This window comes from Rugamonas rivuli, from assembly GCF_009380165.1.
GTDB lineage: Bacteria > Pseudomonadota > Gammaproteobacteria > Burkholderiales > Burkholderiaceae_D > Rugamonas > Rugamonas rivuli.
Genome location: NZ_WHUF01000004.1, coordinates 1 through 114359, shown reverse-complemented (window position 1 = coordinate 114359; position 114359 = coordinate 1). Strand labels below are relative to the sequence as shown.

102 protein-coding genes and 1 pseudogene (1 of these 103 running past the window's edge) are annotated in these 114359 nt (G+C 63.2%); 45 read left to right on the top strand and 58 right to left on the bottom strand.

What is annotated here, in order from left to right:
* A protein-coding gene (gene dcm / locus GEV01_RS15550) for a DNA (cytosine-5-)-methyltransferase (RefSeq protein ID WP_217428419.1) crosses the window boundary here: on the top strand, window positions 1-2440 show its 3' portion. Its footprint begins 1409 nt before the window's first position; 2440 of the gene's 3849 nt are visible here — the last part of the coding sequence; the start codon falls outside the window, past its left edge; its stop codon occupies window positions 2438-2440.
* A 36-nt stretch (window positions 2441-2476) separates the two neighbouring features.
* On the opposite strand, the gene GEV01_RS15545 is transcribed toward dcm, so the two are convergent.
* A complete protein-coding gene (locus GEV01_RS15545; RefSeq protein WP_152805994.1) occupies window positions 2477-2884 on the bottom strand; it encodes a hypothetical protein in 408 nt (135 codons plus the stop codon).
* A gap of 487 nt (window positions 2885-3371) precedes the next feature.
* Between GEV01_RS15545 and GEV01_RS15540 the strand changes: the two genes are divergently transcribed.
* Window positions 3372-4439, top strand: a complete 1068-nt coding sequence (locus tag GEV01_RS15540) for a site-specific integrase (RefSeq protein ID WP_174999392.1) — start codon at window positions 3372-3374, stop codon at window positions 4437-4439.
* Between the two features lie 88 nt (window positions 4440-4527).
* The gene (locus GEV01_RS15535) at window positions 4528-5274 is read left to right on the top strand and encodes a hypothetical protein (protein WP_152805989.1); all 747 of its coding nucleotides are present in this window, start codon (window positions 4528-4530) and stop codon (window positions 5272-5274) included.
* Between the two features lie 312 nt (window positions 5275-5586).
* Here GEV01_RS15535 and GEV01_RS15530 read toward each other — a convergent pair whose 3' ends face one another.
* A complete protein-coding gene (locus GEV01_RS15530) occupies window positions 5587-5904 on the bottom strand; it encodes a hypothetical protein (RefSeq protein WP_152805986.1) in 318 nt (105 codons plus the stop codon).
* Window positions 5905-5949: 45 nt separating this feature from the next.
* Window positions 5950-6597: a DUF4755 domain-containing protein gene (locus GEV01_RS15525; protein WP_152805983.1), complete on the bottom strand. Its 648-nt coding sequence runs from the start codon at window positions 6595-6597 to the stop codon at window positions 5950-5952.
* A gap of 69 nt (window positions 6598-6666) precedes the next feature.
* Between GEV01_RS15525 and GEV01_RS15520 the strand changes: the two genes are divergently transcribed.
* Window positions 6667-7083 (top strand): helix-turn-helix domain-containing protein, encoded by a 417-nt coding sequence (locus GEV01_RS15520; protein WP_152805980.1) that lies wholly within the window; start codon window positions 6667-6669, stop codon window positions 7081-7083.
* A gap of 449 nt (window positions 7084-7532) precedes the next feature.
* Here GEV01_RS15520 and GEV01_RS15515 read toward each other — a convergent pair whose 3' ends face one another.
* Both GEV01_RS15515 and GEV01_RS15510 read right to left on the bottom strand, forming a co-directional pair.
* Window positions 7533-8432: a helix-turn-helix domain-containing protein gene (locus GEV01_RS15515; RefSeq protein ID WP_152805977.1), complete on the bottom strand. Its 900-nt coding sequence runs from the start codon at window positions 8430-8432 to the stop codon at window positions 7533-7535.
* Window positions 8433-8718: 286 nt separating this feature from the next.
* On the bottom strand, window positions 8719-9384 hold the full coding sequence (locus tag GEV01_RS15510; RefSeq protein WP_152805974.1) for a PEP-CTERM sorting domain-containing protein: 666 nt from the start codon (window positions 9382-9384) through the stop codon (window positions 8719-8721).
* Between the two features lie 33 nt (window positions 9385-9417).
* Between GEV01_RS15510 and GEV01_RS15505 the strand changes: the two genes are divergently transcribed.
* Both GEV01_RS15505 and GEV01_RS31520 read left to right on the top strand, forming a co-directional pair.
* The gene (locus GEV01_RS15505; RefSeq protein ID WP_217428417.1) at window positions 9418-10041 is read left to right on the top strand and encodes a DNA cytosine methyltransferase; all 624 of its coding nucleotides are present in this window, start codon (window positions 9418-9420) and stop codon (window positions 10039-10041) included.
* 8 nt (window positions 10042-10049) lie between these two features.
* Entirely contained in the window at window positions 10050-10367 is a 318-nt protein-coding gene (locus GEV01_RS31520; RefSeq protein WP_152807057.1) for a very short patch repair endonuclease, read from the top strand.
* Window positions 10368-11337: 970 nt separating this feature from the next.
* Here GEV01_RS31520 and GEV01_RS15495 read toward each other — a convergent pair.
* Window positions 11338-12345: a hypothetical protein gene (locus GEV01_RS15495; RefSeq protein ID WP_217428415.1), complete on the bottom strand. Its 1008-nt coding sequence runs from the start codon at window positions 12343-12345 to the stop codon at window positions 11338-11340.
* 174 nt (window positions 12346-12519) lie between these two features.
* Between GEV01_RS15495 and GEV01_RS15490 the strand changes: the two genes are divergently transcribed.
* The 4 genes and pseudogenes from GEV01_RS15490 to GEV01_RS15475 all read left to right on the top strand — a co-directional run.
* Window positions 12520-13983, top strand: a complete 1464-nt coding sequence (locus GEV01_RS15490) for a hypothetical protein (RefSeq protein ID WP_152805966.1) — start codon at window positions 12520-12522, stop codon at window positions 13981-13983.
* Window positions 13984-14008: 25 nt separating this feature from the next.
* Window positions 14009-14539 carry a transglycosylase SLT domain-containing protein gene (locus tag GEV01_RS15485; protein WP_152805964.1) on the top strand — a complete coding sequence of 177 codons (531 nt, stop codon included), beginning with the start codon at window positions 14009-14011 and terminating at the stop codon, window positions 14537-14539.
* A 196-nt stretch (window positions 14540-14735) separates the two neighbouring features.
* Window positions 14736-15329, top strand: coding sequence for a DUF4145 domain-containing protein (locus GEV01_RS15480; protein WP_152805961.1), 594 nt, complete (start codon window positions 14736-14738; stop codon window positions 15327-15329).
* A gap of 137 nt (window positions 15330-15466) precedes the next feature.
* Window positions 15467-15842, top strand: a pseudogene (locus GEV01_RS15475) (Hcp family type VI secretion system effector); the annotation flags it as partial.
* A gap of 31 nt (window positions 15843-15873) precedes the next feature.
* Here the strand turns inward: GEV01_RS15475 and GEV01_RS15470 are convergent.
* The 7 genes from GEV01_RS15470 to GEV01_RS15440 all read right to left on the bottom strand — a co-directional run bounded on the left by GEV01_RS15470 (window position 15874) and on the right by GEV01_RS15440 (window position 22148).
* Window positions 15874-16314: a DUF29 domain-containing protein gene (locus GEV01_RS15470; RefSeq protein ID WP_152805958.1), complete on the bottom strand. Its 441-nt coding sequence runs from the start codon at window positions 16312-16314 to the stop codon at window positions 15874-15876.
* Between the two features lie 52 nt (window positions 16315-16366).
* The gene (locus GEV01_RS15465; RefSeq protein ID WP_152805955.1) at window positions 16367-17407 is read right to left on the bottom strand and encodes a MerR family transcriptional regulator; all 1041 of its coding nucleotides are present in this window, start codon (window positions 17405-17407) and stop codon (window positions 16367-16369) included.
* 29 nt (window positions 17408-17436) lie between these two features.
* Entirely contained in the window at window positions 17437-18306 is an 870-nt protein-coding gene (accD, locus tag GEV01_RS15460; protein ID WP_328595530.1) for an acetyl-CoA carboxylase, carboxyltransferase subunit beta, read from the bottom strand.
* Window positions 18303-19169, bottom strand: a complete 867-nt coding sequence (locus GEV01_RS15455) for a class I SAM-dependent methyltransferase (RefSeq protein ID WP_152805952.1) — start codon at window positions 19167-19169, stop codon at window positions 18303-18305. Before GEV01_RS15455 ends, accD begins: the two co-directional genes overlap by 4 nt.
* Before the next feature lie 66 nt (window positions 19170-19235).
* A complete protein-coding gene (locus GEV01_RS15450; protein WP_328595529.1) occupies window positions 19236-20141 on the bottom strand; it encodes a DNA-3-methyladenine glycosylase 2 in 906 nt (301 codons plus the stop codon).
* Entirely contained in the window at window positions 20138-21028 is an 891-nt protein-coding gene (locus tag GEV01_RS15445) for a DMT family transporter (RefSeq protein ID WP_152805949.1), read from the bottom strand. Before GEV01_RS15445 ends, GEV01_RS15450 begins: the two co-directional genes overlap by 4 nt.
* 97 nt (window positions 21029-21125) lie before the next feature.
* Complete coding sequence (locus tag GEV01_RS15440) at window positions 21126-22148, bottom strand: XdhC family protein (RefSeq protein ID WP_152805946.1); 1023 nt, start codon at window positions 22146-22148, stop codon at window positions 21126-21128.
* 43 nt (window positions 22149-22191) lie between these two features.
* On the opposite strand from GEV01_RS15440, the gene GEV01_RS31330 reads away from it, so the two are divergent.
* Window positions 22192-22323 (top strand): hypothetical protein, encoded by a 132-nt coding sequence (locus tag GEV01_RS31330; protein WP_008451449.1) that lies wholly within the window; start codon window positions 22192-22194, stop codon window positions 22321-22323.
* Window positions 22324-22337: 14 nt separating this feature from the next.
* On the opposite strand, the gene GEV01_RS15435 is transcribed toward GEV01_RS31330, so the two are convergent.
* The 15 genes from GEV01_RS15435 to GEV01_RS15365 all read right to left on the bottom strand — a co-directional run bounded on the left by GEV01_RS15435 (window position 22338) and on the right by GEV01_RS15365 (window position 39453).
* Window positions 22338-22730, bottom strand: coding sequence for a surface-adhesin E family protein (locus tag GEV01_RS15435; RefSeq protein ID WP_152805943.1), 393 nt, complete (start codon window positions 22728-22730; stop codon window positions 22338-22340).
* A gap of 13 nt (window positions 22731-22743) precedes the next feature.
* The gene (locus GEV01_RS15430) at window positions 22744-23844 is read right to left on the bottom strand and encodes a M48 family metallopeptidase (RefSeq protein ID WP_152805941.1); all 1101 of its coding nucleotides are present in this window, start codon (window positions 23842-23844) and stop codon (window positions 22744-22746) included.
* Window positions 23845-23866: 22 nt separating this feature from the next.
* Window positions 23867-24316 carry a dUTP diphosphatase gene (gene dut / locus GEV01_RS15425; protein WP_152805937.1) on the bottom strand — a complete coding sequence of 150 codons (450 nt, stop codon included), beginning with the start codon at window positions 24314-24316 and terminating at the stop codon, window positions 23867-23869.
* Window positions 24317-24318: 2 nt separating this feature from the next.
* Entirely contained in the window at window positions 24319-25542 is a 1224-nt protein-coding gene (gene coaBC, locus GEV01_RS15420) for a bifunctional phosphopantothenoylcysteine decarboxylase/phosphopantothenate--cysteine ligase CoaBC (protein ID WP_175023117.1), read from the bottom strand.
* Between the two features lie 29 nt (window positions 25543-25571).
* Window positions 25572-26075 (bottom strand): signal peptidase II, encoded by a 504-nt coding sequence (gene lspA / locus GEV01_RS15415; RefSeq protein WP_152805931.1) that lies wholly within the window; start codon window positions 26073-26075, stop codon window positions 25572-25574.
* 123 nt (window positions 26076-26198) lie between these two features.
* Window positions 26199-29066 (bottom strand): isoleucine--tRNA ligase, encoded by a 2868-nt coding sequence (gene ileS, locus GEV01_RS15410; protein ID WP_152805928.1) that lies wholly within the window; start codon window positions 29064-29066, stop codon window positions 26199-26201.
* Window positions 29067-29131: 65 nt separating this feature from the next.
* Window positions 29132-30103, bottom strand: a complete 972-nt coding sequence (locus GEV01_RS15405; RefSeq protein WP_152805926.1) for a bifunctional riboflavin kinase/FAD synthetase — start codon at window positions 30101-30103, stop codon at window positions 29132-29134.
* 151 nt (window positions 30104-30254) lie between these two features.
* Window positions 30255-31478 (bottom strand): tetratricopeptide repeat protein, encoded by a 1224-nt coding sequence (locus GEV01_RS15400; protein WP_235914385.1) that lies wholly within the window; start codon window positions 31476-31478, stop codon window positions 30255-30257.
* 71 nt (window positions 31479-31549) lie between these two features.
* The gene (locus GEV01_RS15395) at window positions 31550-31978 is read right to left on the bottom strand and encodes an ExbD/TolR family protein (RefSeq protein WP_210402548.1); all 429 of its coding nucleotides are present in this window, start codon (window positions 31976-31978) and stop codon (window positions 31550-31552) included.
* 60 nt (window positions 31979-32038) lie between these two features.
* A complete protein-coding gene (locus GEV01_RS15390) occupies window positions 32039-32467 on the bottom strand; it encodes an ExbD/TolR family protein (RefSeq protein ID WP_070269311.1) in 429 nt (142 codons plus the stop codon).
* 6 nt (window positions 32468-32473) lie between these two features.
* Window positions 32474-33376 (bottom strand): MotA/TolQ/ExbB proton channel family protein, encoded by a 903-nt coding sequence (locus GEV01_RS15385; RefSeq protein WP_008451436.1) that lies wholly within the window; start codon window positions 33374-33376, stop codon window positions 32474-32476.
* An 86-nt stretch (window positions 33377-33462) separates the two neighbouring features.
* On the bottom strand, window positions 33463-34122 hold the full coding sequence (locus GEV01_RS15380) for an energy transducer TonB (protein ID WP_008451435.1): 660 nt from the start codon (window positions 34120-34122) through the stop codon (window positions 33463-33465).
* 506 nt (window positions 34123-34628) lie between these two features.
* On the bottom strand, window positions 34629-36179 hold the full coding sequence (locus GEV01_RS15375; RefSeq protein WP_008451434.1) for a SpoVR family protein: 1551 nt from the start codon (window positions 36177-36179) through the stop codon (window positions 34629-34631).
* A gap of 12 nt (window positions 36180-36191) precedes the next feature.
* Window positions 36192-37460: a YeaH/YhbH family protein gene (locus GEV01_RS15370; protein WP_008451433.1), complete on the bottom strand. Its 1269-nt coding sequence runs from the start codon at window positions 37458-37460 to the stop codon at window positions 36192-36194.
* A gap of 70 nt (window positions 37461-37530) precedes the next feature.
* Entirely contained in the window at window positions 37531-39453 is a 1923-nt protein-coding gene (locus GEV01_RS15365; protein ID WP_008451431.1) for a PrkA family serine protein kinase, read from the bottom strand.
* Window positions 39454-39951: 498 nt separating this feature from the next.
* On the opposite strand from GEV01_RS15365, the gene GEV01_RS15360 reads away from it, so the two are divergent.
* Both GEV01_RS15360 and GEV01_RS15355 read left to right on the top strand, forming a co-directional pair.
* Window positions 39952-40959, top strand: a complete 1008-nt coding sequence (locus GEV01_RS15360) for an adenosine deaminase (protein ID WP_152805920.1) — start codon at window positions 39952-39954, stop codon at window positions 40957-40959.
* A 9-nt stretch (window positions 40960-40968) separates the two neighbouring features.
* The gene (locus GEV01_RS15355) at window positions 40969-43506 is read left to right on the top strand and encodes an ABC transporter permease (protein ID WP_152805917.1); all 2538 of its coding nucleotides are present in this window, start codon (window positions 40969-40971) and stop codon (window positions 43504-43506) included.
* A gap of 3 nt (window positions 43507-43509) precedes the next feature.
* Here the strand turns inward: GEV01_RS15355 and GEV01_RS15350 are convergent, their stop codons facing one another.
* Together GEV01_RS15350 and GEV01_RS15345 are read right to left on the bottom strand one after the other, a co-directional pair.
* Window positions 43510-44520 carry a response regulator gene (locus GEV01_RS15350; RefSeq protein ID WP_152805914.1) on the bottom strand — a complete coding sequence of 337 codons (1011 nt, stop codon included), beginning with the start codon at window positions 44518-44520 and terminating at the stop codon, window positions 43510-43512.
* A 3-nt stretch (window positions 44521-44523) separates the two neighbouring features.
* Window positions 44524-45804: a sensor histidine kinase gene (locus tag GEV01_RS15345; protein WP_152805911.1), complete on the bottom strand. Its 1281-nt coding sequence runs from the start codon at window positions 45802-45804 to the stop codon at window positions 44524-44526.
* 171 nt (window positions 45805-45975) lie between these two features.
* Between GEV01_RS15345 and cqsA the strand changes: the two genes are divergently transcribed.
* The 6 genes from cqsA to GEV01_RS15315 all read left to right on the top strand — a co-directional run bounded on the left by cqsA (window position 45976) and on the right by GEV01_RS15315 (window position 52973).
* Window positions 45976-47235, top strand: coding sequence for an alpha-hydroxyketone-type quorum-sensing autoinducer synthase (cqsA, locus tag GEV01_RS15340; RefSeq protein WP_152805908.1), 1260 nt, complete (start codon window positions 45976-45978; stop codon window positions 47233-47235).
* Window positions 47236-47265: 30 nt separating this feature from the next.
* On the top strand, window positions 47266-47664 hold the full coding sequence (locus GEV01_RS15335; protein ID WP_152805905.1) for a group II truncated hemoglobin: 399 nt from the start codon (window positions 47266-47268) through the stop codon (window positions 47662-47664).
* A 4-nt stretch (window positions 47665-47668) separates the two neighbouring features.
* Entirely contained in the window at window positions 47669-48988 is a 1320-nt protein-coding gene (locus tag GEV01_RS15330; protein WP_152805903.1) for a DNA recombination protein RmuC, read from the top strand.
* Between the two features lie 13 nt (window positions 48989-49001).
* The gene (locus GEV01_RS15325) at window positions 49002-50960 is read left to right on the top strand and encodes an acyl CoA:acetate/3-ketoacid CoA transferase (protein WP_152805900.1); all 1959 of its coding nucleotides are present in this window, start codon (window positions 49002-49004) and stop codon (window positions 50958-50960) included.
* Window positions 50961-51027: 67 nt separating this feature from the next.
* Window positions 51028-51804 carry a DeoR/GlpR family DNA-binding transcription regulator gene (locus GEV01_RS15320; protein ID WP_152805898.1) on the top strand — a complete coding sequence of 259 codons (777 nt, stop codon included), beginning with the start codon at window positions 51028-51030 and terminating at the stop codon, window positions 51802-51804.
* A gap of 14 nt (window positions 51805-51818) precedes the next feature.
* A complete protein-coding gene (locus GEV01_RS15315; RefSeq protein ID WP_152805895.1) occupies window positions 51819-52973 on the top strand; it encodes an MFS transporter in 1155 nt (384 codons plus the stop codon).
* On the opposite strand, the gene GEV01_RS15310 is transcribed toward GEV01_RS15315, so the two are convergent.
* From GEV01_RS15310 to GEV01_RS15290, 5 genes are all read right to left on the bottom strand, one after another.
* Window positions 52924-53733, bottom strand: a complete 810-nt coding sequence (locus GEV01_RS15310; RefSeq protein ID WP_175023077.1) for an ABC transporter permease — start codon at window positions 53731-53733, stop codon at window positions 52924-52926. The two genes, GEV01_RS15315 and GEV01_RS15310, sit on opposite strands and share 50 nt — an antisense overlap.
* Window positions 53730-54350: an ABC transporter ATP-binding protein gene (locus GEV01_RS15305; protein WP_152805892.1), complete on the bottom strand. Its 621-nt coding sequence runs from the start codon at window positions 54348-54350 to the stop codon at window positions 53730-53732. The genes GEV01_RS15310 and GEV01_RS15305 overlap by 4 nt, the downstream gene beginning before the upstream one ends.
* A gap of 4 nt (window positions 54351-54354) precedes the next feature.
* Entirely contained in the window at window positions 54355-56256 is a 1902-nt protein-coding gene (gene moeA / locus GEV01_RS15300) for a molybdopterin molybdotransferase MoeA (RefSeq protein WP_152805889.1), read from the bottom strand.
* Between the two features lies 1 nt (window position 56257).
* Window positions 56258-57367: a GTP 3',8-cyclase MoaA gene (gene moaA, locus GEV01_RS15295; protein ID WP_152805887.1), complete on the bottom strand. Its 1110-nt coding sequence runs from the start codon at window positions 57365-57367 to the stop codon at window positions 56258-56260.
* 184 nt (window positions 57368-57551) lie between these two features.
* On the bottom strand, window positions 57552-60587 hold the full coding sequence (locus GEV01_RS15290) for an Rne/Rng family ribonuclease (RefSeq protein ID WP_152805884.1): 3036 nt from the start codon (window positions 60585-60587) through the stop codon (window positions 57552-57554).
* A gap of 706 nt (window positions 60588-61293) precedes the next feature.
* Between GEV01_RS15290 and GEV01_RS15285 the strand changes: the two genes are divergently transcribed.
* From GEV01_RS15285 to GEV01_RS15270, 4 genes are read left to right on the top strand one after another with little or no spacing between them, the layout of a single operon-like run.
* A complete protein-coding gene (locus GEV01_RS15285) occupies window positions 61294-62292 on the top strand; it encodes an RluA family pseudouridine synthase (RefSeq protein WP_152805882.1) in 999 nt (332 codons plus the stop codon).
* A 48-nt stretch (window positions 62293-62340) separates the two neighbouring features.
* The gene (locus GEV01_RS15280; RefSeq protein WP_152805879.1) at window positions 62341-63000 is read left to right on the top strand and encodes an HAD-IIIA family hydrolase; all 660 of its coding nucleotides are present in this window, start codon (window positions 62341-62343) and stop codon (window positions 62998-63000) included.
* Window positions 63000-63371 (top strand): Rieske (2Fe-2S) protein, encoded by a 372-nt coding sequence (locus GEV01_RS15275; protein ID WP_152805876.1) that lies wholly within the window; start codon window positions 63000-63002, stop codon window positions 63369-63371. The genes GEV01_RS15280 and GEV01_RS15275 overlap by 1 nt, the downstream gene beginning before the upstream one ends.
* Before the next feature lie 19 nt (window positions 63372-63390).
* Window positions 63391-64428 (top strand): S49 family peptidase, encoded by a 1038-nt coding sequence (locus tag GEV01_RS15270; RefSeq protein ID WP_152805872.1) that lies wholly within the window; start codon window positions 63391-63393, stop codon window positions 64426-64428.
* Window positions 64429-64624: 196 nt separating this feature from the next.
* Here GEV01_RS15270 and GEV01_RS15265 read toward each other — a convergent pair whose 3' ends face one another.
* Window positions 64625-64927: a hypothetical protein gene (locus GEV01_RS15265; protein WP_152805869.1), complete on the bottom strand. Its 303-nt coding sequence runs from the start codon at window positions 64925-64927 to the stop codon at window positions 64625-64627.
* Window positions 64928-65106: 179 nt separating this feature from the next.
* Here GEV01_RS15265 and GEV01_RS15260 point away from each other — a divergent pair, with 179 nt between their 5' ends.
* From GEV01_RS15260 to motD, 10 genes are all read left to right on the top strand, one after another.
* Window positions 65107-65826, top strand: a complete 720-nt coding sequence (locus tag GEV01_RS15260) for a pseudouridine synthase (RefSeq protein ID WP_152805866.1) — start codon at window positions 65107-65109, stop codon at window positions 65824-65826.
* Window positions 65823-66821: a fumarylacetoacetate hydrolase family protein gene (locus GEV01_RS15255; RefSeq protein ID WP_152805863.1), complete on the top strand. Its 999-nt coding sequence runs from the start codon at window positions 65823-65825 to the stop codon at window positions 66819-66821. The genes GEV01_RS15260 and GEV01_RS15255 overlap by 4 nt, the downstream gene beginning before the upstream one ends.
* A 116-nt stretch (window positions 66822-66937) precedes the next feature.
* Complete coding sequence (gene flhB / locus GEV01_RS15250; RefSeq protein ID WP_152805860.1) at window positions 66938-68119, top strand: flagellar biosynthesis protein FlhB; 1182 nt, start codon at window positions 66938-66940, stop codon at window positions 68117-68119.
* A complete protein-coding gene (gene flhA / locus GEV01_RS15245) occupies window positions 68116-70239 on the top strand; it encodes a flagellar biosynthesis protein FlhA (protein ID WP_152805858.1) in 2124 nt (707 codons plus the stop codon). The genes flhB and flhA overlap by 4 nt, the downstream gene beginning before the upstream one ends.
* Before the next feature lie 49 nt (window positions 70240-70288).
* Window positions 70289-71308, top strand: coding sequence for an RpnC/YadD family protein (locus tag GEV01_RS15240; protein ID WP_152805855.1), 1020 nt, complete (start codon window positions 70289-70291; stop codon window positions 71306-71308).
* A 150-nt stretch (window positions 71309-71458) separates the two neighbouring features.
* Window positions 71459-72919, top strand: a complete 1461-nt coding sequence (flhF, locus tag GEV01_RS15235; RefSeq protein WP_152805852.1) for a flagellar biosynthesis protein FlhF — start codon at window positions 71459-71461, stop codon at window positions 72917-72919.
* On the top strand, window positions 72912-73709 hold the full coding sequence (locus tag GEV01_RS15230; protein ID WP_152805849.1) for a MinD/ParA family ATP-binding protein: 798 nt from the start codon (window positions 72912-72914) through the stop codon (window positions 73707-73709). The genes flhF and GEV01_RS15230 overlap by 8 nt, the downstream gene beginning before the upstream one ends.
* 43 nt (window positions 73710-73752) lie before the next feature.
* Window positions 73753-74484: an RNA polymerase sigma factor FliA gene (locus GEV01_RS15225; protein ID WP_008451383.1), complete on the top strand. Its 732-nt coding sequence runs from the start codon at window positions 73753-73755 to the stop codon at window positions 74482-74484.
* Window positions 74466-75212, top strand: coding sequence for a flagellar motor protein (locus GEV01_RS15220; RefSeq protein ID WP_152805845.1), 747 nt, complete (start codon window positions 74466-74468; stop codon window positions 75210-75212). Before GEV01_RS15225 ends, GEV01_RS15220 begins: the two co-directional genes overlap by 19 nt.
* A gap of 1 nt (window position 75213) precedes the next feature.
* Window positions 75214-75984, top strand: coding sequence for a flagellar motor protein MotD (gene motD / locus GEV01_RS15215; RefSeq protein ID WP_328595528.1), 771 nt, complete (start codon window positions 75214-75216; stop codon window positions 75982-75984).
* Here the strand turns inward: motD and GEV01_RS15210 are convergent, their stop codons facing one another.
* The 3 genes from GEV01_RS15210 to flgA form a co-directional block, all read right to left on the bottom strand.
* Window positions 75985-76461 (bottom strand): flagella synthesis protein FlgN, encoded by a 477-nt coding sequence (locus tag GEV01_RS15210; protein WP_152805842.1) that lies wholly within the window; start codon window positions 76459-76461, stop codon window positions 75985-75987.
* Window positions 76462-76468: 7 nt separating this feature from the next.
* Complete coding sequence (flgM, locus tag GEV01_RS15205; protein ID WP_008451379.1) at window positions 76469-76783, bottom strand: flagellar biosynthesis anti-sigma factor FlgM; 315 nt, start codon at window positions 76781-76783, stop codon at window positions 76469-76471.
* A gap of 108 nt (window positions 76784-76891) precedes the next feature.
* Window positions 76892-77602, bottom strand: a complete 711-nt coding sequence (gene flgA / locus GEV01_RS15200; protein WP_152805839.1) for a flagellar basal body P-ring formation chaperone FlgA — start codon at window positions 77600-77602, stop codon at window positions 76892-76894.
* A gap of 158 nt (window positions 77603-77760) precedes the next feature.
* On the opposite strand from flgA, the gene flgB reads away from it, so the two are divergent.
* From flgB to flgF, 5 genes are read left to right on the top strand one after another with little or no spacing between them, the layout of a single operon-like run.
* The gene (flgB, locus tag GEV01_RS15195) at window positions 77761-78186 is read left to right on the top strand and encodes a flagellar basal body rod protein FlgB (RefSeq protein ID WP_152805836.1); all 426 of its coding nucleotides are present in this window, start codon (window positions 77761-77763) and stop codon (window positions 78184-78186) included.
* Between the two features lie 2 nt (window positions 78187-78188).
* A complete protein-coding gene (gene flgC / locus GEV01_RS15190) occupies window positions 78189-78596 on the top strand; it encodes a flagellar basal body rod protein FlgC (RefSeq protein WP_008451372.1) in 408 nt (135 codons plus the stop codon).
* Window positions 78597-78612: 16 nt separating this feature from the next.
* Window positions 78613-79335, top strand: coding sequence for a flagellar hook assembly protein FlgD (locus GEV01_RS15185; protein ID WP_152805833.1), 723 nt, complete (start codon window positions 78613-78615; stop codon window positions 79333-79335).
* A gap of 30 nt (window positions 79336-79365) precedes the next feature.
* Window positions 79366-80925: a flagellar hook protein FlgE gene (locus GEV01_RS15180; protein WP_152805832.1), complete on the top strand. Its 1560-nt coding sequence runs from the start codon at window positions 79366-79368 to the stop codon at window positions 80923-80925.
* 11 nt (window positions 80926-80936) lie between these two features.
* The gene (gene flgF / locus GEV01_RS15175; RefSeq protein WP_008451367.1) at window positions 80937-81677 is read left to right on the top strand and encodes a flagellar basal-body rod protein FlgF; all 741 of its coding nucleotides are present in this window, start codon (window positions 80937-80939) and stop codon (window positions 81675-81677) included.
* Window positions 81678-81769: 92 nt separating this feature from the next.
* Here flgF and GEV01_RS15170 read toward each other — a convergent pair whose 3' ends face one another.
* Window positions 81770-82957, bottom strand: coding sequence for an RCC1 domain-containing protein (locus GEV01_RS15170; protein WP_152805829.1), 1188 nt, complete (start codon window positions 82955-82957; stop codon window positions 81770-81772).
* A 304-nt stretch (window positions 82958-83261) separates the two neighbouring features.
* On the opposite strand from GEV01_RS15170, the gene flgG reads away from it, so the two are divergent.
* The 6 genes from flgG to flgL all read left to right on the top strand — a co-directional run bounded on the left by flgG (window position 83262) and on the right by flgL (window position 90150).
* Window positions 83262-84044, top strand: coding sequence for a flagellar basal-body rod protein FlgG (flgG, locus tag GEV01_RS15165; protein WP_008451365.1), 783 nt, complete (start codon window positions 83262-83264; stop codon window positions 84042-84044).
* A gap of 10 nt (window positions 84045-84054) precedes the next feature.
* Window positions 84055-84711 carry a flagellar basal body L-ring protein FlgH gene (locus tag GEV01_RS15160; protein WP_152805826.1) on the top strand — a complete coding sequence of 219 codons (657 nt, stop codon included), beginning with the start codon at window positions 84055-84057 and terminating at the stop codon, window positions 84709-84711.
* The gene (locus GEV01_RS15155; RefSeq protein ID WP_152805823.1) at window positions 84711-85859 is read left to right on the top strand and encodes a flagellar basal body P-ring protein FlgI; all 1149 of its coding nucleotides are present in this window, start codon (window positions 84711-84713) and stop codon (window positions 85857-85859) included. Before GEV01_RS15160 ends, GEV01_RS15155 begins: the two co-directional genes overlap by 1 nt.
* A 12-nt stretch (window positions 85860-85871) precedes the next feature.
* Window positions 85872-86858, top strand: a complete 987-nt coding sequence (gene flgJ / locus GEV01_RS15150; protein WP_152805820.1) for a flagellar assembly peptidoglycan hydrolase FlgJ — start codon at window positions 85872-85874, stop codon at window positions 86856-86858.
* A 65-nt stretch (window positions 86859-86923) separates the two neighbouring features.
* Window positions 86924-88882: a flagellar hook-associated protein FlgK gene (gene flgK, locus GEV01_RS15145; protein ID WP_152805817.1), complete on the top strand. Its 1959-nt coding sequence runs from the start codon at window positions 86924-86926 to the stop codon at window positions 88880-88882.
* Between the two features lie 5 nt (window positions 88883-88887).
* Window positions 88888-90150, top strand: a complete 1263-nt coding sequence (gene flgL / locus GEV01_RS15140) for a flagellar hook-associated protein FlgL (protein WP_152805814.1) — start codon at window positions 88888-88890, stop codon at window positions 90148-90150.
* A gap of 94 nt (window positions 90151-90244) precedes the next feature.
* On the opposite strand, the gene GEV01_RS15135 is transcribed toward flgL, so the two are convergent.
* From GEV01_RS15135 to fliF, 14 genes are all read right to left on the bottom strand, one after another.
* Window positions 90245-99043 (bottom strand): beta strand repeat-containing protein, encoded by an 8799-nt coding sequence (locus GEV01_RS15135; RefSeq protein WP_152805811.1) that lies wholly within the window; start codon window positions 99041-99043, stop codon window positions 90245-90247.
* An 85-nt stretch (window positions 99044-99128) separates the two neighbouring features.
* The gene (fliR, locus tag GEV01_RS15130; RefSeq protein ID WP_152805808.1) at window positions 99129-99971 is read right to left on the bottom strand and encodes a flagellar biosynthetic protein FliR; all 843 of its coding nucleotides are present in this window, start codon (window positions 99969-99971) and stop codon (window positions 99129-99131) included.
* A gap of 98 nt (window positions 99972-100069) precedes the next feature.
* Window positions 100070-100339, bottom strand: a complete 270-nt coding sequence (fliQ, locus tag GEV01_RS15125) for a flagellar biosynthesis protein FliQ (protein WP_008451355.1) — start codon at window positions 100337-100339, stop codon at window positions 100070-100072.
* Between the two features lie 9 nt (window positions 100340-100348).
* Window positions 100349-101125, bottom strand: coding sequence for a flagellar type III secretion system pore protein FliP (gene fliP, locus GEV01_RS15120; RefSeq protein ID WP_152805803.1), 777 nt, complete (start codon window positions 101123-101125; stop codon window positions 100349-100351).
* Window positions 101115-101762 (bottom strand): flagellar biosynthetic protein FliO, encoded by a 648-nt coding sequence (gene fliO, locus GEV01_RS15115; protein ID WP_152805800.1) that lies wholly within the window; start codon window positions 101760-101762, stop codon window positions 101115-101117. The genes fliP and fliO overlap by 11 nt, the downstream gene beginning before the upstream one ends.
* Window positions 101759-102184 (bottom strand): flagellar motor switch protein FliN, encoded by a 426-nt coding sequence (fliN, locus tag GEV01_RS15110; RefSeq protein WP_008451351.1) that lies wholly within the window; start codon window positions 102182-102184, stop codon window positions 101759-101761. The genes fliO and fliN overlap by 4 nt, the downstream gene beginning before the upstream one ends.
* 44 nt (window positions 102185-102228) lie before the next feature.
* Window positions 102229-103209 carry a flagellar motor switch protein FliM gene (gene fliM / locus GEV01_RS15105; RefSeq protein WP_008451348.1) on the bottom strand — a complete coding sequence of 327 codons (981 nt, stop codon included), beginning with the start codon at window positions 103207-103209 and terminating at the stop codon, window positions 102229-102231.
* 10 nt (window positions 103210-103219) lie between these two features.
* A complete protein-coding gene (gene fliL, locus GEV01_RS15100; RefSeq protein ID WP_152805796.1) occupies window positions 103220-103744 on the bottom strand; it encodes a flagellar basal body-associated protein FliL in 525 nt (174 codons plus the stop codon).
* Between the two features lie 205 nt (window positions 103745-103949).
* Window positions 103950-105644 (bottom strand): flagellar hook-length control protein FliK, encoded by a 1695-nt coding sequence (locus tag GEV01_RS15095; protein WP_235914384.1) that lies wholly within the window; start codon window positions 105642-105644, stop codon window positions 103950-103952.
* 35 nt (window positions 105645-105679) lie between these two features.
* A complete protein-coding gene (gene fliJ / locus GEV01_RS15090; RefSeq protein WP_008451343.1) occupies window positions 105680-106120 on the bottom strand; it encodes a flagellar export protein FliJ in 441 nt (146 codons plus the stop codon).
* A 36-nt stretch (window positions 106121-106156) separates the two neighbouring features.
* A complete protein-coding gene (gene fliI, locus GEV01_RS15085) occupies window positions 106157-107590 on the bottom strand; it encodes a flagellar protein export ATPase FliI (protein WP_152805793.1) in 1434 nt (477 codons plus the stop codon).
* A gap of 1 nt (window position 107591) precedes the next feature.
* A complete protein-coding gene (locus tag GEV01_RS15080) occupies window positions 107592-108347 on the bottom strand; it encodes a flagellar assembly protein FliH (protein ID WP_152805790.1) in 756 nt (251 codons plus the stop codon).
* Complete coding sequence (gene fliG / locus GEV01_RS15075) at window positions 108347-109345, bottom strand: flagellar motor switch protein FliG (protein ID WP_008451337.1); 999 nt, start codon at window positions 109343-109345, stop codon at window positions 108347-108349. The genes GEV01_RS15080 and fliG overlap by 1 nt, the downstream gene beginning before the upstream one ends.
* Window positions 109338-111086 carry a flagellar basal-body MS-ring/collar protein FliF gene (gene fliF / locus GEV01_RS15070; protein ID WP_152805786.1) on the bottom strand — a complete coding sequence of 583 codons (1749 nt, stop codon included), beginning with the start codon at window positions 111084-111086 and terminating at the stop codon, window positions 109338-109340. Before fliF ends, fliG begins: the two co-directional genes overlap by 8 nt.
* 227 nt (window positions 111087-111313) lie before the next feature.
* On the opposite strand from fliF, the gene fliE reads away from it, so the two are divergent.
* Window positions 111314-111658: a flagellar hook-basal body complex protein FliE gene (gene fliE / locus GEV01_RS15065; protein WP_008451334.1), complete on the top strand. Its 345-nt coding sequence runs from the start codon at window positions 111314-111316 to the stop codon at window positions 111656-111658.
* Here fliE and GEV01_RS15060 read toward each other — a convergent pair.
* The 4 genes from GEV01_RS15060 to fliK form a co-directional block, all read right to left on the bottom strand.
* A complete protein-coding gene (locus GEV01_RS15060) occupies window positions 111655-112356 on the bottom strand; it encodes a hypothetical protein (protein ID WP_152805783.1) in 702 nt (233 codons plus the stop codon). The two genes, fliE and GEV01_RS15060, sit on opposite strands and share 4 nt — an antisense overlap.
* 25 nt (window positions 112357-112381) lie before the next feature.
* On the bottom strand, window positions 112382-113140 hold the full coding sequence (locus GEV01_RS15055; protein WP_152805780.1) for a flagellar brake protein: 759 nt from the start codon (window positions 113138-113140) through the stop codon (window positions 112382-112384).
* Window positions 113141-113154: 14 nt separating this feature from the next.
* Window positions 113155-113487, bottom strand: coding sequence for an EscU/YscU/HrcU family type III secretion system export apparatus switch protein (locus GEV01_RS15050; protein ID WP_008451328.1), 333 nt, complete (start codon window positions 113485-113487; stop codon window positions 113155-113157).
* Window positions 113484-114359: flagellar hook-length control protein FliK (fliK, locus tag GEV01_RS15045; RefSeq protein ID WP_175023075.1), on the bottom strand; the 876-nt coding region annotated here is incomplete at its 5' end. The genes fliK and GEV01_RS15050, both read right to left, overlap by 4 nt.

Here is a 114359-nt window from a genome sequence, read left to right as displayed (position 1 = left end):
CACGCCAAAAAAGGATGGTGGCGACGCGATGAAACGGGCTGCGCCTTCTCGGATGAAAGCCTGCCGCGCGCGTCCGCGAGTCGCCTTGGCGCCCGATTACGCCTTGTGGGCCAAAGGCTTTTCAAAAATCCGCCACTCGCCGGCGGAGGCGTTTCGGAAAATCAATTTCCGTTGCGAATTTCGTTGTAGGATTGACCATCGCTATTTTTTGGAAAGAAGGGATGGCCCGCCCATGATCGAATCGTTGAGCATCGCGAAGACCGCGACCTATGGCCTCGCGCCGCAAGTCCTCGACCGCCTCGCGCGATTCAACTTCCTGTTCGGCACCAACGGCGCCGGCAAGACCACCATCACCAAGGTCATCGCCAATCCCGGCGCGCATCCGCATTGCGCCCTCGCCTGGAAGAAGGGGACGCCATTGGAGCCGATGGTCTACAACCGCGACTTCATCGAGCGCAACTTCAACGCCGCCCCGCGCCTCAAAGGCATCTTCACCTTGGGCGAGCAGGACATCGCCAACCTCGAGGCTATCGCGGCGAAGAAGGCCGAGCTCGACGGCATCGGCAAAACCATCGAGCAGTTGACCAACACGCTGCAAGGCCAAGATCAAAAGTCGGGGAAGAAAGGCGAGCTCGCCGACTTGGAGGCCCACATCAAGGGCAAGTGCTGGGACCAGAAGCAAAAGCACGACGGGGATTTCAGCGAGGCGTTCACCGGCGCCCGCAACAGCTCGGAGCGGTTCAAGGACCGCGTCCTGACGGAGCTGGCGTCGAACAACGCCGAGTTGAAATCCTTGGACCACCTCCGGGACAAGGCCAAGACGGTGTTCGGGACGACGCCGGTCGTCGAGGCCGCCGTTCCGGGCCTCGGCCTCGCCGACATCGCCGGCCACGAGTCGAACCCCATCCTCGCCAAGAAGGTGATCGGCAAGGAGGACGTGGACATCGCGGAGCTGATCCAGCGGCTGGGCAACAGCGACTGGGTCAAGCAGGGCCAGGCGTTCTACGAGCGGAGCAAGCCCACTTGCCCGTTCTGCCAGCAGAAGGTCCGGGAAAGCTTCGAGGCAAGCCTGTCGAGCTACTTCGACGAGACGTTCGCGAAGGACACCAAGGCCATCGCCGACCTGCAAGCCGCCTACGCCCGCGATGCCGACGCGCTGGGCGCAAAGTTGAAAGCGGTGGTGGACGGCGGCTCGCGCTTCATGGACATGGAGGCGTTCGAGGCCGAGCGCTCCGCCATTGAGGCGCGTTTGGCGACCAACGCGCTGCTGCTGGCGAACAAGGCAAAGGAGCCGAGCCTGCCCGCCCACATCGAGCCGATGTCCGAGCTGCTGGCGGCCGCCGCCAAATTGATCGCGAGCGCCAACGCGGCCGTGGCCGCCCACAACGAGATCGCCAAGAACATCACCAAAGAGCGGGCGGACCTGACCAAGCAGGTCTGGAAGCACATTTTGGAGGTCGAGCTCAAAGCCGAGCTGGCCGCATTCGCGGGCAAGCGCGACGGCCTCAACACGGCCGTCGCCAAGCTGGGCGCCCAGATTCAGGAGGCCAACACCTCAAAGACGGCCAAGGCGAAGGAGATCAAGGAATTGGAGAAGTCGGCGACGAGCATCGAGCCGACCATCGAGGGCATCAACGGCCTGCTGAAATCTTTCGGCTTCCGCAACTTCACCATCGCCAAGGCCGACGACGGCCCGTTCTACAAGCTGGTGAGGGCCGATGGAAGCGACGCCAAGGACTCGCTGAGCGAGGGCGAGCGCTCGTTCGTCACCTTCCTCTACTTCTTCCACCTGCTCAAAGGCAGCGAGAGCGAGAGCGGCATGACCACCGACCGGATCGTGGTGTTCGACGATCCGGTGTCGAGCATGGACAGCGACGTGCTGTTCATCGTCAGCAGCCTCATCAAGTCGCTGTTCGATCCGGTGCGGAAAGGCGCAGGCGGCATCAAGCAGATTTTCGTCCTGACCCACAACGTCTACTTCCACAAGGAGGTGACCTACACGTCCGAGCGGGGCGACGACGCCAAGGCCGGAGAGCGCAGCTACTGGACGGTGAGGAAAGGGGCCGGCGGCGCCGCCGTCGAGCGCCACAACACGAACCCGATCAAGACGTCCTACGACTTGCTGTGGGAGGAGCTGCGCCGCCCGGAGAAGTCCCCGCTGACCGTGCAGAACACCATGCGGCGCATCTTGGAGAACTATTTCAAGATTCTGGGGCGGATGGACTTCGACAAGATTTGCGACCAGTTCGATGGACAGCAGAAGGCCATGTGCCGGTCCCTGTTCGCCTGGGTCAACGACGGGTCGCACTTCTCGCACGACGACGCCTTCTACACCTTCGACCAGGCCTCCATCGACACCTACTTGGAAATCTTCAAGCAAGTGTTCGAGAAGACCAATCAGCAGGCCCACTACGACATGATGATGGCCGGCCCGCATTGACTGGGCCGGGCCTCGGGGCCGGCGCCTGGCTTGGCGTCACAGGGCTCCAGCTCGCGGCGGGCGCCGCCTGTGACGAGAGAGGCCCATTTCGGCGAAAACCTCGGCGACCAGCAAGTCGGCGTTTTCCCGCTCCCGATGTTTCCGGGCCAGCGAGCGGGCCACGGCCTCCCCGTCGGATTCCGGCTTCGGGCGGGGGCGCTCCCCCGCTTGGCAATACCACTCCGCCAAGTCGTCCATCTTCACCACCGGGACCGAGCCCAAATGGCGGTGCGGCATGCAGAACCGGCCCTCGCGGATCGAGGCGTAGATTGTCGGAGGGGCTAGGCCCAGAATCTTGGACAGGGTCGGAACCCGGACGAAGGCGGAGCCGATCCCAAACTTTTCCGCCAAATACGACTTGGCCCGCTCGCGTTGATCGCGCATCCCCTCGTTCTCGCTTTCCATGCCATCTCCCCATCGAGGCTTGGCCTGCCTCTCCAAAATGAAGGCCGGCCAGCCACGCAAAATCGACATCCGCCTGTCGCCCAGCGTTTGAATGCGATCCGACGTCGCCGTTCGTCCGCAACGCCCTTAAATCTTCGCACCGTTCGTCCGGTAAATTTATTGCTGCGCGCAGCAGTGCGTAGAAATCGGAGCAGGCAAATCTGTGCAAAACGCACAAAGATGAAGCATTTTTATTATTTATAAATTTAAAAAACGACCTATTTCCCCCCGATCCACCTCCAATGCTGCCCTGCACAGGGGCTGCCAGTGCTCCTTCATGCTCCAAAGCGCACCTTGTGGGGGTTGGCCTCCTTCGATTTAGTTGACGTGAGGTGTCGCCGTCGCAGCACTCCTTTTGTCGCGAAGCTCAAAAAAAATGGGCCGAAACGACTTTTGGACCGCCTATGTCTACGGCAGCGCTCTCGACAACAACCACAAGGAGAACCGCATGGCGAGCATCGTCGAACGAAAAAACAAAGAGACCACATCTTGGCAGGTCACCATTCGCATCAAGGGCTCCCCGAAAATCGTCCAAAGCTTTCCCTCCAAACCTGAGGCGGAAACCTTTGCCCGCGTCACGGAGCGAAAAATCCGCACCGGACGCGGCGCAGTTTTGCCGGAACGAGCTCTTGCAGCCACGGCCTTGGACTTTCAAAACGAGGAGCTTCGATCTGTCATCCGCATGTTCATCAGAAGCGAAAGGTGCAAGCCGCATTACAAAAAGATGGCCCCCAAGGTTTTGAAAGCGATTGGCGATGTCAAGGTGGGAGACGTGCGTCGAAGCTGGATCAAGGCCTATCTGACATCCATGAAGCCTAGACTGTCCCACATGGGACGGCCTTTGACGTGGGCCACGCTCAAAGGCCATCTTGGACTTGTCGGCTTGGCGATCCGTTGGCGGGCCAACGAACTGGACGTCGCGGTGCCGCAGTTCCCATTTTCCTCCGACCTGTTGCCCAAAGGGTGGCAAAACAATCGGGAGCGGCGGCTGTCCGAAACCGAGGAGAACGCTCTGATGGCGACGCTGGCCAAAGCCAAAATCGACGATGGTCAGAATCAATGGCCGCTCCTTGTGGGGCTGGCTCTTGAAACCGGAGCGCGCCTTCAAGAATTGATTTTGGCCACTTGGAGCGAAGTGGACTTGGCCGAGCGCCTTTGGACCCTTCCCAAAGAGCACACAAAATGCAAATATTCACGCGCCATTCCGCTCTCGGCCAAGGCCATGAGCATCGTGGCGCAGCTCATGGCCCAGCAAATGCTTGGCGATCAGCGCATATTTCACACCATGCTCAATCCGAAGGCCGTATCGCAGAACTTCCGGCTTCGAGTCAAGCACGCTGGCCTCGTGGACTATCGCTTCCACGACCTGAGGCACGAGGCGATCAGCCGCATGGTTCTCCGAAAACGCCAGCTCTCAGTGTATGAAATCATGAGGATCGCCGGCCACGGCAGCCTGGCCATGCTCAACCGCTACGCCAATCTGCGCGGCTCGGAGCTCGCCAGCCGCATGGAATGACACGCTTTGCATGCAGGGGCCGCTGCCTTGGCGGCCCTTTTCTTTGCGCTGGCTTCGGCCCGCGTCCACACTGAAACAAGGGAACCCCATGACTAGCAAAGAAAAATCAATTGCAGCCGGTGGCAAAAAAAATGCGTGGACCCGAGCAGGCGTCTCCGTCCGCCTCACCCGAGCCAGGATGCCAAAGCTTCAAAAATTGAAGGCGAACATGGACGAAGATGCAAACCCAATCGATGTGATCGACTTCGCCATCAACTCGGCGCTGACGAGCAACGATACTATGGACTGGTTGGGAGGCGGAAGTGTGGCCGATCTCGAAGAATCGGTATCCAAGCTGGCAAGGGAGACGCGCCATTCAAACGAGCGCCTTGCCGAGGTTTGCCGCATGCTTCCCTCGCTCGTGTCGTCTTTCGGGATGACGGCCGCTCCAAAATCCGATGGTTTCTCGCCCGCAGCGATTGAGTGGTTTTCCCCATCGGAGTGTTTGCGCCGCGAGGAAGCGGCAAGAGGCGCGGCGTGTGAAAGAGTCGCCCAAGCCGACGCGCGCTGGATCGGGACGGAGGCCGCCGGCAAATCTCATGTCGCGATGAGGTTCGAGGTGAAGTTCGTCGCAATGGACCGCCGGAATTTGAGATTGCGGGAAAATGCCGCCATGCCGGTGTTGGTGGATTTGATCTGGAACAACAGCGCGTTGGCCCGCGCGGACTTGACCGGCGGAGCATACCTCGTGTGGATGAAAAATTCTGGCGGCGGCTGGGATTGCAACGTATATGCCAAGCTATCCAACGGCGGATTTGGCGCGGCTCTGGACAAAGACGGCAAGCCAAGGCGCTGAGAAGTCTTCCACTCCTTCGCTGTGAGCTCAACCTGCCAGCCAAAATCGTTTGGCGCCTGCCCCCTCCTGATCCGAGGGGGCAGCTTCTTGCAAGCTTGGAATCGGGAGCGTCGTCAAGCCTTCCGGGGCGAGCCCCAAGCTCTTGTATCTACAAAAAAGCGGGCGCACCGCATTTGCACCGCACATTGGTGCGTCGGGTGTATAACCTCAAAAGGCTCGCAAACCACCGTCTCGTCACACATGTGTGGCACATCGGCACCGCGCAGCCTCGACGACGCCATGCGCCAGAATCCAACAGGCCGGCACGCCTCCTCAGCCGCCAGCGCCCAAGAAGACCCAGCCCTCACTCTCTTTTTTGAAGCGCCCGACAGCGTGCCCCATCGGGCCGTCGATCTCGCACACGAAGGCGTCCAGCTGCCCCTTCTCGCATTTGACCACTTTGACCTTCGCGAACTCGTCCTTCTGTTTTGCAGCGTCCGCTTTCCCCGCCATCGCTTCGAGCTGCCGCAGCATCGCGGCTTGGACGTCCGATTCGCTTGGGCCAGACTGGCCGCAGCCAGAGAGGGCCAAGGCCGCCAGCGCCGAGGCGGTCGCGATCATCACATTTTTGATCTTGTCGTGCATTGCCATTTAGTTCTCCATTCGATTGTTGTCTTGCGTTCTGCTCGGCGCGCGTCACGCCGCGACGCCGCCCTCGTTGATTTCTTGCTGCAACAGCTCCATCCACCGCGCTCGGACCATCGGCTCCTTCATCGCGACGCGCCACTGGGGCGCCTGCAAATCCTTGACTGTCAGGAACAGGCCGGTGTTGGCGCTGGCCTCCTTCGCCATCCGAGCGTTGGCTCCGGCCGCCGCGACATTGTTGGCTACGCCGAGGCCGCCAACGACGCGCCCGGCCGTCTGCGACTGGATCGCCCACTTGCGGATTTCGTCGTAGGGATAGATTTTCCAAGCCCCATCCGCCAGCACCCCGATTTGCCGCATCGAACGGTTCAACGCGATGCCCGTGCCATCCTCGGCGTGGTCGAAGCCAGTTCCCTGTGGGACGCCGACGGCGCCGAGCATTTCCCGATGCAGCTTTTCGCGCTGGCCGGCTCGGCGCAGCACGAACCAAACCAAGAGGCCCGTCGGCACCCAAGCGAAAGCGAACAGCCCCAACGCCGCCAGCCCACCGGGGGCGGCGGGGATGAACAGCGAAAAGAACAAGCCCCAAAGCACAAATATCGTCGCGAAAAATCCCATCTCTTTCTCCTTCTCCTCACGTTGGCACACGGGCGTCTGCCGTCCTGTCAAAAACGCATAATAAACCAAATTGGTTGACATTCAACCTTTTAAGTCCTTCAAAGCTTCTGGCCGGGTGTCCACCATTCAGGTTGAATCGAGGAAACCCAAATGTTCTACTTCTACACATACGACGGACAGCCGCCCCCTTCGGCCACCAGCGCGGAGGAGCGAGCCGCATACTTGCGCAAGGCCATAGGCCATGAAATCAGCACGGCCCGGCAGCGAGCCGGGCTGACTCAAGAATCCGTCGCCGAGCTCCTCGGCATCGGCCCCGAGGCCGTCTCGCGAATGGAGCGCGGCGTCGGCTCCGTCAACGCCGAGCGCTTGGTGGTCCTCGGCGAGATGTTTGGGTGCAGCTCCGCAGACATGCTGCTTGGCGCGAGCGACTCGCTGCCGGACCAAGCCGTCCTGATCGCCCAACAGCTAGCCAAACTCGACTCGGCCGACCGCGACATGGTCGCCGACCTCGTCAAGACACTGGCTCGCCGACTCGAGCCCAAGAAGCCGGGCAAGCCCAAACGCTGACTCGTCTGCGGATACACAAAGGCATACACGCCCCAGACGCAAGCCTGGGCAGACGCGCGCACCGCGCATGCACCGCATGAGTCCCATGCGCCACGTTGAACAGGCATCGCCCCGCATACACCTCATTGAGCTCGTTGAGCGCGCACCGCATGCGCGCCGCGCTGGCGTTGGCTGCTCTGTCGCCCTCTCCAACATGCAGAAGTTACAGGCCAGGCGTGGTCGCTGGCTTGAATCCATGCGACACGGTCGTCTTTTTCGAAAATGGCGCAAAGCTTTTCGGGCGTTCGGCAGCCAAGCATCGAGGCCCGCCGCTCCGACGAGCAAGGGACATGCGCGCCACATGCGTCTCGCGCGTCGAGTAGCCGTGCTGGAATGGGAAATTGAGAACCGCCAGCAGGATCGCCGCTTGGAATTAGGGGATTGGGGAGCTGAGGGGGGAATGTGGGACGCTACGTCCGCAGCGCGTGTCGTCCCGCTTCGCCTTCTCCGTCATAGCCTCCACATGAGGCTCGGGCGAGCGCGTCTGCCCGGAGCAGTCCCCGCAAAAGGCTTGGCTGCATTGCCGCCGAAGATTTGAAAGATCGGGTCATGTGGGAGAGGTCGGAGAAGCCCTCCTCGACAGCGATGGTGGTGAGGCTGGCATCAGAGCCTAGCCTGTCGGCGGCCCGGAGGATTCGGGCCGCTTGGCGGAGCGCCTCAGCGGTCACTCCTTCTGATTTCAGTTTGCGTTCGAGCGAGCGCTGGTGGCAGCCGAGCCGTTGGGCCAGCTCGCCAACGGACATCGAGCCCTCGGCCTCAAAGATCGCGGACGCCTCCGCCGCCGCCGAGTTGGAGACGCCAAGCAGCTCCGCCACGGTTCCAAGGCTTCGTCGCGGCGGCCCTCCAAGGCGGGCGTTCCTCTCCACGAAGCCAAGCAAGCCGTCGAACATGGCGAGGGTGCCCACGCGGCAGGGGCCGGGGTCAGGGGTTCCGATCAGCACGCGCCGCTGGGCCACGACCGCGCCGGAGCCCGGCCCGCCGCTCGGCAGGGACACGCTCGTGCGCACCGCGATTTTCGCCGAGGCGTTGTAAGAGTTGTAGGCGGCCACCACGACCTCTGGGCTCGACAGCATGCTGGTGGTCCTGACGCCGAGGGAGAGGTCCGTGAGAAGGAATTCGCGGACGGCGCTCTCGATCTGGCCCTCGGTGACGCCCTCGGCCGCGCGCGCGCGGCCCGCCGCGTTGTAGCGCTCGTAGGGGAGATGCCCGTCGATGACGTGGGCCACGGCCGCGACAAATCGCGATATGGGCGTCCATCCGGCCCGCCCTTCAAGGGCGTGGACCACGACATGGTAGGCGAGCGAATTCATGCAGGCGGTTGGCCTTCTCTCAGTTTGTCCAAGGGGCAGCTTTGACAAGCGCGTCCGCAAGGCCGAGAGCGACCCATTCGTGGGCCGACGGTTTTTCCTACGCGCGTGTGGACGTCGCGGCGAGCCCGCAGGATGCGTGGCCGCCGGATGTCAAATCGTCATTGCTTTTTTGCATATTACAACAGGCTGGGCACCTCAAGGTTGGCTCTTGCTCGGACTGTCGCTTGGCCCCGGAATTTTCCTGCGCTGTCGCATGGATTCAAGGTCTGGATGGAGCCTTGTGGTATCAGGCCAGAATGGAGGCGGCTTGGTCCCCGGCGCTTCGCTTGGCCGAGACCCAAATCACAGCCAGTCCCAGCGCGAGCAGCGCCCAAGAGGCTGGCTCGGGAACCGGCGCCGTCGGGAAATCCAGCGCCGCGACGGCCATCGGGCTGCCGGGGATCAAAGGCATGAGGTCGTATCCGAACGTGGCGCTTGGGAAGTAGTAGTCCGTGGTGAACAGCCCGACAGTGGTGGCTTGGAAGGCTGTGGCTTGGACACCGGAGAAGGCGGAGGAGATCAGGAAGCCCGACAGTGTTGAGCGCGGGGCGACACTGGCCGAAGCCGTGGAGGCGGAGAAGACCAAGGCTCCGGCTTCATGTCCGACATTGAGCCGGTCGTCGGAGACGATTTGCCACGTCCACCCTGTGGGGGCGGAGATGGATGCATGGGCGTCGGCGAAATACGGCACAACGAGGGTGGAGAGCGAGCCGTCGAAGGCGGACGGGCCGGAGGGGCAGCCGCCGGCGCTGGCCGCGATGTCGATGGTGAACACGCCGCCGGAGCTGGTTTTTGTCGAGGCGAGCGACGGGGCATCCGGCGTGCAGTAGCCGAAGCCCGCATGGCTTTGGGCGCAAGCGAACAGCAGAACGCCGGAGGCCAAAAGCAGGCGGAAGACGCGGAGAGTTTTCATGTTGGTTGCCTTTTAGATATTGAGGAACCCATTTTGGCCGCTCTGCGTCATCCCGTCTTGAATCTACGCGACAGCTTGCAAGCAGAGGCGACGGTCGTGTCGCCGGCTCCACAATTGGTCGCCCAAGGGCTGAAAAGCTCATTCAAGCCCATCTGGGCAAACGACATCGATGGCAAAAAAGGCGCCGTCTACACCGCAAACTACACCAAGACGCATTTCCACTTGGGATCGATCTCGGATGTCGCTGGCGCAGAGCTGCCGTCGGCGACGCTCGCATGGACCTCGTTTCCTTGCCAAGACCTGTCGCTGGCGGGCGTGGCCGGGGACATCCGCGCCAAGCGCAGCGGCTTGGTTTGGGAGTGGCTCCGCATCATTGACGAGATGGGAGACGACGCTCCGCCGCTTCTCGTGGCGGAAAACGTGTTGGGTCTCGTATCGTCCGCTGGCGGCGCGCACTATCGCAAGCTGCACGCGGCTCTGGTCGAGCGCGGCTATCGCGTCGGCACGATGCTGCTCGACGCCGTGCGCTTCGTGGAGTTTTTCAACTCGCAGCCGTTCAAGCTCAACTACGACGCCCGCCGAACACTGGCCTCCGTGATCCGCAACTTGCTGGACCAAGCTCTCCAACGACAAAAGAAGTCGCCGGGCTCCTTGTAAGGAGCCTCCTGCGCAAGCTGGGCCAGACTGGTTACTGCCTCCACCGCGACGACATTCCCGGCAAGCCCGATATCGCTTGGATCGGCAAGAAGCGGGCCATCTTTATCAATGGCTGCTTCTGGCATGGTCACACATGCGCTCGCGGTCCACGACAGCCAAAAACGCGTGCTGAGTATTGGCGAACCAAGATCCAGCGAACGCAGCGACGTGACAATGCAAACAAAGAGAGACTAGCATCCGATGGTTGGAAAGTGCTTGTATTGTGGGAGTGCGAGTTGAAAAACAAGGCTCTCTTGGCTGAGAGGCTAGTTTCTTTCCTTGCATGAAAGATTAGAGTCCTGCCTTAATGTCCTTGCGTCTTTTTGAAATGGGATAAGAAAGTAGTGGAGAGCTTGACTCGTTTCAGATGGCATGAGAAACACTTCACATTCCGTGGAGAGCGAAATGTCACAAGAAAAACACGTCAACTCAATTAAGGAAATCATCCTTAATTCCGTCAACCGCAATGTTGACGAGGTCTTGTCCCGCTTCATATTGGAGTGCAGCCACCTGCACGCGAACTCACCGACAGCCGAGTCCGCCACTCAACTGGAATGTGTCAAAGCTGTCTGTAAAGAAATTCGGGCATGTATGCAAGCGATAGATGCACGGTCAGAATTTCAATGTGATCTCGATACCTTTACCTCGCTTGAAATATTTCCACTATCACAGCAGATTTAGCAGAGATTTAATTTTCTCCATCAGCAGTCCATCTTTGAGGCTCCGAAGGTTCGCCGCCTTGGGTATCACTTTAGTATGATTAGCCCCATTGTTGTCAGTGTAGTGGACTTCGATATCTCCATTGGCTAGAAAAATTATTTGGTTAATTTTCATATCCATATCCAAAATGTAATTGCATAAAATATAGCATCAATAGATGGTTTTTTGTGAAACAGAAAGTGATACACTTCTCGCCACACCCTTGAACAAAGCGCCCGGAAGCCACAATCCGCGATTGCCCTTTAGGTTCAATGGCTTGGCCTGAACAGAGCTTCGGCGAGACACTTATCCTGTCCCCGCAACCAAATTCAGGAAGAAGCCGTTGACTCTTTAGGGAGTCAACGGCTTTTTTCTTTCCGGGTGTGCCACTGAATGAGCCACCATGCACATTAAAGCACCTCGTCTCCTCATCAATCGCCACGGCGTTTATTATTTCCGCTACAAAGCCGAAAGCGTCAAGAAACGCATAAATCGATAGTGGGCAGCTCGGCCCATTCGTCCTGAACTTAAGGCTCTAGGCGAGAATGTCTCGCTCACTCAAGGAATTTTAGCCCTGAGACGATCGTGGTCAGCGTGAATCTGAATGCCGACATCCCAAAAGACCAATCGGCAAGTCTCGGCAAATTCATCGAAGACCTCGATGCCGGACCAGCTCCCAAAGGTCTCGTAGAGGGTATTGAGCTGCTCGATGCTTTCTTCTTCGAGCAGGCTTGCAAGCCACGTCTCACGAAGAAATTGATAGGACACAGGATCGAACTGCTCCAGACTAATGCCTCGTCCTGCGGCACTTCCGAGTGAATACCCAAGCAGCTTAAAGAGGTGCCCAAAGGACGATGTAAGTTCAGAAAAGAGTTGCCCCATATCCCCATGATCGCGCCATGATTCGATGGCCTTTGCAACGTTCTCCCGAACGGTTGGATACTCCTTCACGACCAGCTCAAATTGGTACCGCTCGACATCGGGCTGGATGGTCTTAGTCGATCGCCTATTCGCTGAATATTCGTCCCATAACCAGATCATGGGGCCAAACATACGATTTGTTAGCGGGCGGCCCGTCATCTGATCGTGCCAGCCAGGCATCGACTTCCGCACGGCTTCATCGTGCACGTGGCAAAGTTCGTGATGGAGCAAATTAATAGTAAATTGAGCCATACCCTCAGGCCCATCGATCAGATATCTGAACGTTGATGCAGGCAACAGCAAAATGCTTCCCTCCGCTGTCTCAACGATGCGACCACCAGAGGTGCTGTTTTCAGTTTTCGTGAGCCGGATCTCTCGACCTAATTCGGCAGCTAGCTGCTCCGCTCCCTCGTATATGTCCTCAGCCACGACCCATCGAAGTAGGCGACTGAGATCTAACGCAGGGTCCAGCCGCTGAATCAACATCGTGACGCACTTCGCCGCCAACTGACAGTCCATGGTGGCCGAATCACTTCCCAATAGCTCGCGGAAGGTAGAGGTCAATGATGCCTCCTCATTGCTCTCGTTCGGATTTTGTTCCGCAATCGATATGGGCGTTAAAAGATCCTCGTGCTCAGCACTCATATAGGGCCATCCTTGGGTATAGAGAGAGGTGGAGATCATAGACGATCCAAGGTTTGTATTGTTCGTCTCTAAGAGGCTCTTTTAATGAGCCTACATTGAGCTTGCTTCTTGAATGCTAGCGTCTGACGAGGACAACAAAGCTGTCGTAAGAATAAAAAATACAAAGATCTCTCCGTGGAAAAGGATTATTATCATTTGATAATTATCAAAACAATACCAAAAAAACTGGGGAACAATATGCACCTGATGCCACTTCGTCGCATTGTTGCTGGAACTCGTCCTAACGAAATACACATGCACTTCACCAAGTGCCTTGCTCCTTCACGTTCGCACGTCATGAAAGCAGTATCCGTTGTCTTGATTGCCGCGATGTCTAGCGGTTGCAGCGTGATGCCGAGTCAAGTGGCCGGCCCAGATATCAAACCGGCAGGACCCGATGAGCGAAAAGCAGGCCTTAAAGCTCAGTATGTATTGAACGGGAAATCGGTTATTTACGATAAAGCCTTCGATGAGTCTCCTGCCATCATGCCGGTGGAGACCTCCATCAACGGTGTGCAAAGTCAGGCAATGGCCATGAAGGGAGCCTATTTGGACCGCCAAAAATATTTACTTGGCGAAATTGATGTCGTGAGCAATTTCCAGTTCGTGGGGATAGTGGTGTCGGCGATCGGTGTGGCGACCAAAAGCAACGCAGTTCGAAACTCGGGCGCGGGTGCTGCAGGCCTCTCTAATTTGTGGAGCAGCCACTACGCCCTCACTGTGCAGGCCGTGAATTACGGCTTAGCCGCACAGGCGATGGATTGCCTCTCTACTGAGATTTCATCAGTTGCTCCGTCCTTCTGGCAGTTGGCCTATACCCCAGAGGGTGTATTCAAATCGTCTCGTGCAGACTTCGTATTGGCTGGTGTCAGTGAAGCAGATACAAACACCGCATACAACGCCCTCACTGGCATGTATGTCAGCCTGCACAGTGCAATCGGAAAAATAGACTTGAAGCTTCGCACCTTGCAAAGCAAGGTCGTGCTCTCCACCGTTACCGTGGCCGACATTCAGAGTGCTGTGACAGGGCAGGCCGCCGCGAAAAAAGGAGCGGATGCTACCGATGGAAAACCACTGCTGGACGCAGCAAAAAATGCGGCCCAGACGGCTCAACAGGCTGCAAATGAAGCTCAAAAAAACGTAGCCGATAAGAAGGCTGAATACGATCACGCAGTGACGTTAACAGACCGTGCAAAAGACAAGTTCACAGCCGAGGACAACAGACTTCAGAACGCTAAGGAGAAAAGCTTCACTGCACAAGCCGATCTGAGCGAGTTCGACTCTGTGCAAATGAACACACAATCTGTCACACCGCAGAACCAGAAAAATCTCATCCAGAAGAGACTATCGGATGCGGACTCAGAGAAGAGACAGTCGCAGAGAAGAAGGGATTGGTTAAAAAAAACTTTGGATGACGAGAGTGTCAAGCTCAGCCAATTAAATCTTGAGCTCAATAATCTTCAGGCCGCAGCAGCGACCGCTAAAAAAGAGGCAGAAGATAAGCAGAATCTTGTAGATCTCCTTAAATGGGGCGTCGTTGGCAGAGCCTCGCAAGTGCCGGCAAACGTAAATGCATGTGTGGTGGCAATGGGTAACTAGACCTCTACGATAACGAGGCCACGTCATGAGCGAACAAATCGTTTTATCTTGGGACCAAAAGCCTGAGCGAAAGGCTTGGTCCAAGCAGCTTCTAGGCTCTGTTCAGGCCAACTTAACGAGTTTAGAACTAGGGAATCCTGATGGCTTCATTCAAGGCTACAGCGGGCTCTCAGCTGATCTGAAATTGAAGTTCTGGTCTGAGCTGATTGTCGCGATGGCGTTTCGTGAATCCAGTTGGAATCCTCATAGCATTTATCACGAGCCACCACCGTTGGGCATCGATTCGATAGGACTCCTTCAGCTCAGCTATGAGGACGAAGGACCTTATGGTCTAGAGCCATTGAGCCGTCAAGCCCATAGCTTAGAAGATCCGCTCGTCAATCTACGTTGCGGGGTCACGGTATTGGTTAAGCTTCTCGCCCACGATCACGTTGTGGAGCTCACCAGCGGGAGCACCTACAAAGGAGCTCCTCGTTATTGGTCGGTGATGCGGCCAGGCCCGAAGCATCACTTAGAAGAAATCCGAACGAAAGTGCGAACTGCTGTTCATCTGTAGTCCGGTTCGCGATAGCGGAGTGATTCAAAGCGGTAGCCTTTAGGAGTGAAAATAGTGGAAGACGAAAGCAAGGAAGACTCCATCGAAAACAAGACGAAGGGCCATATACGACAAGTGCTTTGCTTGGAGTGTAAAAGGCCTACCCGTCATCTCGTCACGGTATCGCTTGATAAGGACGGTTCGGCTTGGAATCGGCATGAGGGATGGGATGTATCTTGGACCGAGCACTATCAAATTCTCGAATGCCAGGGGGGCGACAGTCTCGTTTCGCCATGCTAGCTGGTTCTCAGAGAATCAAGCTCCCGGCGAGGATGGGACCATCGAGCGGTTATACCCGTTAAGAAAAGAGAGCAGTCTGATCGCTCGACCCTTCCAAAATGTGCCCACTGCACTACGCAGGATCTACTCCGAATCGGTTGACTGCTTCAACTCCGAGAGCAATACGCTATGTGCTGCTGGGTTGAGGGCGTTAGTAGAGGGCATCTGCTCAGCACAGGGCATTGCTGACGGCCCAGTGGAGGTCCAGGAAAAAGGTGGCTGCGCCAAAATCGTTCGAAGAGCGGATCTGAGCGGACGCATAGCCGGCTTGCATGAGCGAGGGCTGCTGACCAAGGCTTCTGCGGATACCCTTCATGAGCATCGTTATCTCGGTAATTCTGCGGTTCATGAGTTGGCAAGGCCCGCCGACATGGAGCTGAAGCTAGCCGTCGAAATCCTCGAACACACGCTCGACGCCTTATATGAAATGCCCAAGAAAGCAGCACAGTTGAGATCAAAGCGTAAGCTGTAACTTAGCGGCATTAGGCTCTGTGTGAACAGTTCAAGTAGAGCATCCGCATCCACGCTCCAGCGTGATTTCAGTCTCATCAGTGCCCGATGCCGCCGTGGGCTGTTGGCACCGATTTGCATCGAGGCACCGTTAAGTAAGCTACGGCCTCTACCGGCGGCGGACATACTTCCGAGCGATGCGAGCACGGGGACATCGTGATATCCAAGCTTGCGGACTTCTCCACGCCATTGCTTCTGCAGGCTTGCTCGTCGGGCAAGACCATCGCGTCGGCGACGATCGAATTCATGTGCGCTGACGCGATGGGTGAACGGGTCAAGTATTTCGAGATCACGTTGGAGAGCGTGTTGATCGGCGGCGTGTCGCCAGCCATCCGCGAGGGGGGGCATCCTGGGCGAGCACGTCGCGCTGAAATATTCGAAGATCACGTGGCGCTACACGCGGCAGAAGATCGCGGGTGGCTTGGGAGGCAACACTGCAGGCGGCTGGGACTTGTCGGCAAACCGGATCGCGTAGCGGTTGACCATGTTCAGGGCTCTTTCGTTTTTCAGGGCAAAAAGTCGGGATCGAAGATTTGTTGTTTGCTGAACGGGTTCGTCGGCGGGAATGTCGCCGGGGGCAGCCCGGTTTCGTCGGCCGCGCGCGCGGCGGCTGCTGCGTAGCTCTCGTCCAGGTAATCGTCGACGGTGCGGGCCAGGCTGGGGGCGTCTTTGAGCAAGCGGGCGATCCTGCGGCGTTGCTCGCGGATGGTCCCGCGCCAGCTGCCGGAGATGCGCTCGGGCTGGTACTTGCACCTCAGCAGGTGCATGATCAGCAGTTCCATGCGGTGTTCCAGTTCGTGCTTCAATTCGATACCCATGCACGCGATTTCTTCGATGAGATTTTCCAGATCCAGCTCGTCCAACTTGCGGGCGCGCAGCAGTTCCACCTGGTGGTTGATCCACGCAAGGATGTCGGTTTTGTAATCGCTGTTGATGTGATCGTCCATGGGGCACCTCCGCTAGCGTAGGGCGTTGTGTGGACCTTTACTCTACGCCGAATCAAACCGCCGCAGTGTAGGATAGCCGGATGAAATCGAGCATGGCGGGTGTGATCCAGGTGCCGGTCAGCAGGCGCGGTTCCTGTTCGTGCGCGTGGCGGATTTTCGCCAGCGTCGCAGGGTTGTCGCCGATGCGGATGCGGAACAGCTTCATCCACTCGCGCGCCAGCTCCTGCGAGGTGGCGTCGCCCGGCGTCGCGCCACTCTCCATCTGCTGATGGACCGCCGCAATCAGCGCCATCCACTCCGGCACATGGCTGGAGATGCCGGCCCGCAGACGTTCCAGCTCATCGGCATCCAGATAGCGCGCATACAGCGCCAGCTTGTGCTCGGCGAACGCGTCGGCCATGTAATGCTTCAGCTGCGGCGTGACGCCGGTGTGCTGCTGCGCCGACGGCTCGACCTCCATCATGATGCCCAGCCGCCGGACGAAATCGGGATTGGCGGCCGTATCGCGTTCGAGCATCAGCATCCAGCGCTCCGACAGTTCACGCGCCTGTACGCTGCTGCTTGGCACGCCTTGATTGATCAGCGCCTGGATCTGCCCTACCAGCGTGGACCAGCCGCTGTTGCGGCGCGCATCCTGCTGCCAGAAGGGCAGGCGTTTCAGCTCATCCTTGGTGAAGTATTTTTCGTAGAGCCCCATCAGCGTCAGCGCCGACAGCCACGCCTCCAGATCCGGCTCGTCGCCGTCGGCCAGTTGCCGGTGCAGTTGCGACAGCTGATCGCGCAAGGCGCTGGCTTGCGCGATCTCCCTGCCCAGTGCCTCGATCTGCTGCGCGACGATGTCGGCGAAGGGCGCGTCCGGGCTGGCGAGGAAGGTGGCGATATCGGCCAGCGACATGCCGAAGCGCCGCAGCGCCTGGATCTGATGCAGGCGCGCGACGTCGTCACGGTTGTACAAGCGGTAGCCGGAATCGGCGCGCGCCGATGGCGTCAGCAGGCCGATGCTGTCGTAGTGATGCAGCGCGCGCACCGTCAGGCCGGTGCGCGTGGCCAGTTCGCCGATTTTCAGGACGGTGCGGTCGCGATGTTCTTTCATGCGCGCTAGTGTACGACAGCCGTGCTGTCTCAGGCCAGCGCATCCTTCGGCAGTTTCAGCAGCAGCGCCAGTAGCGCGGCCAACTCTGTTCGCATGGCGCGGCGGTCGACGATCATGTCGATGGCGCCGCGTTCGAGCAAGAACTCGGGCCGCTGGTAGCCCTCCGGCAGCGTCACGCCCAGCGTGCTCTTGATGACGCGCGCGCCGGTGAAGGCGATCAGCGCCTTCGGCTCTGCCAGCACCAGGTCGCCCAGGAAGCAGAACGAGGCTGAGATGCCGCCCGAAGTCGGATCGGTCAGCACCGACACGAAGGGCAGCTTCTTATCCGCCAGTCTGGTCAGCATGGCGGTGGTCTTCGCCATCTGCATCAGCGACATCAGCCCCTCCTGCATGCGCGCGCCGCCGCTGGCGGTGATGCAGATGAAGGGCACATGCTGGTCGATCGCCGCCTGCACGCCGCGCACAAAGCGCTCGCCCACCACCGCGCCCATCGAACCGCCCATGAAGTCGAACTCGAAGCACGCCACCACCACCGGCACCGACAGGATGGCGCCGCTGATGACGATCATGGCGTCGGTTTCTCCGGTGGCTTCCATCGCCGCTTTCAGACGTTCGGGATAGCTCTTGCTGCCTTTGAATTTCAGCGTATCGACGGGCAGTACTTCCTGGCCGATTTCATGGCGGCCGCCGATGTCCAGCAGCGCATCGAGACGGGCGCGCGCCCGGATGCGCAGATGGTGGCTGCATTTGGGGCAGACATGCAGATTCGCCTCCAGGTCTGCGCGGTACAGCACCGCATCGCAGGCCGGGCATTTGAGCCACAGGCCGGACGGGATGGATTGCCGCTGTTCGCCGCCGTGCTTGATGTGTGGCGGGAGGAGTCGCTCCAGCCAGCTCACACCGTGGCCCTGATCATGCGGAAGATGCCGCTCAGGCGCAGGCCGTCGGCGCGGTCGGCCAGATAGCGCTCGGTGAGTTCCTGCGCGCCGAAGTGTTCGACCTGGCTGAAGCCGTAGTGGCGTAGCATGTGCTCCAGCTGCTGCGGCGCGAAGGCGCTGAGCAGGTGTTCGCCCTGCGCCGCCAGCGCGGTCTTCACGACTTGAAGTCCCACACGTTCGGTCTCCGTCAGCTGGTCGGCGTGCACGCAGTAGTCGAACACGATGCTGGTGCCTTGCGGGCAGGAGGCTATATCCTGCAAGGTGCGCATCACGGCGTCCGGCCGCAGGTACATGGTGACGCCCAGCCAGGAGAAGCACGACGGAGCATCGTCGTCCAAGCCTGCCTGCCGCAGGTCGTCGCTCAGCGCGGTGCGTTCGAAATCGGTGGCGACGTAGTGCAGCGACGCCGGTTCCGCGATGTCCGCTGCGCGCAGGCAGTCGCGCTTCCACTGCTGCATGGCGGGCAGGTCGACTTCGTACAGGCGCGCGGACGGCAGGCAGTCGGCGCGATAGGCGTAGGTGTCGAGGCCTGCTCCGAGGATCACGTACTGGTTCACGCCTTGACTATGCGCGGCCTGCCAGTTGTCTTCGGCCAGGCGTGCGCGCACCACCAGCGTGGCGCGCATGGCCACCGCCAGTGGATGGCGTTGACGGTCCTCTTCGGCGCGCAAAGCGGCTTCACGTTCGACGCCCAGGATGCGCAGTGATATCGCATCGCGCAGGATCAGCGGCTGGTCGAACAGTTGATGCGCGGCGCGCAAGGTGGCGGTCATCCAGGCGCTGGGCTTGGGGCCGGCCAGGTGGCCGAGGGGCGATGGCTGCATTGCATACTCCTTCAGGATAATGCAGGCAGCGTAAAGCCTGACGCAGCGTCAGGCTCAAGCAGAATCTTACTCAGGATCGCGCGGGTGCAGGCTGGCCCACAGGTGGGCGGCGGCCATGGTGCGGTGAGGGCTGTACTTGGCCAGGATTTTTTCGGTGCGCGGCATGTCCGGCTTGGTCTCTTCGCCGAGCAGGGTTTGCAGCGCGGCGCGGATGGCGACGTCACCGTGCAGAGAGCAATCGGCATAGCCATAGCCGCGCAGCAGGCCGTAGTTGACGGTCCACGGGCCGATGCCTTTGACGGCCAGCAGCGCGGCGGACACCTGTTCGATGCTGTTCGATGGCGACAGCTCCAGCGGCAGCTCGCCGCTGGCGACCAGGCCGGCCAGGCGCAGCACCGTTTCCGCTTTCGCACGCGAGAATTTGCGGCTGGTTAGGTCGTCGATTTGCAGCCTGGCCGCATCGGCAGCGGCGGGGTAGCACCACAAGCCGCTGCTGTGCTGCCGGCCCGCCTGCAGGATGAAGGTGCGTCGCAACGATATCGCGAACGACAGGTTGATCTGCTGGCCGATGATGGCCCACGTCAGTGCCTCGAACACGGTGGCCGATTGCACGATGCGCAGGCCGGGTTGGGCGCGCGTGAGTGGCCCGAACATCTTGTCCTTGGCGGCGAAGGCGCTGAACGGTTCGGGATCGATGCGCAGCCCGAGGATGCTCAGCGCCGCCTCGCGCACCTGCTCCTGCGCGGCCGGCGACAGCTTGCCGTCGGCATGCACGGCGCAGCTGGCGCTGGTGGGCGCGGCGACGTGGTCGGGGACGATCTCCAGCACCACCGGCACGCCGGCGATCAGCATGCCCTTGCGCAGGCGTTCGGGGCTGACTTCCTCGGCCACGCTTTCGGCGTCGCGGCTGTGGAAGGCCAGTACGTCGTGCAGCCGGTAGTTGGCCGGCAGGGCCAGGACGAAAGGCTTCACGCTGTCTTGGCCTTGTTCAGGAAGCCGAAGCTGGGACGGAAGCCCGTCACCAGCGCGGTGCCGGTGATGACGATCGCTGCGCCGACGAAGGTGTACCAGCCCACGCTCTCGCCAAGGAACAGCATGCCCCACAGGATGCCGAACAGTGGGCTGAGGAAGGTGACGGTCAGCGCCGACGAGGGGCCGACGTCCTGGATCAAGCGGAAGTAGATCAGGTAAGCCACGCCGCTGCACAGCACACCCAGTGCCAGCACGGCGCCCATGATGCCGATGGTCGGCTCACCGGGGGCGGGGAAGAAGGGCAGCGCGGGCAGCACCAGCAGCGTCGACGCCCACATCGAGCCGTGCGCGTTGGAGAACGGTTCGACCGTCTTGGCCTGCTTGGCGTAGTTGCTGGCGATGCCGTAGTTGAAGGACGCGAACAGCACGGCGGCGATGGCGATGCCGGCGCCGGGCTTGGTGGTGACGTGGTCGAAGCCGACCAGCAGCGCCACGCCGCAAGCGCCCAGCACCAGGCCGAGCATCACCTTGGCGCTGACCATCTGGCGGGTCCAGACGGCGCCGATCAGCGTGCCCCACAGCGGCGTGGTGGCGTTCAGCACGGCCAGCAGAGACGCCGACAGCGTGCGTGCGGCGAAGGCGAACATCAGGAACGGCAGCGCGGAGTTGAACAGGCCGAGGATCAGGTAGTGCTGCCAGTGTTGGTGCAGGTTCAGCGGCTTTTTCAGCACCAGCGCGATCACGGCCAGGAACAGCGACGCGAACAGCACGCGGTACTCGATCAACACGGCGGCGCCCAGCACCGGCGCGGCGATACGCATGAACAGGAAGGAGCCGCCCCAGATGGCGGCGAGGAAGATCAGGCGGAACAGATTGGCGGAGCTCATGCGGATTCCAGTCGGTGATTGATTGCGTTATTGTCCGGTACTGGCCTGTGTAGGGATAGCCGGTTCTTGCTTTTGAATTGTCCGGGCTTGCGGTTTTCTATACCGCGCCGCTCTCCACGGCACAGGCGTTCTCGCCGGGCGCGGTGGGCGTGGCCGCGTGCGGGATCAGCATTGCGGTCGGCACGCCGTTTTTAATCGCCGTCATTTCGGCCAGGATGGAGATGGCGATTTCGGATGGCGTCTTGCTGCCGATGTACAGGCCGATCGGGCCATGCAGGCGGGCCAGCTGTTCCGGCGTCAGGTCGAATTGCAGCAGCCGTTCGCGGCGCTTGCTGTTGTTCAGGCGCGAGCCGATGGCGCCGACGTAGAAGGCATCCGACTTCAGCGCCTCCATCAGGGCCAGGTCGTCCAGCTTGGGATCGTGGGTCAGCGCGACCACGGCGCTGCGGCGGTCCAGCTGCATGGACAGCACGATATCGTCGGGCATGTCGTGCACCAGCTGCACGCCGTCGACCTGCCAGCCGGCGCGGTACTCTTCACGCGGATCGCAGACGGTGACGTGGTAGTCCATGGCGGTGGCTATCTGCGCCAGGAAGCGCGACAACTGGCCGGCGCCAATGATCAGCAGCCGCCAGCGCGGGCCGTGCACGCTGACCATGGCGCGCTCGCTGACCTGCATCTGCGCGCCCGGCGCGGCCTTGGACAGGTCCACGTCGCCGCTGTGCAGGTCGAGCCGGCGCTGCACCAGTTCGTGCCGCTCCAGCCGCTCCAGCAGTTCGGCGATGCGGCTGCGCTGCGACAGCGGTTCGATGGCCAGTTCGATGGTGCCGCCGCAGGGCAGGCCGAAACGGTGCGCCTCGTCGGCGGTGATGCCGTAGCTGACGATTTCGGGAACGGCGCGGCGCATGCCTTCGTTGCGTACGCGGGCGATCAGGTCGTCCTCGATGCAGCCGCCGGAGACAGAGCCTATCACCGTGCCATCGTCGCAGATGGCCAGCGTGGCGCCGATGGGCCTTGGACTGGAGCCCCAGGTCTTGATGACGGTGATCAGTTCGCAGCGGTGCCCGGCGGCGATCCACGCTGCGCTGGTTTTGAGTACTTCGAGGTCGATGCTGTCCATGGATGGAATATACTACGGCTCTCTAAAGCTTGCAGGAACTGCCATGACCACTCCCAAGGAAGACGACGGCTCGCCTAAATTCGGCCGCCTGCTGATCGTGCTGATACTCGCCGTGCTGGCCTGCGCGGGCCTGACCTGGCTGATGGGGAATGTGTTCCCCAACTTCCCCAACTAAGCTCCCAAACTAAGCTATTTGCACACGGCCGCCAGCGCGTTGTCGAACGGGCTGTCCGGCACGATGTCTTCCGGGTTGAATTTCTCGTATTTGTAGTTTTCGACCGGTTCCCCCTTGCCCATGGCCTCGGGGTAGAACACTTGCGACAGCAGCACGGTGGTGCGGTCTTCGCAGGAATAGAGATGAAGCGCCTTGACCGAACGGTAAGGCTTGCCCTCGGGCGTGGTCTGCGGCTTGCTGAAGCTGCGCATGGACCAGACCTTGCGCGTCTTGTCGGCCTTGATGATGCTGGCCTTGTCGATGTAGAACACGCCGGCGCCATCGCCCTTGACCTTGGCCCATTGCGCCGCCTGGGCCCAGCTACACATCAGTATCAAGATGATTGCCAACAGGCCCGGCTTGTTCATGGTGGTCTCCGTGCTACGGCACCAGCGGTTTCTTGGCCGCCTGCTTGCCCTTGATTTCGGCGATGGTCTTGTCGATCACCGACAGGCGGTAATTGACGGCGGGATGAATGGCAGTATACCCGTTCAGCACCGTGGCGGGATATTGTCCCGCGAGGCGCTGCCAGAAGGCGTGCGCGTGATCCAGGCTGTAGCCGGCGCGCGCCACCATGTACAGCGACAGGTAGTCGGCCGCCGCGTCGAGCTCCTGCGGCATGGGCTTGACGCCTGCGGTGCCGATCAACATGTACACGTCGGGCCGCACCGACACCAGGTTGTCGATGATGCTGCCCACCGTGTAGGCCGAGCGGGTGGTGGCTGCGTGGCCCAGCACATTGTGGGCGATATCCTTGGCCAGCACGTAGGCGATGGCTTCGTCGCTCTGCGCGAAGTTGACCATGCCGCGCGTGATCAGCACGCGCTGGCCGTCGGAGTAGGCGTTGATATTGTCCGAGTTGCCGATGTCGATCTTGAAGGCGCAGGCGCGCGTGACCGGCACGTTGATCTCCTGGTTGCGGCCATTGCGGGCGACGATCAGGTTGAGCGACTGGTGGCCGGAGACCAGCGGGCCGAGGATGCCGGCGGCCTGCGTTTCGGCGTTCTGGCCGGTCGGCAGGGTCTTGCCTTCGGCGGCGACCAGGCCGTCGCCCTTGCGCAGGCCCGCGCGCGCGGCGCCGCTGCCGGCCAGCACGCTGGCCACTTCCAGGCGGTCGCCGTAGTTCAGCACCGCTTGCGCGGCGTCGACGAATTCGCCGCTGTACGAGAATTTGTTCTTGGCGGTGAAGCCGAGCAGGTTGCGCGCCTGCGTGCGGCACAGGTCCGCGTTGTTGATCAACAGCGGGGCGACGATGCGGTACAGGCGGTCCTGCAGCGCCACCATCTGGCCCAAGGCGTCGCGCGCGGCGGCCATCTTGGCGGTGACGACCGGCGGCTCCTCGGTGATGACGCGGGCCACCACCGGTTCGGCCGGCGCAGGCGCGGGCTTGGATTGGAAGGTCGAGCAGGCCGACAGCAGCGAGGCTGCCGCCAACAGGGACAATGAGGCGAATTTATTGATCTTGTTTGTCTGCTTGCCCATCCCGGGTCTCCGTCTGTTTTTGTTAGTGTTTGCCGGTGCTGCCGAAACCACCTTCACCGCGCTCGCTGTCGCCGAATTCTTCGACCACGTTGAAGCCCACTTGCAGCACCGGTACGATGATCAGCTGCGCCAGGCGTTCCATCGGGTTCAGCGTGAAGGTGCTGTGGCCGCGGTTCCAGGTCGAGATCATCAACTGGCCCTGGTAGTCGGAGTCGATCAAGCCTACCAGATTCCCCAGTACGATGCCGTTTTTGTGGCCCATGCCGCTGCGCGGCAGGATCATGGCGGCGTAGCCCGGATCGGCGACGTGGATCGCCAGGCCGGTCGGAATCAGCACGGTCTGGCCGGCTTCGATGACCATGGGCGCGTCGATGCAGGCGCGCAGATCGAGGCCGGCGGAACCCGGGGTGGCGTAGGCCGGCATCTGGTCTTTCATGCGCGGGTCGAGGATTTTGACGTCGATATTTTTCATAATTACTTTGCGAAGAGCGAGTGCTGCGAGATCCGTTTGGAGATCTCGGAAATCAGTTGGCGCGCCAGCGTCAGTTTGTCGGCGCGCGGCAGTATGGTGTGGCCGTTTTCATCGAACAGGATGATGGTGTTGTCGTCCTGGCCGAAGGTGTGGTGGCCGATATTCCCTACTAGCAGGGGGATGCCTTTTTTCTCGCGCTTGTCGGCGCCGAACTGGATCAGGTTCTCCGATTCGGCGGCGAAGCCCACGCAGTACGGATGGCCGGCCAGCGTGGTGCGGGCGGCGACGGTGGCGAGGATGTCCGGGTTCTGTTCGAACTTCAGGTCCGGCACGGAGCCGTCCGGGTTCTTCTTCAGTTTCTGCTCGCTGGAGTTGGAGACGCGCCAGTCGGCCACCGCCGCCACCGCGATGAAGATGTGCTGGTGGTCGACATTGGCCATCACCGCGTCGTGCATCTGCAGCGCGCTTTGCACGTTGATGCGCTGGACGCCGAACGGCGCAGGCAGCGCCGTCGGGCCGGACACCAGCACCACCTCGGCGCCGGCTTCGCGCGCGGCGCGCGCCACGGCGTAGCCCATCTTGCCCGAGGACAGATTGGTGATGCCGCGCACCGGGTCTATCGGCTCGAAGGTCGGGCCGGCGGTGATCAGGATGCGCTTGCCCGCCAGGACCTTGGGCTGGAAGGAGGCGATCAATTCTTCCAGCAGTTGCGCCGGTTCCAGCATGCGGCCCATGCCCACTTCGCCGCAGGCCTGGTCGCCGGAGGCGGGGCCGAACAGCACGATGCCGTCGTCGCGCAGCTGCTGCGCGTTGCGCTGGGTGGCGGGGTTCTGCCACATCTCCACGTTCATGGCCGGCGCCACCAGCAGCGGCACCAGGCGCGGACGCGCCAGGCACATGGTCGACAGCAGGTCGTCGCAGACGCCGTGCGCCAGCTTGTACATGAAGTCCGCCGAACAGGGCACGATCAGGATGGCGTCGGCGTCACGGGTGACGTCGATGTGGGCCATGTTGTTGTCGACGCGCGGATCCCACTGGCTGCTGAATACCTTGTTGCCGGACAGCGCCTGCATGGTGACGGCGGTGATGAAGTGGGCGGCGGCGTCGGTCATCACGACCTGAACCGAGGCGCCGGCCTTGGTCAGCGCGCGGCACAGTTCCGCCGCCTTGTAGCAGGCCACGCCGCCGGTCAGGCCGAGGACGATTTTCTTGCCGGTCAATTCCATCATGATGCGCTACTCCAGTTAGTGCGAGTTTACTTGTTCACCCGGCGCAGCTCATCGAGGATGAACAGCGCCGCGCCGATGCAGATGGCCGAATCGGCGATGTTAAACGCCGGGAAGTGGCCGAATCCGCTCCAGTGGAAATCGAGGAAGTCGACCACGTGGCCGTACAGCACGCGGTCGATGACGTTGCCGATGGCGCCGCCCAGGATCAGCGACAGGGCCCACGAGAACAGGCGCTGGCTGCCGTGCTTTTTGAGCAGGACGATGATCCAGGCCACCGCGCCCAGCGCGATGGCGGTGAAGAAGTAACGCTGCCATCCGCCGCTGTTGGACAGGAAGCTGAAGGCCGCACCCTTGTTATAGGCCAGCACCAGGTTGAAGAAGGAGGTGATGACTTTCTCTTCACCGAGCTGGAAGGTCTTGGTGATGGTGATCTTGGACAGCTGGTCGAACAGGACGACGATGGCGGCGATGCCGAGCCATGGCGTCAGGCTGGCCGAGGATTTGGTCGGGAAGATTTTTTTGGTGGCCATGAGTTATTCAAATTGGTTCGAAGCGGTTACCTCGTCATTCCCGCGCAGGCGGGAATCCATGCTGAGTGTCCGCCGCAAACTCAGTATGGGCTCCCGCCTGCGCGGGAGCGACGGGTTCATATCTTAAGCGAACTTGCGTTTTTCGCCCGCACCGAACAGATTGCTGTGGCAACGGCCGCACAGGGTAGGGTGGTCCGCATGCGAACCGACGTCGGCGCGGTAGTGCCAGCAGCGCTCGCACTTGGCGGCGGTGGAGGCGGCCACTTCGACCGCTTCTTCCGCTTCGCTCGCCACCTGCACCGCTTGCGCGGCCGAGGTGATGAAGACGAACTTCAGATCGTCGTCCAGGCTGGCCAGCAGCTGGTACTTGTCGCCGGATGCTTTGATGGTCAGTTCCGCCTGCAGCGAGGAGCCGATGGCGCCCGAGGTGCGCACGTCTTCCAGCTGCTTGGTGACGTCGGCGCGGACTGCGCGCAGGGCCGTGTACTTGGCCAGCAGCGCGGCCGCGTCGACGGCTTCCGGCAGCTTCCACCAGGTTTGCGTGAAGATGGTTTCGTCGCTGGCCTTGTAAGCCTCTTCGCCGGCGAAGATCGCCCATGCTTCTTCCGCCGTGAACGACAGCGCCGGCGCCATCACGCGCAGCAGGCTTTGCGTGATGTGCCACAGCGCGGTCTGCGCCGAGCGGCGCGCAGGCGAGGTGACGGCGGTGGTGTACAGGCGATCCTTCAGCACGTCCAGGTAGAAGCCGCCCAGGTCTTCCGAGCAGAAGTTCTGCAGCTTGGAGTAGACCGGCTGGAATTCATACTGCATGTAGTGCTCGGCGATTTCCGCCTGCAGCGCGGCCATGTTGGCGACGGCGTAGCGGTCGATCTCCAGCATGTCGTCGATCGCCACCGCGTCCTTGGCGGCGTCGAAGTCCGACAGGTTGGCCAGCAGGAAGCGCAGCGTGTTGCGGATGCGGCGATAGGCTTCGGTGACGCGCTTGAGGATCTCGTCGGAGATCGACAGTTCGCCGGTGTAGTCGGTGGTGGCGACCCACAGGCGCAGCATGTCGGCGCCCAGCTTGTTCCACACGTCCTGCGGCGCGATGGTGTTGCCGATCGACTTGGACATCTTCTTGCCTTCGCCGTCGACCACGAAGCCGTGGGTCAGCAGCGCCTTGTACGGCGGGGCGCCGTTCAGCATCGAGGAGGTCAGCAGCGAGGAGTGGAACCAGCCGCGGTGCTGGTCGGAGCCTTCCAGATACAGGTCGGCCGGGAAGGCCGATTGTTCCTTGTGCGAGCCGCGCAGCACGGTCTGGTGGGTCGAGCCGGAATCGAACCAGACGTCCAGCGTGTCCTTGTTCTTTTCGTAGCTTGCCGCTTCATCGCCGATCAGGTCTTTCAGGTCCAGCGCCAGCCAGGCGTCGATGCCGCTCTTCTCGATCAGCTTGGCCACTTGTTCCAGCAGTTCCGGAGTGCGCGGATGCAGCGCGCCGGTTTCCTTGTGGACCACGAAGGCCATCGGCACGCCCCATTGGCGTTGGCGCGACAGGGTCCAGTCGGGACGGTTGGCGATCATGCCGTGCAGGCGTGCCTTGCCCCAGTCCGGGAAGAACTTGGTTTCGTCGATGCCTTTGAGCGCGGTCTGGCGCAGCGTCGGGCCGCCGTCTTTCGGGTGCGAGTCCATGCCGGCGAACCACTGCGAGGTGGCGCGGTAGATGATCGGCGACTTGTGGCGCCAGCAGTGCATGTAGCTGTGGTCGAACATCTTCACTTCGAACAGCGCGCCCACTTCCTTCAGCGCGTTGCAGATCGGCTTGGAGGCTTCCCAGATCGTCATGCCGCCGAACAGCGGTAGCGTCGACGCGAATTTACCGTCGCCCATCACCGGGGTCAGGATGTTCTCGTCCTTCATGCCATGTGCGCGGCAGGAGATAAAGTCGTCCAGGCCGTAGGCTGGCGCGGAGTGGACCACGCCGGTACCGCTTTCGGTGGTCACGTATTCGGCCAGGTACATCGGCGACAGACGGTCGAAGAAGGCGTCCGAGGCGTGCAGCGGATGGCGGAAGCTGATGCCGCCCAGCGCCGCGCCGTGGCAGGTGGCGATGGTCGTGCCTTCGAGCTTGTAGCGCGCCAGGCAGGCTTCCACCAGGTCTTGCGCCAGGATCAGCAGCAAAGGCTGGCCGTCACGCTCGGTCTGCACCAGCGAGTAGATCACTTCGGCGTTGACGTTCAGCGCCTGGTTGGACGGGATGGTCCATGGCGTAGTGGTCCAGATGACGATGAAGCCGTTCTCGGTCGGCAGCTTGTCCAGGCTGAAGGCGGTGGCCAGCTTGTCGAATTCGGCGAACTTGAAGCCGACGTCGATGGCCGGATCGCGCTTGTCCTGGTATTCCACTTCGGCTTCGGCCAAGGCGGACTGGCAGTCGAAGCACCAGTTGACCGGCTTCAGGCCGCGGTAGACGTAGCCTTTTTCCAGCAGCTGGCCGAGGGCGCGCAGTTCGTCGGCCTCGTTCGAGTAGTTCATGGTCAGGTAAGGGTTCTGCCATTCGCCCAGCACGCCCAGGCGGATGAAGTCCTTGCGCTGGCGGTCGACCTGCTCCAGCGCGTAGGCGCGGGCCTTGGTCAGCACTTCGGCGGTCGGCAGGTTCTTGCCGTATTGTTTTTCGATCTGGATCTCGATCGGCATGCCGTGGCAATCCCAGCCCGGCACGTAGGGCGCGTCGTAGCCGGCCATGCCGCGGGCTTTGACCACCATGTCTTTCAGGATCTTGTTGACGGCGTGGCCGATGTGGATGTCGCCGTTGGCGTACGGAGGACCGTCGTGCAGGATGAATTTAGGACGGCCGGCGGCGGCTTTGCGCACGCGCTCGTAGATTTTCTTTTCCTGCCAGTCCTTGACCCAGTTCGGCTCGCGCTTGGCCATATCGCCGCGCATCGGGAATGGGGTTTCGGTCATGTTGACCGGGTATTTACTTTCAGGCTTCTTTGCAGATTTGTTATCGGACATGGTTATCTTCAGTGATTTTTATTCGGGGAGTTCTGTGTAGCCGGCGCGCGTAGCTGGTCGCGCGGTTAAATTCGGTCGGTGGCCGTGGTGGCGCCGTCGCGCTCTTTGAAGAATTCTCGGGCCTGGAGGGCGTCGCGGTCGATGGCGGCGGTCAGCGTCGGCAGGTCGATGTATTTTTCTTCGTCGCGTATCTTGTGCAGGAATTCGACGCGCACCTGTTTGCCGTAGCAGTTCTGGGCGAAATCGAACACGTGGACCTCCAGCAGCACGCGGCCGCTGTCGTCGACGGTGGGGCGCACGCCCAGGCTGGCGACGGCCGGCAAGGGCTGCTCGGCCAGGCCGTGCACCTGCACGATGAAGATGCCGGACAGCGCGGGGCGGTGCGGCACGCGCAGGTTCAGCGTGGGGAAGCCCAGCGTGCGGCCCAGCTTCTGGCCGTGGATCACGTGGCCGGAGATGGCGTAGGGATGGCCCAGCAGCGCTTCGGCATGCACGAAGTCGCCCTCGGCCAGCGCGGCGCGCACGGCGGAGGAGGAGATGCGGGTGCTGCCGTTCATCACGGTGGGCAGGGTCTCGACGTGGAAGCCATAGCGCTGGCCCGCTTCCTGCAGCATCTGCACATTGCCGGCGCGGCGGGCGCCGTAGCAGAAGTCGTCGCCGACCATCAGCCATTTGACGTGCAGGCCTTCGACCAGCACCTTCTCGGTGAATTCCTGCGGCGTCAGGGCGGCGAACGGCGCCGAGAAGTGCTCGACGATGACGCGGTCGATGCCGTTGTCGGACAGCGATTGCAGCTTGTCGCGCAGGTTGGCGATGCGCGGCGGCGCCTTCGACAGGTCGCCGGCCTTCTGCGCGAAGAATTCGCGCGGGTGCGGTTCGAAGGTCATCACGGCCGCTTCCAGCCCGAGGCCGGAGGCAGCCGCGCGCACGCGGCCCAGCAATGCCTGGTGGCCGAGGTGGACACCGTCAAAGTTGCCTATCGTGAGCGCGCAGGGCGCACGCGCCGCTGCATTGGGTAGACCTCGAAATACCTTCATGGGAATCTGGGGGGAAACTGTCGCTAAATGGAGGATTATACGGTTTGTTTGCGGTAGCCGACAGTTATCGCGGGAAAAGCAGCGGCTCAGCATAAAAAAAGCGCTGTCCGGCGCGGGGCCGGACAGCGCTTTTGCGCATCGAATCAGACGATTACATCGGGTGATTGATGTTCAGGGTCCAGTAGCGGGCCAGGTCGGCGGCGCCGTCCTTGCCTTTGACCGATTTCAGCGTCGCCAGTGCGGCGGCTTTCTTGCCGGCGATGGACTGGGCGATACCCTGGTGCAGCTTGACGGCTTCAGGGTTTTTCGCGGTGCCCAGTTTCACAGCCTGTTCCAGCAGCGGCAAGCCTTTGTCGGCCTTGCCGGCGGAAACCAGGGCGTAGCCCATGTTGGCCAGCGCGTCGGCGTCCTTGTTCTTGACGGCTTCGGCTTCCAGCGTGGCTTGCTTGGCGTCGAACTCGGTCTGGGTCTTGGCGGCCAGGTCTTTCAGACGCTGGTGGCGGGCGGCGTCGGAACCGGTGCCCAGCGCGCCTTTCTTGTAGCCCTGATCGATGATCTTGATCGCTTCGGCAGGATTGCCCGCTTGCAGCGACAGCTGCGACATTTCCATGTACTCGTTCGGCTTGGACAGCAGGCCGTTGGCCAGGCGCAGGCGCAGCACGTCCAGCGACAGCGACGAGGCGAAGCCAGGCTTGCCCGAAACGCGGTTCAGCAGGTCGGCCCAGTAGGTGCTCTTAGGATAGGAGCCGGCCAGTTTTTCCAGGGTCTGGACGTAGCCTTCCTTGTCGTTCTGCTTCAGCTGGATGTTGGCCAGCATGCCCAGTTGGGCTTCGCTCAGGTTTTTCGAGCCTTGCAGTTCCTTGGCCGCTTCGGCGTACTTGCCGGAGGTGTAGTAGATCTGGGTCAGGTATTCATGCGCCTGGGTATTGCCTGGATTGTCTTTCAGCACGCGCTGGAACCAGGTGATCGCTTTTGGGTAGTCCTTGGCGCGGTAGTAAATGCCGGCCAGGGCTTCGGAGAATTTCGGGGCTTCGGCAGGCGACAGCTTGCCGGAATTGATCACTGCTTCGAAGGCGCGGGCGGCGGCGTCGTTATCGCCGGCGGCGGTAGCGGCCGAAGCGCGGGTGCGTTCGATCAGGTAGGTTTCATTCGGGGTCTTGCCACCGACAGCGTCGGCTTCTTTCAGTTTGGCCAGTGCTTCTTTGTTCTTGCCTGCCGCAGCCAGTTTCTGCGCTTCCTGCAATGGTTTGCCGATTTCAGCACGCACCGCGTCGGCCGCGTAGGCAACCGAGGAAAAACCTGCCAGAGGAGCTGCTGCTGTGAAACCAATAGCGGCCATTACCAGGCCGAGATGAGCGAGACGAAACTTGGTCATGGGTAAGTTTTCTTTCATCAAAATGCGAAATAGGCAGGAATGGTCCTGCCTATCGTTGAACATAGAACTGATTATTGGAACTGTTCGTTGCCGACCAGGCCAATCTTGGTCACGCCGAGACGCTGGGCCGCAGCCATCACGCCTGCCACGACTTTATACGATACCAGCTTGTTCGGACGCAGATGCACTTCCGGCTGGTCAGCTTGCGCTGCGACATCGGTCAGTTTCGCTTCCAGGGTGCCGCGGTCAGGAACGACAGCGTTATCCCACAGAATCGTACCGTCGAAGTCGACGTCAATCGTGATCACCACAGGTTCCTTGACAGGCGGAGGCGGGGTGCCGACCGGCATGTTCAGGTTGACCGAGTGGTTTGCCTTCGGAATCGTAATGATCATCATGATAATCAGCACCAACATCACATCGATGAGGGGCGTCATGTTCATTTCCATCATTGGTTCCGGATCCGCGCCACCGCTTGGGGAGCCGACATTCATACTCATGGTGTTTCCTTTTAAGAAGGGCAGGCCCGGACTCCAGGCCTGCGATGCACTATTCGGGCATTAACCCTTATCAGGCGGTTCGGTGATGAAGCCGACCTTCTGAATACCAGCGCGCTGGGTAGTGTAAATAACCTTGCCGATTGCTTCGTAGCGAGTTTCTTGGTCGCCACGAACATGCACTTCCGGCTGAGGCAACTTCACTGCTTCCACCTTCAGAAAATCGAACAACTCATTCGCGTCGCGCATTTTCTTCTGATTCCAGTAGATGTCGCCATCCTTGCTTACAACGATGTTGACATCTTCCGGCTTGGTCTGAATAACCTGGTTGGCTTCTTCTGGCAGCTGGATCTTGATCAGCTTCAGAACAACCGGGCTCGTGATCAGGAAGATAATCAGCAGAACCAACATGATGTCCACCAGGGGCGTCGTGTTGATTTCTGACATGACTTGATCTTCGTCTCCGCTATCGGAGCCTACGGACATCGACATGATTAATTATCCAATCTTTTTAGCGCCGGCGGCACGGCCAGCTTCGCTGGTGGACATGGCGCCCGAGATCAGTACCGAGTGCACGTCAGCGGAGAACGAACGGACGTCTTCCATTGCGGCTTTGTTACGACGCACCAGCCAGTTGTAACCCAGAACGGCAGGAACTGCAACGAACAGACCGAAAGCGGTCATGATCAGCGCTTCACCCACTGGACCTGCAACTTTGTCGATCGATGCGTTACCCGACATGCCGATGGCGATCAGTGCATTGTAAATACCCCAAACGGTACCGAACAGACCGATGAACGGTGCGGTCGAACCAACGGTTGCCAGGAACGACAGGCCGTCTTGCAGACGCGATTGAACTTTATCAACAGCGCGCTGGATCGACATCGTCACCCAGGTCGACAGGTCGATTTGTTCCAGCAGGGCGCCGTCGTGGTGCACGGTAGCCTTGGTGCCGGTTTCAGCGATGAAGCGGAATGGCGAGCCGTCTTTCAGGGCTGCCGAACCAGCAGCGATCGACGAGGCTTTCCAGAACTTGGCCGAGGTTTCTTTCGACTGTTTGAAGATTTTCATCTGGTCGATCAGTTTGGTGATGATGATGTACCACGAACCCATGGACATCAGCGACAGGATGATCAGGGTGCCGCGCGATACGAAACCACCGTTCCATACAGCTTCGAAGCCGTAAGGATTGTCCACTTCTTCTTTGCCGCCCTTGGCAGCTGGAGCTTCTGCTGCCGGTGCTGCTGGCGCCGCATCCGCTGCTGGAGCGGCTGCTGGTGCCGAAGCGGCGGCCGAGGCTGGCGCGTCAGCGAAGGCTGGGGCGCTTACCAGGGCGGTGGCTGCGGTCACGGAAAACAGCACAGCGGCCAGTACAGCGGACAAACGGGTATTCTTAAACATGCTTCCTCCAAATTGATAAAATAATCAGATCGCTGAACGTAATGACAACGAAAATTACTAAGTGAGACTTAACTGCCGCCTCGGTTTTACTCCAGCGTCCAGACGTATTGCATCTGCATCCACGCTTCCGTCGGTTTCCCGTCGGTCAGACCCGGTTTGAAACGGCATTTACCGATACCATTCAAAGCGGCCTTGTCCAAGTCCCTAAAACCACTGGATTTGATGACTTTGGAATCGGCGACGTGGCCGTCGGTTCCAATCAAGAACGATAACGTGACCGTACCGGTTTCTTCGTTACGCAGGGAGGATTTTGGCCACTCCGGTTTCGCGCAAGTGCTGAAGTCAGCTACAGCAGCTACGTTCACCGATTTAGCCGGTCCTGGTGGCGCTGCCGGTGGTGCCGGTGGCGCTTTTTGCAGTTCGTTCGTCGCAGGCTTCACGCTGGTCGCGTTCGCGATCACGTTTTGCGGCGGCGGAGGCTGCTGCACGTTCACCTCAACTGGCGGGATGAAAGGCGGTGGTGGCGCTTTCATCTCTGGCGGAGGTGGTGGCGGTGGGAGTTCTTTCGGTGGAGGAGGTTTGACCTCCTCAATGATCTTGGTCTCCACTGGTGCGATCATCTTGCTCACCAGACGTTTACCCAAGCCCGTCACGATCCCATAAGCAACCAGGAGGTGCAACAAAACGACAATGGTAATGCCTGTAAAGTTCTTCCCGGTGCTTTTCTCGTTGTGCGTGAAATTCATGCCTGCTTTCTCCAATACCAACTCTTTTTGTTGCTACTAAACCCCAAAATGGCGACACAAAACAACAGCCGCATCCGGGACGTCGGCGAATTATACATACGAATTCTTGATTTTACATAGAATTTTCATCCCTAAAACCGGTTAAATTTCATAGGGTTTTCCTATGTGGTAGCGCTCCCTTTGCACCGTTCTAGCTCAATTTACAAGACTCTCCGGCGCAATTTTGGGGCGCGACGCACCACGACATTACTTAGTTTTCCCTTAAGCTCAAAAACGGAATATTATGCGCGTAATTTTACTACGAACAATTGATAATTTGGCCGCAAATGTTTCTTTCATGAAATTCTTGCGAGAAACACTCTCCATGCCAGTGACGAAAGCTGTTGACTTCTGCCTTGCGGCATGCCTTCGCTAAAAAAACCGGGGCCAGAGCGGTTCCTCTGACCCCGATTCATCCCTTGCAAGACCCATGCCCAGCTGCGGCAAAAGCCTTATATATATGTTGCTCAGCTTCCGCGTCCCCGTTTCTCGCGTTTGACCTCCAGCGAACTGACGATTTCGCCGTTCGGCCCCACGGTTTCCAGGTGCACGTCGAAGCCCCACAGCCTGGCCACGTGCTTGAGCACTTCGCCGGCCTGCTGGTTCAGCGGCCGCCGCTGGAACTGGGTGTGGCGCAAGGTCAGCGCCCGGTCGTCGCGGGTGTTGACCGACCACACCTGGATGTTCGGCTCCCGATTGCCCAGGTTGTACTGCTCGGCCAGCTGCTGGCGCACGTAGCGGTAGCCCAGATCGTCGTGTATGGCGGAGATTGCCAGTTTTTCGTTATTGTCGTCGTCCAGTACGGCGAAGAAATGAAACTCGCGTATCAGCTTGGGCGAAAGGTACTGGGCAATGAAGCTTTCGTCTTTGAAATTGCGCATCGCGAAGTCCAGCGTCTTGCGCCAGTCGCTGCCGGCGATGTCCGGGAACCATTCGCGGTCCTCGTCGGTCGGGTGCTCGCAGATGCGGCGGATGTCGGTCATCATCGCGAAGCCCAGTGCATACGGATTGATGCCGTTGTAGTAGGGGCTGCTCACCGGCGGCTGGTAGACGACGTTGGTATGGCTCTTCAAAAATTCCATCATGAAGCCGTCGGCCACCACACCCTCATCGTACAACTGGTTGAGGATGGTGTAGTGCCAGAAGGTGGCCCAGCCCTCGTTCATCACCTGGGTCTGGCGCTGCGGGTAGAAGTACTGGCTTATCTTGCGCACGATGCGCACCATCTCGCGCTGCCAGGGTTCCAGCAGCGGCGCGTATTTCTCGATGAAGTAGAGCAGGTTTTCCTCGGGCTCGGGCGGGAAGCGCGGTGCGGCCTTTTCCTCTTCCTCTTCCTCGCGGCGGGGCAGGGTGCGCCACAGCTCGTTGATCTGCGACTGCACATAGGCTTCGCGCTCCTTCTGCCGCGCGCGCTCCTGCGCCATCGACAGCTTGGCCGGCCGCTTGTAGCGGTCGACGCCGTAGTTCTGGATCGCGTGGCAGGAATCGAGCAGCAACTCGACCGCGTCGATGCCGTGGCGCTGTTCGCACTCGGCGATGTAGTTCTTGGCGAACACCATGTAGTCGACGATGGCGTCGGCGTCGGTCCAGGTGCGGAACAGGTAGTTCCCCTTGAAGAAGGAGTTGTGGCCGTAGGCCGCGTGCGCGATCACCAGCGCCTGCATGGTCAGGCTGTTCTCCTCCATCAGGTAGGCGATGCAGGGATTGGAGTTGATGACGATCTCGTAGGCCAGGCCCATCTGCCCGCGCTTGTAGCCTTTTTCGGTCGACAGGAAATGCTTGCCGAACGACCAGTGGTTGTACGACACCGGCATGCCGACCGAGGTGTAGGCGTCCATCATCTGCTCGGCGGTGATGATCTCCAGTTGATTCGGATACGTATCGAGCCCGAAGGCTTCGGCGACGCGGCGGATTTCCTGGTGGGCCTGCTCGATCAGTTCGAAGGTCCACTCCGACTGTTCCGGCAGGGCGCGCGGATGGCGCGGCTTGGGGGCAGGTGCATGCGTCATATCGTTCATGATGTCGGCTGCCTATTTCGGCTGTTTCTTGAACAGTTCACGGAACACCGGATAGATATCGGCCGGCGTGACTATTTTCTGCATGGCGAAATGCGGGTGGTGGTCGGGGATCTGCGAATACTGCTCCCACAGGTTTTGTGGCGGGCCGTCGGTGATCTCGACATAGGTGTAGTACTGCACCTTGGCCATGATGGTGTTGACCAGCAGCTGGCGGCACAGCACGGAATCGTTGTCCCAGTTGTCGCCGTCCGAGGCCTGGGCGACGTAGCTGTTCCAGCTGCCGGCGCCGTAGCGCTCGTCGATGATCTTGTCGAGCAGGTTCAGCGCGGAGGACACCACGGTGCCGCCCGATTCGCGCGAGTGGAAGAACTCTTCCTCGTTGACCTCTGCGGCCGCCGTGTGGTGGCGGATGAACACGACTTCGATCTTGTCGTACACGCGCTTGAGGAACAGGTAGAGCAGGATGAAGAAGCGCTTGGCCGTGTCCTTGCGGGTTTCGTCCATCGAGCCGGAGACGTCCATGATGCAGAACATCACCGCCTGCGTCATCGGCTTGGGCACCTTGACGCGGTTGCTGTAGCGCAGGTCGAACGGGTCGATGAAGGGGATGGCCAGCAGCCGCGTGTGCAGATGGTGGATCAGCTTTTTCAGCTCGACCACGCGCGGCGCGTCCAGCGGTTCGCCGTCCAGCAGCAACTCCTCCAGCTCGCGCTCGGCTTCGATCACGCGCTTGCGCGAACTGCCGCCGACCGCGATGCGCCGTCCCAACGCGCCGCGCAGCGAACGCAGCACGTGGATGTTGGACGGCGTGCCCGACATATTGTAGCCGGCGCGCTGGTTCTTGAATTCGGTGGTGGCGGTCAGCTGCGTCTTGACCAGGTTGGGCAGTTCCAGGTCTTCGAAGAAGTAGTTCATGAATTCTTCGCGCGACAGTTCGAAGATGAAATCGTCCTCGGTCATCTGGTCGCTATTGCCGGCCTTGCCGCGGCCGGAACCGCCGCCGCCCTTGGGCCGGTTGATCAGGTCGCCCTTGAGGTATTCCTGGTTGCCCGGGTTGATGGTTTCCCACACGCCGCCATGGGCGTGGCCGAACGAGGGCTCGCCCACGTCCTTGACCGGGATGGAGACTTTTTCGCCATTCTCAATGTCGGTGATGGAGCGGCCTTTGATGGCACGTCCCACCGCGTCCTTGATCTGGGCCTTGTAGCGCCGCAAGAAGCGCTCGCGGTTGACCGCAGACTTGTTCTTGCCCTGCAAACGTCGGTCGATGAGGTAAGTCAAAAGATGCCTCCTGCTGCTATTGGTCGGCGCCGCGCCGCCACCGCCTATGCGGGGCGGCGCGCTATCCTGCTTAAGACGACTTCCTCACACGCAAATACCATTCGCACAGCAGCCGTACCTGCTTGGCCGTATAGCCTTTCTCCACCATGCGGGCGACGAAGTCGGCGTGCTTGTTGGCGTCTTCGGCGCTGGCCTTGGCGTTGAACGAAATGACCGGCAGCAGTTCCTCTGTGTTGGAGAACATCTTCTTCTCGATCACGGTGCGGAACTTCTCGTAGCTGGTCCAGGCCGGATTCTTGCCGCCGTTGTTGGCGCGCGCACGCAGACCGAAGTTGACGATCTCGTTGCGGAAATCCTTGGGATTGGAAATCCCGGCCGGCTTCTCGATCTTTTCCAGCTCGTTGTTCAGCGACTCGCGGTCGAAGCTTTCGCCGGTGTCCGGATCGCGGTACTCCTGATCCTGTATCCAGAAGTCGGCGAAGGTCACATAGCGGTCGAAGATGTTCTGGCCGTATTCCGAATACGATTCCAGGTAGGCGGTCTGGATTTCCTTGCCGATGAACTCCACGTATTTCTGCGCCAGGTGCTCCTTGATATACGAGAAGTACTTCTGTTCGGTTTCAGGCGGGAACTGCTCGCGCTCGACCTGCTGCTCCAACACGTACAGCAGGTGCACCGGATTGGCCGCCACTTCGGTGTTGTCGAAGTTGAAGACCTTGGACAGGATCTTGAAGGCGAAGCGTGTCGACAGCCCGTTCATGCCCTCGTCGACGCCCGCATAGTCGACATACTCGTGCATGGACTTGGCTTTCGGATCGGTGTCCTTGAGGTTCTCGCCATCGTAGACCAGCATCTTGCTGAAGATGCTGGAGTTCTCCGGATCCTTCAGCCGCGACAGGATCGCGAACTGCGCCATCATCTTCAGCGTTCCGGGCGCGCATGGGGCCTGGTACAGCGAGGAGTTGGCCACCAGCTTGTCGTAGATCTTGATCTCGTCGGTCACGCGCAGGCAGTACGGCACTTTGACGATGTAGATACGATCGAGGAAAGCCTCGTTGTTGCGGTTGTTCTTGAAAGTCTTCCACTCCGACTCGTTCGAGTGCGCCAGGATGATGCCGTCGAACGGTATCGCGCCGAAGCCCTCGGTGCCTTTGTAGTTGCCTTCCTGCGTGGCGGTCAGCAGCGGATGCAGCACCTTGATCGGCGCCTTGAACATTTCGACGAATTCCATCAAGCCCTGGTTGGCCAGGCACAGGCCGCCCGAGTAGCTGTAGGCATCAGGATCGTCCTGCGAATAATCTTCCAGCTTGCGGATATCGACCTTGCCGACCAGCGAGGAAATATCCTGGTTGTTCTCGTCGCCCGGTTCGGTCTTGGAGATGGCGATCTGCTTCAGCACCGATGGATAGCGCTTGACCACGCGGAATTGATTGATATCGCCGTTGAATTCGTGCAGGCGCTTGACCGCCCATGGGCTGGGGATGTTGCGCAGATAGCGGCGCGGAATGCCGTAGTCTTCTTCGAGAATCACGCCGTCCTCTTCCTCGTTGAACAGGCCGAGCGGCGATTCGTTGACCGGCGAGCCTTTCAGGCAGTAGAAGGGCACATGCTCCATCAGCGACTTCAGTTTCTCGGCGATCGACGATTTGCCGCCGCCCACAGGGCCCAGCAGATACAGGATCTGCTTGCGTTCCTCCAGCCCCTGCGCGGCATGGCGGAAGTAGGACACCACTTGTTCGATCACTTCCTCGGTGCCGTAGAACTCGCGGAATGCCGGATATATTTTGATGACCTTGTTCGCGAAGATGCGTGACAGCCGGGTGTCGTTGCGGGTATCGACCAGCGTTGGTTCGCCGATGGCGGCCAACATGCGCTCTGGCGCGCTGGCGTAGGTGAGTCGATCTTTTTTGCAAAGTTCGAGATACTCCTTCATGGACATCTCTTCTTCTTTGGTCCGTTCGTACCGTGCGGCGTAGTTGTCAAAAATGGTCATTTGGATGTCCTTTAATGTAAACCTGCGTGTCACGGGTCACTGGCAGTTCGCTTGCCCTGGCCCTGGTCTGTGCATACCCCTTTTTCGTATTATTTTTCTTATGACCAGCTTCTTTTGTGTGGCACGGATTGCCCGTGCCGGTGAGCTGGCTTCATCGCCGGTTGGCGGCTTTTATGTGTTGGTCGTAACGCTTCTTACGTCTATGAAATTGATTATTGCGCTATTGGTGCCGGAAGTCAAAAGATATGTCGTAATATCGTTAATACTCTTATGTAACTTGTTGATTAATAAGATTAATTTTGATAAAAACTATCGTCTTTCAATGATTTTTAAGGCACTTTTTTAGCTCATTTATGCCACAGTATCACGCTTGTGCGCGCCGCGCTGATCGCACCTCAAACAGATAAATTTTGCCGCAACTTGGCGGCCGCTGTCGCACTCCCGCGCCATGCGATAAGATGCGTTGATCCAGCTAACCGTCAGAAGGAAAAAAGAATAATGTTGAACGAACAATTGCGCACGGTAGTGCAGCAGATGCCGAAGGCCGAATTGCACATCCATATCGAAGGCTCGTTGGAGCCGGAACTGATCTTCGCGCTGGCCCAGCGCAACAACGTCAAGCTGGCCTACGGCTCGGTGGAAGAGCTGCGCGCCGCGTATGCGTTCACCGATCTGCAGTCCTTCCTCGACATCTACTACGCCGGCGCCAGCGTGCTGTTGCAGGAGCAGGACTTCTACGACATGACCGCCGCCTACCTGAAGCGCGCCGAGGAAGACAATGTGCGCCACACGGAGATCTTCTTCGATCCGCAAACCCACACCGCGCGTGGCGTGCCGATCAAGACCGTGATCGACGGCATCCACCGCGCCTGCCAGGACAGCCCGGTCAGCGCCACGCTGATCCTGAGCTTCCTGCGCCACCTGTCCGAGGAAGACGCCTTCGCCACGCTGGAAGAGGCGCTGCCTTACCGCGACAAATACATGGGCATCGGGCTCGATTCGTCGGAGGTCGGCAATCCGCCGGAGAAGTTCGCGCGCGTGTTCGCCAAGTGCCGTGAGCTGGGCTTCCATCTGGTCGCGCATGCGGGCGAGGAAGGCCCGCCGGCGTATATCGAAACCGCACTTGACGTGCTGAAGGTCGAACGCATCGACCACGGCGTGCGCTGCCTGGAAGACGCGGCCCTGACGCAGCGCCTGGCGCGCGAGCAGATCGCGCTGACGGTGTGCCCGCTGTCCAACGTCAAGCTGTGCGTGTTCGATCGCATGGAACAGCACAACCTGCTGGAGCTGCTCGATGCAGGCATCGTCGCCACCGTGAACTCGGACGACCCGGCCTACTTCGGCGGCTACATGAACGCCAACTTCGTCGCCACCTTCGAGGCTTTGCCACTGGGCCTGTCCCACGCGCAGCGCCTGGCGCGCAACAGCTTCTCGGCGGCCTTCCTGCCGGCGGAGCAGAAGCAGAAGTTCCTCGATGAAGTCGACGCGTATTTCGCAGCCCTCTAGAAAACCTCCATGCTCAAACTTGCCTTGAAGATGACGTTGCGCGACTGGCGTGCCGGCCAACTGCGCTTCCTGCTGATCGCGTTGACGGTGGCGGTGGCCGCCTTGTCCGCCACCGGATTTTTCATCGACCGCCTGCGCAGCGGCCTCGATCGCGATGCCCATCAGCTGCTGGGCGCGGACGTTGTCATCAATGCAGACCTGCCGGTCAACCCGGCCTGGCGCGCGGAGGCTGAGCGGCGCGGGCTGCTGATGACCGACACGGTCAGCTTCCCCAGCATGGCGCAGGCGGGCGAGGGCGAGCAATCGACGTCGTTGCTGGCGTCGTTGAAGGCGGTCGGTCCCGGCTATCCGCTGCGCGGCCAGTTGAAGATCACCACCAACCCGGAACAGGCCGAGCAAAGCTACGGCACGGCCGCCAACAGCGTGCCCGCATCAGGCACGGTGTGGATAGACGCCGGCCTGCTGGGCAGCCTGAAGACCTCCATCGGCGGCCAGATCAAACTGGGCGACAAGAGCTTCACCGTGGCGCAGCTGATCGCCTCCGAGCCTGATCGCGGCGCCAACTTCCTGGCCTTCGCGCCGCGCGTGATGTTCGCGCTCGGCGACGTTGAGGCGACCAATTTGATCCAGCCCGGATCGCGCGTGTCCTACCGCCTGCTGGTGGCGGCGCCATCGTCGCTGAAGAACGGCGCCGCCGTCGCCTCGGCTTACGAGCAGTGGCTGCAAGCGCAGATCAAGCAAAACAATATCAAGGGCGTGCGCGTCGAGTCGCTGGAAAACGGCCGTCCCGAAATGCGCGCCACGCTGGACCGCGCCGACCGCTTCCTGTCGCTGGTCGGCCTGCTGTCGGCGATGCTGGCTGCGGTGGCCGTGGCGATGGCCGCGCGCCGCTTCATGCAGCGCCACCTGGATGCCTGCGCCATGCTGCGCTGCCTGGGGCTGACGCAGAACGAAGTCACGCTGATGTATCTGATCGAATTCCTGATGGTCGGCCTGGCCGGTAGCGCGATGGGCGTGGCGGTCGGCTTCGGCGGCCACTACGTGCTGCTGGAAGTGCTGGGCAAGCTGGTCTCGGCCAGCCTGCCGGCGCCGACCATCTATCCGGCGCTGCAAGGCGTGGCCACCGGCATGCTGTTGCTGGCCGCCTTCGCGCTGCCGCCGATACTGCAACTGCGCAAAGTGCCGCACAACCGCGTGATCCGCCGCGAACAGGATCCGCCGCAAGTGACCGCGCTGGCCACCTATGGCCTGGGCCTGGCCGGTTTTGTCGCACTGCTGCTGTGGCAAGCGGGCGATGTGCAACTGGCGCTGTACACGGCGGGCGGCTTCCTCGGCGCCTTCGCCTTGTTCGGATTGGTGGGCTGGGGCGCGCTGGCCGCGCTCAAGCCGATGCGGCGCGCGATCGATCATCAAAGCTGGCGCTTCGCCATCAGCTCGTTGCAGCGCCGCCCCGGCGCGACGGTGGTGCAGATCGTCTCGCTGGCGCTGGGCATGATGGCGCTGCTGGTGCTGACCGTGGTGCGCGGCGACCTGATGACGGCCTGGCGCAACGCCACGCCGCCGGATGCGCCCAACCGTTTCATCATCAACATCCAGCCGGAGCAGGCGGCCGATATCGCCAAGCGCCTGCAAGCGGCGGGCGTGATCTATGCGCCGCAGTATCCGATGATACGCGGCCGCCTGACCGCCGTGAACGGCAAGCCCGTCACCGCCGAGACCTACACCGACGACCGCGCCAAGGGCCTGGCCGACCGCGAGTTCAATCTGTCGACCATGGCGCAGATGCAGGCCGAGAACAAGATCAGCGCCGGCCAGTGGTTCGCCGACAAGCCGGGCGCGCCGGAAGCCTCGGTGGAGGAGGGCATCGCCAAGACGCTGAAGTGGAAGCTGGGCGACAAGCTGCGCTTCGATATCGCCGGCACGCCGGTGGACGCCACCATCACCAGCCTGCGCAAGCTTGAATGGGGTTCGATGCGGGTCAACTTCTTCGTCATCATCAACCCGGCGGCGATGACGGAGGTGTCGCAAAGCTGGATCACGGCCTTCCATCTGCCGCAAGGGCAGGGTGCCGTGATGAACGCCTTGACGCGTGATTATCCCAACCTGACCATCGTGGATGTCGGCGGCCTGCTGCGGCAGGTGCAGGCGGTGCTGGACCAGGTGGTGACGGCGGTCGAATTCCTGTTCGTCTTCACGCTCGCTTCCGGCGTGCTGGTGCTGTATGCGGCGCTGATGGGATCGCAGGACGAGCGCACCCGCGAATCGGGCCTGCTGCGCGCGCTCGGTGCGACGCGCAGGCAGCTGTCGCAGGCGCAGCTGATCGAGTTCTCGCTGGTGGGCGCCTTGTCCGGCGTGCTGGCGGCCAGCGGCGCGGCTGCCATGGGCTGGGCGCTGGCCACCTATCAGTTCAAATTCGCCTGGAGCTTCAGTCCTGTCGTGTGGTTGGTCGGGCTGGTGGCGGGCGCGCTGTGCGCCATCGCTGGCGGCTGGCTGGGCTTGCGTAATGTGCTGCGCCAGCCGCCGCTGCAAACGCTCCGAGAGGCTTAGACCTCAGGCGGCGATGCTGTCCAATGCCGCCCGCTCCTTGAGGAAATCGGCGTAGGCATAGGGCTGCTGGTCGAAGTAGTGCGACGGCAGGTCGAACAACGCCCAGTAGTAGGTCTCGCGGCCCTGGCATATCTGCGGCGCCGCGCAGTAGCGGTGCCAGTTCTCGCCGACGCGGCGCGAGTACATGCCGTCGCCGTCCGGATCGGAGAAGAACGGCAGCACGCGCCGCTCCAGCAGCGCATCCATCAGCGACGGCGGCGCATCGCTGTCGCGCGCGATCTCGTACTGCGCATACATGCCCTGTTCGGTTTCTATCATCATCAGGCTGGCCTTGCCGTGCTTGTCGAGGAACAGGATGCCGGTCGGATTCGGGAAGATGTAGTGTTCGACGAAACCCATGCGCGCGCTGAGCTCCCGCACCAGCCGCGCCAACGCGGGGTCGCCGAGGAAGTTGTAGTTATGCAGCAGCACCAGCTCGCGCAGCGTTTCCGACTGGGTGTCGAAATAGTCGCGCTGCAGCGCGGCGATTTCCAACTCCAGGATATCGAGCGCATGGTCGTCACTCTTCTTGATGTAGCGGTCGATCAGGCCGCGGTTGAAGGCGCTGACGGCGATCTTCTCATCGGCCGCGCCGGTGAACAAAATCTTCTTGCAGGGCAGGTGCTCCACCGCCGCACAGAATTCCAGGCCGTTCATCTGCGGCATCGAGTAATCGATCACCAGCACCGACGGCGTGGCGAAGCGCTGGCGCTGCTCGCCGATGCGGTAGATGCGCTCCAGGTCCAGCGCCACATTGCACTGGTCGGCCGGCAGGTTGTGCATGTCGAAGTTGACGTGCAGCGGCACGCAGCCCGATGGCGGTCCCTGTCGCAACCATTGCAGCGCCGTGGTGGTGTCGTGGAAGGTCTGGCTGGCCAGCATGGGATCGAGCTGGAACGACAGGCTGCGCAGGAAGGAGTCGCTGTCGTCGACCAGCACGGTCAGCGTGGGGTGGGAATAGACGGGCAAATGCATGTGTCACCTCGGTATGGACTGTGGCTTGGGGAATTCAAGGATGAAAATGGCGTAGGCGCCTTCGCGCGATACGCAATGGATGGTGGCGCTCCAGGCGTGCATGATTTCCTCGCACAAGGCCAGGCCGATGCCGGCGCCGTTGTGCGGTGGATGGGAGTAGAAGCGGCGGAAGATCATCGGCATCTGCTGCGCCGGGATGCCGCAGGCGGTGTCGATGAACAGCAGGCGCGGCGGCTGGTGGGCGCCGTCGACCACGATGCGCACGCGGCCCTTGCCGGCGCGCTGCACGGCCTTGAGCGCGTTGCGCAGCAGGTTCAGCAGGATCACCACCGACAGCTCGGTCTGGCCTGCGAAGGTGAAGTTGCGGCGCACTTCCAGCGCCACCAGTTTTTGCTGCGTGGCGTTGGAGAAGGGATAGCGCTTGAGCACCGCCTCGACCACGCCCTCCATCGACACCGTCTCCACCGGCCGCAGGTTCTGCCGCACCGCCGTGGCGCTGAGCAGGAACAGGTCGATCATGTGGTTCATGTGGCGCACCTCGAACTGGATGCGCGCCAGCGCGTCGATGGCGCTGAGCCGGTCCTCCTGCGAGCGGCTGCCGGCGTCGGTGTACATGCGCAGCAGGCCGCGCACATTGGCGTCCACGCTGGTGAGCGGCGTGCGCAGCTCGTGCGCCACGGTGGCCAGGCCGGCGCCCAGGCCCGCCAGCTTTTCCTGCGCCAGCACATGGCGGCTGATCTTGGCCGCCGACAGCACCGCGATGGTGAACCAGTGGATTGGCACCTGCTGCAATACCGGAGGGCTCAGCAGCATCGCGCCTTCGCCCAGCGCGGCGGCGGCCACGCAGGCGGCGGTGGTGCCGGCCAGGTAGGCCGTGATGGCCAGGCTGGTGTCGAAGTGGAACAGCACCACTAGCCCGATCAGCAGCGACTCGCTCCACACGCCGGAAGCGTGGTTCATCAGGAACATGAAGGTGAAGAAGAACGGGAAGATGTAGCTGAGCGTGACCAGCAGGTAGAGGTTGAGCATGCGGCGGCTGAACTGGCGCGCGAACAGGCCCAGCGCGCACAGCAGGATGCCCAGCAGGCGCAGCGGCAGGGTCTCGTACTCCTGCGGGAAGAAGTGCTGCCAGATCACGTAGTACAGCGGCATGCCCACCGTGCCGATGCTTGCCAGCAGCAGGACGCGCACCGTCGCATGGTCCTCGCGGCCATGGTAGTGCAGCAGCGATTGGACCAGTCCGTGCTGCCAGCGTTTCCAGCGTTCTGGGAGGGGATGCTTCATGGTCGGATTGACTTTTATCAAGTTGCCATGATCGCCTTAAATTACAACGCGATCCGGCATATCAATTCAATAATTGATCGGCGTCAATCACTTCTTGTTTTTTTGGCCTCAAGGTTGCTAACGGAATCATAAAAAAACAACCTTTTCCAAAACTACCAAAGGAGTCTAAAAATGGCCAACGCGATTGCTCAAGATCATGTCCATGCCCAGGTTTTTTCCTCTCCAGCTGAGCAGCATATGCCCGATTTTGTGACCCGCCGCATGGACGAGCACTACATCGTCCGCATCGAACAATTGCTGGGCGGGGAGCACCCGCACGCCTGGCAACCGACCCCGGCCAGCGCCGTGTTCCTGGCCGGGAACGACTACCTGTGCCTGGCCGGTGAACCGGCGCTGATGGGGGCGCAAATGGCGGCGCTTGCGCACAGCCAGGGCGAGCTGCTGATGTCGGCCGTGTACCTGCAGGAGGGCAGCGCGCAGCACCGGCTGGAACGCAAGTTCGCGCAGTTCATGGGCGCGCAGGACGGCATCATGGCGCAGTCCGGCTGGGCGGCCAACGTCGGCCTGGTGCAGACGCTGGCCGCGCCTGGCATTCCGGTCTACCTGGACATGCAGGCCCATGCCTCGCTGTGGGAAGGCGTGCAGTCGGCCGGCGCGACGCCGCTGCCCTTCCTGCACAACGACATCGAGCATCTGCAGAAGCAGCTGGCGCGGCATGGGCGCGGCCTGATCGTGGTCGACGCGCTGTACAGCACCAACGGCAGCGTGGCGCCGTTGCGGGAACTGGTGGAAATTGCCGAGCGCAGCGGCTGCCTGCTGATCGTCGACGAATCGCATTCGCTGGGCACGCACGGGCCGCGCGGCGCCGGGCTGGTGGCGGACCTGGGCTTGAGCGAGCGCGTGCACTTCCGCACGGCCTCGCTGGCGAAGGCGTTTGCCGGGCGTGCCGGTTTCATCACCTGTTCCAGCAAATTCAAGGGCTACTTCCTGTCCGAGTCGCGGCCGGCGATCTTCAGTTCCTGCCTGCTGGGGCATGAGCTGGCGTGGTTCGACGCCGCCATCGATTTCGTCGCCGCCGCCGACGACCGCCGCGCCGCGCTGCGCGCCCATGCGCTGGAGGTGCGCGAGGAGTTGAGTGCGTTGGGCTACAACGTCAGCGACGGCAGCGAGCAGATCATCGCGCTGGAACCCGGCCCGGAACCGAAGACGCTGGCGCTGCGCAAGCTGCTGGAGCGACACGGCATCTACGGCGCCATGTTCTGCGCGCCGGCCACGCCGAAGAACCGCTCGCTGGTGCGGCTGACGCTGAACTCGGGCCTGGATCGCACGCAGCTGTCGCGCATCATCCAGGCCTGCGACGACATTCGCACCGAGGCCGACCTGGAGAACTGGTCGTCGACGCGGCGCCTGCGCCGGCTTGCCCTGGTGTGATGCACTCGGTTCGCCGCCCGGTACGCTATCATGGAGGTTATGACTGAATCCCAAACTCTCTATGAAGTGATCGGCGGCGAATCGCGCGTGCGCGAGATGGTCGACCGTTTTTATGATCTGATGGAACTGGAGCCGGAATTTGCGCTGCTGCGCGCCGCCCATCCGCCCACGCTGGACAACGCGCGCGAGCGCCTGTTCATGTTCCTGAGCGGCTGGATGGGCGGGCCGGACCTGTACATCGAAGCGCACGGCCATCCGCGCCTGCGCATGCGGCACATGCCGTTCGCCATCGGCACCCAGGAGCGCGACCAGTGGCTGCGCGCGATGGCGTGGGCGATGGAGGATGTCGGCATCGACGAGGCGCTGCGTTTGCGGTTGATGGAGTCCTTCTATCAAACCGCCGACTGGATGCGCAACAAGCCGGATTGACGCCATGAGCCAGATCGAGTTCTTCGTTTTGCTGGCGGCGATTGCCGTGGTGATCGTGCTGCAGTTGCTGTCGCTGCTGCGTGCACGTGGCGGCGCCGGTGCCGGTGCCGATAACGGCCTGGCCGAACGCATCGAACGTGTCGAGCGCGAAGTGCGCATGCAGCTGCAGACCACGGCGCAAGCCACGCATGCCGCCAGCGTGCAGCAGTTCGAGGCCATGCGCCGCCAGCTCGAAGCGCAAGGCCTGGTCGGCCGCGATGAGCAGGGCCGCAGCCTGAAGCAGTTCGGCGAGAGCATGAACCTGGCGCTGATACGCCTGACCGAATCGAACGCGGCGCGCATGCAGGAAGTGCGCGCCACGCTGGAAGCCAAGATCAAGGATCTGCAAGCCGACAACGGAGCGCGCCTGGAAGAGATGCGCAAGACCGTCGACGAGAAGCTGCATGCGACGCTGGAGGCGCGTTTGAGCGCATCGTTCCAGCAGGTGTCCGAACGGCTGGAGCGGGTGCACCAGGGCTTGGGCGAGATGCAGCAGCTGGCGCTGGGCGTCGGCGACCTGAAACGCGTTCTGACCAATGTGAAGACGCGCGGCACCTGGGGCGAGGTGCAGCTGGAGATGCTGCTGGAGCAGGTGCTGACACCGGAGCAGTATGCGAAGAACGTCGAGACCATCGCCGGCAGCGGCGCGCGCGTGGAGTTCGCGCTCAAGCTGCCGGGCCAGACCGAGGGCGGTGCGCCGGTGTGGATGCCGATCGACGCCAAGTTCCCGAAGGAGCAGTACGAACGCCTGCTGGACGCCGCCGATCGCGCCGATGCCGACGGGGTGGCGCTGGCCGGCCGCGAGCTCGAACGCGCGGTGCGGGTCGAGGCCAAGACTATCTCGGAGAAGTACGTATCGCCGCCGCACACCACCGATTTCGCCATCCTGTTCCTGCCCACAGAGGGCCTGTATGCGGAGGTGATGCGTCGCCCCGGCCTGGCCGACGAGCTGCAACGCGTGAACCGCATCAGCATTGCCGGGCCGTCGACCTTGTCGGCGCTGCTCAACAGCTTGCAGATGGGCTTCCGCACGCTGGCGCTGGAGAAGCGCTCGTCGGAAGTGTGGCAGGTGCTGGGGGCGGTGAAGACGGAGTTCAGCAAATTCGGCGACGTACTGGCCGCCACCAAGCTGACGCTGGAACGCGCCGCCAAGAATATCGAAACCGCAGAGACTCGCAGCCGCCAGATGGCGCGCAAGCTGAAGACGGTGGAGGCGCTGCCGAGCGAAGCGGCGCAGCTGCTGCTGGGGCCAGAAATCGACAAACAGGATCTCGACATAGACTAGAACGGAGACAGGTATGCCAGGGCGCACTCTCGATTTTTCCATGGTCGGCATACCTGCCGTTCAGCGTAACAAGATCGTCAGCGCGGCCGATGCGGTCAGCCTGATACGCGACGGCGACACCATCGCCACCGGCGGTTTCGTCGGCGTCGGCTTCGCGGAGAATATCGCGGTGGCGCTGGAGCGGCGCTTCCTGGCCGCCGACAGCGGCGGCCATCCGCGCGACCTGACGCTGCTCTACGCCGCAGGGCAGGGCGACGGCAAGGAACGCGGCCTGAATCACTTCGGCCACGAGGGCCTGCTCAAGCGCGTGATCGGCGGCCACTGGAGCCTGGTGCCCAAGCTCCAGCAGCTGGCCATGAGCGGCAAGATCGAAGCCTACAACCTGCCGCAAGGCGTCATCAGCCAGCTGTTCCGCGACACTGCCGCCGGCAAGCCCGGGCTGCTGACGCACGTCGGCCTGGGCACCTTCGTCGATCCGCGCCACGGCGGCGGCAAGATCAACGCCCGCACCACCGAGGAGCTGGTCGAGCTGCTGACGCTGGGCGGCAAGGAATACCTGTTCTACAAATCGCAGCCGGTGCACGTGGGGATCATTCGCGGCACCACGGCGGACGCCAACGGCAACGTCACCATGGAGCGCGAGGCGCTGACGCTGGAGGCGCTGGCGATCGCGATGGCCGCGCACAATTCGGGCGGCATCGTCATCGTGCAGGTGGAACGCATCGCCGACCGTGGCACGCTCAATCCGCGCCAGGTCAAGATCCCCGGCATCCTGGTCGACTGCGTGGTGGTGGCGGAAAAGCCGGAATACCATATGCAGACTTTCGCCGAACCGTACAACCCCGCCTACTCGGGCGAGGTGCGCGTGCCCCTGTCGGCGATGGCGGCGATGCCGATGTCGGAGCGGAAGGTGATCGCCCGCCGCGCGCTGATGGAGCTGCGGCCGAACAACGTGGTCAACCTCGGCATCGGCATGCCGGAGGGCGTGGCGGCGGTGGCGGTGGAAGAAAAGCTGCTGGACCTGGTGACGCTGACGGCGGAGCCGGGTGTCATCGGCGGCATGCCGGCCGCAGGCCTGAACTTCGGCGCGGCCACCAATCCGGATGCGGTCATCGATCAGCCTTACCAGTTCGACTTCTACGACGGCGGCGGTTTGGATGTGGCGGTGCTCGGGCTGGCGCAGGCGGACCGCCACGGCAATCTGAATGTCAGCAAATTCGGCAGCAAGCTGGCCGGCGCCGGGGGCTTCATCAACATCAGCCAGAATGCGCGCAAGGTGGTGTTCGTCGGCACCTTCATGGCGGACAAGGGCGCGACGCGCAAGTTCGTCGACGAGGTCGAGCACCGCACCTACAGCGGCGAGTACGCGGCGCGGCGTGGACAGGAGGCGTTGTTCATCACCGAGCGCTGCGTGATGCGGCTGGTGCTGGATGGCGGCATGTCCGCGCTGGAGCTGATCGAGATCGCGCCCGGCGTCGACGTGGAGCGCGACATCCTGGCGCATATGGATTTCAAGCCGATGATCAGCGCGCAGCTGAAGGTGATGGATGCGCGCATCTTCGCGCCGCTGGCGATGAACTGGCGCAGCGACTTCCTGGCGCTGCCGCTGGAGCAGCGGTTGGTGTACGACGCGCAGCAGGAACTGTTCTTCGTGAATTTCGAAGGCTTCGAGGTGAGCGACGCAGCGACCATCGCCGCCATCTGCGCGATGGTGGCGGAGCGCCTGGCGCCGTTGGGCCGCAAGGTGCCGGCGGTGATCAACTACGATAACTTCTCGATCTCGCCGGATTTGATGGACCAGTACGTAGCCTCCGTGAACGATCTCGCGGAGCGCTACTACAGCAAGGTGACGCGCTACGCACACAGCACCTTCATGCGCGCCAGTCTGGGACGCGCCTTCCGCCGCATCGAGAAGGATGCCGCGCTGTTCGCCAACTCGGCCGAGGCCTTGCTGCGCTTGCAGGAACCTTGATTGCGTGTTTATGCGTATTTGTGCGTGATTGTTTACATTGTGCGCATGAGTGTGTACACTTTTGCGCATGAAACGTGAAAATCTCCTGCTGCAAGAGCGCCACGACCTGATACTGAAGCAATTAGAGGCCGATGGCCGCGTGATTGCGTCCGTGCTGGCGCTGGACCTGAACGTCACCGAAGACACGATACGACGCGACCTGCGCGACCTGGCCGCCGCCGGCTTGTGCCAGAAAGTGTACGGCGGCGCCGTGCGCATCGCCGCCGCGCCGGAATCGGGCACGCTGACCCAGCGCCTGGGCCGCCAGCAATCCGGCAAGTCGCGTCTGGGCGCTGCCGCCGCCACGCTGGTGAAGCCGGGCAGTGTGATCTTCCTCGACGCCGGCTCCAGCAACCTGGCCATCGCCGAGGCTTTGCCTGCGGTGTCGTTGACGGTGCTGACCAACGCGCCGTCGATTGCGGCGCGGCTGCTCGATAGCCCTCACATAGAACTGATCATGATCGGCGGCCGCGTCAAGCAGGGCCTGGGCGGAAGCGTCGGCGCGACCGCGCTGCGCGAGGTGGAACTGCTGCGGCCCGACCTGTATTTCATCGGCGCCTGCGGTGTCGATCTGCATGCCGGCATCACCGCTGTCGACTTTGAAGAGGCGGAATTCAAACGTCGCCTCGCGGCGCACAGCAAGGCCACCGCCGTCGTCGCCACGACTGAAAAAATCGGCGCGGTCGCGTCCTTCCTGGTGTTGCCTATCGCCCAATTGACCCACCTTGTGGTCGAGCAGGATAGCGATGCGCGGCTGATGGATGCCTACTCCGCAGCCGGCACCCGCCTGCTGCGCGCCGAATAAAGAAAGCGGATCTGATGACCACCGGTTTACAAAAACGAGTATCTACCCGCCTGGCCTTCCTTGCAGCGGGCATGGCGATGTCAGCCTGGGCGCCGCTGGTGCCGTTCGCGCAGGCGCGCACCGGCGTGCAGCAAGGGGAGCTTGGCTTGCTGCTGCTCTGTCTCGGCATCGGCTCGCTGCTGGCGATGCCGGTGACGGGCGTGCTGGCTGCGCGCTTCGGCTGCCGCCGCATCATTCTCGCTTCCGGACTCGGATGCTGTCTGGTGTTTCCCTTGCTGGCGATTGCGCCGACGGCGTGGTCGCTGGCGCTGGCGCTGTTCCTGTTTGGCGCGACGATAGGCACGCTGGATGTGGCGATGAATATCCAGGCCGTGATCGTCGAAAAGGAATATGACGGCGCGCTGATGTCGGGCTTCCACGGACTGTTCAGCGTGGGCGGCATCGTTGGCGCGGGCAGCATGACGTTGATGCTGTGGGCGGGGTTGGATCTGGTGGTTGCGTCGCTGGTGTTGGCGGCGGCGGTCGCGCTGGTGCTGATCGGCGCCGGTCCTTATCTGCTGCGCGACCCGGCGCCGTCGGAGCGCGACGCACCGCTGTTCGCCCTGCCGCGCGGCGCGGTGGTTTTGATTGGCGCCTTATGTTCGCTGGTGTTCCTGGCCGAAGGCGCGGTGCTGGACTGGAGCGCTGTGATGCTGACCAGCGGCGGCGGATTCACGGCCGGGCAGGGCGGCCTTGGCTACGCGGCCTTCGCCGTGGCGATGACGGTGGGGCGTTTGAATGGCGACCGGATGGTGCAGCGCTGGGGCGGCCATCGCCTGCTGCTGTTGGGCGGCTTGTGCGCGGCGCTGGGATTCCTGATCGTGGTGCTGGCGCCGTCGCCGTGGATCGCGCTGGCCGGCTTTGCGCTGATCGGCACGGGCGCTTCGAACATCGTGCCGGTGTTGTTCAGCGCAGCGGGCAGCCAGAAGGACATGCCGGCCAGCCTGGCCATCAGCGCCATCACCACCATCGGCTACGCTGGCATCCTGGCGGGGCCGGGGCTGATAGGATTCGTGGCCCATGCATTCGGCTTGCAGTTGGCGTTCGCCGGACTGGCCTGCGGCATGCTGCTGGTGGCGGCTAGCGGCTGGTCAGCCGTTCCAGGCGCAGGCGGTGGCGCTCGTCGGTGACGCTGCGCGCCGCCAGGTAGACCGCCAGCGTGACCGACAGGCCGCTGCCGCCGGCCAGCAGGAACATCAGCAGGATTTGATAACGCACCGCGTCCATCGGGTCCATGCCCGCGAGGATCTGGCCGGTCATGATGCCGGGCAGCGTGATGATGCCGGCCGCCGACATCTGGTTGATCAGCGGGATCAGGCCCTTGCGCACCGATTCGCGTATCAGCGGCGCCAGCGCGTCGTTGCGGGTGGCGCCCAGCACCAGCTGCGCCTCGATCGCGGCACGGGAGTTGACCACGCCGCCGTAGAAGCAGTCCAATCCCAGGCTGGCGGAGTTGAGCACGTTACCCAGCACGATGCCGATCAGCGGTATCGCATACTGGGGCTCGTACCATGGCGTTGGATGCAGCACCGTGAACAGCGCCAGCATCACGGTGGCGATGCTGGACAGGCCGACGCTGGCAGTCGCCAGCCACACGCCGGGCCAGCCGCGCAAGCCGTGTGCGGGCCGCATCGCTACCTCGCGCGCGGCGGCGACGATCATCAGCATCGCCACGGCCAGCGTGGCTGCCGGCGAGGCCAAGGCAAACACCCAGCGCAGCACCAGTCCGACCAGCAGCAATTGCACCACCATGCGCACGGCTGCCCACAGCATGCTGCGCTGCATGCGCAATCCCAGCCACGCCGAGATGCCGGCGTTAAGCAGCACCAGTGATGAAGCGATGGCCAGGTCGATTGCGCCCGGCTGGATCGGTGGCATACCGGCGCTCATGGTGTGGCCTCGTTTTCGCTTAGCTTCCGGTCGCGCATCGTCATGCTGCGGTGGCCCAGCGTTTGCGCCTGCGCTTCGGAGTGAGTGACCAGGATGATGGACAGACCCGCCGCCAGTTCCCTTTGCAGTAGCGCTTCGGTGGCGGCGACGGATTCGGGATCCAGCGCGGCGGTGGGCTCGTCGAGCAGCAGCACTTGCGGCTGACAAGCCAGTGAGCGTATCAACGCCATGCGCTGGCGTTCGCCGGTGGACAGGCGAGTGATGTCGCTCTCCAGCAGCGACGGCGACAGATTCAGTTGCGGCAGCAGTTCGCGCACGCGCGCCATCTGGGCTGGCTTGAAATGCTCCCCTGCGGTCGGCAGCCACCATGCCGCTTCGGCGGGCTGGTAGATCACGCCGGCCCGCCACGCGGGGGCGCTCATGCCGGAGCGGGGCAGGCCGTTCAGCAGGGCTTCGCCGGTGTGGGGATCGAGATCGCACAGCATCCGCAGCAGCAGGCTTTTGCCTGCGCCGGACGGGCCGGAGATCGTCAGGCACTGGCCCGCTTCCAGATCGAAGGAGAACGGGCCGGCCAGCGGCGATTGCAGATTGCGGATGCGCAGGCGAGGGTGCTGCATGCGGCTAGACCAGGCCGTCGAACAGCAGCACGTCGACCATCTCGCCAGCGGCGACGCTGGCCTGTGCTTCGCGCAGTACGACGATGCAGTTCGCCTCGGACATCGAGCTCAATATGCCCGAGCCTTGCGCGCCGGTGAGGCGCACTTGTGGTTCGCCGCCGTCTCCGGTGCTCAGGATGCCGCGCTGGTACTCGGTGCGGCCAGGGCGTTTGCGGATCGCTTCCGTGGCGCGGGCCTGCATGACAGGTTGCGTCGCCTGCGCGCCCATCATGCGCAGCAGCGCAGGACGAGCGAACATGTAGAACGACACCATCACCGCCACCGGATTGCCGGGCAGGCCAAACAGCCAGGCGCTGTCTGCCTCCGTTGCGATCTTGCCGAAGGCGAGCGGGCGGCCGGGACGCATCGCCAGCTTCCAGAAGGCGACGTCGCCCAGGCGGGCCATGATGTCGCGCGTGTAGTCGGCCGCGCCTTCGGATACGCCGCCGGAGGTGATGATGGCATCGGCCTCGGTACAGGCTTTGCGTAGCGCCGCTTCCAGCGCGGCCGGATCGTCACGCACGATGCCCATGTCGACCACTTCGCAGCCGAGCCGCGTCAGCATGCCGAACAGCGTGTAGCGGTTGCTGTCGTAGACGCAGCCGTCGTCGAGATGGTCGCCGAGCGAGCGCAGTTCGTCGCCGGTGGAGAAGAAGGCCACGCGCAGTTTGCGCTGCACCGTCACTTCGCCGATGCCGAGCGAGGCCACCAGGCCAAGGTCGGCGGGGCGCAGGATTTTTCCCTTGGCCAGCGCGATGCCGCCGGCTTTCAGATCCTCGCCGGCGAAGCGGCGGTTGGCGCCCATGCGGATGGCATCGTGCGGGATGGTGACGCTGTCGCCGTCGATGTGGGAGGCCAGTTCCTGCGGCAGCACGCTGTCGCAGCCGGGCGGGATGGCGGCGCCGGTCATGATGCGGATGCACTCACCGGCTTGCGGCGTTTGCGTGCAAGGGCGGCCGGCGTAGGCTATGCCGATCACCTTGAACGTGGCGTCGGGCGCACCGGCTGCGGGCAGGTCGGCGCCGCGCAGCGCGTAGCCGTCCATCGCCGAGTTGTCGTAGGCCGGCACGTTGATCGGCGAGATGATGTCTTCGGCCAGCACGCGATCGAGCGCGCCGTGCAGCAGCGCGCGCGTTTCGGTCGCGGCGACGGGCGTGATGCGTTCGCAGATGATGCGCTGTGCTTCGGCCACGGGCATCGCGTCGGGATCGCCGCTGGCGGGTGCCGCAGGTGCGGATGGCTGGCTGGCGCTGGCCTGCTCGTGCATCTGCAACTCGGCCAGCGTGTTGATGTTGCGGAAGGCGTCGGCGTCGTCGAACATCACCTCGGCCACGCGCAGCGATTTGATCCAGCTTTCCATGCGGCGCGCGCCGGTGTCCAGGTAGGCGTCCAGCTGCGGCAGCAGGCTTGCTTTCATCAGCGCGAACACCGGATGCGGCTGGCGATACGGTTCGGCGCCTTCCTCGGCCTCCATGGTGACGGCCAACGCCACGTCGGCGTCCTGCTCCAGCAGCGCTGCGTGCAGGCGTTCGGCCAGGTCTAAGGGCAGGAATGGCGAGTCGCAGGGAGCGGTCAGCAGCAGTTCGGTGGGGCAGTATTGCAGGCCGATTTGCAGGCCGGCCAGCGGGCCTTCGAAGCCGTCAAGATAATCGGGCAGCACTGGCGCTGCGTCGACCACCGCCTGGTACTGCGGCAGGTTGCGGTTGGCGTTGATGACGACGGTGGCGACTTGCGGCGCCAGGCGGCGCATCACATGTTCGACCAGCGTGGCGCCGCGAAACGGCTGCAGGCCTTTATCGACGCGGCCCATGCGGGTGCCGCGTCCACCAGCCAGTATCAATCCGGTGATCTTGCTCTTCAAAGACAAACTACCCTCCGATGTAAGACATTTCCACTTTGGCGGCGCGAGCTTCCAGGCCGTCTGTGTTATTGGTCCGCAGTTCCGAGTAACGGTCGCCGCGCGCGCGCCACAGGTGGGCCAGCACGGTGCCGATTTCGGCGTCGCTGCGGCCGTCGCGCAGCAGGGCGCGCAGATCGTGGCCGCTGCTGGCGAACAGACAAGTGTACAGCTTACCCTCGGTCGACAGGCGCGCACGGGTACAGTCGCGGCAGAATGCGTGGGATACACTTGAGATCACGCCGATCTCGCCAGCGCCGTCGGCGTAGCGCCAGCGCGCGGCGGTTTCGCCGGTGTAGTTGGCGGACAGCGCTTCGAGCGGCATCTCAGCGTGGATGCGGCTTACCACCTCGGCCGAGGGGATGACTTCGTCCATTTTCCAGCCGTTGGACGCGCCGACGTCCATGTATTCGATGAAGCGCAGGATGTAGGGCGTGTGCTTGAAATGGCGGGCCATGGGCAGGATTTCCTGGTCGTTCATGCCGGCTTTGACCACCATGTTGATCTTGACCGGGCCCAGGCCGACTTGATGTGCGACATCTATTCCGTGCAGTACATCGTCAACCGAGAAGTCGACGTCGTTCATGCGCTGGAAGACGGTGTTGTCCAGCGCGTCGAGCGAGACGGTGATGCGTTGCAGGCCGGCGTCCTTGAGCGACTGCGCTTTGCGCGCCAGCAGGGAGGCGTTGGTGGTCAGCGTCAGGTCCAGCGGTTTGCCGTGGACGGTCTTGAGCTCGGCCAGCATGGCGATCAGGCGTTCGATGTTCTTGCGCAGCAGCGGTTCGCCGCCGGTCAGGCGGATTTTCTCGACGCCGTGGGCGATGAAGGTCTTGGCCAGCCGGGTGATTTCTTCGAACGACAGCAGGGAGGTGTGCGGCAGGTACTGGTAGTCCTTGTCGAACACTTCTTTGGGCATGCAGTAGACGCAGCGGAAATTGCAGCGGTCGGTGACGGAGATGCGCAGATCGTGCAGCGGGCGGGCCAGCTGATCGCTCAGCAGGCCGGTGGGCGTTTCCAGGACTGCGGGGATGGCTGGCGGCGCGCGGCGCTGGCTGGCCATCATGATGATTTTCTCTGCCATGACTCTACAATCTTGCTGTTTTTGAAATGCGGGACAACATCTGAGGAATTACAAGAAGCTACGATAGCACGTCGCCGCCAACTCGGTGGAGCGGGCTTCCATTAAAAAAGCCCCGCCGGCCTGAACGTGCTCAAGAGCGCGCTCAGTGCCGGCGGGGCTTTTTGGGTTGGGCTATCCGCTGCGATTAGCGGCGGGTGTCCACCTGGATCAGCGGCTCGTCAGCTTGCGGCGGCAGCGGCTTGCGTTCGCGTGGAACGCGGGCCGGTGCTACTGCCTTGGCGGCGGCTTCCTGCGCTGCGCGCAGTTTGGCCGGATCGGTAGCTGCCAGCGTCAGGCCGGCGGAGCCGAGCACTGCTTGCAGGTCGATCGGTGCCGACGGTGCCGGTGCTGGCGCTGGTGCTGCCACCGGTGCAGGAGCAACGGCGACCGGAGCGACTGGCTCGGCAACCACTGGCGCTGCGACTGGGGCAGGAGCTGGAGTAGGCACAGGTGCAGGTGCTGGTGCGGCTACCACCGGTGCGGCTTCGACGATGGCTGGAGCGGCAACTTCTGCCACCACTGCCGGCGCTTCTGCGACGACTGGCTCAACCGCTGGCGCTGCAACGACCGGCGCTTCGACCACAACCGCTACTGGCTCGGCGACGACCGGCGCTGCTTCGACCACTGGTACGGCTTCAACAACAACGGCGGCTGGCTGTTCAACCGGTGCCGGTGCGGCGACTGGCTCCGGCGTCACAACTGCTGCCACGACTGGCTCGGCGGCCGGTGCTTCAACGGCTGGTGCTGCCACGACAGCTTCCGCTACCGGAGCTGCTGCAACTGCTGCCGCTTCGGCGACTGGCACGAAGCTCAGGGCGATTTGTTCGCCTTGCTCGCCGGCTTCGGCTGCTGCCGATTCCTGGCCTTCAACGCCTTCCGTACCTTCCGCACCGTCGCGGTCGCGGCGATTGCGGTTGCGGCCACCACGACGACGGCGACGACGCGGTTCTTCACCGTCCACCGCTGCTTCGTTTTCATCACCCTCAGGACCGGCGTTCGGCGCGGTTTTCAGGATGCTGGTGGTCGCTTCGGTCACAGGACCGGTCGACGGCACGCCTACGTTCAAGGCCAATTCTTCAACCTTGGCTTCGACTGGGGCTTTCTCGCCGCGCGGCTCGCGTGGAGGACGCGGGGTGCGCTCTGCGCGTTCCGGACGCTCGGCGCGTTCTGCGCGTTCGCGTGGTGCCTGGCCTTCTGCTGCCTGGTTTTCACGTGGTTCGCGCGGTTCGCGTGGTGGGCGCGGTGCGCGTGGCGGACGGCCGTTGGCGTCTGCCGCCTTGGCTTCGTCCTGGCCTGGACGGGCTGCGCCTGGTTCGCGCTCTTCGCGCTCGCCACGGCCGCCGGCCTTGCCGTTACGGTTGCGGCCGCGTGGGCCACGTGCGTTGCGGTCGCCGCGGTCGCCCGAAGGCGCCTTGACCACGATGGTCGGCTGCTGCGGCAGGGCCGGGGTTTCCGGTTTGCCGGTGAAGAAGCTGATCAGTTTGGCGAAGAAACCTTGCTCGGCCGGTGCTGGCGTTGGGGCCGGCGCTGGCTTGATGACGGTTTCGGTCGGCTTGCGCTCGACCAGCGGTGCTGGCTGGTCCGGGGTGATGGTCTTGACCATGGCTTCCTGGCGTGGCTTGGCTTCTTCCTTCTGGCGCTTGCTGTAGGCCATGTCGGTTTCGGCTTGCTCGGCCAGCGAGTAGCTCGCCTGGCTGTCTTCCAGACGCGGATCGTCGTGCTTGATGCGCTCCAGTTTGTAGTGCGGGGTTTCCAGGTGCTTGTTCGGCACCAGGATGATGCTGATGCGGTGGCGGGTCTCGATCTTCAGCACTTCGCCGCGCTTTTCGTTCAGCAGGAAGGCTGCCACATCCACCGGCACTTGCACGTGGATGGTGGCCGAGTTTTCCTTCATGGCCTCTTCCTGGATGATGCGCAGCACTTGCAGTGCGGACGATTCGGTGTCGCGGATATGGCCGGTGCCGGAGCAGCGCGGGCAGGTCACGTGCGAACCTTCCGACAGCGACGGACGCAGGCGCTGACGCGACAGTTCCATCAGGCCGAAGCGGGAAATCTTGCCCATCTGAACGCGTGCACGGTCGTGGTGCAGCGCGTCTTTCAGGCGCTGTTCGACTTCGCGCTGGTTCTTGGCCACTTCCATGTCGATGAAGTCGATCACGATCAGGCCGCCCAAGTCGCGCAGGCGCAGCTGGCGGGCCACTTCTTCAGCGGCTTCGCAGTTGGTGTTGAAGGCGGTGGTTTCGATGTCCGAACCGCGGGTGGCGCGGGCCGAATTGACGTCGACCGAGACCAGGGCTTCGGTGTGGTCGATGACGATGGCGCCGCCCGATGGCAGCGGCACGGTGCGGCTGTAGGCGGTTTCGATCTGGTGTTCGATCTGGAAGCGGGAGAACAGCGGCACGTCGTCGCTGTAGCGCTTCACGCGGTGCACCATGTCCGGCATCACGTGGCTCATGAACTGGTGAGCTTGTTCGTAGATGTCGTCGGTGTCGATCAGGATTTCGCCGATGTCAGGCTGGAAGTAATCGCGGATGGCGCGGATTACCAGCGACGATTCCTGGTAGATCAGGAAGGCGCCCGATGCCGACTTGCCGGCGCCTTCGATTGCGCGCCACAGTTGCATCAGGTAGTTCAAGTCCCACTGCAGCTCGTCGACGTTGCGGCCGATGCCGGCGGTGCGGGCGATGACGGACATGCCAGGCGGCAGGTCCAGCTTGTCCATGGTTTCGCGCAGTTCCTGGCGCTCTTCACCTTCGACACGGCGGGAAACACCACCACCGCGCGGGTTGTTCGGCATCAGGACCAGATAGCGGCCGGCCAGCGAGACGAAGGAGGTCAGGGCCGCGCCTTTGTTGCCGCGCTCTTCCTTTTCCACCTGGACCATGATTTCCTGGCCTTCGCGCAGCGCTTCCTTGACGGAGGCGTTGCGTACATCCACGCCTTCGCGGAAGTAAGTGCGTGCTACTTCCTTGAATGGCAGGAAACCGTGGCGATCTTCGCCGTAGCTGACGAAGCAAGCTTCCAGCGACGGTTCGATGCGGGTGATCACGCCTTTGTAGATGTTGGATTTGCGCTGTTCGCGGCCGGCGGTTTCGATGTCGATGTCGATCAATTTCTGACCGTCGACGATTGCTACGCGCAGTTCTTCTTGCTGCGTAGCATTAAACAACATGCGTTTCATTTTTATTAACTCCGCGACCCGTAGGTCATCTCTGTGCCGCTCGGTTTCTTAGGACCGAGGCAGCGTGGTACAGGGATATACGCGAGAATTAATGTGATTGCGGTGGGTATGCCCATCCTGTGCAGCGCAGAAACGCGAACGAAAACGTCCGCGTCGCGGCCGCAACTGGGCGCATGAGGTCGATCGACATGCCGAGTGCTCGCATCACCTGCAACTCATCCATGCGGCCCCTACGGACGGCAGAGAAATGCAGGCGGTGAGCAACGTCGTTGAGAGCCAAATCCTGACCAGGCTTACGTACTACAAGTATCGCAACTTCGCGAAGATACAATGCTTCAGGCTTGTTTCAGCCGTCCATCGAGCTTGCAGCAAAGCATGGGGTCTGGCGAAAACGGCAAGCGTTATCAACTTCATCAACCGGCCAGCTTGGTGCTAGACCAAGCTGGCCGGACTTTATCCTTACAATCCAACCATATTAATTCAGCATCCTTGCAGGCATCCGATTACAACAACGGTGCAACCTTGATTCCGGCAGGGGTGGTGCGTATACATTTTTTCCTCTGAATTTGCAATTTGGCGAGGCCAGTGGAGACGCCCCTGTGTAAAATGTGCTTTTATTCTTACACTTGCCGCAGATTGAACCGCAGCGAAACAATTATATATTCAAAATGAAGGACTTAGAGAGATTTCTGGGAAGACAGAGCAAATGAAGCAACAAAAAGATGTTATCCCACCTTCAACACCCCAGGTTGGCCTGCCGGTTCCGCTGCAAGCACAGTTCGTCACCATTACTGAAGAAGAAGCAGGTCAGCGTATCGACAACTACCTGCTGCGCGTATGCAAGGGCGTACCGAAAAGCCACGTCTATCGCATTTTGCGCTCCGGGGAAGTACGTGTTAACAAGGGGCGCATCGATCAACTGTACCGTCTGGTACAGGGGGATGTGGTCCGTATTCCGCCGGTCCGCATCGCGGAAAAGGCCGACACCACCCACGTGCCGGCGGCCGAATTCAAGGTCATTTTCGAGGATGCCCACCTGCTGGTGATCGACAAGCCGGCCGGCGTGGCCGTGCACGGCGGTTCCGGCGTGTCCTTCGGCGTGATCGAGCAGCTGCGCGCATCGCGTCCTGACGCCAAGTTCCTGGAACTGGTGCACCGCCTGGACCGCGACACCTCCGGTTTGCTGTTGCTGGCGAAGAAACGTTCGGCGCTGACCAACCTGCACGAGCAGATGCGCGACGGCCACACGGACAAGCGCTACCTGACGATGGTGGCGGGCGACTGGAAAAATGCGCGCCAGCACGTCAAGCTGCCGCTGCATAAGTACACCACCGCCGACGGCGAGCGCCGCGTGGCGGTGCAGGCCGACGGCATGCCGTCGCACACGGTGTTCACGCTGCTGAAGAAATTCAAGGATTTCGCGCTGCTGGAAGCCGAACTGAAGACCGGACGCACGCACCAGATCCGCGTCCATCTGTCATCTTCCGGCTTCGCCATCGTAGGTGACGATAAGTACGGCGATTTTGCGCTGAACCGCGTCTTGCTGAAGGCCGATGCCACGCGCGGCGCGCTCAAGCGCATGTTCCTGCACGCCCATCAGATTACGTTTACCCATCCGGATTCCGGCAAAATCATGACGCTGAATGCGCCATTGGCCGCCGAATGTGAGCGATTCTTGGTAAGCTTGGGGAAACCTCTTAACTAATCGCAAATATTATTGAAGGAGCCGGCTTGCGGTAGCAGGCCGGAACACATGGCAAGAAAGCAATTTGATTTAATCGTCTTCGATTGGGATGGAACGTTGATGGATTCCACATCAACGATCGTGAAATGCATACAGGCGGCGGCTCGGGACTTGTCGTTGCCGATTCCGCGTGAAGAGCTTGCCGCCCATGTGATCGGCCTGGGCCTGCATGAGGCCATGCAAGCCGTGCTGCCGGAGATCGATCCATCCTACTATCCTCGCATGGTAGAGCGTTACCGCTATCACTTCCTGTCGCGCGATCACGAGCTGACGCTGTTCCCCGGCATACACGACATGCTGACCGAGCTGTCGCAGAATGGCTATTTCCTGGCCGTGGCGACCGGCAAGAGCCGCGTAGGCCTGAACCGCGCCATGAACGATGTCAAACTGCTGTCCATGTTTGACGCCACCCGTTGCGCGGACGAAACCTTCTCCAAGCCGCATCCCGCCATGCTGCAGGAGCTGACGCGCGAGTTGGGCCAGGATATGCGACGTACCGTGATGATCGGCGATACATCGCACGATTTGCTGATGGCGAACAATGCCGGCGCGTCCGCCATCGCGGTGCAGTACGGCGCGCATCCGGCCGACCAGCTGGCGGCCTGCAATCCGCTGTACTCGGCCGCCACGGTGGCCGAGCTGCACCAATGGCTGAGCGAGCACGCATAATGGCGGACGAAGATATCCTGATCTGTGCTGCCGATGCGGTGGTGGAGGGCGGCAAGGGCGTGCGCTTCCTGGTAACGGCGGGCGGCGACGACGGCACCGGCTTCGTGGTGCGCTACGGCGGCAAGGCGTATGCCTACCTGAACCGCTGCGCCCATGTGCCGATCGAACTGGACTGGGCCGAAGGCGAGTTCTTCGAATCCAGCGGCTTGTACCTGATGTGCTCCACCCACGGCGCGATTTATGTGCCGGACAGCGGTTTCTGCGCCGGCGGTCCGTGCAAAGGCGGACGTTTGCGCCCGATCACGGTAGTTGAACGCGATCAGCAGATTTTCTGGCAACCGGATGACTATGTGCGCCCCGCGCGCGCCTGACTGTAACCATACGAGAACTATGAGCGATAACACGAGCGAAAATGGCGGCAACGGCGCCGAAAACCCTGCATCGGCCGCGCCGGCCCAGGCATCGGCACCGGCCAAGGTGACGGTCCAGGCTTCCAACTGGGAGCGCGAAGTGCTGGAAAAGCTGGTGTTCGCCACGCTCAAGGAGCAGAAGGCGTCACGCCGCTGGGGGATATTCTTCAAGGCGGTGACGTTGCTGGTGATTATCGTCGGCCTGAGCGCCTACCTGGACATCAGCTGGACCGGCTCGGAAGAGACGCTGGGCCGGCACACGGCGCTGATCGAGATCGAAGGCGCGATTGAATCGGAAGGCAGCGGCGCCGCTTCGGTGGTGATACCGGCGCTGAACAAGGCGTTTTCCGACAGCGGTTCGGTGGCGGTGGTGATGCACATCAACAGCCCGGGCGGCAGTCCGGTGCAAGCCGGCATGATCGTCGACGAGATGGTGCGCCTGCGCAAAGGTTATCCGGCCAAGCCGCTGTACGTGGTGGTCGATGAAATCTGCGCCTCCGGCTGCTACTACATCGCCGCCGGCGCCGACCGCATCTACGTCAACAAGGCCAGCATCATCGGCTCGATCGGCGTGCTGATGGACGGCTTCGGCTTCACCGGCATCATGGAAAAAGTCGGCGTCGAGCGCCGCCTGCTGACCGCCGGCGAGAACAAGGGCTTCATGGACCCGTTCAGCCCGCTGACGGACAAGCACAAGCAATACGCGCAAGCTATGCTCAACGAGATCCACCAGCAGTTCATCCAGGTGGTGCGCACTGGCCGTGGCAAGCGCCTGAAGGAAACCCCGGACATGTTCTCCGGCCTGTTCTGGACCGGCGCCAAGTCGATCGACATGGGCCTGGCCGACGCCTTCGGCACCGTCGACAGCGTGGCGCGCGACGTGGTCAAGGCCGAAGACATCATCGACTACACCCAGCATGAAGGCTTGCCTGAACGCGTGCTGAAGAAATTCGGCGCGGCGATGGGCGCGGGGGCAATGAAATCGGCGGTGGATAACGTCAAACCCAGCTTGCGCTGACAGGGGGCGGTGTTAGCCGCAGTGATAGGATCACTGGACTTCCGATTAACATTATCAATCCAGCCTTTTTCATGCTTGCATATCCAAGCTGGTGGACTATAGTGGTGTTGTAGTTCTTTCCAAGGGGGGCCGATATAAACAGTTTATCTTGTTGTCAGCACGATCTTGTTCAGTTTGATGGAACTACTCAGCTGCATCATTGATGCGGAGTAGAGAGAATTTCGATTCCTCGTAAAGAGTCCTGTAATGGGGCTGAAAACAGCGGCGCAATGCCGCTGTTTTCAATTGCGGCCTCGCTTTGCGCGAAGCCGCCGGCGTCCAGCCAGGCCAGGAAGCCCGCCTGCCGGGCGGCGTGCCACGCTTCCTGTGCGCCGCCGGCGGCATCGCTGGGCAGCACGCAGCTGCGGCAACGCGCCAGCAGCAGCTCGGTCCTGTGCGTGGCGGCCTGTTCTTGCGCCGCTGTCGTGACGGTATTCGTAACGGTAAGTAAGGTAGACATGATGGGCGCCTGCTGAGTATTTCCTAGCGCATTAGGCGGATTCCTAATGAGGTTTCAGTCTATCAATGCAATCCCCTTGGGACTTGATTTGCATCAAGAAAGCTCACGGTCCTGGACAGATGCTGCGGCGCAACGGGCGCTGCCTTTCCGCTGCCACCCGCATCCTGTAAAATCCGGCCATGAGCAAATTATCCCTAGACCGCATCCTGCAATCGCAGGGTTATGGCACCCGCAAGTATTGCCGTTCCCTCATTGAGGACGGCGAAGTCAGCATCGGCGGCGTGGTGCACGACAACTACAAGGCCAGCATCGAAACCGATGGCTTGATACTGACCATCTTCGACGAGGAATGGGTGTATCGCGAACACCTGTACCTGGCGCTGCACAAGCCGGCCAATTTCGAATGCTCGCGCAAGCCCAGCCACCATCCGGGCGTGCTGACCTTGCTGCCGGAGCAGTTCAGCTGGCGCGAAGTCCAGCCGGTCGGCCGCCTCGACCATGACACCACCGGCATGCTGCTGATGTCGGACGACGGCCCCTTCATTCACGCGCAATCGTCGCCCAAGCGCCATGTGCCGAAGATTTACCAGGCCACGACCCAGGAGCCCGTCACCGACGAGCTGGTAGCGCAACTGCTGTCCGGCGTGCAGCTGCATGACGAGCCGGCGCCGCTGGCGGCGCAGACCTGCGTCAAGCGCGGCGAACACCAGTTGGAAATCGTGCTGGAGCAGGGCAAGTATCACCAGGTCAAGCGCATGCTGGCGGCCGCCGGCAACCATTGCAGCGCCTTGCATCGCTCGGCCATCGGTACGCTGACGCTGGAATCGCTGGGCATCGCCGAGGGCGAGTGGTGCTATCTGACGCCGGAGCAGCTGGCGATGTTGGCGCCCGCAGCATGAAGCTGGCGACGCTGAAAGACGGCACCCGCGACGGCCAGCTGATGGTGGTGTCGCGCGACCTGAAGACCGCGCAACTGGCCGACGGCGTGGCGCGCACGCTGCAGCGCGCGCTGGACGACTGGACTTTCATCGCGCCGCAGCTGGAAGCGATCTACCAGGACTTGAACCAGGGCCGCGCCCGCCGCAGCTTCGAGTTCGAGCCGCAGAACTGCATGGCGCCGCTGCCGCGCGCCTTCCAGTGGGCCGACGGCTCGGCCTACGTCAATCACGTCGAGCTGGTGCGCAAGGCGCGCGGCGCCGAGCTGCCGCCATCGTTCTGGGAAGATCCGCTGATGTACCAGGGCGGCAGCGACGATTTCCTCGGCCCGACCGACGATATCGCGCTGTTCCATGAAGAGTGGGGCATCGATTTCGAGGCCGAGGTGGCGGTCATCACCGATGACGTGCCGATGGGCGTGACGGTGGACCAGGCGCACCAGCGCATCCGCCTGCTGATGCTGGTCAACGACGTCTCGCTGCGCAACCTGATCCCGGAGGAGCTGGCCAAGGGCTTCGGCTTCGTCCAGTCCAAGCCGGCCACCAGCTTCTCGCCGGTGGCGGTCACGCCGGACGAGCTGGACGACGCCTGGAAGGGCGGCAAGGTCCATCTGCCATTGCTGTCGACCTGGAACGGCAAGCTGGTCGGCAAGCCGCAGGCCGGCGTCGACATGGTGTTCAACTTCCCGCAACTGATCGCCCACCTGGCCAAGTCGCGCAATGTGCGGGCCGGATCGATCATCGGCTCGGGCACGGTGTCCAACAAGGATGCCAAGCGCGGCTACTCCTGCATCGCCGAACAGCGCTGCCTGGAGATGATCGCCGGCGGCGAGCCGGTCACGCCGTTCATGGCCTTCGGCGACACCATCCGCATCGAAATGCTGAACGGCGACGGCAAATCCGTGTTTGGCGCCATCGAGCAGACCGTCAAGCAGGCCGAGCACCGCAAGTCCTGGTAATTGCCGCACGGAATCTACGAGCAGGCCCGGAAATACCGCCGTATTCCTCCGATGGCCTGTCCTCGCCGCAGCCGATAATGGCACGGTCGAGATAAACCCCGCAGCAGGCAGACCCCATGGCAGAAGACAGCGACGCAGAAAAGACCGAACCCGCGTCACCGAAGCGCCTCGAGCAGGCGCGTGAGGAAGGCGACGTTCCCCGTTCGCGGGAAGTGGCGACGTTTACCGTGCTGATGGCGGCCGGCGCCGGCCTGTGGATGACCGGCGACGGGCTGATACGGCAACTCCATTCCGCCCTGGTGTCCGGCCTGACGCTGAACCAGGAGCAAATCTTCGATGCCGACATCCTGCTCAACCGCATCCTGGTCGACGTGGTGCGGGTGATGATCGCCTGCCTGCCGCTGGGCGTGGCGGTCATGGTGGTCGCGCTGGCCTCGCCGCTGCTGGTGGGCGGCTGGCTGTTCAGCGGCAAGGCGGTCGCGCCCAACTTCAACAAACTCAATCCCGCCAACGGCCTCGGCAATATGTTTTCGTCCAACGCGCTGGTCGAGCTGTTCAAGGCGGTGGCCAAGGCGCTGGTGGTCGGGCTGGTGGCCTGGCTGGTGGTCATGAAGCAGAAGGATGCCGTGATCGGCCTGGCGGTCGAGCCGCTCAAGCTGGGCACCGCGCACCTGCTGCACATCCTGGGCAGCAGCTTCCTGTTCATCGTCGGCGCGCTCGGCTTCATCGCCGCCATCGACGGCCCCTACCAGATGTGGCACTACGCGAACAAGCTGAAGATGACCCGCCAGGAGCTGATCCAGGAATCCAAGGAATCGGACGGTAATCCGCAGATCAAGGCCAAGATCCGCCAGCTGCAGCGCGAGATGGCCAAGCGCCGCATGATGGCCGACGTGCCGACCGCCGACGTGGTCGTCACCAACCCGACCCACTATGCGGTGGCGCTGAAGTACAGCGACGGCATGCGCGGCGCCCCGAAAGTGGTGGCCAAGGGCACCGACGAAGTGGCGGCCAGGATCCGCGAGATCGCCCGCGAGAACAAGGTGACTTTGCTGGAAGCGCCGGCGCTGGCGCGCGCGCTGCACAAGCACACCGAGATCGGCGACGAGATTCCGGAAGCGCTGTACTCGGCCGTGGCCGAAGTGCTGGCCTATGTGTTCCAGCTGCGCCTGTTCAGCAAGGGCAATGGCAACCGTCCCGATGTGCCGAAGACGCTCGATGTGCCGCCTGAGCTCGATCCGCTCAACCCCGCATCGCAAAAGAAGAAACCTGACTTGAATAACGGAGCACCCGCATGAACGCCCTGAGCAACCTGAAACTGCCGCCATGGATGCAAGGCATCGCCAACAGCCGCAACAAGAGCAGCCTGGCCGCGCCTATCCTGATCATCATGCTGCTGGCGATGATGGTGCTGCCGCTGCCGGCCTTTGTGCTCGACATCTTCTTCAGCTTCAATATCGCGCTGGCGGTGATCGTGCTGCTGACCAGCCTGTACACGGTCAAGCCGCTGGACTTCATGGCCTTCCCGACCATCCTGCTGGTATCGACCATGCTGCGCCTGTCGCTGAACGTGGCGTCGACCCGCGTGGTGCTGACCGAGGGCCACACCGGCGCCGACGCGGCCGGCAAGGTGATCGAAGCCTTCGGCCACTTCCTGATCGGCGGTAACTACACGGTCGGTATCGTGGTGTTCATTATTTTGACGATCATTAACTTCACGGTCGTCACCAAGGGTGCGGGCCGTATCGCCGAGGTGGGCGCGCGTTTCGCCCTGGATGCGATGCCGGGCAAGCAGATGGCGATCGACGCCGACCTCAACGCCGGCCTGATCGGCGAGGCCGAGGCCCGCAAGCGCCGCAGCGAAGTGGCGCAGGAAGCGGAATTCTACGGCGCCATGGACGGTGCCAGTAAGTACGTGCGCGGCGACGCCGTGGCCGGTATTTTGGTGACGGTGATCAACGTGGTCGGCGGCCTGCTGGTCGGCCTGCTGCAGCACGACCTGACCTTTGCCGACGCGCTGAAGAACTACACGCTGCTGGCCATCGGTGACGGCCTGGTGGCGCAAATCCCGTCGCTGGTGATTTCCACCGCGGCCGGTATCGTGGTGTCGCGCGTGGCCAGCGAACAGGACATCGGTACCCAGGTGGTGGGGCAGTTGTTCGCCAAGCCGCAGGTGCTGTACATCACCGCCGCCATCATCGGCGGCATGGGCCTGATCCCCGGCATGCCGAACCTGGTGTTCCTGCTGTTGGCCGGCGTGCTGGCGGGCTCGGCATACCTGATGACGCGCAAGGCCGAAGCCGGCAAGACCGCCGAAGTGGCGGCGGCCGAAGCAGCTGCTGCCTCGCCGGCCGCAGCGCCGGAGCAGGAAGAGGCCAGCTGGCAGGACATCATGCCGGTCGATACGCTGGGCCTGGAAGTGGGCTACCGCCTGATCCCGCTGGTGGACAAGACGCAGGGCGGCGAGCTGCTCAAGCGCATCAAGGGCATCCGCAAGAAGTTTGCGCAGGAGGTGGGTTTCCTGGCGCCGCCGGTGCACATCCGCGACAACCTGGAATTGAAACCGTCGGCCTACCGCATCACGCTCAAGGGCGTGGAAGTGGGCACGGGCGAAGCGTTCAACGGCCAGTTCCTGGCGATCAATCCAGGCATGGCCAGCGGCACCTTGCCGGGCATGGTGACCACCGATCCAGCCTTCGGCCTGCCTGCCACGTGGATCGACGCCAATCTGCGCGACCAGGCGCAGGGCATGGGCTACACCGTGGTCGACGCCGGCACGGTGGTGGCCACGCACTTGAATCACCTGATCACGACGCATGCGTCCGAGTTGCTGGGCCGCGCCGAGGTGCAGGCGCTGCTCGATCATCTGGGCAAGGATGCGCCCAAGCTGGTGGAAGACCTGGTGCCGAAGATGGTGTCGCTGTCGACCTTGCAGAAGGTGCTGCAGAACCTGCTGGTGGAAGGTGTGCACATCCGCGACATGCGGTCCATCATCGAGACACTGGCCGAGCATGCCGTGCATACGCAGGATCCGGGCGACCTGACGGCGCTGGTGCGCATTTCGCTGGGCCGCGCCATCGTGCAGCAGTTGTTCCCCGGCGCCAGCGAGTTGTCGGTGATGACGCTGGATAATCGCTTGGAGCGCTTGCTGATGCAGGCGCTGGCGGCCAGTGGTCCCGACGGCGCGGGTATCGAGCCGGGGCTGGCCGACACCATCGCGCAGCAGGCGCAGCAGGCGGCGCAGCAGCAGGAGGCGCTGGGCTTGACGCCGGTGCTGCTGGTGCCGGGGCCGCTGCGGGCCTTGCTGTCGCGCTTCCTGCGCCGCGCCTTGCCGCAGCTGAAGGTGCTGTCGCATGCAGAGATCCCGGAGACCAAGACCATCCGCGTGACGGCATTGGTGGGCCAGCAGCCGGCCTGAGTTTGAGCGGATCGCGCATGCAGCCATGCGGGCGGCCTAGACTGTTTGCATGGATGACGACGATTTCGATACGCCGTGGAAGGAGGTGGTCATGTGCCACTTCCCGGAATTCATGGCCTTCTACTTTCCCCTTGTGCATGCCGCGATCGACTGGTCGCGGCCGCACACTTTTCTCGATCAGGAGTTCGGCGCGCTGGCGCGCGATGCGGAACTGGGCAAGCGCGTGCTCGACAAGCTGGTCAGCGTGCATTTGCATGACGGCAGTGAGCAATGGGTGCTGGTGCATCTGGAGGTGCAGGGCTGGCGTGATGCGCGGTTCGCTGAGCGCATGTTTGTCTACAATTATCGTGTCTACGATCGCTATCGGCGACCTGTCGCCAGCCTGGCGTTGCTGACGGACGATGGCAGGCGTTGGCGGCCTTCGTCGTTTGCTTATCATCTGCTTGGTTGCAGGATGGGGATTGAATTCCCTGTCGTTAAACTGCTGGACTATGCTGATCGCCTTGATGAACTGCGGCAGCACGAGAATCCCTTTGCGCTGGTGACAATGGCGCATTTGCAGGCGCGGCAGACCAAAGGCAACGCCCATCGGCGCCGCATCGCCAAGTGGAAGCTCACCAAGCTACTGTATCAGCGTGATTGGGACAGGCAGCGTATCATCAACTTGTACCGGGTGATCGACTGGATCATGCGCTTGCCGACGGGGCTTGAGGTACGTTTACGATCTGGCATGTTGGAAATAGAAAGGAGGAGGGCCATGGTCTACTTGTCTTCTATTGAACGTATTGGAATGGAAATTGGCCGGAAAGAAGGCTTGAAATTAGGCCTTCAAGAGGGGCGGCAGGTAGGTCTGCAGGAGGGGCTGCAAGAGGGCCGGCAAGAGGGCCGGCAAGAGGGCAGACAAGAGGGGTGGGCTGAAGGGCTTACCGCGTTGCTTGTTCAGCGCTTTGGCCCGCTGGATGCGCACGTGCTGTCACGCATCGCCGAGGCCGATGTGCCGCAACTGTCCGCTTGGGCGCGGAACTTTGTCGATGCCACCTCGCTGGACGAGGTTTTTCGCAGCAGTTAAGCCACCTCGGCAGCAATGGGGAAATGCGGCCCATTTCCACCCCTGTTCATCGGATCGTTTCCAGAGTGCATCGTCAATAATGGCACTGTCAGAGTAAAGGCGTCTCATCCGGAAGACGCACTGCTCGACTTAGATTCCTGAGAGCCGGCCATGAACGTCAAAAAATTTACCGCACCGACATCCCGCGAGGCACTGCGCAAAGTGCGCGAATCGCTCGGCCCCGATGCCGTGATCCTGTCCAACCGCCAGGCCGATGGCGGCGTTGAAATCCTCGCGCTGGCCAACGACGATGCCGCTTCGCTGGCCATGCCTGCGCCGCATTCGCCGATGGCCGATCCAGCGCCGTCGCTCGACCTGACCACCGCCGTGCCGCAAGCCCGCGCCGATCAGCGTCTGGAGCCACGGATGGAGCCACGCATGGAATCGCGCATGGAACCGCGTTTCGAAACCAACTACCCAACCCCGGCCCCGACCCCGGCCCCGGCCGCTCTGCCAGCGCAACCGGTGCGCCGCGTGGTGGCGTCCGCCGCATCGTTCGCCAGCGCCACCAAGGCCGCTGCCGCAGCGCCGGCGCCAGCCACGCTGGACGTCGACCAGATCGCCGCCATGGTCAGCGCCGCCGTCGCCAGCGCCAAGCAGAACGCCGCCGCCGAAATGCAGAACATGATGGGCGAGATCCGCGCCATGCGCGGCATGATGGAAACCCAGCTGGCCGAAATCTCCTGGGGCACGACGCAAGCGCGCGAACCGCAGAAAGCCACCGTGCTGCGCGAGATGCTGGCGGCCGGTTTCTCGGCCAGCCTGGCGCGTTATCTGATTGAAAAACTGCCGGCCAACCGCGACGCCGCCGACAGCATGCGCTGGATCAAGAACGTCCTGACCCGCAACCTGCAAACCATGGCCAACGAAGATGCGCTGATCGAGCAGGGCGGCGTGTTTGCGCTGGTCGGTCCGACCGGCGTCGGCAAGACCACCAGCACCGCCAAGCTGGCCGCGCGCTGCGTGATGCGCCACGGCCCGGACAAGCTGGCCCTGATCACCACCGACGCCTACCGTATCGGCGCCCACGAGCAGCTGCGCATCTACGGCAAGATCCTCGGCGTGATGGTGCACTCGGTCAAGGACGAAGCCGACCTGCGCATCGCCCTCAAGGAATTGAAGAACAAGCACACCGTGCTGATCGATACCGTCGGCGTCAGCCAGCGCGACCAGATGGTCACGGAACAGGTCTCGATGCTGCAAGGCGCCGGCTCGGACGTCAAGCGCCTGCTGTGCCTGAACGCCACGGCGACCCAGGAAACCCTGAACGAAGTGGTGCGCGCCTACCAGGGCAGCGGCCTGGCCGGCTGCATCATGACCAAGCTGGACGAAGCCGCCGCGATCGGCAATGTGCTCGACGTGGTGATCCGCCAGAAGCTGAATCTGTTCTACGTCTCGAACGGCCAGCGCGTGCCGGAAGACCTGCACCTGGCCGATCCGGCCTACCTGATCGACCGCGCTTTCAAGTTGAAACGCGATGTCGTCAACACCCAATACCTGGACGCCGAACTGCCTCTGCTGATGAGCAACGGCCAGAACGAACAAGCAATGCGCGAGGTGCACCTTGGCTAATTTCGATTTCGACCAGGCGGAGGGACTGCGCCGCATGCTGGCGGGGCCGCAGCCCCGCATCGTCACCTTCCTGTCGGCTTCGCCGCAGGACGACAAGGGCGCCATGCTGGTCAACCTGGGCGCCTCGCTGGCCCGCGCCGGCAACGACGTGCTGCTGGTCGACGCCTGCGCCAGCGCCCACGGCGTGGCCTCGCGCCTCGGTGTGGACGGCGGCGCCAGCCTGCTCAACGTCGCCCGCCAGGAGTGCGCACTGAACCAGGTGATCCACCAGGTGCCGCAAGGCTTTGCTGTGGCGTCGATGACACGCGGCCTGCCGCGCAGCGGTCCGGACGAGACCCGCCGCCTGGCCAAGGCCTTCGATGTGCTGGCCAAGCAGACCGGCATCGTCATCGTCGACGGCGAGTTCGACGGCGTGGCCTTCCCGGTGCCGGTCATGGCCAGCTCGGAAATCGTGGTGCAGGTGTCGAATAGCGCTACCTCGATCAAGGCCGCTTACAGTATGATCAAGCGCCTGAACCAGGAGCTGGGACGGCGCCCGTTCGGAATTCTGGTCACCGGGGCTTCCGAATCGGAAGCAAAGGTGGTATACGATAATATGGCACAGGCAGCAAGCCGATACCTGGCGGTGAACCTCGTTTCGATGGGATCGGTGCCGGCGGATGAATACCTGCAACGCGCGGCACGCTTGGGGCGTGCGGTGGTCGATGCGTTTCCGCTGGCCGGGGCTTCGGTCGCGTTTCGTCAACTGGCGGGGCGCTTCGCGCTGGCCGGCTCGCCATCTTTCCGTTAAGGGAGCATCAATATTTTAGCGCTTAATCAATAATAAACAGGCTATGTACACGGTCAAAGGGAAAGCGGACAAGGATTCTTTGCTGACGGAGCATATGCCGTTGGTCAAGCGCTTGGCCCATCACATGAAGGCGAAACTGCCGCCCAGCGTCGAAGTCGACGATCTGGTGCAAGCCGGGATGATCGGCCTGCTCGACGCCATCAGCCGTTACGAGGAAACGCACGGCGCCCAGTTCGAAACCTATGCCGTGCTGCGCATCCGCGGCGCGATGCTGGACGAGCTGCGCAACAGCGACTGGCTGCCGCGCTCGATGCGCCAGAACATGCGCAAGATCGAAACCGCGATGAGCACCTTGCAGCAGCGCCTGGGCCATCCGCCAACCGAGTCGGAAGTGGCCAAGATGCTCAAGCTGTCGCTGGCCGACTACCAGGAAATGCTGTCCGAAGGCGGCGGCCACCAGCTGGTGTACTACGAGGATTTTCACGACGACGACGGCAACGACAGCTTCCTCGACCGCTATGCGGCGGACGATGATGCGGACCCGCTGCGCTCGCTGCTGGACGGCGACTTCCGCCAGGCCGTGATCGACGCCATCGACGCCCTGCCGCCGCGCGAGAAGATTCTGATGGGGCTGTACTACGAAGAGGAGCTCAACTTGAAAGAAATCGGCGCCGTGATGGGCGTATCGGAATCGCGCGTATCGCAGTTGCATACGCAGGCCGTGGCGCGTCTGCGCGCCTCACTTCGGGAGCGGTCTTGGACTGGGCCAGCGTAGCCGGGGTGCTGCTGGCGCTGGCCGGCATCGTCATCGGCCAGACGCTGGAAGGCGGCAAGCTGTCCTCGCTGCTGCAGCCGGCCGCGTTCGCGATCGTGGTGGTCGGCACCTTCGGCGCCGTCATGCTGCAGACCCGCTTCCAGACTTTCCTGCGCGGCTTGCGCATGCTGCGGCTGGTGTTCGCGCCGCCGGCCGACAGCCGCGCCGTGCTGGCGCGCGACATCAACGCCTGGAACCTGGCGGCGCGGCGCGACGGTTTGCTGTCGCTGGAGCGCTACATGCTCGCGTCCAAGGACAAGTTCAACACCAAGGGCTTGCGCCTGATCGTCGACGGCATCAACCCCGACAAGCTGCGCCAGATCCTCGACACTGAAATCACCGCCTTCGAAACCGAAGAGCGGCAGGCGGTGCGCATCTGGGAATCGGCGGCCGGCTACTCGCCCACCATCGGCATCCTGGGCGCCGTGCTGGGCCTGATCCACGTGATGGAAAACCTCACCGACCCGAGCAAGCTCGGCTCCGGCATCGCGGTGGCCTTCGTCTCGACCATCTACGGCGTCGGCCTGGCCAACCTGTTCTTCTACCCGATCGCCAACAAGCTCAAGGCCATCGTCACCCAGGCCGTGCACCAGCAGGAAATCGCCGCCGCCGTGTTCTACGACATCGCCACCGGCGACCACACGCGCGTCATCGACGAGCGCATCGCCACGCTGATGCGGGAGCACTGACGTGCAGAACCGGCGCGCGCGCAGGAAGTTCGACGACGAACCGGAGAACCACGAACGCTGGTTGATCTCCTACGCCGACTTCATCACGCTGCTGTTCGCCTTCTTCGTCGTCATGTATGCGATTTCGGTGGTCAATATCGGCCAGTACAAGGTGTTGTCGGTGGCCTTGGGCGATGCCTTCGGCGGCGCCGGCTCGGCCAAGCCCATCAATACCGAAGTGCCCAACCTGCCCATCCCCAATCCCAACCTGAAGCGCCACGCCGAACTGCTGCGCAAGGAAAAGACCCAGATGACCAAGCTGGCGCAGGACTTGTTGTCCACGCTGGCGCCGCTGGTCAAGGAGGGCAAGGTGCGGGTGACGCAAAACAGCCGCGGCGTCAGCGTCGAGATCAACGCCTCGGTGCTGTTCGATCCGGGCGAGGCCCGTTTGACCAACGAATCGACCGAAGCGCTGCGCGCCGTCGCCGGCCTGCTGAAAAGCGACGACCACAAGGTGCAGGTCGAAGGCCACACCGACAACCAGCCTATCCGCAACACGCTGTTCCCGTCCAACTGGGAATTGTCGGCGGTGCGCGCCAGCAGCGTGGTGCGGCTGTTCATCGACGCCGGCGTGGCGCCGGAGCGGCTGACGGCGGTGGGCTACAGCGCCAACGTGCCGGTGGCGTCGAACGACACGCAACTCGGCCGCGCGCGCAACCGCCGCGTGGCGGTGACGATCTTGTCCGGCATTCCGGACGCGGTAACGGAGTTGCCGACGACGCCGGCGCAGTAATCAGCCGGCTAAAAAGCCGCGGCTGCGGGGCAGGGAAGTGGACAGGCCGCCAGGGCCGTAGAAGTTGTTCGCAGCCGCCGTTTGCGGACGCAGCGCTTGCAGCGCGCCCTGCGCATGGTTCATCTGCTTGTTGATCAGCATGCCGTTGATGCGGTTCAGTTCCTTGGCTGCGCGCGCATGCTGCTGCAGCGCTTGCCACAAGGCGGTCGCTTCGGCGGCATCGGCGCCGCAGGCGGCAACCCAGGCATCCATGCCGGCTTCCTCGGCCGGGTAGCCGGCCTTGCCCAGGGCGCGGTGGCGCTGGGCCGACAACAGGGTCATCTGCGTGACCAGTGCCGATTTCTTCGTGGTAAGGGCCGTCAGGCCATCGATTTCCGCCGCCACCAGGTGTTGCTGCTCCTGCTTCAGGACGCCCAGCAGGGTCGTCATGATGTGTTCTTCTTCGCGCAGGCTGTTCAGCGGGGTAGCGGTTGACATGGTAGACCTATCGTTTGCGAGAGTGCAGCAGATCCTTGACTGTATCCAGCAAGCCATCCGCCACTTTTTCCGAGTTGACCTGGAACTGGCCGTCGGCTATCGCCAGCTTGATGCGTTCGACTTTTTTGGTGTCGAACACCGCGCTGTTGCCGCCGGCCGCACTGGCCGCCAATGCCTGGCCTTGCGGCGACAGGCGCACGTTGTCGGACGTTGCAGGCGTCGCCGGGGCTGCCGCCTTGTCCGCGCCGCGCGCAGTCGAGGTGGAAGCCGGGGATGACGACGGCAAGCCGGTCGTGCTCTTCAATGTATCGTTAATTTTCACAGCTTTATCCTTCTCTGGTAGGAGTACGAAACTCCGGGATCTGAGTATGTAACGGCGGCTGCGCCCAAAACTTTAGCGTTGCCGTGCCTCAAGACCCCTGGCGTTCGATCAAAACGCCACCTCCACCAGCCCGCCTGCCTTGGCGATTCCCGTGATTTGTTGCCCACCGGAAGTTTTTACCTGGACTACCTGGCCGTCGCCGGCCGTGCTCATGGCGCGCGCCTCGGCCGACACGCTGAAGCCGTTGCCGCTGGACACCAGGCGCACCAGTTGTCCGGATTGCACCACCGGCTTGCTGCGCAGCGTATCGAGACGCAGCGGGGTGCCCGGCGGCAATGAAATATTGGTGCTGCGGCCGATCACCTGGCCCATGTCGGTGGCTATACCGGCCGGCAACATTGTCAGATCGCCCTTCAGCGTCACCAGCTGGCCGGCCTCGATGGCCTGGCCCTGGGCCAGCGGCGCCGCGCTGGCGATGTAGTCGCCGACCACCGTCACCGTGGCTTGAATATATACTGTCCAGGCCGTCGGTGTCGCACAGCGCACGCCGACCGTGGTCTTGCCCCAGGCGCGCGCGCCGGGCATGAAGAAGGCTTGCGGCTCGGCGCAGGCGGCCAGGTTCATGCGCGGATCGACCGCGCCGACCGCCACCGTCACCTGGCCCGGCAGGCCGCCGCTCTGTACTTGCAGGAACTGTTCGACGCTGCGCTTGAGCGCGGCCGGGTCCTGGTAAGCCGCTGGGCGCGGCGCGGGGGCTTGCTGGGCGGTGGCCGCCGGCAGCAGGGCCAGCAGGGCGGCGGTAGTGAGCAATCGTTTCATGGCGTGAGTATCCCCTTCAATATTGCCATCATAGTCTGGCGGTCTGAACTTGAAGCCTTGAATAGGACCGAAAAGCAGGTGCTTATCGCTCGATGGTGACGACCGGCAACTCCGTATCATCGATCCTGTCATAACAAGTACGTCCATTGGGAGCTGCCATGGTTGGGAAACTCGACGATTACCTGCGCTTTAACGAAGCCGCGCTGGGCTTGCGCTCACAGCGCCAGAGCGTGCTCGCCTCGAATATTGCCAACGGCGACACCCCGAACTACAAGGCCCGCGATATCGATTTCAGCAGCGCGATGCAGGCCGCGCTGGACAAGGCCAGCCCGAGCGCGGCGGCCAGCCTGAAGACCACCGCCAGCAAGCATTACCCCAACCCTCAACAAGACGGCGGCACCATGGCGGACGGTACGCCGCTGCTGTACCGCGGCGTGGTGCAGGGCGCGGTCGACGGCAACACGGTCGACATGGACGTCGAGCGCAACCAGTTCGCCGATAACGCCATCCGCTACGAGGCTGGCATCACCGCAATCAACGCCCAGATCAAAAGCATGATGGCGGCGATCCAGGGAGGTAACTAATCATGTCGCTGTTTAATATTTTCAATGTTTCCGGTTCGGCCATGAGCGCGCAGGCGCAGCGCCTGAACGTGGTGGCCTCCAACCTGGCCAATGCCGACAGCGCCACCAGCGCCAGCGGCGAAGCCTACCGCGCGCGCCAGGTGGTGTTCGAAGCGACCACGCCGGCCGCCGGCGGCGCCGCCACCGGCGTGCGCGTCAAGCAGGTGGTGGAAGACCAGTCGCCGATGAAACAGATGTACGACCCCAAGCATCCGATGGCGGATGACAAGGGTTATGTGACCATGCCCAACGTCAATGTGGTGGATGAGATGGTCAATATGCTGTCGGCCTCGCGGTCCTACCAGACCAACGTCGAGACCATGAATGCGGCCAAGACCCTGCTGCTCAAAACCCTGACCATCGGCCAGTAATCTTTAAGAGGCAATCATGACTATTAGCGGAGTGATCGACACGCCCAAGGCGGCCGCGGTCAATAGCACCAGCGGTACCGGCAGCGCCACCAGCGCCAGCGGCACCAAGAACGCCAACGACATCGGCGCGGACCAGGACAAGTTCATGAAGCTGCTGGTGACGCAGCTGAAGAACCAGGATCCGCTGAACCCGATGGACAACGCGGCCATGACCAGTCAGCTGGCCCAGCTGTCGACGGTGACCGGCATCAACAAGGTCAACGCCACGCTGGAATCGCTGCGCACCGACCAGGCCAGCGCGCAATCGCTGACGGCCACCAATCTGATCGGCAAGGGCGTGCTGGTGGAGGGCAAGGGCATCGAGCTGTCGAGCAGCACCGACTCGGCCGGCAAGACCACCACCACCAGCGTGTTCGGCATCGACCTGGCCACGGCCGCCGACAGCGTGACCATCTCGATCCAGGACAAGACCGGCGCCACCGTGCGCACCATGAACATGAAGGGGACCGACATCGGCACCTATCCGATCACCTGGGACGGCACCACCGACGCCAAGACCGTCGCGCCGGCCGGCAGCTACACCTTTGCGGTCAAGGCGGTCAGCGGCGGCAAGACGCTGACCGACTCGACGCCGCTGCAATTGGCGGCCGTGGCCAGCGTGTCGACCGGCAGCGGCGGCGTCAAGCTGAACACCTCGCTCGGACAGTTCGCCATGTCCGATGTTAAAGAAGTTTTGTAACGTACCTCATACCTAGCATAGGGGAATACCATGTTCCAACAAGGACTTAGCGGCCTGAACGCAGCATCCAAATCGCTGGACGTTATCGGCAACAACATCGCCAACGCCAGCACCGTTGGTTTCAAGGGCTCGCAGGCGCAGTTTGCCGACCTGTACGCCAACTCGCTGAACGGCGTGTCGGGCAACAACCCGGGCATCGGTGTGATGACGTCCAAGCTGGCCCAGCAATTTACGCAGGGCAATATCGAAACCAGCAACAACCCGCTGGACATTTCCATCAACGGCGGCGGCTTCTTCCGCGAAGTGGTCAACGGCGCGGTGCAGTACTCGCGCAACGGCCAGTTCCATGAAGACAATACCCACACCCTGGTCAATGCCCAGGGCGCGGTGCTGACCGGCTACCTGTCGAACGCGGCCGGCGTGATCCAGCTCGGTGCGCCAGTGCCGCTGACCTTGGACAAGTCCGACCTGACGCCGGTGCAAACCACCACCGCCAACTTCCAGCTGAACCTGAGCTCGGCCGAGAAGGTGCCGGCCACGATACCGTTCGACGCCGGCGATCCGACCAGCTACAACAAGCAGACCGTGCTGAACGTGTTCGACAGCCTGGGTACTTCGCACATCATGACGACCTACTACGTCAAGACCGACGCCAATACCTGGGACGTGTACGCGGCGGCCGACAACAAGGAAATCATTTCGGGTAGCGTGGCTGCGGCGATCAACATCGACCCCAACGTGAAGACTGCCCGCACCGCCTACAACGATGCAGTGCGCGCGACCCCGCCTGACCCTGCGGCGATCGCCTCAGCCGCTTTCACCTATGCACAGGCGGCCCACGATTCGATGGCTGCAGCGGCTGTGGTGCCGCCAGCCGCTGCCTCGCCGGCGCAGTTGGCCGCGCTGGACGCCGCATTCACCGCGCTCGATCCGACTGGCAGCAATTCGATCACCGGCATGACGCCCGATCAGATCAACGCCAAGCTGGCGGCCGCCATCACCGTGCCAGCCGTCAAGGCCGGCACGCTGCTGTTCACCAAAACCGGCGTGCTGGACCCCGAGGCCATGGCCCTGATGCAGCCGACGCCGCAAACGCTGCCGTTCAACATCAGCCTGCCGATCTTCCCGGACACCGGCTCCCAGCAGCCGATGGTGGTCGCCACCACCTTCGACAAAACCACCCAGTACGGCAGCGTCACCAACGACCTGGGCTCGGTGCAGAACGGCTACTCGGCCGGTTCCTGGCAGCGTTATGCGATCGACGCCAACGGCGTGATCCTGGGCCAGTACAGCAACGGCAAGGCGCGTCCGATGGGGCAGATCGCCATGGCCAACTTCGCCAGCGTCGACGGCCTGACCCCGCTGGGCAACAATGCCTGGGCGGAAAGCTCGGCTTCCGGCACGCCGCAGGTCGGGGTGCCGAACGCCGGCTCGATGGGTTCCTTGCGCGCCAACTCGGTGGAAGTGTCCAACGTCGACCTGACGGCCGAACTGGTCAACATGATCACCGCGCAGCGCGTCTACCAGGCCAATGCGCAGACCATCAAGACCGAGGATTCGGTGCTGCAAACCCTCGTCAATCTGCGTTAATAGAGTAAGCCATGGACCGCCTGGTTTATACCGCGATGACAGGTGCGCGGCACGTGATGGAGCAGCAGGCCACCGTCGCCAACAACCTGTCCAACGCCACCACCACCGGCTTCCGCGCGCAGCTCGATACGTTTCGGGCGGTGCCGGTGGTGTCGGAGGGCTTGCAGACGCGCGCCTTCGTGGTCGATTCCACGGTGGGTGCCGACATGCGCGCCGGCCCGATCCAGACCACCGGCCGCGCGCTGGACATCGCGGTGCGCGACCAGGGCTGGATCGCGGTGCAGTCGGCCGACGGTTCGGAAGCCTACACCCGCAACGGCAGCCTGAAGATCAGCGAGAACGGCCTGCTGCAAACCACCAGCGGCCAGACGCTGGTGGGCGACGGCGGCCCGATCGCCATCCCGCCGGACACCACGGTGATGGTGGCCGGCGACGGCACGGTCAGCACCATCTCCACCGATTTCAAGCCCGGCCCGGCCAATGTGCTGGGGCGGATCAAGCTGGTCAATCCCGACCCCAAGGGCCTGGTGCGCGGCGACGACGGCCTGTTCCGCCAGCTCAGCGGCACGCCGGCCGAGAACGACCCGGCGGTGCGCGTGGTCGATGGCGCGCTGGAGGGCAGCAATGTCAATCCGGTCGACTCCATGGTCAACATGATCAGTCTGGCTAGGCAGTTCGAAATGCAAATGAGTTTGCTGAAGAACGCCGAGAATAACGCCGCAAAAGCCACCCAGATATTAGCGCTTAGCTAAAAAATGGTCGTGGGCTAAATTTTGTATTTATTGCCGACGCTGGCAACCGGGGTTGCCAGCGTACTGACAAGAAAAATACTCAAGCCGATATGTTACAGGGGGACAGTGACCGGAACGGGACTATATAAAGTGGTTCCTGTTCCTAATTGTCCCGATAAACTCTGACCAAAACACTTCACGGTACCGCTTTCGAGAAGGGCACAGGAATGATTCGAGCCGAGAGACAGCGAAATAATTTTTTCACTGATGCCAATTACGTCTGAGGCGGCTTCCTGCGGCGCGGCGCGGCCGTTACCCAATTGCCCGGTTCCGTTCATGCCCCAGCATTGCGCGCCACCGCTTTGGGTGATGATGCAGGTATGTGAGATGCCGGTAATAATTGAGATCGCATCATTGCGAAGTCCCAGCACCGCTACCGGAGTTGAGTAGATACCGATGCCAGTAAAGCCCAGGGCTCCAAAAGTATTGTTGAACCCCCAGCAAAATACTGCATGATCGTCTTTTACTGCGCAACCATCGTACATGCTGGCCGATGTAGATATCACATTGGTCGAAAGGCCAAGTGCATAATTTGGGGCACCGTAGGTAGCGCCGTCTGTGCTGTCTTTAGTGCCAATACCGAATTGCGCATACTTGTTGTTACCGAAACATTTTGCTCCACCTTTGTTGTCACGATAGCATGTTGTGAAGCCATTGCCCTGGAGGGCAACCACGTCGTTCATACCTGCAGCGTAAAGCGGAATACTGCTATGAGTGATGGAAACGTTGCGGTTAAGTTGCCCACCCGAATTTGAGCCCCAGCAGTAAATATTCCCATAAGTGTCCAATACGCAAGCATGATTGTTCCCTACAGTGAGGGCTTTTGCGGCACCTGTGGGTATTTGAACTGCGACAGGAGTTGTGCTTGAAACCAATGTTTTACTGGCAAGTTGACCATAGTTGTTGAAGCCCCAGCAATAGACGGAGCCGGTCGAAGTCAGTGCGCAAGTAAAATACGTGCCGCCGGCGATAGCGGTGATTTGATAGCTGGAAAGGCCTTGCACTTCAACCGGGGTGAGACTAGTGACCGTCTTTCCATTACCTAACTGCCCGTAGCTATTTTGCCCCCAGCACTTTGCGCCGCCGGTGGATAAAGCCGCGCAAGAATGGAAGTTGCCAGTTCCTATGGCGGTTGCTACCGCAGCATTTGAAGGCGCCATCGCCAAAAAGAGCATGCTCGCTACGCCGGCTTGGCAGGCCAGCTTTAATAGCCATTTACTGCCATTGATTATTGTGTCCATGGGCTTCCTTTTGAATAGATTCGTTGAAAATTGGTTTTAAGCAATTTTAGTCTACACCATTTTGTTTTATATGCAAAGTTTACTATTTTGCATTCATTTCTCAGTCCGTTGATTGCCCTCGCCCATATAGGCGCTGCCGCCACTTGGGGGGAATTCGATTGGCTTCGCGCTGTTACTGAGGAATAGAGGCGCAAAAGGTGCCTAGACCTCCGCTTTGAGTTGATGACCTCTCCCGCATAATGATTGCATGGGATGAGTAGCTGTCGCTTTTGACGGCTCCCGTCCAAGCAACGGGAGAAGCATCATGATACGTTCACTGTGGATCGCCAAGACTGGCATGGAAGCGCAACAGACTGCGCTCGATGTCACGTCCAACAACCTGGCCAACGTCAGCACCAACGGCTTCAAGAAATCGCGCGCCGTGTTCGAGGATCTGCTGTACCAGAACATCCGCCAGCCTGGCGGCCAGTCGTCGCAGCAGACCAACCTGCCGTCGGGCATGCAGCTCGGTACCGGCGTGCGTCCGGTGGCGATCGAGCGCGTGCACACCCAGGGCAATCCCCAGTCGACCGGCAACGATAAAGACCTGATGGTCAACGGCAACGGCTTCTTCAATGTGCTGCTGCCCGACGGCACCACCGCCTACACCCGCGATGGCTCCTTCCAGCGCGACAACAACGGCCAGATGGTCACGTCCAGCGGCTTCGTGCTGCAACCGGCCATCACCATCCCGATCACCGCGCAATCGATCACCGTGGGCCGCGACGGCACCGTCTCGGTCACGCTGCCGGGCCAGGTGGCGCCGCAGCAGATCGGCAGCATCCAGCTGTCGACCTTCATCAACCCGACCGGGCTGGAATCGAAGGGCGAGAACCTGTACGTGGAAACCGGCGCTTCCGGCAACCCGCAAACCAACACCCCGGGCACCAATGGCACCGGCGTCATCCTGCAAGGCTATGTGGAAACCTCGAACGTCAACGTGGTCGAGGAAATGGTCAATATGATCCAGACCCAGCGCGCCTATGAAATCAACTCGAAGGCCATCACGACCTCCGACCAGATGCTGGCCAAGCTGTCGCAGATGTAAGGAGTCGAGCATGAAATACGCCATCACCATCGTTGTCGCAGCAGCCGCCCTGGGCGGCTGCATGACCACGCCGACCTCCATCGTGCAGATGCCGATGTCGGCCCGTCCGCTGACCAGCGAACGGCTGCAGGCGGCGCCGAGCAACGGCGCCATCTACCAGAACGCCGCCTTCCGTCCTATCTTCGAAGACCGCCGCGCGCGCCACGTGGGCGATGTGCTGACCCTGGTCATCACCGAGAAGACGTCGGCGGTCAAGGCCGGCGCCAGCTCGGGCAACAAGTCCGGCAGCGTCAGCGCCACCGTGCCCGGCCCGCTGCAATCGACCTTCGGCAATCCTCTGTCGGTCAGCAACTCCAGCAAGTTCGCCGACGGCGACAACCAGTCGGCCAGCAACACCTTCACCGGCACCATGGGCGTGACCGTGGTCGAGGTGCTTTCCAACGGCAACCTGATCGTCGCCGGCGAGAAGCAGGTGGCGATGAACAAGGGCGTGGAATTCATCCGCTTCTCCGGCATGATCAATCCCGACAATATCGCCACCGGCAACACCGTGCAATCGACCGCCGTGGCCGACGCCAAGGTCGAGTACCGCACCAACAGCCAGATCGACCGCGCCGAGATGGCATCGATGGCTTCGCGCTTCTTCCAAAGCCTGTTACCTTTCTGATGGCCATCATGGACAGCACTCAATCAATCATGCAGGGCGCGCGCAAGCTGGCGGCGCTGTCGCTGGTGGCGGCCTCGCTGCTGGTGCAGCCGGTTCATGCCGAGCGCCTCAAGGACCTGGTCAGCATCGCCGGCGTGCGGCAGAATCAGCTGATCGGCTACGGCCTGGTCGTCGGCCTCGACGGCAGCGGCGACCAGACCACGCAAACCCCGTTCACCGTGCAGAGCGTGGTGTCGATGTTGCAGCAGCTGGGCGTGAACCTGCCGCAGGGCACCTCGCTGCAATTGAAGAACGTCGCCGCCGTGATGGTGACGGCCTCGCTGCCGCCGTTCGCGCAGCCGGGCCAGACGCTGGACATCACGGTCTCGTCGATGGGTAACGCCAAGAGCCTGCGCGGCGGCACGCTGCTGATGACGCCGCTCAAAGGCGCGGACGGCCAGGTGTACGGCATGGCCCAGGGTAATGTGCTGGTGGGCGGCGTCGGCGTCGCGGCCGGCGGCGCCGGCGGCAGCTCGCTGACCGTCAACCACCTCAGCGTGGGCAAGATTTCCGGCGGCGCCACCGTCGAGCGCGCGGTCGCCTCCAGCCTGGGCGAGGGCAACTTCATCAAGCTGGAATTGAACACCGCCGACTTCGCCACCGCCAGCCGCGTGGTCGAAGTGATCAACGATAAATACGGTCCCGGCATCGCCTACGCGCTGGACAGCCGCGTGATCCGCGTGCAGTCGCCCAGCAGCAGCGACCAGCGCGTGAGCTTCATCGGCACCTTGCAGGACATGCAGGTCAATCCGGCCGAGCAGCCGGCCAAGGTCATCATGAACGCGCGCACCGGTTCGGTGGTGATGAACCGCGCCGTCACGCTGGAAACCTGCGCCATTTCGCACGGCAACCTGTCGATCTCGGTGACGGCCGATCCGCAGATCAGCCAGCCCAATCCGCTGTCCGGCGGGCGCACCGTGGTCGCGCCCAACCAGCAGGTGGGCATCAAGGCCGACGGCGGCAAGGTCATGATGGTCAAGGGCGGCGCCTCGCTGGCCGAGGTGGTCAAGGCGCTCAACGCCATCGGCGCCACGCCGCAGGATTTGCTGGCCATTTTGCAGGCGATGAAAGCGGCCGGTTCGCTGCGCGCCGAGCTGGAAATCATTTAGGAAGGTGCCGTCATGACCAGCTCATTTCCCAATGCGAATACCTCCAACGACCTCAGCAGCAAGTTCGCCCTCGACCTCAAGGACATGGGCAGCCTGCGGCAGTCGGCCAAGGCCGGCAGCCCGGAGGCGCTGAAGACCGCCGCCACGCAATTCGAAGCGATGTTCGTCAACATGATGATGAAGAGCATGCGCGAGGCGACGCCGCAGGACGGCATGATGGACAGCCAGCAGAGCAAGATGTTCACCACCATGCTGGACCAGCAGACCAGCCAGAATATCGCCAAGAAGGGCATCGGCCTGTCGGACATGCTGATACGCCAGCTGTCCAAGACCGCCGACAAGCAGGCGCTGGCGATCGGCAACGAGGCTGGCGACAGCAGCAGCGGCGCCAACGGCGGCAGCTTCGGCGGCCTGGCCAGCCTGATGGACGCCAAGCTGCAGCGCGCCATCGCGGCGGCCGGCGGCGCTGGCGCCGTCGGCTCGGTCGACGACAACAGCGCTGTGCCTGCCACCAACGCGGCCAACAAGGGCAGCCAGGCGCCGCACGTGCGCAGCTTCCAGGACAAGCTCGGCGCGCACGCCGAGGAAGCCAGCCGCGCCACCGGCATCCCGGCCAAGTTCATGCTGGGCCAGGCGGCGCTGGAGAGCGGCTGGGGCAAGCGCGAGATCAAGGGCCGCGACGGCAGCAACAGCCACAACCTGTTCGGCATCAAGGCCGGCGGCGACTGGAAGGGCAAGGTGGTCGAGGCCACCACCACCGAATACGTCAACGGCAAGGCGCAGACCAAGGTCGAGCGCTTCCGCGCCTACGACAGCTACAGCGACAGTTTTAAGGATTACGCCAAGCTGTTGGCGAGCAATCCGCGCTACGAAAAAGTGCTGGCCAGCGCGGGCGACGCCAGCAGCTTCGCCCAGGGCTTGCAGAAGGCCGGCTACGCCACCGATCCGAACTACGCGAACAAACTCACCAGCATCATCAAGCGCTCGCTGGCCGGTTGAGCGGGCGCGGGGTCAAGTTTTCCGGCGGTTTGCCGTTACCAATTTACGAATAGAGCATAAACATCATGTCCAGTCTTCTCAGCATCGGCAAAAGCGGTTTGTTGGCAGCCCAGGTAGGTCTGTCGACCACCGGCAACAACATCACCAACGCTGGCGTGGCTGGCTACAGCCGCCAGGCGGCGATCCAGTCGGACACCGCGACCCAGGACCAGGGCTTCGGCTTCGTCGGCAGCGGCACCGAGGTCAGCGCCGTGCGCCGCTATTACGACAACTTCCTCGCGGTGCAGCTGCGCAACGCCGAATCGAGCCAGGCCTCGCTCGACACCTACACCAAGCAGATCAGCCAGATCGACAACCTGCTGGCCGATCCCAAGGCCGGCCTGTCGCCGGCGCTGCAGGACTTCTTCAACGGCGTGCAGGACGCCACCTCGAACCCGGCCTCGGCCGCGTCGCGCCAGGCCATGCTGTCGACCGCCAACTCGCTGGCGTCGCGCTTCCAGGGCTTGAGCGCGCGGATGACCGAGATCGCCTCCGGCGTCAACGGCCAGATCGGCTCCACCGTCAACGAGATCAATTCCTACGCCAAGGAACTGGCGGCGCTGAACAACACCATTGCCGGCCTGGCCACCGACGGCAAGGCGCCCAATGATTTGCTGGACCACCGCGACCAGCTGCTGACCGAGCTGAACAAGCTGGTCAAGACCACCGTCATCCCGGGCGACAACAACAGTTTGACGGTCGAGTTCGGCACGGGGCAGCCGCTGGTGGTGGGCAACACCGCGTTCCAGCTGGCCACGTCCACCTCGCCCACCGACGCCAGCCGCGTCACGGTCGGCTACCAGAGCCCGAGCGGCAGCTTCAGCGCCTTGCCGGACAGCGTGCTGACCGGCGGCCAGATCGGCGGCCTGCTGGAGTTCCGCAACGGCGCCATGGACCGCGCGCAGAACTCGCTGGGCCAGGTGGCGGCCGGGCTGGCCGTCAGCTTCAACGCCCAGCACGTGCTGGGCCAGGACCAGAACGGCGCGCTCGGCACGGCGTTCTTCAATCCGATCAACGCCTATGTCGGCGTCAACAGCCGCAATTCGCCGGCCAGCACGGCCGACGTCACCGCCGTCGTCACCGACGCCAGCAAGCTGACCGCCAGCGACTACAGCGTCGATTTCGACGGCACCAATTTCAACGTCACCCGCCTCAGCGACGGCCAGGTCACGCAGATCAATCCCTTCCCGCAGGCGGTGCCGCAGACCATCGACGGCGTCGACTACACGATCACCGGCACGCCGGCGGACAAGGACAACTTCCTGGTGCGGCCGACCTACAACGCGGCCCACGATTTCAGCGTCGCCGTCACCGACCGCACCAAGATCGCGCTGGCGGCGCCGATCGCCACCGCGGCGCCGAACGCCAACGCCGGCAACGCCAAGATCAGCGCCGGCACCGTCGACAAGAACTATCTGACGCCGGGCAACGCGCTGGCGGCGCCGGTCACGCTGACCTACGACAAGGCCAGCGGTTCGCTGTCGGGCTTCCCGCCGGCTCAGGACGTGACGGTGACGGTCAACGGCGTGGCCACCGTGTATCCGGCCGGCACGCCGACCGTGCCCTACACGGACGGCGCGGCGATCAGCTTCGGCGGCATCAACTTCAACATCAGCGGCACGCCGGCCGACCTCGACACCTTCACCATCGGCCCCAACGTCAGCGGCGTCGGCGACAGCCGCAACGGCGCCTTGCTGGCCGGCCTGCAGACCAAGAACATCCTGGACAACGGCAACGCCACCTACCAGACCACCTACGCGCAGATGGTCAACTTTGTCGGCAACAAGGCGCGCGAGGCGCAGATCACCGGCTCGGCCGCCGACGCCGCCGTGGACCAGGCCACCAAGCAGAAGGAAAGCGTGTCCGGTGTGAACCTGGATGAGGAAGCGGCGAATCTGTTACGCTACCAGCAGGCCTACCAGGCCAGCGGCAAAGTCATGCAGGTGGCCAGCACGCTGTTCGATGTTTTGCTCAATATTAGGTAATTATCATGTCTATGCGCATCAGTTCCAAGACGATCTACGACGTCGGCGTAGGGCAGATCAGCACGCTGCAGAGCGCGCTGGCCCGCACCCAGGCGCAGTTGTCGACCGGCCGCAAGAACCTGACCGCCGCCGACGATCCGATCGCCACCGCGCGCGCGCTGGAAGTGACGCAGTCGCAATCGATCAACACCCAGCTGGTGACCAACCGCGCCAATGCCAAGGGCACGCTGTCGCTGGAGACGGTGGCGCTGGCCAGTTCGACCGCCATCCTGCAGGACATCAAGACGCTGACCGTCAACGCCGGCAACGGCGGCTACACGCAGAAGGACCGCGCGTCGCTGGCGACCGAGCTGGAAGGCCGGCTGGCCGACCTGCTGGGCCAGGCCAACACCGCCGACGGTGTGGGCGGTTATGTGTTCTCCGGCTACAAATCGACCACCCTGCCGTTCACCCAGACCGCCAATGGCGCCGCCTACCAGGGCGACCAGGGCCAGCGCGAGCTGCAGGTGGGCTCGACCCGCAAGCTGCCGATCAGCGATTCCGGCGCGTCCGTGTTTGAAAACAATGCGACCGGCAACGGCACCTTCGTCACCGGCGCCGACCCGGCCAATTTCACGCGCGGCGGCAGCGGCATCATCAGTGCCGGCTCGGTCAAGGATGCGACCCAGCTGACCGGCCACAAGTACCAGATCGATTTCCAGGTGGTGCCGGCCACGCCGGGCACGCCCAAGGCGACGACCTACACCGTCACCGACCTGACCCTGAACCAGCCGGTGCCGCCGGCGCCGGTGCCGGCCGTGCCGCAGCCGTATGTGAGCGGGCAGAACATCACCTTCGATGGCGTGCAGTTCGACGTCAAGGGCGATCCGGCCGACCTCGACAATTTCACCGTGCAGCCCAGCACCAAGCAATCGATCTTCACCACCGTGAGCGACCTGATCGCCGCCTTGCGCGCGCCGGGCGACGGCGCGGCGGGGCAGGCCAGCCTGAACAACAAGCTGAACCAGGTGCAGATGAATATCGACAACGCCACCGACAATCTGCTGTCGATCCAGTCGGAGGTGGGCTCGCGCCTGAAGGAGCTGGACTACCTGGACAGTTCCGGCGACGACTTGAACCTGCAGTACGCGACCACCCTGTCGGACTTGCAGGATGTCGACACGGTGAAGGCGATTTCGCTGTTCACGCAGCAGCAGACCACGCTGGACGCGGCGCAGAAATCGTTCAAGAGCCTGGCCGGCCTGTCGCTGTTCAACTACATCACCTGAGCGCTGCGGCGCCGCGCCGCGACCACCAAAGAAAAAGCCCCTGAGCGCATCGCGCCAGGGGCTTTTTTACAACCCAGGGGGCATGCCCCCCGGGTTATTTCGCCGCCAGGATGCCGCTGGCCGCGTGCTGCTTGCGGAACCAGTCGTCGTCCTGGGCGGCGGCGCTGCCGCTCAGGCCGGTGGTGGCGGCGTAGTGCTGCAATTGCTCGGCCAGCGCGGCGACGTGGCCGGACAGGCTGGCGTCGGCCGGCGCCGGCGTCAGCTGCCCGCCGCTGTTGCCGGCCGGTGCAGCGCTGGCTTGCTGGCCGTAGCTGTTGATGGCCTGCGTCAGCGCGCTCGCCTGCGCCGCCCGGCTGGCCAGGAACCAGACGTCGGCCATCTGGCTGACCGTGCCGTCGCTGCTGGTGTAGCTGGAGCGCAAACCGATCCAGTTGTTGTTGTCCAACTCGCTCACCTTGGTGGCCGCGACCGTCAGGCTGGCGATGCCCAGCGACGCCAGCGTCTTCAGCTCGTCGCCCTGGCTGACGCCGTCCGCGTTGGCGTCGACCCACACCCGCAAGTCGCCGAACTGCGCGTCCTTGCTGTCGACCACGCCGTCGTGGTTGGTATCCATGTCGGCCAGCGCCGCGAAGCCATCCTTGGCCTTGCCGCCGGCACTGCTGTTGGTGGCGGTGCCGAACAGCTCGCTGCCGTCGTTGATCAGGCCGTCGTGGTTGCGGTCCAGCGCGAGCAAGCCGTCGCCCTTGCCGACCCAGCCGGTGTTGAGGCGTTCGCCGTCGGCATAGATGTCGAAGCGGACGCCGGCGTCGATGCCCAGCGTGCGGATGCCGTTGCCGTCCAGGTCGAGGATCAGCGGACTGCCGATCGGCAGCACCGCCAGTTGCTCGGCGGTCAGCGCCGCATGCTGGTCGGCGGTCAGCGCGCACACCTGGGTCGCCGCCAGCGCCGAGATTTCGGTCACGGTCAGCGCGGCGATCTGTTCCAGCGTCAGCGACTTGATCTGGCTGGCCTTGAGCGAACGGATCTGCGCCGTCGAGAACGCCGCCACCTGGAGCGCCGAGAATTTGGCGATGGTGCCGCCGCTCAGGCTGGACAGCTGCGCGGTCTTCAGCGCGACGATGTCGTTGCCGTCGAGCGCCTGGATCTGGTCGGAGTTCAGCGCGTTCAGCGCCACCACCGACAGCGCCGCCACCAGCGTCGGGTCGAGCGAGGAAATCTGGGTGGTGGTCAGGCCCAGCGACTGGGTCGAACCGAATCCGGCGATCTGGGCGGTGCGCAAGCCGTTGATCATGTCGGCCGCGACGCCGGCGATCTGGTCGGAGCTGAAGCCGCCGATCTGCGCCGCCGTGAACGGGCTCAGCGTGCCGAGCGCGGCCAGCTGGTCGGTGCTCAGGCCGCGGATCTGCGTGACCGCCAGCGAGGACAGCGAACGGGTCGACAGCGAGGCGAACTGGGCGCCGGTCAGCGCGGCGATCTGGTTGGTCTTCAGCGTCTGCAGCTGCGCCGTGCTCAGCGAGGCGACCGCGTCGACATTCAGCGCGGCGATCTGGTCGGTGCCGAGGATGGTCATGTTCAGGCCGCGCGCCTGCTGGGTGCTCAGCGAACCCAGCTGGTCGGTGGTCAGCAGCGAGAATTGCTTGAGCGTCAGCGCGGCGATCTGCGCCGAGCGCAGCGTGGCGAAGTGGTCGATGTCGATGCCGCCCAGCTGGTCCGAGGTCAGCGCCGCCACCTGGCCGGCGTTCAGCACGCCCAGCGTGCTCAGCTGGTTGATCTGCTGGGTGGTCAGGGCGGTGATGTCGTTCGGGTTCAGCGTGGCGATCTGCTGGGTCGCCAGGCTGGCGATCTGGCCCAGCGTCAGCGCCGAGAACTGGGACTTGGTCAGGGAGTTCAGCTGCACGCTGGTGAGCGCCGGGATGTCTTCCAGCTCGATCACCTGGATCTGGTCGGTGCTCAGCCCGGCCAGCGCGGCCACGCTCAGCGCGCGCACTTGCGCGGTGGTCAGGCCGACCAGCTGGTCGGTGGTGAAGGCTTGCAGCTGGTTCTTGGTCAGCGCGGCGATCTGCGCGGTGCGCAGCGTCACCATGTGGTCGCCGTTGAGGGCGACCAGCTGGTCGGTGGAGAGCGAGCTCACTTGCAGCGTGGTCAGGCCGGCCAGCGTGGCCAGGCCGTTCAGCTGGTCGGTGGTCAGGGCCTTGGCCTGGGCGCCGGTCAGCGCCGCCACCTCGGCCGTGGTCAGCACGCCGAACTGGTCGACGCTGAGCAGGGAAATCTGCAGCGTGCTCAGCGAGGCGATCTGGCTGGTCTTCAGGCCCGACAGGTCTTCCACCTCGATGGCGGCGATCTGGTCGCTGTACAGGCCGCGCAGCGCCGAGGTGCTCAGTGCGCGCCATTGCGCGACCGACAGCTGCTGGATCTGGTGGGTGGTGAAGGCGCCCACCTGGCGGCTGCTCAGCGAGGCGATCTGCGCCGTGGTCAGCGCGCCCAGCTGGTCGTCGTTGAGCGCCTGGATGCGGTCGGTGGTCAGCGTCGACACCTGGGTGGTGTTCAGCGAGCCCAGCGAGCCGAGCAGCAGGAACTGGTCCGGCGTCAGGTAGCTGATCTGGGTGGTCGTCAGTGCGGCGACCTGGGCCGTGGTGAGGCTGGTCAGCTGGTTGCTGGTCATGCTGACCAGCTCGTCGGAAGTCAGCGCGCGGATCTGCTGGCTGCGCAGCGCGGCCAGGTCGCCCAGCTCGATGGCGACGAACTGGTCGGTGCTGAGCGCGGCGATGGCGCGGGTCGACAGCGCGCGGAACTGCACGTCCGTCAGCGCGGCGATCTGGTCGACGGTCAGCGCCCGCACCTGGTTGGCGCTCAGGCCGCTGACGGCGTTGGTCGACAGGAAGGCGATCTGCACCGTGTTGATGGCGGCCACCTGCGCGGTGGTCAGCGCCTGCAGCTGCGCCGAGCGCAGCGCGGCGATGTCGGCCAGCTCGATCGCGGCCACCTGGTCGGTGCTGAGCGCGGCCAGCGAACGGGTGGCCATGGCCAGCATGTCGGCGGTGGTCAGCGCGACGATCTGGTCGGTGGTCAGGTAGCCGACCTGGGTGTTGCTCAGCGCGGCGATCTGGGCGGTGCGCAGCGAGGCGATCTGGTCCGGCAGCAGCGAGCTCAGCTGGTCGGAGGTCAGCGCGTGGATCTGGGCCGTGGTCATGCCGCGGATATTGCTCAGGTTGACCAGCTGGTCGGTGCTCAGCGCCGCGATCTGGCTGGCCTTCAGCGCCGCCACTTCCTGCGAGGTGAGCAGGCTGACCTGGTCGCTGGTCAGCGCCTGCAGCTGGGCGCTGTTGAGCGCCTGCAGTTGCGCGCTCTTCATCGACGGGATGTCGACGGCGTCGATGAACGGGATCTGGGCGGCGCTCAGGCCGGCCAGCGCGGCGGTGCTGAGCGCGCCCACCTGGGCGCCGCTCAGTTCGATCAACTGGTCGCTGCTCAGCACCGAGACCTGCAGCGAGGTCAGGGCGCCGATCTGGCGCGTGCTCAGCAGGTCGATGTCCAGCAGCGACAGCGCGACGATGCGGGTGGTCGACATGGCGGCGATCTGCAGCGTCGAGTAGTCGGCCAGGTTGCCCAGCGCGCTGGCCTGGGCATTGCTCAGCACCGACAACTGGGTTTGCGAGAAGGCGGCGATGTCGGCGCTGCTGAGCGCGTGCAACTGGTCGGTCAGCAGGGCTTGCATCTGCTGGGTGGTCAGCGAACGCAGCTGGGCGGTGGTCATGGCGGCCAGGTCCAGCGCTTCGATCGCTTCGATCTGGTCGGTGCTCATCGCCGCCAGCAGCGTGGTGTTGATGGCGCGGATCTGCGCGGTCGACAGCGCGATGATCTGGTCGCTGTTGATGCCCTGCACCTGGCGGCTGGACAGCGCGGCCAGTTGCTTGGTGCTCAGCGTGACGAAGCGCTGCGCCGTCAGCGCGTTGAGCTGGTCGGTGCTCAGGGCGCTGATCTGCAGGGTGGTCAGCGCGGCCAGGTTGGCCAGCGCGGCGATCTGGTCGCTGGTCAGGTAGCTCAGCTGGCGGGTGGTCAGGGCGGCGATTTCGCTGCTGATCAGGGTGCCGTACTGGGTCAGCGACAGCGCGCCCAGCTGGTCGCTGGTCAGCGCCATCAGCTGGTTGGTCTTGAGCGCGGCCAGCTCGGGGCCGGTCAGTTCCAGGATCTGGTCGGTGGTCAGCGCGGCGACCGCGGCGGCCGACAGCGCCCGCACCTGGGCCGTGCTCAGCACCGGAATCTGCAGGCTGGTGAAGTACTGGATCTGGGTGGTGCTGAAGGCGGCGATCTGCGCGGTCTTCAGCGCGGCCACCTGGGCCGGCGTCAGCGCGATGATCTGGTCGCTCGACAGGCCGGCGATCTGGCGCGTGTTGAGGCCGGCCAGGCTGCCCAGCGCGGCGAACTGGTCGGTGGTCAGCACGCCCAGCTGGCGCGTGGTCAGGGCGGCGATTTCCTGCGAGGTGAAGGAGCTCAGCTGGGCCAGCGTCAGCGACGACACCTGGCTGGTGCTCAGCGCGGCCACCTGGCTGGTGCGCAGCGCGGCGATGTCGACCAGCTCGATGGCGGCGAACTGGGCGGTGGTCAGCGTGTTCAGCGCGTTGGCGCTCAGGCCGCGGATCTGCGCCGTTTCCAGCGCGACGATCTGGTCGGAGGTCAGCGCCTGCAACTGGTCGCTGCCCAGCGCGTTGAGCTGGACGGTCTTGAAGGTGGCGATCTGCGCCAGGCCGAGGCTGCCGACCTGGGCGGTGGTCAGCGCGGCGACCTGGTTGCTGGTCAGCGGCGCCAGCGAGGCCAGGCTGTCGATCTGCGGCAGCGACAGCGCGGCCACCTGGTCGGTGGTCATGCTGGCCAGCGTGCGGGTGCTGAGGGCGGCGAACTGGCCGGCGGTCAGCGCGGCCAGCTGGTCGCTGGTGAGCGCGCGGATCTGGCCGGTGCCCAGCGCGGCCACGTCCACCACTTCGATGGCGGCGATCTGCTGGGTCGACATCGCGGCCAGCGTGGCGGCGTTCAGGCTGCGCACCTGGGCGGTGCTCAGCGCGACGATTTCATCGGTGGTCAGCGCGCCCACCTGCAGGCTGGTCAGGCCGGCGATCTGGCGGGTCGACAGCGTGGCGATCTTGGCCAGCGCCAGGCTGGCGATCTGCGCCGTGGTGAGGGCGGCGATCTGCTTGCTGGTCAGCGGCGCCAGCGTGGCGAAGCTGGCGATCTGGTCGGTCGACAGCGCGGCGATCTGCTGGGTGCTCAGGTTGGCGATGTCCTGGGTGCTCAGCGCGGCGAACTGGGCCGGCGTGAGCTCGCTCAGCTGGAGCGTGGTCAGCGCGGTGATCTGGCGGGTCGACAGCGCCTGCACGTCGGCCAGCTCGATGGCCGGCACCTGGTCGGAAGTGAAGGCGCCGATCTGGTCGCTGGTCAGGGCGCGGAACTGGCCGGTGGTCAGCGCGACGATTTCATCGGTGGTCAAGGCGCCGATCTGGTCGGTGGTCAGCGAGGCGATCTGGCGCGTGGTCAGGCCGGCCAGGATGGCCAGCGGCAGCGAGGCGATCTGGGCGGTCGTGAGCGCGGCGATGGCGGCGGTCGAGAAGCTGGCCAGCGAGCTCAGCGCACCCAGCTGGTCGCTGGTCAGCGCAGCCTTCTGGTCGCTGGTCAGCGCGGCGATTTCCTGCGTGGTCAGGGCGGTGATCTGGGTGGTGCTCAGCGCGCCGATCTGGTCGGTGCTGAGGTTGACCAGCTGCTTGGTGCTCAGCGAGGCCAGCTCGACGTTGCTCAGCGCGGCGATCTGGCCGGTGGTCAGCGCCGCGATATTGGCGGCGGCGATGCCGCGCAGCTGGGCCGTGCCCATGCCGCGGATCTGGTCGGTGGTCAGCGCCACCAGCTGGTCGGTGCTGAGGGCGCCGATCTGGCGCGAGCTGAGCGCGCGCAGGTCGGGCAGGTTCAGCGTGGCCAGCTGGTCGGTGCTGAAGCCGGACAATTGTTTGGTGGTCAGCGCGCTCAGCGTGGCGAGGGCGTCGATCTGGTCGCTGCTCAGGCCGGCGATCTGGGTCAGCGTCAGCGCGGCGATTTCGCCGGTGGTCAACACCCGCAGCTGCTGGGTGCTCAGCGCGGCCAGCTGGGCGGTGGTCAGCGCCGCGACCTGGCGCGTGCTCAGCGAGATCAGGTCGACGTTGCGCAGCGCGGCGATGCGGTCCAGGCCGAGCGCGGCGATGGCGTCGGTGCTGAGCGCGCGCACCTGCGCGGTCGACATGGCGAGGATCTGGTCGCTGCTGATCGCGGCGGCCTGGTCGGTGTTGAAGGCGGCCAGCTGGTTGGTCTGCAACGACGCGAAGTCGTTGGTCGTCATCTGCGCGATCTGGTCGGTGGTCAGGCCGGCGATCTGCTTGGTCACGAGCGGGCCCAGCGTCGACAGCGCGACGATCTGGTCGCTGGTCAGCACGGCGATCTGGTCCGAGGTCAGCGCGCGGATTTCGGCGGTGGTGAAGGCGGCCAGCTGGCCGAGGGTCAGGGCCGTCACTTGCAGCGTGCTCAGCTGGGCGATCTGGGCGGTGCGCAGCGCGCGGATGTCGCGCGTTTCGATGGCGGCGATGGCGTCGGTCGACAGCGAAGCCATGGCGCTGGCGCTGAGCGCCACCAGTTGCGCGGTGTTCAGGCCGATGATCTGGTCGGTGGTCAGCGCCTGCAGCTGGTCGCTGGTGAAGGCGGTGAACTGGCGGGTGGTCAGGCTGGTCAGGTCGGCGGTCGTCAGGTTGCCGATCTGGACGGTGGTCAGCGAGCGCACCTGGCGCGTGGTCAGCGCGGTCAGGAAGCGCAGCGCGTCGATCTGGTCGGTGCTCAGGACCTGGATCTGGTCGGTGCTCAGGGCGGCGATTTCGCCCGAGTTCAGCGCCATGATCTGGTCGGTGCTCAGCACCATGATCTGGTCGGTGCCCAGCTTGTTGATTTGCTGCGTGGCGAGGCCGGCGATGTCGCGGGTTTCGATCACCGACACTTGCAGCGTGGTCAGGGCGGCGATGGCGGCCGAGTTCAAGCCGCGGAACTGGCCGGCGCTCAATGCGACGATCTGGTCGGTGGTCAGCGCCTGGATCTGGTCCGAGCTCAGCGCCCGCAGCTGGCTGGTGGCCAGGGTCGCCAGGTTGTGCGTGGACAGCGAACTCATCTGCGCCGTGGTGAAGGAGCTGATCTGGCGGCTCGACAGGCCCGCCAGCGTCGACAGCGCATTCAGCTGGTCGGTGGTCAGCACGCTGATCTGGTCGGTGCTGAGGGCGCCGATGGCGCTGCTGGTCAGCGCGGTGAACTGGTCGGACAGCAGCACCACCAGCTGGTCGGTCGACAGGCGGGCGATCTGCGCGGCGCGCAGCGCGGCGATGTCGCGCGTCTCGATCAGGCCGATCTGGGTGCTGGTCAGCGAGTTGAGCATGGCGCTGCTCAGGTTGCTGTACTGGGTCGCCGTCATCTCGATGATCTGGTCGCTGCTGAGCGCCTGCACCTGGTCGTAGGTCAGCGCCGCCAGTTGCACGCTGCTGAGGTTGGTGATGGACTTGCTGCTCAGCGCCACCACCTGGTCGGTGGTCAGCGCCTGGATTTGCAGCGTGGTCAGCGGCACGATGGATTTCAGCGCGGCGATCTGGTCGGTGGTCAGCGCGGCCAGCTGGTCGGGCCGCAGCGATGCTTCGGCGGCGGTGCTCAGCGCGGCGATCTGCACGCTGGTCAGCGCCACCAGCTGGTCGCTGCTGAGCGCGCGGATCTGGCCGGTGGTGAAGACGGCCAGGTCGCGCGTTTCGATGGCTTGCACCTGGTCGGACGTCAGGGCGCCGACGGTGGCGCTGGTCAGCGCGGCGACCTGGCCGGTCGACAGCGCGACGATCTGGTCGGTGTTCAGCGCCTGCACCTGGCCGGCGGTCAGCGCCGCCAGCTGGGCGCTGCCGAGCAGGGTGATGGTGCGCGTGGTCAGCGAGGTCAGCTGGTCGGTGCTCAGCACGCCGATCTGGGCCGAATTCAGGGCCGCCAGCGAGCTCAGCGCGTTGAACTGGTCGGTGCTCAGCACCGGCAGCTGGTCGGTGGTCAGGGCGGCGATTTCATGGCTGCGCAGCGCGTGCATCTGGTCGGTGCTCAGGCCGCCCAGTTGCACGGCGCTGAGCACGGCGATCTGGGCGCTGTTCATGCCGATCAGGTCGCGGGTTTCCAGCGCGGCGATCTGGTCGCTGCCGAGGTTGGCCACGGTGGCGGTGGCCAGGGCGCTCACTTGCAGCGAGCTCAGGCCGGCGATCTGGTCGGTGGTGACGGCGGCCAGCTGGCCGGCGGTCAGCGCGTTGAGCTGGCTGGTGGTCAGCACGCCCAGCATGGCGGTCGCCAGCGAGACGATCTGGTCGGTGGTGAGGGCTTGCACGGCGCCGGTGTTGATGGCGCGCAGCTGCTGCGTGGCCAGCGAGCCGAGCTGGCCGGTGACCAGGCTGGCGACCTGGTCGGAGCCCAGCATGTTCAGCTGGGCGGTGCTCAGGGCGCGCAGGTCGGCCGTCTCGAGCGCGCCGATCTGGTCCGAGTTCAGCACGTTGAGCTGGCGGCTGGTCAGGGCCAGCATTTCGCGTGTGCTGAGGGCGACCAGCTGGTCGGTGCTGAGGGCGGCCATCAGGTCGGTATTCAGGGCGCCGACCTGCAGCTGGGTCAGGGCGGGGACGTTGGCCGTGGTCAGGCCGGCCAGGGCGGCAGGGGTCAGGTAGTTCAGTTGCAGCGTGCTGATGGCGCGCACCTGGGAGGAACTCATCACGCCGAGCTGGTCGGAGCTGAGTGCCTGCATGTCCTCGGTCGTGAACAGGCCGATCTGCGCAGTCGTGAGACTGACGATCTGGTCGGTTGTGAAATTGATAACGATCGAAGTCATTGCATTGTTCTCCCGGCGAGCTTCCATGATACGCGCATAATTGCCTCATGGAAACCAAAAAACACGGCTTGGCTATTGAATTTCGCTATGGTCGCGGCCCCGGAGGTCTAAGCGGCAAGTTTGCCGGTTTGACCGCTTCGGGACGCTGCGACCACGTGCGCGGCATCAGCCGCGCGCGCTCCAAGCCATCCAAAAACAGGTTTTGCACGGGCGTCGCCAAGTACGGGAGTGTCATGGCGATGACCAGCAAACCTACACCTAAGGTGATCGGAAACCCGATCCCAAACAAATTCAGCTGCGGCGCCGCGCGCGTCAGGATGCCCAGCGCGACGTTGGTAATCAGTAAAGCTGCCACGATGGGCAGCGACAGCTGCACACCGGTGCTGAATATCCTGCCGCCCCAGTCGGCCAGCTGCTTGAAGCCGCCGCCGTAGACCGGCGAGGCCGACACCGGCAGCGTGTAAAAACTTTCCACCAGCGCCGACAGCAGCACCAGGTGGGCGTTCACGGCCAGGAAGGCCATGGTCGCCACCAGCGCCAGGAACTGGCTGATCGCCGACGAGCGGCCCTGGGTGTTGGGGTCGAAAAACGTGGCGAACCCCAGGCCCATGGTCAAACTGGAGATTTCTCCCGCCATCTCCACCGCCGCGAACACGATGCGGATGCTGAAACCCATGGCCAGGCCGATCAGCATTTCCTGCACCAGGATCAGCAAACCGGCCAGCGACATCGGGTCGCTGCCCGGCAGCACCGGCACGGCCGGCGCCACGATCATCGCCAGCAGCACGCCCAGGCTGATCTTGACGCTGGCGGGCACGCTGGAATTGCCGAACAGCGGAGACGCCGCCAGCAAACCCAGGATGCGCGTCAACGGCCACAGCAAACCGGCGATCCATAGATTGATATCGGCAGTGGAGAACGAAATCATGAGGCGTTTTTAACCTATTTCTTTCCACCGGGCATCAGCGTACCCATTTTAAGTCAACTTCTTGTTTAATCGGAAAATGTTACATATTGACAAAGTATCTACCCGACCAGGCCGGGAATGCCGCCGAATACTTCGCGCATGTAGTCGAGCATGACCGACAGCATCCACGGGCCGGCCACCACCAGCGCCACGAAGATGCCGACCAGCTTGGGGATGAAGGACAGCGTCGCTTCATTGATCTGGGTGGCGGCCTGGAAGATGCTGACCACCAGGCCGATGATCAGCGCCACCAGCAGCATCGGCGCGGCGATCATCAGGGTCACTTCCATGGCATGGCGGCCCATGGTCATCACGCTTTCGGGTGTCATGGCCGTCTCCTAGTAAAAACTCTGGGCCAGCGAACCGAGCAGCAGTTGCCAGCCATCCACCAGCACGAACAGCATCAGCTTGAACGGCAGCGAGATCACGGCCGGCGACATCATCATCATCCCCATCGACATCAGTACAGAGGCGACCACCATGTCGATAATCAGAAATGGAATGAAGATGGCGAAGCCGATCTGGAACGCGGTTTTCAGCTCGCTGGTGACGAAGGCCGGCACCAGGATGCGCAGCGGCACGTCTTCCGGCCCTTGCAGCGCGGGGCTGCGCGACAATTTGACGAACAAGGCCAGGTCGGCCTGCCGGGTTTGCTTCATCATGAAAGTTTTTAATGGCGCGACACCCTTGTCCATGGCCGCGCTCATGTTGATCTTGTTTTCCTGCAGCGGCAGATAGGCTTCGGTGTAGATCTTGTCGAAAGTCGGGCCCATGACGAACAGCGTCAGGAACAGCGCCAGCCCGACCATCACCTGGTTGGGCGGGGCCGACTGCGTGCCCAGCGCCTGGCGCAGCAGCGACAGCACGATGATGATGCGGGTAAAACTGGTCATCAGCAACAGCGCGGCCGGGATGAAGGTCAGCGCCGTCATCAGCAGCATGGTCTGGATCGGCAGCGTGTAGCTGGTGCCGCCGCCCGGCGCCGGCGCGGCGTTGAAGGCCGGGATGCCGATGCTGGAGTCGGCGCCGGCCGCGAGCGGCAGCGCCAGCGCGGCCAGCATCAACAGGGATTTGACGACGGAGGAGGGGGAAATACCGGCCTGCTTATTTGCCATTGCGCTTGTCGATCGTTTGTTTGAACCATTCGGCGAAATTGGCCGTCGGCAGCGTGGCCGAGGCGGCAGGTTCGCTGCTCTCCTGGCGCGGCATGGTGGCCAGCGCGTTCATGCGGCCCGGCGAGGCGCCGACCACGATCCATTGCTCGCCCACTTCGACCACCAAGATGCGCTCGCGCGCGCCGACGTTCAGCGCGCCGACCAGCTTGACGTTGCTGTTGCCGCCGGACAGGCCCTTCGGGCCGTAGCGCTTCAGGAACCAGGCCAGGCCGACCAGCAGGGCCAGCACGAACATCAGCGCGAAGGTGGTTTGCAGCAGGCCGCCGCCGGCCGAGGCCGCCGATGGCTGCGGCGTGGGGATGGTCATCGCCAGCGGGCCGGCGGGCGCCGCTGCCGCTGCGGGGCTGGCGGCCACAGCGGCCGGGGCGCTGGCCTCCGGTGCGGTGGTAGCCGTCGTAGCAGCCGCTGCGGCGGGTTCGGTGGCGGGCGTGATCGCGGGCGTAGCTGCCGGGGCTGCGGCCGGTGCGCTGGCCGCATGCTGGCCGCCGATGGTGCCCGACACGCTGCGTTGGGCCATTGCAGGCGCGGCGGCCAAGGCCGCCGCGAGGATCAGGGTTGAGCTCAGTCCGTGCTTCATTTATTCAATTTTCGGATACGTTCGGAAGGCGTGATGATGTCGGTCAGGCGGATACCGAACTTGTCGTTCACCACCACCACCTCGCCCTGGGCGATCAGGCAGCCGTTGACCAGCACGTCCATCGGTTCGCCGGCCAGGCCGTCGAGTTCCACCACCGAGCCCTGCGCCAATTGCAGCAGGTTCTTGATGGCGATCTTGGTGCGGCCCAGTTCGACCGTCAGCTGTACCGGGATATCGAGGATGAAGTCGATATCGTTATGGGTTTCGGTCTTGCTCGGCGTGCTGGAAAAATCCGTGAACACGGCGGCGCTGGCCGTCTGGGCCTGCTGTTTTTCCAGCGCGGCCGCTTCGGCCTGGGCTTGCTCGGCGATCGCCGCGCCCCATGGGTCGTCGTCCATCGTATCGTCTTGATTATCCGACATGCTTCTCTCCTGTATTGCGGTCGCCGGCGGCGGTTGCGCCGGTGTTATTTGATGTTATCGGCATTGGCCAGCAGTTTCTCTACCTTCAATGCGTATTGTCCGTTCATCACGCCGTAGCTGCAATCCATGACCGGCACGCCGTCGACGGTGGCCGACAGCAGTTCCGGGATGGTCAGCGGGATGATGTCGCCCACGCGCATGTTGAGGATCTCGTCGAAATTGACCTTGGCCGTGCCCAGCGAGGCGACGATTTCCACCTCGGCGATCTGGATCTGCTGCGTCATCAGGCGGATCCAGCGCTTGTCCACTTCCAGCGCCTCGCCCTGCAGGCTGGAGGTCAACGAATCGCGGATCGGCTCGATCATCGAGTACGGCATGCAGAAGTGGATCTGGCCGGATACCGAGCCCAGCTCCACCGTGAAGGTCGACGCCACCACCACCTCGTTCGGGGTGGCGATGTTGGCGAACTGCGTATTCATTTCCGAGCGGATGTATTCGAACTCGACCGGATACACCGGTTCCCACGACTTGGTGTAGGCCTCGAACACGATGTCCAGGATGCGCAGGATGATGCGCTGCTCGGTCTGGGTAAAGTCGCGGCCCTCGACGCGGGTGTGGAAGCGGCCGTCGCCGCCGAACAGATTGTCCACCAGCAGGAACACCAGGCCCGGATCGAACACCATCAGCGCGGTGCCGCGCAGCGGCTTCATGTGCACCAGGTTGAGGTTGGTCGGCACCACCAGGTTGCGGATGAACTCGGAATACTTGGAGACCCGCACCGACCCGACCGACACCTCGGCGCTGCGGCGCAGGAAGTTAAACAGGCCGACGCGCAACAGGCGGGCGAAGCGCTCGTTGATAATTTCCAGCGTCGGCATACGCCCACGGACGATACGTTCCTGGGTGGCCAGGTTATATGTTCGTACTCCCGCGACATCTTCCTGCGCCTGGACGTCGTCCTGGTCGCCGTTGACGCCCTTCAGAAGGGCATCGACTTCTTCCTGGGAGAGAAAATTATCAGCCATGACGATCTACTTACTGAATGATAAACGAAGTGAACAGCACATCTTCGATGTCCTGCGGCGAGCCGCGGTCCTCGAAGGGTTCTTTGAGCTGGGCGATGATTTCCTTGGCCAGCTGGATCTTGCCGTCCGGCGTATTGATGTCCGTCGCGCGCTTGCTCGACAGCAGCAGCAGCATGCGGCTGCGCACCTTGGCCATATTGTTTTTGACGTTTTCCTTTTCTTCCAGGCCGCCCACTTCCAGCGTGAACGCCAGTTGCAGGTACTGGTCGGCGCCGCTGTCGCCCGGTTGCAGGTTGACCGTGAACGGTTCGACCGGCACGTATTCCGGCGGACCGGCCTTGGCCTTCTTGGCGTTCTTGTGCTTGTTCTTGGCCGGCGCCTCTTCCTCGGCGGCGTCGCCTTTGCCGTGCAGGAAGAACCAGGCCGCGCCGCCACCGATCCCGCCCAGAAGCAGGACCACCGCGAGGATGATGATGATCAGTTTTTTGCTGCCGCCACCGCCGGGCGCTGCTTCAACTTTCTGATCGGCTTTCATTTTTGGATTCGCTTTCAAAATAGCCCTTGCGTGGTGCGGAAGTGGATCATGACGCCATTATGTCATTATCGGTTGCGACTGCGACATAGCATACGCCGAAAAGAAGGGCGATCCTGTGGCTGCTCGACGTTTCCATGGTGAAACAAACAACAAAACCGGGAAGGCAGTGTCGCCGCTCCCGGTTTTGGCCGCTTCAAGGCCGGGATCAGGCGAAGGTGTCGACCGCGCCGGCCGGCGCGCGGCGCGCCGGCGGGGCGCTGCGCACCACCTCGGCGCTGCCGCTGTCGTTGCCGAAACGGTCGCCCGAACGGCTGCCGCCGCGCTGGCCGCCGCCGTTCTGCGCCGAGGCGGCGGCCTGCTGGTTAAAGCCGTTGTTCTGGTCCGACATGCCGGCCGAGACGGTGGCGTTGCCCAGCTGGATGCCGGCTTCGCTCATCATTTCGCGCAGCTTGGGCATGGCCGCTTCCAGCGCCTGGCGTACTTCCGGCGTGGCCGAGCTGAAGGCGGCGGTGGCCTGGTCCTTGTTCACGCTCAGCACGACCTGCAGCGGGCCGAGGTCGGGGGGATTCAATTCCATGGTGGCGCTTTGCTCGCCGCCGGCGGCCATGAAGATGATTTTCTGGCCCAGTTGCTGGTCCCAGGCCTGGGTGCCGACGCGGCTGCTGAGCTTGTCCGTCGGCACGGCGGTGACGGCCGCCTTGGCCGCCTCCAGCGCCGATTGCGCGGCGGGCGCGATGGTGATGGCCGGCGCGGCTTCCTTCAGCACCGGCGCCGCTTCGGTCGGCTGGGTGGATTTCGGCGTGAACACCGCTTGCAATGGATCGGACTGGCGCGGGGCGCGGGCTACCTGGTCGTGGTTTTCCACGCCGGGGCCGGCCTTGATCGGCGCGGTTGGTTCGGCCGGCGCGGCCGGGGCGGCGTCGGTGGTGTCGGATAGGGTGTCGATGACCGGGCCTTCCGGCACGGCGCTGACCGGCTTGGTTTCGATCGGTGCTTGCTTGCCGCCCGCCGCAGTGATGGTGGCGGCCGAGGAATTGGCCGTGGTGCTGGCCGAGGCGGCGGCCTTGGCGGCTGCTGCGGCCGCATCGGCGGCGGTATGTGCGGCCGTGCCGGCCTGGTTCAGGGCGGCCTTGAAGTCGGCGGCGGCATTGGCGTCGTCGCCGGCCTGGGCTGTTTTCAGGGTGTCGGCATCCAGCATGGCGGCGGCTTGCGGAGCGGCGCTGGCCTTGGCGTCGACGGCGGTGGCGGCATCGTCGGTCGCGGCGGCGGCGCTGGCGGCGGCGGATGCAGCTGCGGCCGCTGCGGCGGCTGCCGCATCGGCGGCTGCCGCATCGGCGGCCAGGGCGGCAGCACTGACCGCGCCGGCGGCTGCGCTGGCGGCCGAGGCATCGGTCGGGCTGGCGACTGGGGCGCTCGCTGGCGCCACCGGCTGGTTGAAGGCGGCCACCAGGGCCAGCATGTCGGCGACCGGATCGGCTTGCGCTGCGGCCTGGGCGTCGCTGGCGGCGCTATCGGCGGCCTGGTCGGCGCTGGCGCTGCTGTCCTGGTCGGCGCTCTTGGCCGGGGCAGGGGCGGCTGGCGCGGCCTGGGTGTCGTTTTTGGCGACGGCCTGGTTGTTGTCAGCCGCGTCGGCTTGCTGGTTTTTCGCCTGGGCCGGCTTGGCTTGTTCCGTTTGCTTGGGCGCGGATGGGCGCGACGCGGCCGGGCGCTCCGGGGCCTTGGCGCCGATATTGCTGCCGGCATTGCCGGCGGCCGGGCCGGCCTGGCGCTGGTCCATCTCGCGTGACAGGGCGCGCTGGAAGGCGTTGTTGTCGCCGCCGGCGTTCAGATTCAGGTTGACCTTGGGGGCCGCCACGGTGTTGGCGGTCAGGGTAGGAATTTGAAGATTCTGGGTTTGCATGATCGCGCCGTGTCGGTTGGTTGCTTCTCAATAGGTCAGCGTTTGTAATACGCCTGCCGTGCTGCGTGTTCGTCCATCTGCTTCTGGTCGCGCTTGTTTTCCAGCTTGAGCGCTTCGGCCGCCGCCCTGTCGTTCAGGGTGGAGTAGGACATGCGCTTGCGCTCGCTGGCCTGCCAGGCGACCTTTTCCTGCCCGCTGCGGTACTCGGCGTGCTTGATCATGTCCAGCTGGCCTTTGACCGCCACTTCCAGCTTTTCCATGAAAGCCTGGAAGTTGCGGTAAGCCATGGGCGTGATGCCGGCCGCCTGCGCCGCCTCGAAGCGTTTCGCATACTCGTCGCGATAGCCGACCAGCATCTGGTGCTTCTGCTTGGCCTCGTCGACCGCTTTCAGGGCGGCGCCGAGCCGCTTGGCGGCATCGTCGGTTTCCCGCCGCGCCAGGTCCATCAGTGTTTCAAGTTGCGCTTTGGAAGCCATGATGGGTCAATTATAGGGGGCCGATGTCGGCGGCAATCAGTCGAATAGAGAGGTAAGTTGGCCCAAGCTCTCGCCCATGGTCACGCGCTCGCTGATTTGCTGCTGGAGGAAATTCTCTATCCGGTCATGCAATTGGATGGCCTGGTCGAGCACCGGATCGCTGCCCGGCGCATAGGCGCCGACGCTGATCAGGTCGCGGCTGCGCTCGTAACGCGAGAACAATTGCTTCAAATGGCGGGATTTGGTCTGGTGCTCGGGCGAGGTGATCGAGTGCATGGCCCGGCTGATCGACTGTTCGATGTCGATGGCGGGGTAGTGGCCGGCCTCGGCCAGGCGGCGGTTGAGCACGATGTGGCCGTCGAGGATGGCGCGCGCGGAGTCGGCGATCGGGTCTTGTTGATCGTCGCCCTCGGTCAGCACGGTGTAGAAGGCGGTGATCGAGCCGCCGCCCATTTCGCCGTTGCCGGCGCGCTCGACCAGGATCGGCAGCTTGGCGAACACCGACGGCGGATAGCCCTTGGTGGCCGGCGGTTCGCCGATGGCCAGCGCGATCTCGCGTTGCGCCATGGCGTAGCGGGTCAGCGAATCCATGATCAGCAGCACGTTCTGGCCCTGGTCGCGGAAGTGTTCGGCGATGGCGGTGGCGTAGGCCGCGCCCTGCAGGCGCATCAGCGGCGGCGTATCGGCCGGGGCCGCCACGACGACGGAACGGGCCAGGCCTTCCTCGCCGAGGATCTGTTCGATGAACTCTTTTACTTCGCGGCCCCGTTCGCCGATCAGGCCGACCACGATGACATCGGCCTCGGTGTAGCGCGCCATCATGCCCAGCAGCACGGACTTGCCGACGCCCGAGCCGGCGAACAGGCCCATGCGCTGGCCACGGCCGACGGTCAGCATGGCGTTGATCGAACGCACGCCGACGTCCAGCGTTTCGGTGATCGGCGCGCGGCCCAGCGGGTTGGCGGGGCGGGTGTTGATCGGCGCGCTGTCGGAGGCGTGCAGCGGGCCCAGGCTGTCGAGCGGGCGGCCGGCGCCGTCCAGCACGCGGCCCAGCAACTCGGGGCCGACCGGCAGGTGGCGCGCGCGGTCGCTGGGGCGGCGGCGCGGATGGGTGACGCTGCCGGGGCGGGGTATCGCCGGCTCGACCGGGAACACGCGGGTGCCCGGCACCACGCCTTCGACGTCGCTCTGCGGCATCAGGAACAGTTTGTCGCCCTCGAAGCCGACCACTTCGGCCTCGATCTTGCCGCCGGACGGCAGCGGCACGGTGCAGGCGGCGCCCACGGCCAGCCGTAGGCCGACCGCTTCCATCACCAGCCCGGCCACGCGCGTGACGCGGCCCGACACTTGCATCGGTTCGACGAAGCCGACCAGCGCGCCACAGTCGTGCAGATAGGATTTCCAGCGGCCGGCGTGCGGGCTGGCGGGCGCAGCAGCAGGGGAGGCGGCAGGGGCGGGGACGGCGTCCATATCAGGCCAGCCAGTCCACTTCTTTGCCGAGCGCGTGGCTCAGGCGCTGCCAGCGCGCGGCGGCGGTGGCGTCGATCTGGTTGCTGGCGGTATCGACTTTGCAGCCGCCACGGCCGACTTGCGGATCTTCGACCACGCGCCAGCCGCCCTTGTCCAGTTCCTCGCCGATGCCGGCGCGCACCACGGCGGCGTCGTCGGGATGCAGCACCAGCAGCGCCGGCTGTTGCAGCACCGGCAGGTATTCGATGGCTTCGCGCACGATGGGCAGGACCAGCTCCGGTTTGACCTGCAGCGCGTTTTTCAACATGCCCTTGGCCAGTTGCAGGGCCAGTTCCAGCACGTCGTTGGCGATCAGCTGGTCGGCGTCGTGCAGCGAGTTGGTGAAGTTGGCGGCGAGGCTGCGCAGGTGCCCCAGCTCCTCGGCCGTCACCAGCTTGCCGGCTTCGATGGCGTCGGCATGGCCGGCCGCGTGGCCTTCCTGGTAGCCGTCCTGGCGCGCTTCCTCGCGGATCGCCTCCAGTTCTTCCACGGTGGGGTATTCCATCGGCGGCGGCAGGGGCGGGCCCATTTCCAGCGCTTCCTGCTGTTCCATCAACGCATCCTGCACGCGCTGCTCGGCGTCCAGCCGGGCCTGTTCTGCGTCGCGCTCGCGCTGTTCGGCTTCGCGTTGCGCGATCACGCGGGGACGCTCGTCGCCAAACGAGGTCATCTCCCAGCGCTGGAACGCCGACTGCTGTTCTTTTGGTAGCAGAGACATTAGACGAAGGAATCCTCACCTTTACCGCCGAGCACGATCTGGCCTTCGTCGGCCAGGCGGCGGACGATTTGCAGGATCTGCTTCTGCTGGGTTTCCACTTCGGACAGGCGCACGGGACCTTTCGATTCCAGGTCTTCGCGCATCATTTCCGAAGCACGGGCCGACATATTCTTGAAGATCTTGTCGCGCAATTCCTGGGATGCGCCTTTCAGCGCGATGATCAGCATTTCCGACTGCACTTCGCGCAGCAGCAGCTGGATGCCGCGGTCGTCGATGTCGATCAGGTTGTCGAACACGAACATCTCGTCCATGATCTTCTGCGCCATGTCGTTGTCGTAGTTCTTGATGTTGTCCATCACCGAACCTTCCTGCTCGCCCGACATGAAGTTGAGGATCTCGGCCGCCGCGCGCACGCCGCCCAGCGACGATTTCTTGATGTTCTCGTTGCCCGACAACAGCTTGGTCAGCACGTCGTTCAGCTCGCGCAGCGCGGCCGGCTGCACGCCGTCCAGCGTGGCGATGCGCAGCACCACGTCGTTGCGCAGGCGGTCGGTGAAGTGGCCGAGGATTTCGCAAGCCTGGTCGCGCTCCAGGTGGACCAGGATGGTGGCGATGATCTGCGGGTGTTCGTTGCGGATCAGCTCGGCGACGGATTGCGAATCCATCCACTTCAGCGATTCGATGCCGGAGGCGTCCTTGCCGCCCAGAATGCGCGACAGCAGCACCGAGGCCTTGTCGTCGCCCAGCGCCTTGGTCAGCACCTGGCGGATGTACTCGTCCGAGTCCAGGCCCACGGTGGAGGCGGCCGCGACCATGTCGCGGAAGTTGTCCAGCGTGCCCACCACTTCCTCGTGGGGAACGTTCTTCATGGTCGCCATGGCGGCGCCCAGCTTGAGCACTTCGCGCGGGCCGAGGAACTTCATCACCTCGGCGGCCTCGCTCTCGCCCATGGCCAGCATCAGGATGGCGGCCTTTTGCAGTCCGGTATTCTCAGTCATTTGCGCCTATCCATTCTTTGATCACGTTGGCAACGATGCGCGGATCTTCGGTGGCCAGTTTCTTGGCCATGGCCAGATTTTCGCGGTAAGAGCGCACGGTGTTTTCTTCCATCTTGCGCAATTCTTCTTCGGCGATGAGGGCCTCGTCCGGGCCTTCCTCGACCACTTCCTCCGGCTCTTCCGGTTCCGGCTCCGGTGCGTTGATCTCGTCGATCTTCTTGAACACAGGACGCATCATCGGCTTGACGATGCGCAGCACGATGTACAGCAGGATCAGCGCGGTGATCAGGAACTTCGCCAGATCCTTGGCCATCGGCAAGTTGGCCGGATCGCGCCACCACTCCGGCGGCGGTTCGAACGGTTTGTCGACGCCGTCGAACGGCGAATTGGCGACGCTGACGGCGTCGCCGCGGTCCTGGTTGTAGCCCATGGCCTGCTTGACCAGGTCGTTAATCTTGGCCATCTCTTCAGGAGTATAGGCCTTGATGGTGACTTTGCCATCCTTGCCGACGATGCGTTTGTAATTGACCACCACCGCCACCGTCATGCGGCGCAGGCCGCCCATGCCGCGCTGCTCGTAGCGCACGGTCTTGTCGACTTCGTAGTTGGTGGTCGATTCCTTGTGGTTGGGGCCGGTGGTGCCGGTGGTCGCGGCCGCGCCCGGCGGCGTGCCCGGCGCCGGCGCGGTGCCGGTCGGCGAGCCGGCGGTCTGGGTCAGCGGCGCGGTGGCCGTGCCCGGCGGCTGGTTCGACAGCGCGCCAGGGATGCCGCCCGGATTGGTGGTGCCGTTGTTGCCGTTGGTTTCGCTGCTCTGCTGGCTGCGGATGGCCGAGGCGGCCGGTGGCGAGTTCGGCTTGTAGGTTTCGGCGGCTTGCTCGATCTGGGCGAAGTCGACGTCGGCCGTGGCCTCGGCGCGCACATTGCCTTCGCCGACGATGGGGATGATGATCGATTCGACCTGCTTGATGACTTGCAGCTGCATGTCCTTGACATACTTGAGCTGGGTCTCGTCCATGTTCTTGGCGTTGAGGCCGGAGCTGCCGTTCTTGGTCTGGTCGGAAATCAGGTTGCCGGCCTGGTCGAGCACGGTGACGTTGGCCGGCAGCAGCTCGGGAACGCTGGAGGCCACCAGGTGGACGATGGCGGCGGTCTGGCCGGGGTCGAGCATGCGGTTGGGGTGCAGCGTGACGATCACCGAGGCGGTCGGCTTTTGCTGGTCGCGCACGAACACGGACGGCTTCGGCAGCGCCAGGTGGACGCGGGCGTTCTCGATCGCGGCCAGCGACTGGATCGAACGCGCCAGCTCGCCTTCCAGCGCGCGCTGGTAGTTGACCTGTTCGAGGAACTGGGACACGCCCAGCTTCTGGTTTTCCATCAGTTCGAAGCCGACGTTGCCGCCCTTGGGCAAGCCCTGGGCCGCCAGCTTCAGGCGGATATCGTGCACTTGTTCGGTCGGCACCAGGATGGCGGTGCCGTTCTCGGAAAACTTGTGTTTGACGTTGAGCTTGTCCAGTTCGGCCGTGATGGCGCCGCCGTCGCGGTCGGTGAAGTTGGAGAACAGCACGCCGTAGTCGGGCGGCTTGTTCCACAGCCACAGGCCGAGCAGGATGGCGACGATGGCCGCCGCGCCGGCCGCGCGCAGGAAGTTGCGGCCCATCGGCGTCTGGATGAAGGGTAGCTTCTCCGCACCGTCATCGTCGGCGGCTGCGGTGTCGTTGTCGATTTGTTCGGCTACGGCCATGATGATTGGTTTCCGGTGCGAGGTTCTAGAGAGGATGAGCCATTATCGCTTGTTGGCGGGCAATTCAATCGGGCAAACAGAGCGCCGTTTACGGTCCTGCTCGGCCATGGGGAGTGGCCTTGCTCTTGGTATTCTGGCAGCTCTGATAGAGCCGTGCCGTATTGTAACGCCGCGCTCGGCCTTGTCGTGGGAATTTGTTTCACGGCAGCAACAAGATGGAGGGTAAGATGAAGACAGGTGGAATCGACGGCAGCCAGATCCAGGCCATGATCGCTCAGTTGAAGGCGCACGCCACGCGTCCGGGGCTGACGCCGCCGGTGATCAAGACCGAACCGGCGCCAGCCGCCAAGGTGGAGTTTTCCGACGCGCTGAAGAATGCGCTGGACGGTGTCAACACCAGCCAGGTGCAGGCCGACGACATGAGCAAGAAATTCGCGATGGGCGACGACAGCGTCAGCCTGTCGGACATGATGATTTCGATGCAGAAGGCCAGCATCAACTTCCAGGCCACCATCCAGGTGCGCAACAAGCTGGTGTCGGCCTATCACGACATCATGAACATGCAGGTTTAAGGCGTGAACGCGGAGATTAGTCCCAGCGCCAGCCAGTAGAGCAGCAGCACGATGCCCGGCAGGTGGAAGATGGAAAAGCGATAGCGCCATCGCCGGCGGGGCTTGACTTGGGCAACCGGGGCCGGCGCTGGCCGTCCGATCGGCTGCGGCCATGCAAACTCCGGGCTCCAGACCAGCGGTGGCCAGGCCGTGAACGGATAGGCCTCATCATCGAAGGCGCGAGCGGTGCCGGATTCCAGCTCCAGCAAGACGCTGGCGACGGCGCTCTCGCCGCTCAGCGCATGGTCGTCGAACTCGCAGAAGTACCAGCCGCCAGTCTCCCGCGCCAGTATCGCCATCGACAAGGCCTGCATGAAATACGAGGCTGTTGAGCGGCCCGATGCCGTCCTGCTATTCACCTCGTGACCATATTGCTTCACCTTGCGCGGCGGCCATTCCTTGCTGCGGGGCGTCTTGCTGTCGCGCTTTTCAATGTAGTAGTCGAAACACGCCAGCAAGGCCTGCTCCGGGGCTATCCTTTGCAGCCGGGCAGGTGTTTCCAGGATCGACAGATACAGGGCGCCACCGGCGGGCGGCGCGGCGAACGACGACTCGGGATGGAGCTGTACCTTGAAGCCCAGGTCGCTGACGGCTTGCAGGCAGCGGGCGTCGAGGTCCTCGGTCCGCGGACCGAGGAAGGCATAAATGCAGATGCTCATGGGAGCGCCGGGGCGGCGGCCGTTGTCAGCCGAGGCCGGCGATGCGGGCGTTGCGTTCGCGTTCGAGCTTGGTGATGTAGCGCTGCACGTACGACAGCATGCCGCGCGAGATGTTGACGAACTCGCAGCCCAGGCGGCGGTTGGTCTTGTTGTTGAGCAGCGTCAGGTCCAGCGAGTTGCGAATCTGCAGCGACGTCGCCACCTGGCCGATTTCCGGCAGGTCGATCTTGCAATCGAGGTAGTTGCGGCCGATGGCGTCGCCCAGGATCATCTTGTTGTCGAGGATGGCGATGCCGCCGCAGCTGATGTCGGCCAGCGGGAAGGTGGTGCTGCCGCCCAGCTCCTCCGGCAGCGGGATCAATACCCGCACCGGGTTGGTGACGGGCGTGGAGATGCGGTAGTACTCGCGCCGCTGCAGGCGGATCAGCGTCGGCGGCACGGCGATCTTGAACGCCGGATTGCCTTCGAAAGTCGCCGCTTCGATGCGGTCGGCGGCAAACAGGATGCGCACCTTGTCGAGCGTGGTTTCGAACGACAGCCGGCGCGAGGCCAAGATGCGCTTGTTCTGCTCGCGGTCGATCGAGCAATCCAGGTACACGGTGTCGAGCTGGTCGTCCACTTCCAGGATCGAGGTCACGCACACGTCCGACTCGCCGTGGATCAGCATGCGGATCAGCTGATTCTTGCCGCCTATGCCGCGCAGCAGGGAGAGTATCTCCTTCCGTGACTCAACCTCAAAATCGTGCCAGTTTTCCAATTCCGCATCCTGAAAGTGTGGGTACATCGCTGCTGTGTGCGTCAAATTTCTGTAAGGGGGATGCTGGTGTCGGGCGCTGCTGGAAGCGGCAGGCCAGACTTTTGCGCTGATTCAATATGATATAGCCACGCTAATAGTTCCGCAATCGTCCGATACAGCGTAGGGGGAATCTGTTGATCTAGATCTATGTCCATGAGCAGAGAGACAAGTTCCTTGGACTCGTGGATGAACACGCCGGCCTCCAGCGCGACGCCGATGATCTGCTCGGCCACCAGCCCGCGCCCCTTGGCCACGACCTTGGGCGCCGGGGCGCCGTTCTCGTAGGTCAGCGCCACCGCCTGTTGCAGCGGGCGGCGCGGCAGCTCGTCGGTCATGGCGACTCCTGGGCTATGGTCAGCGAGGACAGCGGGGCGCCGGCCGCTTCCATCGCCTGCTCCAGCCGGCTGGCGTAGGCGCGCAGCGTGTCGGCCGTGTCGCCGTCGTCGGCTTGCACCTGGATATGCACCTGGCCGCCGATCAGCGTCACCGCCGCCGACACCGCGCCCAGCATCGGGAAGCGGAAGCGCACGCCGCTGCGCCAGATCTGTTCCGGTTCGCCGTCGCCGCCGTCCTGGCCTTCGTTCTTGCGGCCTTCGCGCTGCTCGCGGCGGATTTCCCATTGCATGGGCTGGCCCGGCCAGGCTTCGCCGTTCCATTGCACCCGGCCCTGTTCGTGGGTGTGCAGCTGCTGGTTGATCAGCTGCGCAGCGCTCAGGTCGGGGCCGCTGGCGGCGGCGCGGGCGGCGGTCTCGCCGCTTTGCAGCATGCGCTGCATCTGCGGTTCGCGCATCAGCTCGGTCAGGGGGCGTTCGCCCTTGGCCCATTCGGTGACGTGCGATTCGTAGAACAGGCCGCTTTGCGAGATGGTGTCCTGCAGCTTTTGCGCCAGTTGCTCGGCGGCCGGCGCGGCGTTGCCGAACAGCGCGCTCTTGCCGATCAGGGCCAACTGCTGGGCGTTGCCGCCCTGGGCGGTGTTGAGCACGGTGGTCAGCACGCGTGCGGTGTTGCTCAATGTGGCTTGCGGCGTACTGGGATCGAGGTCGGGCAATTCGTTGGCGGGCGTCAGCGGCGCCTTGCCGAGCAGCGTGGCGGCCAGGCTTTGCGGCTTGACCGCTGCCGCCGGCAGCGCGCCGTCGGCGGCCTGTGCCGCTGCGGCGGCTCCGGCCAGGGCCGCTGCACTGGCGGCGGCCTGGGCTGCGGCGTTGGC

What these genes read in the sequence shown, in the direction of transcription:
- fliN (WP_008451351.1), bottom strand. Translation starts at nt 102,184, where the DNA reads ATGTCGGATAATCAAGACGATACGATGGACGACGACCCATGGGGCGCG.
- GEV01_RS15185 (WP_152805833.1), top strand. Translation starts at nt 78,613, where the DNA reads ATGACTATTAGCGGAGTGATCGACACGCCCAAGGCGGCCGCGGTCAAT.
- coaBC (WP_175023117.1), bottom strand. Translation starts at nt 25,542, where the DNA reads ATGGAATTGACCGGCAAGAAAATCGTCCTCGGCCTGACCGGCGGCGTG.
- GEV01_RS15255 (WP_152805863.1), top strand. Translation starts at nt 65,823, where the DNA reads ATGAAGCTGGCGACGCTGAAAGACGGCACCCGCGACGGCCAGCTGATG.
- GEV01_RS15375 (WP_008451434.1), bottom strand. Translation starts at nt 36,179, where the DNA reads ATGAACGATATGACGCATGCACCTGCCCCCAAGCCGCGCCATCCGCGC.
- GEV01_RS15050 (WP_008451328.1), bottom strand. Translation starts at nt 113,487, where the DNA reads ATGACCGACGAGCTGCCGCGCCGCCCGCTGCAACAGGCGGTGGCGCTG.
- GEV01_RS15520 (WP_152805980.1), top strand. Translation starts at nt 6,667, where the DNA reads ATGTTCTACTTCTACACATACGACGGACAGCCGCCCCCTTCGGCCACC.
- fliJ (WP_008451343.1), bottom strand. Translation starts at nt 106,120, where the DNA reads ATGGCTTCCAAAGCGCAACTTGAAACACTGATGGACCTGGCGCGGCGG.
- GEV01_RS15355 (WP_152805917.1), top strand. Translation starts at nt 40,969, where the DNA reads ATGCTCAAACTTGCCTTGAAGATGACGTTGCGCGACTGGCGTGCCGGC.
- fliI (WP_152805793.1), bottom strand. Translation starts at nt 107,590, where the DNA reads ATGGACGCCGTCCCCGCCCCTGCCGCCTCCCCTGCTGCTGCGCCCGCC.
- GEV01_RS15515 (WP_152805977.1), bottom strand. Translation starts at nt 8,432, where the DNA reads ATGAATTCGCTCGCCTACCATGTCGTGGTCCACGCCCTTGAAGGGCGG.
- GEV01_RS15265 (WP_152805869.1), bottom strand. Translation starts at nt 64,927, where the DNA reads ATGTCTACCTTACTTACCGTTACGAATACCGTCACGACAGCGGCGCAA.
- GEV01_RS31330 (WP_008451449.1), top strand. Translation starts at nt 22,192, where the DNA reads ATGACCACTCCCAAGGAAGACGACGGCTCGCCTAAATTCGGCCGCCTG.
- flgA (WP_152805839.1), bottom strand. Translation starts at nt 77,602, where the DNA reads ATGAAACGATTGCTCACTACCGCCGCCCTGCTGGCCCTGCTGCCGGCG.
- flhA (WP_152805858.1), top strand. Translation starts at nt 68,116, where the DNA reads ATGAACGCCCTGAGCAACCTGAAACTGCCGCCATGGATGCAAGGCATC.
- GEV01_RS15540 (WP_174999392.1), top strand. Translation starts at nt 3,372, where the DNA reads ATGGCGAGCATCGTCGAACGAAAAAACAAAGAGACCACATCTTGGCAG.
- GEV01_RS15530 (WP_152805986.1), bottom strand. Translation starts at nt 5,904, where the DNA reads ATGGCAATGCACGACAAGATCAAAAATGTGATGATCGCGACCGCCTCG.
- GEV01_RS15315 (WP_152805895.1), top strand. Translation starts at nt 51,819, where the DNA reads ATGACCACCGGTTTACAAAAACGAGTATCTACCCGCCTGGCCTTCCTT.
- GEV01_RS15320 (WP_152805898.1), top strand. Translation starts at nt 51,028, where the DNA reads ATGAAACGTGAAAATCTCCTGCTGCAAGAGCGCCACGACCTGATACTG.
- GEV01_RS15310 (WP_175023077.1), bottom strand. Translation starts at nt 53,733, where the DNA reads ATGAGCGCCGGTATGCCACCGATCCAGCCGGGCGCAATCGACCTGGCC.
- GEV01_RS15270 (WP_152805872.1), top strand. Translation starts at nt 63,391, where the DNA reads ATGAGCGATAACACGAGCGAAAATGGCGGCAACGGCGCCGAAAACCCT.
- GEV01_RS15055 (WP_152805780.1), bottom strand. Translation starts at nt 113,140, where the DNA reads ATGTACCCACACTTTCAGGATGCGGAATTGGAAAACTGGCACGATTTT.
- GEV01_RS15305 (WP_152805892.1), bottom strand. Translation starts at nt 54,350, where the DNA reads ATGCAGCACCCTCGCCTGCGCATCCGCAATCTGCAATCGCCGCTGGCC.
- moaA (WP_152805887.1), bottom strand. Translation starts at nt 57,367, where the DNA reads ATGGCAGAGAAAATCATCATGATGGCCAGCCAGCGCCGCGCGCCGCCA.
- fliF (WP_152805786.1), bottom strand. Translation starts at nt 111,086, where the DNA reads ATGGCCGTAGCCGAACAAATCGACAACGACACCGCAGCCGCCGACGAT.
- GEV01_RS15135 (WP_152805811.1), bottom strand. Translation starts at nt 99,043, where the DNA reads ATGACTTCGATCGTTATCAATTTCACAACCGACCAGATCGTCAGTCTC.
- GEV01_RS15470 (WP_152805958.1), bottom strand. Translation starts at nt 16,314, where the DNA reads ATGGACGATCACATCAACAGCGATTACAAAACCGACATCCTTGCGTGG.
- GEV01_RS15325 (WP_152805900.1), top strand. Translation starts at nt 49,002, where the DNA reads ATGCCAGGGCGCACTCTCGATTTTTCCATGGTCGGCATACCTGCCGTT.
- GEV01_RS15170 (WP_152805829.1), bottom strand. Translation starts at nt 82,957, where the DNA reads ATGGACACAATAATCAATGGCAGTAAATGGCTATTAAAGCTGGCCTGC.
- GEV01_RS15480 (WP_152805961.1), top strand. Translation starts at nt 14,736, where the DNA reads ATGAGGGATGGGATGTATCTTGGACCGAGCACTATCAAATTCTCGAAT.
- GEV01_RS15395 (WP_210402548.1), bottom strand. Translation starts at nt 31,978, where the DNA reads ATGAGTATGAATGTCGGCTCCCCAAGCGGTGGCGCGGATCCGGAACCA.
- flgJ (WP_152805820.1), top strand. Translation starts at nt 85,872, where the DNA reads ATGACCAGCTCATTTCCCAATGCGAATACCTCCAACGACCTCAGCAGC.
- GEV01_RS15285 (WP_152805882.1), top strand. Translation starts at nt 61,294, where the DNA reads ATGAAGCAACAAAAAGATGTTATCCCACCTTCAACACCCCAGGTTGGC.
- GEV01_RS15535 (WP_152805989.1), top strand. Translation starts at nt 4,528, where the DNA reads ATGACTAGCAAAGAAAAATCAATTGCAGCCGGTGGCAAAAAAAATGCG.
- lspA (WP_152805931.1), bottom strand. Translation starts at nt 26,075, where the DNA reads ATGGCCACCAAAAAAATCTTCCCGACCAAATCCTCGGCCAGCCTGACG.
- fliE (WP_008451334.1), top strand. Translation starts at nt 111,314, where the DNA reads ATGAAGACAGGTGGAATCGACGGCAGCCAGATCCAGGCCATGATCGCT.
- GEV01_RS15390 (WP_070269311.1), bottom strand. Translation starts at nt 32,467, where the DNA reads ATGTCGATGTCCGTAGGCTCCGATAGCGGAGACGAAGATCAAGTCATG.
- GEV01_RS15545 (WP_152805994.1), bottom strand. Translation starts at nt 2,884, where the DNA reads ATGGAAAGCGAGAACGAGGGGATGCGCGATCAACGCGAGCGGGCCAAG.
- flhB (WP_152805860.1), top strand. Translation starts at nt 66,938, where the DNA reads ATGGCAGAAGACAGCGACGCAGAAAAGACCGAACCCGCGTCACCGAAG.
- fliP (WP_152805803.1), bottom strand. Translation starts at nt 101,125, where the DNA reads ATGGCAAATAAGCAGGCCGGTATTTCCCCCTCCTCCGTCGTCAAATCC.
- GEV01_RS15240 (WP_152805855.1), top strand. Translation starts at nt 70,289, where the DNA reads ATGGATGACGACGATTTCGATACGCCGTGGAAGGAGGTGGTCATGTGC.
- GEV01_RS15440 (WP_152805946.1), bottom strand. Translation starts at nt 22,148, where the DNA reads ATGGACAGCATCGACCTCGAAGTACTCAAAACCAGCGCAGCGTGGATC.
- flgG (WP_008451365.1), top strand. Translation starts at nt 83,262, where the DNA reads ATGATACGTTCACTGTGGATCGCCAAGACTGGCATGGAAGCGCAACAG.
- GEV01_RS15400 (WP_235914385.1), bottom strand. Translation starts at nt 31,478, where the DNA reads ATGACCAAGTTTCGTCTCGCTCATCTCGGCCTGGTAATGGCCGCTATT.
- flgC (WP_008451372.1), top strand. Translation starts at nt 78,189, where the DNA reads ATGTCGCTGTTTAATATTTTCAATGTTTCCGGTTCGGCCATGAGCGCG.
- GEV01_RS15080 (WP_152805790.1), bottom strand. Translation starts at nt 108,347, where the DNA reads ATGTCTCTGCTACCAAAAGAACAGCAGTCGGCGTTCCAGCGCTGGGAG.
- flgK (WP_152805817.1), top strand. Translation starts at nt 86,924, where the DNA reads ATGTCCAGTCTTCTCAGCATCGGCAAAAGCGGTTTGTTGGCAGCCCAG.
- fliQ (WP_008451355.1), bottom strand. Translation starts at nt 100,339, where the DNA reads ATGACACCCGAAAGCGTGATGACCATGGGCCGCCATGCCATGGAAGTG.
- flgF (WP_008451367.1), top strand. Translation starts at nt 80,937, where the DNA reads ATGGACCGCCTGGTTTATACCGCGATGACAGGTGCGCGGCACGTGATG.
- GEV01_RS15060 (WP_152805783.1), bottom strand. Translation starts at nt 112,356, where the DNA reads ATGAGCATCTGCATTTATGCCTTCCTCGGTCCGCGGACCGAGGACCTC.
- GEV01_RS15485 (WP_152805964.1), top strand. Translation starts at nt 14,009, where the DNA reads ATGAGCGAACAAATCGTTTTATCTTGGGACCAAAAGCCTGAGCGAAAG.
- GEV01_RS15360 (WP_152805920.1), top strand. Translation starts at nt 39,952, where the DNA reads ATGTTGAACGAACAATTGCGCACGGTAGTGCAGCAGATGCCGAAGGCC.
- GEV01_RS15380 (WP_008451435.1), bottom strand. Translation starts at nt 34,122, where the DNA reads ATGAATTTCACGCACAACGAGAAAAGCACCGGGAAGAACTTTACAGGC.
- GEV01_RS15225 (WP_008451383.1), top strand. Translation starts at nt 73,753, where the DNA reads ATGTACACGGTCAAAGGGAAAGCGGACAAGGATTCTTTGCTGACGGAG.
- GEV01_RS15180 (WP_152805832.1), top strand. Translation starts at nt 79,366, where the DNA reads ATGTTCCAACAAGGACTTAGCGGCCTGAACGCAGCATCCAAATCGCTG.
- GEV01_RS15160 (WP_152805826.1), top strand. Translation starts at nt 84,055, where the DNA reads ATGAAATACGCCATCACCATCGTTGTCGCAGCAGCCGCCCTGGGCGGC.
- GEV01_RS15335 (WP_152805905.1), top strand. Translation starts at nt 47,266, where the DNA reads ATGGAGGTTATGACTGAATCCCAAACTCTCTATGAAGTGATCGGCGGC.
- GEV01_RS15465 (WP_152805955.1), bottom strand. Translation starts at nt 17,407, where the DNA reads ATGAAAGAACATCGCGACCGCACCGTCCTGAAAATCGGCGAACTGGCC.
- GEV01_RS15345 (WP_152805911.1), bottom strand. Translation starts at nt 45,804, where the DNA reads ATGAAGCATCCCCTCCCAGAACGCTGGAAACGCTGGCAGCACGGACTG.
- cqsA (WP_152805908.1), top strand. Translation starts at nt 45,976, where the DNA reads ATGGCCAACGCGATTGCTCAAGATCATGTCCATGCCCAGGTTTTTTCC.
- GEV01_RS15350 (WP_152805914.1), bottom strand. Translation starts at nt 44,520, where the DNA reads ATGCATTTGCCCGTCTATTCCCACCCCACGCTGACCGTGCTGGTCGAC.
- GEV01_RS15435 (WP_152805943.1), bottom strand. Translation starts at nt 22,730, where the DNA reads ATGAACAAGCCGGGCCTGTTGGCAATCATCTTGATACTGATGTGTAGC.
- GEV01_RS15525 (WP_152805983.1), bottom strand. Translation starts at nt 6,597, where the DNA reads ATGTCAACCAATTTGGTTTATTATGCGTTTTTGACAGGACGGCAGACG.
- GEV01_RS15275 (WP_152805876.1), top strand. Translation starts at nt 63,000, where the DNA reads ATGGCGGACGAAGATATCCTGATCTGTGCTGCCGATGCGGTGGTGGAG.
- fliL (WP_152805796.1), bottom strand. Translation starts at nt 103,744, where the DNA reads ATGAAAGCCGATCAGAAAGTTGAAGCAGCGCCCGGCGGTGGCGGCAGC.
- GEV01_RS15430 (WP_152805941.1), bottom strand. Translation starts at nt 23,844, where the DNA reads ATGGGCAAGCAGACAAACAAGATCAATAAATTCGCCTCATTGTCCCTG.
- ileS (WP_152805928.1), bottom strand. Translation starts at nt 29,066, where the DNA reads ATGTCCGATAACAAATCTGCAAAGAAGCCTGAAAGTAAATACCCGGTC.
- GEV01_RS15280 (WP_152805879.1), top strand. Translation starts at nt 62,341, where the DNA reads ATGGCAAGAAAGCAATTTGATTTAATCGTCTTCGATTGGGATGGAACG.
- GEV01_RS15095 (WP_235914384.1), bottom strand. Translation starts at nt 105,644, where the DNA reads ATGCAAACCCAGAATCTTCAAATTCCTACCCTGACCGCCAACACCGTG.
- fliR (WP_152805808.1), bottom strand. Translation starts at nt 99,971, where the DNA reads ATGATTTCGTTCTCCACTGCCGATATCAATCTATGGATCGCCGGTTTG.
- fliO (WP_152805800.1), bottom strand. Translation starts at nt 101,762, where the DNA reads ATGAAGCACGGACTGAGCTCAACCCTGATCCTCGCGGCGGCCTTGGCC.
- fliM (WP_008451348.1), bottom strand. Translation starts at nt 103,209, where the DNA reads ATGGCTGATAATTTTCTCTCCCAGGAAGAAGTCGATGCCCTTCTGAAG.
- GEV01_RS15495 (WP_217428415.1), bottom strand. Translation starts at nt 12,345, where the DNA reads ATGAGTGCTGAGCACGAGGATCTTTTAACGCCCATATCGATTGCGGAA.
- GEV01_RS15385 (WP_008451436.1), bottom strand. Translation starts at nt 33,376, where the DNA reads ATGTTTAAGAATACCCGTTTGTCCGCTGTACTGGCCGCTGTGCTGTTT.
- GEV01_RS15365 (WP_008451431.1), bottom strand. Translation starts at nt 39,453, where the DNA reads ATGACCATTTTTGACAACTACGCCGCACGGTACGAACGGACCAAAGAA.
- flgL (WP_152805814.1), top strand. Translation starts at nt 88,888, where the DNA reads ATGTCTATGCGCATCAGTTCCAAGACGATCTACGACGTCGGCGTAGGG.
- GEV01_RS15290 (WP_152805884.1), bottom strand. Translation starts at nt 60,587, where the DNA reads ATGAAACGCATGTTGTTTAATGCTACGCAGCAAGAAGAACTGCGCGTA.
- GEV01_RS15405 (WP_152805926.1), bottom strand. Translation starts at nt 30,103, where the DNA reads ATGAAGGTATTTCGAGGTCTACCCAATGCAGCGGCGCGTGCGCCCTGC.
- GEV01_RS15260 (WP_152805866.1), top strand. Translation starts at nt 65,107, where the DNA reads ATGAGCAAATTATCCCTAGACCGCATCCTGCAATCGCAGGGTTATGGC.
- fliG (WP_008451337.1), bottom strand. Translation starts at nt 109,345, where the DNA reads ATGACTGAGAATACCGGACTGCAAAAGGCCGCCATCCTGATGCTGGCC.
- GEV01_RS15455 (WP_152805952.1), bottom strand. Translation starts at nt 19,169, where the DNA reads ATGCAGCCATCGCCCCTCGGCCACCTGGCCGGCCCCAAGCCCAGCGCC.
- GEV01_RS15210 (WP_152805842.1), bottom strand. Translation starts at nt 76,461, where the DNA reads ATGTCAACCGCTACCCCGCTGAACAGCCTGCGCGAAGAAGAACACATC.
- GEV01_RS15330 (WP_152805903.1), top strand. Translation starts at nt 47,669, where the DNA reads ATGAGCCAGATCGAGTTCTTCGTTTTGCTGGCGGCGATTGCCGTGGTG.
- GEV01_RS15510 (WP_152805974.1), bottom strand. Translation starts at nt 9,384, where the DNA reads ATGAAAACTCTCCGCGTCTTCCGCCTGCTTTTGGCCTCCGGCGTTCTG.
- flhF (WP_152805852.1), top strand. Translation starts at nt 71,459, where the DNA reads ATGAACGTCAAAAAATTTACCGCACCGACATCCCGCGAGGCACTGCGC.
- dut (WP_152805937.1), bottom strand. Translation starts at nt 24,316, where the DNA reads ATGAAAAATATCGACGTCAAAATCCTCGACCCGCGCATGAAAGACCAG.
- GEV01_RS15155 (WP_152805823.1), top strand. Translation starts at nt 84,711, where the DNA reads ATGGCCATCATGGACAGCACTCAATCAATCATGCAGGGCGCGCGCAAG.
- GEV01_RS15445 (WP_152805949.1), bottom strand. Translation starts at nt 21,028, where the DNA reads ATGAGCTCCGCCAATCTGTTCCGCCTGATCTTCCTCGCCGCCATCTGG.
- flgB (WP_152805836.1), top strand. Translation starts at nt 77,761, where the DNA reads ATGGTTGGGAAACTCGACGATTACCTGCGCTTTAACGAAGCCGCGCTG.